The organism is Streptomyces sp. NPDC127117 (assembly GCF_042677325.1).
Classification (GTDB): domain Bacteria; phylum Actinomycetota; class Actinomycetes; order Streptomycetales; family Streptomycetaceae; genus Streptomyces.
In genome coordinates this window covers 1-115,343 of the sequence record NZ_JBHXTM010000021.1, presented here as the reverse complement: position 1 = coordinate 115,343, position 115,343 = coordinate 1, and the positions used below count along the sequence as shown (strand labels likewise).

The window sequence follows — 115,343 nt, the reverse complement described above, 5'->3', positions numbered from 1 at the left end:
GGGGCAGGGCCCCGGAGCCCTCGGGCGTCGATCTGGCGCGGGTCGCCCTGCGCGCGGCGAAGGAGCAGGCGCGGGCGCGCGGCGCCGCCGCTCAGCAGAAGAAGCAGGCCCGGCGGGGCGGCGGGCTGCGGTCGGGCGCGCGGGCCGACGGGCGTGATCCGCTGCCGCTGGGCTCAGCGATCAACCGTCTGATCACCGAGCGCGGCTGGGAGACCCCGGCGGCGGTGGGCGGGGTCATGGGGCGCTGGCCGCAGATCGTGGGTGAAGATCTGGCCAAACATTGTGTGCCTTTGAAGTACGACGAGGACCCGGACGAGCGGGTGCTGACGGTGCAGTGCGACTCGACGGCGTGGGCGACGCAGCTGCGGCTGCTGGCGCCGCAGCTGGTGGCCCGGCTGAACGCGGATCTGGGGCAGGGCACGGTCAGGCTGATCAAGGTGCTGGGGCCCGGCGGCCCGCAGCGCAGGTTCGGTCCACTGCGCGCGCCCGGGAGTACCGGACCGGGCGACACATACGGCTGACCTGCGCTTTTCTCATTGCTGACCGGCACCCGGGCTGTTCCCTGGCGTCGCACGGTGCCCCTTCCCGGCTCTGCCGCGGCTCATTGCTGTCCGCCCGGGGCGCTTGTCCGTCGGGTCCGTGTTGTGCAGGTCTGCGGTGGTTGCGGCCACGCGGTGAGAGTGGGGCGTCCCGCACGGTAGCGGGAGGTTGACAGGCCGAAGCGCTCAAGGCCCGCGTGAGCCTCCTGAGGGCCCTCCCTGAATATGGGGAGTCGTCAGCCGCTCATTCAGGGCGGCACATGCGTACTCAGGTACCGGCAAACCCCCATTCATGTCGGCGCTACCGGTAGACTGGTGAACAATCCCGCGTCCTTGCGGGAGTCGTCGATACAAGCCGAACGACGCAGCCGCTCCCGTTTGCCCGGAGAACGGCCTGTGCTGTGCCAGAAAGGGCGCTTCGTGGCCGATTCCGGCAACCCCAACGAGAACATTCCGTCCACACCCGGTGAGAGCGCCGAGGCTGTCGCCGCGGGCGAGTCCGCGGGCACGGGCGAGGTCACGGCCTCGTACGACGCCAGCGCGATCACCGTCCTGGAGGGTCTGGACGCGGTCCGCAAGCGGCCTGGCATGTACATCGGTTCCACCGGTGAGCGCGGCCTCCACCACCTCGTGTACGAGGTCGTCGACAACTCGGTCGACGAGGCGCTGGCAGGGCACGCGGACACGATCGACGTCACGGTCCTCGCCGACGGCGGGGTCCGCGTGATCGACAACGGCCGAGGCATCCCGGTCGGCATCGTGCCGTCGGAGAAGAAGCCCGCGGTCGAGGTCGTCCTGACGGTGCTGCACGCCGGCGGCAAGTTCGGCGGCGGCGGCTACGCCGTCTCCGGTGGTCTGCACGGTGTCGGTGTCTCCGTGGTCAACGCGCTGTCGTCGCGGGTCTCGGTCGAGGTCCGGACGGACGGTTACCGCTGGACCCAGGACTACAAGCTCGGTGTGCCCACCGCTCCGCTGGCCCGCAACGAGGCCACCGACGAGACGGGGACGTCCGTCACCTTCTGGGCCGACGGGGACATCTTCGAGACGACCGAGTACTCCTTCGAGACCCTGTCGCGCCGCTTCCAGGAGATGGCGTTCCTCAACAAGGGCCTGACGATCAAGCTCACCGACGAGCGCGAGTCGGCGAAGGCGACGCTGGGTGCGGATGTCGCCGAGGTGGCCGAGGTCGCCGAGGCGGAGCAGGCCCGCACGGTCACGTACCACTACGAGGGCGGCATCGTCGACTTCGTGAAGTACCTGAACTCCCGCAAGGGCGATGTCATCCACCAGTCGGTGATCGACATCGAGGCCGAGGACAAGGAGCGTCTCCTCTCGGCCGAGATCGCCATGCAGTGGAACACCCAGTACAGCGAGGGCGTCTACTCCTTCGCGAACACGATCCACACGCATGAGGGCGGTACGCACGAGGAGGGCTTCCGCGCCGCGCTGACCACGCTGGTCAACAAGTACGCGCGCGAGAAGAAGCTGCTGCGCGAGAAGGACGACAACCTCACGGGTGACGACATCCGCGAGGGTCTGACGGCGATCATCTCGGTGAAGCTGGGCGAGCCGCAGTTCGAGGGCCAGACGAAGACCAAGCTGGGCAACACGGAGGCCAAGACCTTCGTCCAGAAGGTCGTCCACGAGCAGCTCACGGACTGGTTCGACCGCAATCCGAACGAGGCGGCCGACATCATCCGCAAGGGCATCGCGGCGGCCACGGCCCGGGTCGCGGCCCGCAAGGCGCGCGATCTGACCCGTCGCAAGGGGCTCCTGGAGAGCGCCTCGCTGCCGGGCAAGCTGAGCGACTGCCAGTCCAACGACCCGACGAAGTGCGAGATCTTCATCGTCGAGGGTGACTCCGCCGGTGGTTCGGCGAAGTCCGGCCGTAATCCGATGTACCAGGCGATCCTGCCGATCCGCGGCAAGATCCTGAACGTCGAGAAGGCCCGGGTCGACAAGATCCTCCAGAACACCGAGGTCCAGGCGCTGATCTCGGCCTTCGGCACCGGGGTCCACGAGGACTTCGACATCGAGAAGCTGCGCTATCACAAGATCATTCTGATGGCGGACGCCGACGTCGACGGTCAGCACATCAACACCCTGCTGCTGACGTTCCTCTTCCGCTTCATGCGTCCGCTGGTCGAGGCCGGCCACGTGTACCTCTCCCGCCCGCCGCTCTACAAGATCAAGTGGGGCCGGGACGACTTCGAGTACGCGTACTCGGACCGGGAGCGCGACGCCCTGGTCGAGCTGGGCAAGCAGAACGGCAAGCGGATCAAGGAAGACTCGATCCAGCGCTTCAAGGGTCTCGGCGAGATGAACGCCGAGGAGCTGCGCGTCACCACGATGGACGTCGACCACCGGGTTCTCGGCCAGGTCACGCTGGACGACGCGGCGCAGGCCGACGACCTCTTCTCGGTGCTGATGGGCGAGGACGTCGAGGCGCGGCGCTCGTTCATCCAGCGCAACGCCAAGGACGTCCGCTTCCTCGACATCTGAGTCGGCCGTACCAGCAAGCCGCCGCCCGAAAGGACTTTGACCAGCAATGGCCGACGAGAACACCCCTGTGACACCCGAAGAGGAGCCCGCCGCCGCGGTGGGCATGCGTGTCGAGCCCGTGGGGCTCGAAACGGAGATGCAGCGCTCCTACCTCGACTACGCGATGTCCGTCATCGTCTCGCGTGCGCTGCCGGACGTACGGGACGGCCTCAAGCCCGTCCACCGCCGGGTGCTGTACGCGATGTACGACGGCGGCTACCGGCCCGAGAAGGGCTTCTACAAGTGCGCCCGTGTCGTCGGTGACGTCATGGGTACGTACCACCCGCACGGTGACTCGTCGATCTACGACGCTCTGGTGCGTCTGGCGCAGCCGTGGTCGATGCGCATGCCGCTGGTGGACTCCAACGGCAACTTCGGTTCCCCGGGCAACGACCCGGCCGCCGCCATGCGGTACACCGAGTGCAAGATGATGCCGCTGTCCATGGAGATGGTCCGGGACATCGACGAGGAGACCGTCGACTTCCAGGACAACTACGACGGCCGCAACCAGGAGCCGACGGTCCTGCCGGCACGGTTCCCGAACCTGCTGGTCAACGGTTCGGCGGGGATCGCGGTCGGTATGGCGACCAACATCCCGCCGCACAACCTGCGCGAGGTCGCGGCCGGTGCGCAGTGGTACCTGGAGCACCCGGAGGCCTCGCAGGAGGAGCTCCTGGAGGCGCTGATCGAGCGGATCAAGGGCCCGGACTTCCCGACCGGCGCGCTCGTCGTGGGCCGCAAGGGCATCGAGGAGGCCTACCGCACCGGCCGTGGCTCGATCACGATGCGCGCGGTCGTCGCGGTCGAGGAGATCCAGAACCGGCAGTGCCTGGTCGTCACGGAGCTTCCGTACCAGACCAACCCCGACAACCTCGCGCAGAAGATCGCCGACCTGGTGAAGGACGGCAAGGTCGGCGGGATCGCGGACGTCCGTGACGAGACGTCGTCGCGTACCGGTCAGCGCCTGGTCGTCGTGCTGAAGCGGGACGCAGTCGCCAAGGTCGTACTGAACAACCTGTACAAGCACACCGACCTGCAGTCGAACTTCGGCGCCAACATGCTGGCGCTGGTCGACGGGGTGCCGCGCACGCTGTCGATCGACGCGTTCATCCGCCACTGGGTGACGCACCAGATCGAGGTCATCGTCCGGCGTACGAAGTTCCGGCTGCGCAAGGCGGAGGAGCGGGCGCACATCCTGCGCGGTCTGCTCAAGGCGCTGGACGCGATCGACGAGGTCATCGCGCTCATCCGGCGCAGCCAGACGGTCGAGGTGGCGCGCGAGGGCCTGATGGGCCTGCTGGAGATCGACGAGATCCAGGCGAACGCCATCCTGGAGATGCAGCTGCGCCGGCTGGCCGCGCTGGAGCACCAGAAGATCACGGCCGAGCACGACGAGCTCCAGGCGAAGATCAACGAGTACAACGCGATCCTGGTGTCGCCCGAGCGGCAGCGGAAGATCGTCAGCGAGGAGCTGGCGGCGATCGTCGAGAAGTTCGGCGACGACCGGCGTTCGAAGCTGGTGCCCTTCGACGGTGACATGTCCATCGAGGACCTGATCGCCGAGGAGGACATCGTCGTCACGATCTCGCGCGGCGGCTATGTGAAGCGCACCAAGACGGACGACTACCGCTCGCAGAAGCGCGGCGGCAAGGGCGTGCGCGGCACGAAGCTCAAGGAAGACGACATCGTCGACCACTTCTTCGTGTCGACGACGCACCACTGGCTGCTGTTCTTCACGAACAAGGGACGGGTGTACCGGGCGAAGGCGTACGAGCTCCCGGACGCCGGCCGCGACGCCCGCGGTCAGCACGTCGCCAACCTGCTGGCCTTCCAGCCGGACGAGCAGATCGCGCAGATCCTGGCGATCCGCGACTATGAGGCCGCGCCCTATCTGATCCTGGCCACGAAGGGCGGTCTGGTGAAGAAGACCGCGCTGAAGGACTACGACTCGCCGCGTTCCGGCGGCGTCATCGCGATCAACCTCCGGGAGACGGCCGACGGCTCGGACGACGAGCTGATCGGTGCGGAGCTGGTTTCGGCCGAGGACGACCTGCTGCTCATCAGCAAGAAGGCCCAGTCGATCAGGTTCACCGCGACGGACGATGCGCTGCGCCCGATGGGCCGTGCGACCTCGGGCGTCAAGGGCATGAGTTTCCGCGAGGGCGACGAACTGCTCTCGATGAATGTTGTCCGTCCGGGTACGTTCGTGTTCACTGCCACCGACGGTGGTTACGCGAAGCGGACCCCCGTCGACGAGTACCGGGTTCAGGGCCGTGGCGGTCTGGGCATCAAGGCTGCCAAGATCGTCGAGGACCGGGGATCGCTGGTCGGTGCGCTGGTGGTCGAGGAGTCGGACGAGATCCTCGCCATCACGCTCGGCGGTGGTGTGATTCGCACGCGAGTCAATGAAGTCAGGGAGACGGGCCGTGACACCATGGGCGTCCAACTGATCAATCTGGGCAAGCGCGATGCCGTCGTCGGTATTGCCCGTAACGCCGAAGCCGGTCGTGAGGCCGAAGAGGTCGAGGGGTCCGAGGACTCCGAGGCCGCTGCGGCGGAGGGTGCCGAGAGCACGGTCGAGGGCAATGTCGAAGGCACGTCGTCTTCGGCCGGGGAGCACGAGGAGTAGAGCGTGAGTGGAGCCACGGGCGCCGGTTCGGCCGCTTCCGGAGCAGGAGCGAACGGTGCCCGTGGCCCTGCCACGGACTCCCAAGGGGGCATTGTGACGGATACCCGGGGGCCTCAGCCCCAGTACGAGGGCTACGCGACCGGGCCGTTGCCGGGTGAGCGGGAGCCCGCGCCGGGGCAGGCGAGCGGGCCGTACCACCCGCCGCAGGCGTACCCCTCGCCCGTGGGCGGGACGCAGGGCGGCCGGCCGCACGGAACACAGGGCGGCGCGCAGGGCGTCGGCGCCGCGCAGGCGGCCCGGCGGCCGCGGACGGGGGCGCGGACGACCCCGCGTACCCGCAAGGCGCGGCTGCGGGTGGCCAAGGCCGATCCGTGGTCGGTGATGAAGGTCAGCTTCCTGCTCTCCATCGCGCTCGGCATCTGCACGGTGGTGGCGTCCGCGGTGCTGTGGATGGTGATGGACGCCATGGGCGTCTTCGAGACCGTGGGCGGAACGATCAGCGAGGCCACCGGTTCGAACGAGGGCAACGGCTTCGATCTGCAGTCGTTCCTGTCGCTTCCGAGGGTCCTCATCTTCACCTCGGTCATCGCGGTGATCGACGTGGTCCTGGCGACCGCGCTGGCGACGCTGGGCTCCTTCATCTACAACTTGTCGGCGGGTTTCGTGGGCGGTGTCGAGCTCACGCTGGCCGAGGACGAGTAGGGCGCTCGGTATCGATTTTGGGACTGGCCCCGACGTGCGCTAATCTTCAGAAGTCAGCGCAGCAGCGCGGCGGGGCTATAGCTCAGTTGGTTAGAGCGCATCCCTGATAAGGATGAGGCCACAGGTTCAAATCCTGTTAGCCCCACCAGCACGAAGGCCCCTCACCGGAGACGGTGGGGGGCCTTCGGCATTGCGGCCCGAATACGGCTGTCGGCCATGACCGGCCTCAGTAGGTTGGCCGCATGTCTTCCGTACTTGTCGTTGGTTACGACCCGCAGGCACTGCCCGGCACCGACGGGGAGGCCGTTCGCGCGGCTCTCGACGGGGCGCTGAAGGGGTTCGCCGAGATCGGTGTCGAAGCGGCCATGACGCTGGTCGTGTTCGACGGGTCGGCCGAGCCCGCGCTCGTCGCGTCGCTGACCGAGCGGCCGTGGGACGTGGTGGTCGTCGGGGGCGGGATCCGCAAGACCGAGCAGCTGCTCCCGCTCTTCGAGCAGATCGTGAATCTGATCCGCCGCCATGCGCCGCAGGCCGCCATCGCGTTCAACACCAGTGCCGCCGACACCGTGGAGGCGGCGCAGCGCCGGCTCGGGTAGCCGAGAAGGCCGCTGAGGGCACGGAGAAGCCCCCGTCCGGTGTGAACCGGCCCGGGGGCTCAGTACGTCAGTGGAGCGGCTCTCAGGGTGGCAGCAGGGACGCGTCCCCCGCCGGGGCGCCGTGGGTGGTGCGGGCGGCGTTCCTGGTGTCCGTGGCGTCCGTGGTGTCCGCGGACAGATGGCGGGTGGCGGGCGAGGAGCCGTGGGCCTCGGCGCGGATGCGCTGCTTCATCGTGGGTGGCAGCGACCGGTCGCGCGGAAGGGTCCATCGCACCGACGGAGTGGTCGCGGTTGCCGTGGCCGCGCCCGTGTGCTCCTGGTTCGTGGTGGTCGGCTGCGTGGCGTTCTGCTCCGTGGCCTCGGCCGGGGTGCTCATGAACCCCAGTGCGGTGAGCAGTGCGAAAAGGGCGGTGACGAAGGCGGTCCAGATGGTCTTGGGCTTGAAGGTGCTCATGGCCCCTCGCTTTCGGGTGGTCCGGTTTGCTTACCTTTCTGATGATGTGGATGTGGCTCCCGATTTCATGGACCGACGCCACCGATTCGCCGATCTTCGGATGAACACCACTCGTATGGTTCAACCGGCCTCGACGGGCTTGTACCGGGCCGCGGGACCGGGGCCGTTCCGCAGGTCGGAGCGGTCCTCGGACGATCGCTCTTCCCCGGGCGCCAGTTGGGTCGCGGGCAGGTCACCGGTTGATATCGGCCGGTGTGTATAGTCGGGCGGCAGAAGTCCCCTACGTCAAGGAAAGACGAGGTCGCGCGGTGAAGAAGCTTCTCCTGGTCGCACTGGCCGCCATCGGCGGGCTCCTCGTGTACCGCCAGATCCAGGCGGATCGCGCCGAGCAGGATCTGTGGACGGAGGCGACTGACTCCGTGCCCGCAGGTTCGGGTGTGTGAGACAGAACAGCCTGATTGCGGGCCCCGGTCGCTGAGCGGCCGGGGCTTCGTGCTGTTGCGGGACCGTGACACCTGTGCTCTTGAGTTCGCCCGAGCGAATCAATACGTTGCGTGAGCAAAATGGCCGGGCGCCCGTGATCATGGCGGGGTGGTACCGGCTGGTGGCCGAGCGGGTGAGCAAGAAGGGCTCGGACGCCGCGCGTTGGCTGCTCGAACTCGTCCACGGGGTGGAAGAGCCTTTGAAGAAGGGCGTCGCGTCCGCCCGGTCGCAGCCGGAGTACGGCGAGGGTGGCGGGGGCTGCCGTGCGGGGGCTGTGGGCGGGAATGCGGACAACAGGGGTGATTCGAGAGGTGCCGGAGACAGTGGCGGTACGGGCGGGGCAGGATGGACCGGCATTGCGGCCGCTGCCGGGGCGGGCGCCGTGGTGGTGATCGGGGGGCTCGTGTTCGTACGCGGGCGTCGCGGGCGGACCGCACAGACGACGAGGGGAAGCGCGTGATGAGGCAGCGCAGCAGGGGCCGGGTGGCGCTGGCCGCGGTCGCGGCGATGTGCGCGGCGGCGGCGCTGCCGGGGCAGGCGTACGCGGCCGGGGAGCCCGCCGCGTACACCTTCGATCCCGGGGCGAAGAAGGTCGACGGTGCGGAGGCAAGCACCGACGCGTCGGCGCTGACGCCGGGATCGGTCTACCGGAGTTCGATCAAGCCCGGTCAGAAGCTCTACTACCGCCTGAATCTCGACGCGAAGACGAACGGGTACGTCTCGGCGGTGGCCGTGCCCAGGAGTGACGGCCAGGTCGCCTACGGGGACGGCATCACGGTCAGCATCCGCGACAGCACGGACCTTCAGTGCAGCTCGGAGGCCGGGCGGTTCGAGTCGGCGGAGTTCCCGCGCCCGATCGCGGCGTACGCCTACCGGATCGTGGAGAAGGACAGCAGCACCTGCCAGGAAGCCGGCACGTACAACGTCCTGATCGAGCGGGAGAGCAAGGAGACCTCCGCCCCCGACGAGTGGGACCTGGAGCTGCGCTACGAGTCGGAGCCGCAGCTGAAGGCGGCCGGTTCGATGCCGACCGACGCGCCGGAGGACTGGCCGTCGGCCTCGCCCGTGCCGCCCACCACCGCCCCGCAGAAGCGGTCCGGCGGCACCAGCTACTACGACGCGACCGGCCTGGAGACCGGCGAGTGGAAGGAGGAGGGCGGCATCAAGCCGGGACAGACCCTCTTCTACCGCGTGCCGGTGGACTGGGGTCAGCAGGTATTCGCCACCGCCACCCTGAGCAACAACAACGCCTCGGACGAATACATCGGCAGCGCGCTCGCGTTGTCCCTGGACAACCCGGCGCACGGCCATGTCGACTCCGCGACGCCGCTGTCGTACTCCGGCAAGCCCACGTCCGTCTCGCTGGATCCGCTGCCCCCGGTGGCGTACGAGAACCGGTACGACTCCAACAGCAGCGTCAGCGCCATGAGGTTCGCCGGCTGGTACTACCTGTCGGTGACGCTCAGCCCGCAGATCGCGAAGTCGTACGGCAAGAACGGGATTCCGCTGACCCTCCGGGTCAAGGTCGAGGGGACGGCCGGGAAGTCGCCCTACACGGGGGACGCCGGGATCTTCTCGGTCACGCAGGACGACAGGGACATGGCGGAGAATGGCCTGAGCGGCCCGCAGGCCGTCAAGAGCGGCCGGATGAAGATGGTCGGCGCGGTCGGGATCGGCGCGGGTTCGGTGCTGGTGCTCGGGCTCGGAGTGTGGACGCTGCTGGCCCGGCGCCGCGCGGCCACCGCCCCGGCAGCCCCGTCCGGTGGCAACCAGCCGTACGGGGGCCCGCCGCAGGCCTGGTAGCGGGGCAGGGCCGGGCCCTGTACGGCGCGGAACCCGGGGCGGCCGACGGGCTCAGCTCTGGGTCAGCGCCCAGATGCCCACCGCGAAACAGATCAACGCGAGCAGCAGCACCGGGACCGCCACCTTCGGGGACGGTCCCGGACGCCTCTGCGGGGCATGCGTGTGCGCCGGAGCGGGCGCCGGTGAATGCGCCTGCGCCGGTGACTGACCATGCTGCTGAAGGTGCGCCTGCGCCTGTGGTTGCGCCTGTGGCTGTCCGACGGTGTACGCGCGGGTGAGCGCCGGCTCGTGCTGCACGGCCGCCGTGGGCGCCTGCGAGAGATCCGGGGCGGGAGCGGCGTACGGGGACGGAGCGGGAGCCGGGAGCGGGGTGTGCGGCGTGACCGGCTGGGGCGACGGTGTGGGCTGTTGCGGAGGCGGCGGGAGGTGGAAGCTGCCCGTCTCCGACATCGGCACCGGCGGCTGGGCGTAGGGCTGCTGTGTGCTCTGGGCGTTCTGTGCGCTCTGAGGGTTTTGCGCGGTGGGCGGGACCGGGCCATCAGGGCCGAAACCGGCGGGCAGCGGCCCGAGTTGGTCGAAGACCTCGACCGGCTCGTCCTCGATCCCGGGCTCCGGCAGCATCTCGACCGCGGCCGTCAGTGCCTTGCGCGCACCCGTGGCCGTACGGAACCGGGCCTGGGGATCCGGCTGCAACAGCCCCGCGAGGACCTGCCACAGGGGCTCGGGGATCCCCTCCGGGGCTGCGGGCGTGCCGTGCGAGGCGAAGTGCTCGACGAGCGCCTGTGCGTCGGGCTTCTTGCCCTGGAGCAGATACAGCGCGACGAGGCCGACCGCGAACAGGTCCGCGGGGAAATCGGGTTCCGCGCCCATCATTTGCTCGGGCGCGAAGTAACCGGGCGTACCCACCACGTAGTTGGTCTCGGTGAGGCGCGGCTCCCCCTTGCGCATGGAGATACCGAAGTCGGACAGCCGCAGATGCGGCCGTCCCGTACCGGTCGCCTCCATCAGGATGTTGGCCGGCTTGATGTCCCGGTGCACGACGCCCTCCGCGTGCACCGTGGACAGCCCGGACAACAACTGGTCGAGGAGCGTGCAGACGAAGCGGTGCGGCAGCGGTCCGTAGTCGCCGATGACATGCGCCAGCGAACCGCCGCTCACCAGGTCCATGGTGAACAGGACCTTGTCGTCGTCCGCGGCCCAGCTCGCCGGGGCGAGCACATGCGGATGCTCGATCCGCAGCGCCTGCTCGCGGACGAAGCGCAGCAGCGTGTGCGCGTCGCTCTGCTGGAGGACCTTGGCCGCCACATAGCGTCGGCGCCGATGGTCCCAGGCCCGCCAGACGGCGCCGACCCCACCACGTCCGATCGGATCGATCAGTTCGTACCGACCGGCGAAGACCTCACCCATTGCGCTGTGCCCGCTCCCAGTTCCTGTTTCGGCCCACGGCCGGCTTTCGGGGGACAGTGCCCGGCCCGACCCGGACGAACGGTCCTAGCTCTGGTGTCCCTCGTAGTGCGCCACCGCGTCCGCGGTGCGCCCGGCGCCGTACACCCTGAGGAACTCTGCCAGTTCCGGATGGGTCGGGGCGAGGGAGTCGGCGGCATCGATGATGTCACCGGCCGCCGCGACCGACCGCATCAGCGACTGGATCTCGCGGACCACACGGCGGACGGTGGGGGCGCCGCCGGTGTGCGAGGTCTGGCCGGTGCTGGTCAGGACGGAGCCGCCCTGCGACTTCTTGATCTCTTCCATGCGGTCGGTGGCCTCGCCCGCGCTGACACTGCCGTCCGCGACCTGACCGGCCAGCTCCTGGAGTGCCTGGACCCGCTGGACGACCGCGGGGTTGCCGATCTTCGCCCGCTGGCCGCTCATCAGCTGGGAGAGCATGGGGGCGGACAGCCCGAGGGCGGCGGCGAGCCTGGCCTGGTTCAGGCCGAGATCATCGATCAGCCGGCGGAAGAGCGCGCCGAGGGGCTCCCCGTACCAACTGCGCTGAAGCTCCCTGGCTCTGGCCGTTGCCTCTTGCTGCGCTGCGTCCATGGCGTCTCCCCTTCGCTGCGGCTTCGCTGCTGCGAACCTCGACGAGCATCTTACGGAGAGTGGTTGCCGACCGGGAGCCCCCATCTTTATTGCAGGATTCCGGGGAGTACCCGGTACTGTTGTCTGCGGCGGTGGCCGGGACGCTGGGGCGTTCGGGGCTGTCCGTTGTTCGGGGCCTTAGCTCAGTTGGTAGAGCGCTGCCTTTGCAAGGCAGATGTCAGGAGTTCGAATCTCCTAGGCTCCACTTCATCAAAGGGCATCTGACCTGCGGAAACGCGGATCAGATGCCCTTTTGGTCTATACGCCGGCACCATGCCGTCGTGCTGGCCCCTCATGGCATCGATCAAGACGCGGGACGAGGTGGCAGCGCTACTTGTTCGGAGCGGCCTGGAACGCCCCGAGCACGGAGGAGGCGGTCAACGCGGTCCGCTCCCGGTATCTTCTGGGCTCGTGACGGGGGCGTCCGCCTGGTGCGTGACCTCCGCACTACCGATTCCGCTCGGCTCGGGGCGTGGCAGCCGGCGCACCTGCTCAGGCAGAGGGTCGAGGCCGATGACAATTCGGTGGGGACCACGCCGGGCGGCCTCGATCGTCTGCTGCTGAGATTGCTGGGCTCATGGGCCGATCACGGACTCCGGCCCCGTGCTGGAGCCGGCGCGAGCTAACCGACCCTGCCCTTCAGCAACGCCACGACCGCCTCAGCGATCCGCGCCGCGAAAGGATCCTTGACCGCCGCGTAGTGGTCGGCATCCACCTCCACCAGCGCCATGCCGGGTCCGAGCAGAGATCTCCAATGTGCGACAGCCTCTTCGGGCAGCTCAGCGGCTACCAGCACCGACGGAACATCGACCGGTTCGTCAGAGACGTACTCACCTACGGCCGTCCAGTGCCTTCGGATCGCGTCGAAACGCTCTCGTAGAACGTCGATCGACATCGAGGAACCCGCGGCATTCACCAGTGCTCCCAGCACACTCAGACCGTGCTCGGTGTCCCCGGGCGACAGCAGTAACTCGGTTGGGATCAGTGCCGGCGCATCCACCGCACGCAGAATCGTGTAAATGAACGAATCCAGCTCGCGGTGTGCTTCAGTCGCTGAGCTGCCGTCCGGGGCGGGCGGGTCGATCAGCAACAGCAGTGGCGGCGTGGCACCACTGTCACGCATCCGGATGGCCATGACATAGCCGATCAGACCACCAAGTGACCACCCGCCTATCACGTCCGGCATTCGGCCGGCGCCCAAGTTCTCCCGGTGGTGGTCGGCCATCCCCTCAAGGGTCTCCTGATCCCCGTCGGGGGACATGGTCACCCTCCAGCCCTCCGGCAGCGCATTCGCCAGGTCCTTGTAGGTGGCCTGGTCGGCACCACCTGCTGGATGAATGAGGTGCAGGTGTGGCTCGTCCTGCTCGCCTTGTCTCAGCAGCACGCTGTGGACAATCGGCTGATCGATCGCGACTGATTGCTCAGTGAGCTGGATCAGCTTGCCCAGCGTAGGAGTATCGAGCCAGTCCATCATGTCTATCTGCCTGCCCGCGACTTCCTGGACCTTCGCGAACAGGACGAACACCTGCAGGGAATGCCCGCCGACTGCGAAGAAGTCACTTTCCATCTCCGCCTGAGGCAGCCTCAGCATCTCGCACCAGATGTCGCGGACAGACCCTCCCAGACCTGCCTCTTTCTCCGCGATCGAAGAAGTCTGCACCTTGTTGACGACATCAGTTTGCGTGGCCAGGTTGGTAGTGGTGTGAGACCGGACGCGCAGGGTACTGATCGGCACCTCAGCTCGTACTCCCGCCTCCAGTACCTGTTCGAGGTCCGCAAGCAGGGTACGCACAGTGGTTTCGTCGAAAAGGCTGGTGTCGTACCCCGCCTCGATCACAGTTGCTTCCGGTTCTTCAAAGACGCCCAACGTGATGTGGTTGACGGCACTTGTATTGGGACTGGCCTTCAGTTCGGTTTCCCGCTCTCCGAGCAGGACGCCGGAACCGATCTTTCCGTGGTAGGTCAGCAACACACTCGGAGTCGCACCCAGGCGGTTCCTGTCTTCGACAGACATAGCGCTGTGCACCAATGAGAACGGAACCTGCTGGTGAGGCAGACTGCCCCAGAAATCATCGCGCGCCCTTCCGACCACATCATCCAGAGTGTCGCCCGCGAGTAGCTCCCCTGTTGCGATGACGACATTGGTCAGATATCCCACGCAGGCGGCGTCGCGCTCACTGAATCGATTGGCCACCCCTACCCCTACAGCCAACCGCCCGCGGACACCGCCGAGCCCGAGCACGGTGTACATGGCAGCCAGATAGCAAGCGAACGGGGTCATGCCACCACGGTCAGTCAACGCAGCTACGCCATCGGACGCCTTCGAGCTGAGTGAGTGACGTACTACCGCGCCCGGCGTGCCAGGAACGTGCTGGGGCCGCACGCGGTCAGGCATCACTGTTGCGCTCTCGACACCGGACAGAGTTCGCACCCAGTAATCCGTACCCTCCTGCCAGCTACCGTCGGAGACAGCCTTTCGGGCTCTCACCGCATACTCGGCGAACTGCACCGGAGGGTCGACAATATTCGCGCTGCCGGGTTGAGCCAGTTCAGCGTGATAAACCTCGGCCAAGTCGCGCACCACTTGCCGCATTGACCAGCCGTCCAAAACCGCGTGGTGCGCAGTTAACAACAGCTCACTGAATTCCCCTACAGTGACCAGAGAGAGGCGGGCGAGCGGAGCTTTGCCCAGATCGAACGGTGTCTTGTGGATATGTTTGGCCACTTCGTCGAGAAGATCATGCCCTGGTGACACCGCATCCTGGGCTTCTTGTGGCCATTTCATCACGTTGAGGGCGACTGCCACCTGCGCGTGGATATCCTGCCAGACCGCGCCGTCCTGGTACACGAGCGCTGTTCGAAGAACCTCATATCGGTCTACTACGGCCTGCCAGGCCCGGTCGAGTGCCGGCACGTCCAGACTGCCGACGGACATCCGCCAAGTCAGGTTGTAGAGATCCTTTTCGGATGATCGTTGCTGTATCCACCACAGCGCCTCCTGCTGTGGTGCTGAGACATAGCGGATCATGACATTCCTCCGTGCGTCCAGTCCTTGAGCAAGCATGTCGGGTGGTGTCGGGTGGTGTCGGGTTGGGGAATCGGGGGTGGTGGCACAGCCATTTACGTTGCTATTGATTTCGCCTACTGATTGCACACCTTGCCCACTCGGTTACCACCAACAGCGCTTGGCCGGGGTTCAGCCGAGGGTCGCAGAATGTTGTGTACCGCTCTCCCACCAGATTCAGTTGTCCTGAATCATATACGCACTCAGTGATTTGCTCCGGAGTGGTTTCTATATGCAAGCCACCGACTACTCCGCCGGCGCCGCATATAGCCTCCCTCGCCTGTCGCACTTCCGATATTACGTCTTTTATCAATCGGGTTTTCAGTCCGCCAGGGGTGTTCACCGTGTTCCCGTGCATCGGGTCTATCAACCAAATCACCGGGTGGTCGGCAACACGGACCGCCTTGGCCAAGCTCGTCAACTGTTCCGTGGCGCCACCTGCGCCCATACGCGCGATGAGAGTCAATCGGCCAGGTACGCGATCAGGATCCAGACGCTCACACAGGGCCAGCAATTCGTTCTCGGTGATGCCAGGACCGATCTTGCACGCCACCGGATTGAAAACCTGCGCGAGCAGTGCGACATGAGCGCCTTCAGGGCTACGGGTACGGTTGCCGATCCATGGCCAGTGTGTCGAGGTGAGGAACGTGTGTCCCCGCTCATCGCGCCGTAGCATCGGCAGTTCGTAATCGAGCAACAATGCTTCATGGCTCGTCCGTACCTGAGTGTCCCGGTTCAGGTGGGTCATGATTTCTTGCGCTGCGTGGTAACCCTCCATTATTCGTCGGGGCTGTGGTTGTCGAAGCAGCGGATCCGGTACAGGACTGTTCACCATGTGTCCGCGAAATGCCGGCAGTTCCCGACCATCAACCAGTTCGGTCGGCTGGGATCGTGGCTTGGCGAACTGTCCGGCAATGCGACCCACGCGGACAACATGCAGTCCAGTGATGTCCGTGGCGCGATCGGCCAACTGATTGAGCAGCGCGACCTTGCTGCGCACATGCGCGGATGTCCGCTCCGCCGGGTCCTCGGCACAGTCGCCTGCCTGTATCACCAACCCATTACCCAGGGCTACGTTCGCGAGGGAAGCTCGTAGTTCTCGTACGGCTTTCGCATTCACCAATGGAGGACTGACCGCCAGTCCGGCGGTCACGTCGGCGAGTGCTGCCCGATCAACCCACTCCGGCTGCTGAAGTGCCGCATGAGTCAGGACTGCGGCCCTGGAATCTTCCCGACTGTCTCGGAAAGGCTTCGCTAAAGACACAATTCTCCTGATTCTAAGAGGATGTCTCACGTGGTGATGTCATGAGGTGCGGCATCGTTGCTGCTCGTGGGTGCCGATCTGTCGCAGCGGCTTGTTCCGGATGGTCTGTGGGAGCCGGCTGCTCCGTTGCTGCCGTCGTTCAGCACGCGTCCACAGGACGGTGGAACCGCTCCGTGTGACGAGCGCGCGGTGTTCACGGCGGTCGTGTACGTACTTGACCAACGGGTGTGCCCGGCGGCAGCTGCCGGAGACGTTCGGCGTCTCGCCTGCGACGGCGCATCGCCGGTTCACCGTGTGGACCCGTACCGGGCTGCGGCGCCGCCTGCACCGCGCGGTCCTGGACGAGCTCGGCCCACGGGGTGAGCTGAACCGGGCCGCGGCGATCGTCGACGCGGCCCGGTCCGGGCGAAAAGAGGGGCTCGCTGACCGGGCCGAACCCGGTCGATCGTGGCAAGAAGGGCAGCAGGCTGCACGTCGTGTCCGAGACTCAGGGCATTCCGCTCGCCGTCGTGGGTGTCCGGCGCGAACACCCACGACAGCCTGGCCTGGCTGCGTGAGAGCGGACTCGTCCCGCGCATCGCACAGCCCGTGATCGAGTCGAGCGAGCGGCTCGGCCGGCACCGCTGGAAGATGGAGCGATCGATCGCCCGGCTGTTCGGCTATCGCAGGCTCACCGTCCGGTACGAGCGAAAGGGCTCCCACTTCCTCACCTTCCTCGGTCTCGCTGCCGCTCTCGCCTGTTACGAGAAGATCGCAGAACTCACCACGTGAGACCTTCTCCAGGAGCCAGTTCCAAACCTCACTGGGCTTCTCCTGCCGTCGCCTTCGTGGCGTCCAAGCGGAGCTCTCCCCACCGCACCGCCGGAACCATGAGGAAACTTGCTGCGACAAAGAGTGCGCCGAGCAGGATCCAGCCGAATGACCCCCAGTAAACGAGCAGGCCGGTCAAAACGAGCGGGCCGATGAGCTCCGCCACGGTGAGGCCGGATCCGAAGAACGCTTGGTACTGACCGTGTCGGCCCTCGGGGGTGAGACCGAAGCTTATCTCCCAGGTGGCGGGCATCTGCATCATCTCGCCCATGGTCTGAATCGCGGTGGCGGTCAAGAGCAGTAGCACCGCGGACCATGCCGAGCCACCACTCCCGGAGAAGGCGAAGACCACGCAGCTCGCACCGAGTAACAGGCCGCCTTTCACCACGTACCGCCCCGCGCTCGTCATGTTGGTGACACGGCGCGCCACGCGTACCTGGAAGACGACGATCGTCAGTGTGTTGAGGACGAACATTGCCGCCACAACCCATTTCGGAGCCTCGGTGTGCAGGACGATCCACAATGGCAGAGCCACGTCGATCAGTGGGCCATGCAGTACCAGGATCAGGTTCAGCAGACTTATGGCAACGTAGGGACGATCTTTAAGTACCGTCTGAGACTTCTCGCCTTTTTCCTTGGCCGGTGTCTGGGCGACGGTCGGTACCTTCAGCAGCACCAGTGCTGCTGCCAGGAAGCCACATGCGTCAAGGGCGAACGCGATGAGGTACGCCTCTCGCGTGTCGAAGAACAGCACCATGCCGCCCAGGGCGGCACCGATCGCCAGTCCAGCGTTGTACCCGGCCTGAAGGAATGCACGAACCGTGGTGATCTGGTCCTTGGGTACGACTCCGGCCAGCAGCGCCTGTTGAGCCGCGGAGCCGCTGCGCTGCCCGATGGCGTACAGCGTGGCCGCCAGCACGAACAGCGGAAAGTCGCGAATGAAGACGTAGGAGCCTACGGCCAGGGCCGCGCAGCAGTAGAAGAAGATCGCGGTTTCCCGCGCGCCACGGCGATCCGAAACGTGCCCGAGCGGTACACCAACTGCTAACGCCACGGTCCAGGCTATGGTCAGTCCGAGACCGAGCTTGGCCGGTGATAATCCGACGATTTGCGTAAAGAAAAGTGCCGACGTCACGTAATACGCACCGTCGCCGGTTCTGCTGATCAGCTGAACCAAAGCGAGGGTGCGGGCCGGACCACGCAGGTCGGTCGCTCTCATTGTTCTACTCCCGTTGCTTCCCATTACCTTCTCGTCACTCAGTGAACGGCGCGTAACTCTCTGGTGGTCATGCGCTCTCCCCGGAGGATACAAGCGCGGCGCCTGCGAACAGTTGAGCGCTCGTTTCCTGCAAGGGCCGACGTTGCTCGCCAAGGACACTGGTGACGTCACGCGACAATCGTTCGAAATCTGCGCCGCTGCCGCTCCCGACGACGTCTCGTAGGTGATCCAACCCGCGGGCAAGTGCTTCATGAGCGTCCGATGCCAGCGGGTTTCCGGACTGGATGTCCCAATACACCTCGGATACACCAGAGGTGACTCGCCCCGGCATGGCCGACAGAGCGGCATGGGGTGGAGGCGCAACGGCGACCAACTCGTCCATGTCCGCGTCGAGAGTGTGCAGTGCGTGCCCGAATGCCAGTACGGTCGCGTGCGTCAGCGCCTGCGAGACGGCGGCCGATCTATCATGACGCGATGCATCCATGCGCACGACTCGACCGCCGAACGCCTCGATCAGGGCCAACAAGTCGTCGACCAGGTGTCCGTGATGGAACATCACGGACACCACAGGCCGTCCTCGCATCCCCGGTGCTGGAGCGAACATCGGGTTGAGCGACACGGCTTGACGATCTCGGAAGCCGCGCACGGCAGTCGCCATGCGCCCCTTCACGGAAGGAGTGTCGGCCAGTAGCGCCCCTTCGGGGAGCAAGTCCATCAATGCCGGTACCGCCGCAACAGCGACCGGCTCCGGTACCGCGAGCAGCAGTAGATCCGCCCCTGATATTTCAGCGCTCACGCCATCGCCAGGTGCGCGGATGTCACCGTCGACCCAGCGGACACCCGGCTGCATCGAACCGGGAGGATGGGGGTCCACCACGCATACCGAGACGCCAGATTCAGCGAGTACCGCGGTGAACATCTGACCAATCGCACCGGAACCGCCGGCCACGACGGCGCGCCGTATATTTCCAGGAGACGTCGCGGGTTCGGAATTATTCATGCCGAACCTCGCCTTCGTCGAGCGGTGGCACAGAGCCAGTGAGCGCCAGCGCCATAGCGCGGGATTTCACCAAGGTCTCTTCGAACTCCGCAACAGGGTCGGAAAGGCTGATCACCGCGCCGCCAACTCCGAAGGAAACTCGCTCAGGTGTAGATACGATCGTACGGATGACTATGCTGAGATCCGCGGCTCCGTTCAGCGAGAACCAGCCGAGCGAACCCGAGTACACACCGCGCGGTCCCCCCTCCAGCCGATCAATGATCTCCATGGTGCGAAGTTTCGGCGCACCGGTCATGGAGCCACCGGGAAAACAGGCCCGCACACATTCCACTGCCGATACTCCCGAGCGCAGTTGGCCACGGACGGTACTCACGAGTTGGTGTACCGGTGCGTATGTCTCGACGTCGAACAGTTTCGGCACATGGACGGAACCTACCTCGCAGACGGTGTTCAGGTCATTGCGAAGCAGGTCGACGATCATCAGGTTCTCAGCACGATCCTTCTCGCTGTTCAGCAGGTCCTCACGCAAGGCCAGATCCTCTGCGGGAGTTGCCCCACGTGGTCGCGTGCCTTTGATCGGTTTGCTTTCCGCGACTCCATCCGCATTTATGGCGAGGAACCGTTCCGGGGACGCGCTGAGCACAGCAACGTCCGGAAACTCGAACAAGGCCCCGTACGGGACGGGGCTTATGTCTCGGAACAGCCTGTAGGTGTGCGACGGGTCATGAATCGTGCCGGTGGTGAACATGTTGGTGAGGCATATTTCGTATGATTCCCCGTTCTTGATCTCCTCAAGGCATTCGTGTATCCGCGCCAGGTACTGCTCGCGGTCATGACGCGGAACGAAATTGTCCCCGAGCGCCGCGGAGGTGACCGGTGGATGCCGCCGGCGGGTCTGGGCCGCGGGCAGCAATTCGAGGCGGTGTGCGGTTCTGTCGAGCCACTTCACAGCGTCCGGGTCGCTGTGATCCGCGCCCAACGCCATTAAGTACGTGCAGCGCTCGGCGTGGTCCACCACCACCGCCCGGTCGGTGAACAGCAGTGCGGCGTCGGGCGTGGGCGAGGTATGTTCGCCATGCGCCCCGATCTCGGCTTTCAGCTCATATCCCAGATAGCCGACATAGCCAAGGTTGAAGTCGAACGGGAGATCCTTGTTGGCAGGTAATTCCCGGGAGCGGAGTTGCTCGTCCAGGTACTCGAAGATGCCCTGACCTCGGTGCTCGATCACCCCATCGGCTCTCTCCACCCGCACCGTGCGAGTGCCCACCCTGTATGTCACGTACTCGGCTAGGGAACCCGTTCCGTCGCCCAATATGGAGAAGCGGGAATTCCCGTCGGCGTGCGAGCTGCTGTCCAACCAGAAGCTGCACCGCTTCCCAGCGAAGAGTTCGGCGTGCGCAGTCGCGGTGTCGGGGTAGCAAGCCAGCCGGCGAATGTGTAGCGGTTGCCTGGGAGACGACCGGGTGACGCGCGCACGGTCACGATGTCTCAGGGTGAGCGCTCTGAAGTTCCTGAGCAGTTCGCGACCGTACTCACTGGAGATGGACTCCGGATGAAACTGCACTCCCCATATCGGCTTGCTGCGGTGCCGTAGTCCCATCAGGACTCCGTCCTGCGTCCATGCGGTGCGGCTCAGCTCGTCAGGAAGTTCGGTGACCGCGAGCGAGTGGTAACGAACCGCGGAAAACGGTGACGGGAGTCCAGCGAAAAGTTCTTCGCCAGTGTGATAGATGCTCGAAACTCTTCCGTGCATCGGCTCGGGCGCATGCTGGACGGATCCGCCGAACAGTTCTGCCATGCCCTGGTGTCCCAGGCATATACCGAGCACCGGCAAATGAGATTCCAGGATCGCAGCGGCGCTGACGCCGAAGTCCCGCTGCCGGCCGGGGTGTCCAGGTCCTGGCGAGATGACTATGTTGTCGTAGTCCCGAGGGCGAAGAGCAGACCAATCCACGTCATTGCGCAGTACCGTGGGAGGTTGCCCGTTCACCTCGCCGAGTAACTGGTAGAGGTTGTACGTAAAGGAATCGTAGTTGTCGACAAGGAGTGTGCGAACCGGATTCCTCATTGCGGGCCCCCCACAATGGACTCCTCGCCATGGTGCCTCTCGTCGATCACCAAGGTCTCGACCCGGCAGGTCTCCTCGATGATCAAATCGTAGAGGCGGGACAAGAAGGCTTGGCTGACCCCGTTCTTGGCGCCGTAGTTCGCAGCACGATGCTGGACCGCGTCTATGCGGTGCGGCTGCATCATCGGCACCGCGTGCTCTCGCTTGTGGTGTGCGATCCGCACGCAGCACTCGATACGGTCCCGCACGGCATCCAACAACCGCAGGTCGATACCGTCGAGTTCGTCACGCATGCGAGTCAGACCATTTTTGTCGTCACCTTCCGTTGCGGCCATGGCATTCACTTCCTGAAGGAGGTGGTGTAGCGGGGACGGTCCTCCTGGTCGCGGTGGCCCTCACCGTCGCCGAACAGGCCGGACTCCGCCAGCAAGGCCGGTACGACCCCGATCTGCGGATCGTCATGCTCTATCGCCAATGCGCCACCTGGCCGCAGCAGCCGTCCGGCACTGGAAATCACGTGGCGAATCACGTCGAGACCGTCGGCGCCGGCGAAAATGGCTCGTGCCGGGTGATGTTTCCCGAATTCCGGCGAGATCTCCATACCGACTGGAACATAGGGAGGGTTGGCAAGCACGAGATCAACCTGGCCTCGAAGGGACATCAGCAGATCTCGATCGGCGACATCACCCGCGTGTACGGTGACCGGCGTGTCGCCCGCCGCCGCCCGCGTTGCCGCGTTGCGGTGCGCACACTCCAGCGCGGCCTCGTCCAGGTCGACCGCATGAACCTGGGCATCGGGACGGGCGTGGGCCACGGCCAACGCAACCGCCGCGGAACCCGTGCAGAGGTCGACCACAACGGGATTCTTGATCTCGGAGATGGTCGACAGGCCCCATGCCAGAAGACATTCCGTAGGGAACAGTGGCACGAACACGCCCTCGTTGACCGATACCTCCACACCACCCAACCGAGCGCGCCCGATGATGTGGCCGAGCGGTATCCGTTCGGCTCGCCTGGCCACGAGAGCACGCACCTCGCGTGCGGCCTCCTCGGATACCTGGTCCTGGGGCTCGGATGAGCCCAGGACGTGGGTCAATAACGCGTCGGCGTCCTGCCGCGGGTGCGGCACACCGCTGCTGGTCAACGTGCCAACCGTTTCCCGGGCAAGCTCTTCGACCGACAGGCTCCCAGGACTCGAACTCCGTACCGACGTGGAAGAAGCGCCGACATTCGATTCGCCGCGGCTGGCCGCGTAGTAGTCGCGCAGGGCTTTCGTGAGTGGAGGGTTCAGGCGCGATGCCGCGAGTAGTTCCGGCGGTGGCGTGAAGGTCGGATCCAGCTCCTGGGCCCGCTGCGTGTAGGCGGCGTGCAGATAGTGTTCGATGGTGGCGGGCCAGTAGATGGGGACAGACCAGTCGGACTCGTAGCCGGTTGCCAGCATGTGTGTGACGGTGGCGTCCACAACCTCTTCGCGGCTTGCGGGCTGGATAGGGGGGCGGACCGGCCTGAAGGGCTCCAGGTCGATGGAGGATTCCTCATCGAGCAGGAGCGCGGCCATTTCCCGGGCCAGCAGCGGCGACAGTGTCAGGCCGTCCCTGTAGGTACCGGTCATCATCCACAGGCCACTCAGCCCCGTCTCACCGAGCAGCGGCATTCCGTCGAGCGGCACAGGTCGGTTTCCGACCTGAATCCTGCTCAGGCCGCTATCGGCCAGGCCCTTACGGACCTGGCGATTTGCGCAGTTGAGCAGGAAGAGCACATCCGAGATGAGCGCGGTTTCTCGCGGCTCGACCGAAACGATGTTCGTCGCCCCTACATAGACCTGACCGTTAGGGCGCGGGACGACGTGCAGGCCACATGCGAAGGCGCGGTTGGGCGTGCGTATCACACTGGGCGGGCAGGTGCCGTCCTCGGTGTCCACCACAGCGGACACGCCGTAGCCGCTGATGAGCCGGGGGATCTGGACAGCCTGTTCAGGCACGCTGTCCAGGACAACTTGAGAGTAGGCCCCGGCAGCCAGCACAGTTTTTTCGGTACGCAGAACCGTGCCTGACTCCAGTGCGATCCCGTGCACTTGGCCGTTGGCATGTTCAACACGAGTCGCGCGCTCTGTGATCAGCATTCCGCCGGCAGCCAAGAACGCCTTTTCGAGGCGCATGAGCAACTCGGTGGCATTCACCGCATGCTCGTTCGGCAGGAACATCGCCTGTAGTGGACGTGCCGTGGGCTCGGCATCCAACCAGTCGATATCCTCGGGATCCACATCCTCGAACTTCTCGCCGTACTTGATGAGCGAATCACGTATGGCTTTGAAATTCCGCGTGTCAATCTCAGGCACGCCGACGGTGTTCAGCATGACGACGGTGCCCTTGGCCGTCAGCAGATCCGCGTCAGTCGAGTCGAGGCGAAGTTGGCTCAGCCACTCGGGCCACAGTTTGCTCGCCCGATAGGACCAGTCGAGCTTGGTTCGGCCGTGCTCGCTGTTCAGGTGCTCGGCCGTGACCTCCCCGAAGGCTCCAAGCATCGCTCCCGCGGCCGCGGATGCGGCGCCCGGTCGGTGCGGTTGACCAAGCACGGCCACACTCACCTTACGCCGGGCAAGTTCCAAGCCGAGCGCGAGCCCCAACGCGCCATTTCCGACCACAACGACGTCGTACGAGTGATTGCCCTCAGACATCAGTATGTCCCCATTCCGAGTCGAATCTTCCAGCTGAGCCGATCATTTCGACAATTCCTCAGCCAATCGCCGCCGGTCGACCTTTCCGTTGACATTGAGCGGAAAAGTCTCGAACGCTGTCAGCGAGGCAGGAACCATGTAAGAGGGAAGTCTTTCCCGGAGTACCCGGAACAGATCTTCGGTGTTGCCGATCCGTCCCGTGTACGCAGCGGCAAGTACCGCTTCGCCGTCGGCTGCCGACTGGGCAACCACTATGGCGTCCCGCACTCCAGGCTGCTCCCGTAGCACGGCTTCGATCTCGCCAAGTTCGATGCGGTAACCGCGCACCTTCACTTGATGGTCCAGACGTGCACAGTAGATATAGCCGTCCGCACTGATGCGAACCTGGTCACCGGTGCGGTACCAATGCCGGTCGGTAAGCCGGGTTCCCGGATCATACGGAGTCGCTTTGTCTCCGTCGTAGGTCAGGAATCGGCCATCGTTGTTCGCCGGGTCAAGGTAGCCTGCGAAACGTTGCGGACCTCGGATGCACAGCTCACCCTCCTCGGCCTGCTTGCCGTCAGTGTCCAGAACAATGCATTCCAGCGAACTGAGGCCGTAGCCGATAGGAACTGTTCCATTCGGTGTACGTGGCCATTCCGCTACCTGCTTGGGCAACACGTACTCGGTGCAGATGATGGTGAGCTCGGTCGGCCCATAGGCGTTCTCCACCACCCCGTTCGGCGCTGCCGCGTGCCAGGCTTCCGCCTGTTGGAGAGTAAGGGGCTCGCCGGCGAACATGCTGTGTCGCAGCGTGGGCATTGACCCGGGCCGGAGAGGTTCTACCCGCTGTGTCAAGGAGATCACCGAGGGTACGGAGAACCAGTGCGTGAGTCCGCGGCGTCGCACGAACCGGGCTGCCGCGAGCAGATCGTTGCGACCAGGCACCACTACCGTGGCGCCGGATCCGAACGCGGCGAACATCGCCAGCACCGACAAATCGAATGTCAAATCGAATGGTTGAACTACTCGGCACCCGGGTTCGAGTTCGTAATGTTCGATGCTGTGGCCGAGATACGCCGATATATTGCGGTGCTGGATAGGCACCCCCTTGGGCTCGCCGACGGAGCCCGAGGTGAACAATATGTAGGCCAAGTCTCCCGGCTGGGCAACGATTTCAGGCAGATCGCCCGCACCCGTGGGCAGGGTTCCCGGTAATTCGCCGGAATCCACGGCGAGTATTCGGGTGGGCAGGTCGACGCCGATCCGTTCCTGGTCGACCAGCACCAGGTCCAGCCCGGCGGCCTGACTGATTGCCGCGTTACGAGCGGTGGGGAATGACGGGTTGAGTGGCACGACCGTGGCACCGAGTCGTTGGACGGCAAGGTACCCGGCGTACGCGGAAACTGTGCCTGCTGCCGCCAGCAGACCGACACGCCCGGGCGCGACGTCGTCATTGGCACCGAGCAGCTGGACAGCAATGCTCTCGGCCATGCCTTCGAGTTCCGCGTAGCTGATCACCCGATCTGCGATTTCCAGCGCGGGCTGATCCGGGCAGCGCTTCGCCGAGGCGGCGAACCACTCATACAGAGGTATGGTTTTTGTGTTCATTCCAGTTGCGGTGCCCCTTCGAATGGGCTTTCACGCCGAACTGCCGCCGAGAAAGGTGCCGGAGGCCAGGAATTCGGATGCTTGTGGCGCGGTAAAGAGGAACCGCTCCCTCACGAACGACACCTGGCCTGCGCGACGTCGGGACTATGGCAGCCGGCTATGAGGCGTTGATCCGCTTACGACCATGACGATCCGATCGTCGGGTGCCAGATGGCCGGACTCCGCGGCCTGCCGCAGCCCACCCCAGCAGATGAAGGCGGACTTCTCCGTCTCGTACTCCAGCGGAATGTCCAGCTCAGCGCATGCATCGATCAGCAACGGAGCCTCCGCTTCCACCCGCGACGGGTCCACGGAGTCGATGCGGGCGCCGGTTTCCGCCACCAGCTGACGGACCAACGGCAACGTGCGGTTCGGGTTCGTCGACTGGAGCGTGGGTTCGAAGGCCTTCTCCGGCGGCACCATGTCACCCAGGTCGATCTCTTCACGGCCGTCCCGCAACGCCGCGCCCAGCAGCCCGGCGTCCGATGCCTGGAACAGGTGATACGTGTGTTCGCCCACTGCCGGCAGTCCTGCGGCCCGGGCGCGTCGGATTCCGCGCTCGATGCCGAGCGGGCCGTAGCCACTGGCAATCGTTACCGCGACGATCGTGGCATCGGCGCACCGCTCCGCGATCGCCAGCCCCAGCGGCGCCTTGCCCTCGATCTTCCACTGGCTCGGTGTCAGCCGCAGTGCGCCGTGTTCCTTGCTGTACGCGATGGCCGCGTCGGCCGCATCGGCCATGTTGCCCGGCACGGGCACTACGCGCGACTTGCCCATCGACCTGGTCGGACACTTGTAGGCGGATGCCTGAGGCACGAACGCCGTGCATATGATGCCCAGTCTGTCCATGTAGTACTGGTAGGACCGTGCTGTGTTGCCGGAGCTGTGCATGCACACCGACGACACCCCCCACTCAAGGCACTTGGCCGCCAGGAGCACGCCCTCGTTGTCCTTGAACGTGCCGGTGTCGTTCCAGGTCTGCGGCAGCAACCGGACGGACGCGACACCAAGCGCTTCGGCCAGCCGCGGGCTTTCCACGGGGAGTAACGCCTTGTCGTTGCTGCGCAGGTTGTCCGGCTCGGACACGGGCAGGAGCGCGGCGTAGCGGCCGACCCCAGGCGTGTCGCTGACCGCGTCCGCCCAGCTCCGAAGGTCGGCGAGTGACGGCGTCAGTGCTTCGCCGCAGCGGGTGCACAGCCATTCATTGGGGCCGTCCACAATGCCGACACCGGGCACCTTGGAACAGTTGTTGCAGATGAGTTTCATTCTCTCGATTCCTCTGTCGTCAAGTCAGCGCTCTCCATCCTGCGGCCCCGGCGAATGCGCCAAAGCCCAGGTGGCCACAGGATGAAGAACATTCAGGATGCGTCGGACGCTTGCCGGGAAAGTCGCATGATCTCGGAGACGCGCGTGGTCACCGATACCGGATCGTCGTGCCTGTCCGCGAGCGCGGCGCCGCCCATGGTGAAGCCCCAGGCGCCCGCGGCGGCGATGGCGGTGATCTGCGCCGCGTCGCGCACACCCCCCGCGATGAGAAAGGGCACGGTCGCCGAAGACGCGGTGCGCTCCATCAGCAGCTCGGGGTCGTAGGAGTTCTGCCTGTAGGGCATGAGGACCAGGCCTGCCACGCCGTGCGTCGCGCTCAGCCGCTCCGCCTCGGCGGCCAGCTCATCAGGGGAACTGTCCAGCACCAACGGGTTGCCGGACATGGATCCGACGAACGGCCAGTATTCGGGCTTCCCGCTGCCCGCGAACGCTTCCGCCGCGCTTGGCCGCCATGTTCCGACCACACGGTCCACGCCGAGGTCCAGCGCCAGCCGGCATCCGCGTTCCTGGCCGGCCTCGCTCGTGTCGGCCAGCTCCAGCAGGACCGACCGGCCGTCCGCGTGCGCGGCTTCGGTCAGGTCCCTGGCCATGTGCGGATCGGTGTCTACGTCCTTGAACGCTATGATCCGGAGTTCGTCGACCGAGAGCTTCTCGTACACGTCGACCGCGTCCGGGATGGTCCTATCCTTCTCGGTCAACATCAGAACAAAGTTCAAAGCCACTTCGTCTCACATCCTCATAGTGTAGTAGGAATATCCACTGCCGGTTGGATGCAGAAACATCTTTTGTTCTTGAACTTCAATTTTGCTTCCGCGTTGAGTGGTGCGTCGGCAAAGCGTTGGCGTAGGGGGAGTGATTTACGACGCTGATTTCGGATTCGCGAGTTTGCGCAGCTCCTTCGCCATTTCATGGGGCGTCGGGTTGTGGAACAGCACCTGCAGGGGCAGGTCGACCGTGAATGCCTTGTTGATCCGGGCGATCAGCTGTATGGCCAGCAGCGAGTGGCCGCCGCTCTTGAAGAAGTGGCTGTGGACTCCCAGGCTCCGGTCGTCCAACAGCTCCGACCACAGGCCGGTCAGCAGGCTTTCCGTTTCGTCGCCCGGGGGTGTGGCATCCCCTTCGCCGGCGGCGACGGACGTCGCCTCCGGCATCGCGGACCTGTCCACCTTCCCGTTCCTGGTCATCGGGAAGCTGTCGAGCCTGAGGAGGGCCGACGGGACCATGTACTCCGGCAACCGCCTTTCCAGCGCCCGCAGGACATGCGCCTCCGTCGTCGTCGGCGGGGCCACGAAGTACGCGACGATGCGCTTGTCCCCGGCGGCCCCGTCCCGCAGCATCACCACACAGGCGGTGACGCCCGGCTCACGCATGATCGCTGCCTCGATCTCACCGAGCTCGATCCGGTAGCCCCGGACTTTGACCTGGTTGTCACGGCGTCCGATGAACTCCAAGGCCCCGGTCGAGGTCGACCGCACGATGTCGCCGGTTCGGTACAGCCGGCGCCCGGCTCGACCGGTGAACGAGTCGGGCACGAAGCGCTCGGCGGTGAAGGTCGGTCGGCCGTGGTAGCCGCGCGCCAGGCGACCGCCGCCGACGACCAGTTCCCCGGCCACTCCTTGTGGCACGAGCTCACCGGATTCGTCGACTATGAAGGCGTCATACCCGGGGAGCGGGACACCGATGCTCAGGGGCTCGTCCGGTTTGATGATCGTCATCGTGGCGGCGTGGGTCTCGGTCGGGCCGTACAGGTTGTACGCCTGCCAGGGGCCGTCACCCAGCGTGCGCCAGAGCTTCTCGCTGACGGCCTCCCCGATGACGAGCATCTTTGTTCCGACCGGGATCTCGCCCAGCACGTCGAAGCCTGCCGCCATGTCCAGTTGAGACGGCGTGCAGTCCATGAGATCGATCTCGTGGCGGATCAGCAGATCGACGAGCAGGTGCGGATCGCGCCTGACATCCTCGGGCACGATCACCATCGTCGCTCCGCCGGCCATCCACGAGAACTGGATGACGTGGCCGTCGAAGAAGATCGGGGAGTTGAGCGCGACCGACTTCGGCGGAGGTCCGTCACCGATGATTTCGCTTGCCAGGGATACGACCAGCCAGTGGATGCCCCGATGACTCATCGTCACGGCCTTTGGCAGACCGGTGGAGCCGGATGTGTAGATGAGGTAGGCGAGGTTGTCGTGGTGCACGCTGACGGCCGGGCGGTCCGACGGGTAGGGGTTCCAGGTGTCCTCGTCGTCGAGGAGGAGCACCTGTCCTCGGCCTTCGACCTGGGTGAGAGTGTCGTGGTCGGTCAGTACCGTGGTGCTGGCCGCGTCGTCGAGCATGTAGTGGATGCGAGCGGGCGGAAGCGCGGGGTCGATGGGCAGGTAGGCGGCGCCCGCCTTGAGGATGCCGAGCACCCCGGCGACCATGTACGGGGACCGCTGGGCGCACAGCGCCACCACGTGTTCGGGACCGATGCCCTGCCGGCGCAGTCTCCAGGCGATTCGGTTGGCCCGTTCGTCCAGTTGACGGTACGTCCACGCTTGCTCGGCGTAGCGGACCGCGATGGCGTCCGGGGTCCTGTCCACCTGGGATTCGAACTCTTCGTGCAGGCCGACGTGATCCGGCCACGTCGTCTCCGGTGCGGTTCCGGCCGCGATGATCTCGGCTCGATCAGCGGCCCGCAACAGTTCCACTCGTGACGTCCGCAGTGTCGCCGGATCGTGTTGCGTCATCGAGTGGAGGATCGTGAGGTAGTGGCCGACCATACGGCGGATGGTCGTGGCGTCGAAGAGATCCGTCGCGTACGTGAAGCCACCGATCACTCCGCGGGGGTCGTCCACGAGGTCGAGCACCACGTCGCAAACGGTGAAGCCGTTCTCTAGCCTGGAGAAGTCCAGGCTCAGATCGTGCAGTGACTCGACCCGCGCCACCGCGACATCGAATCCGAACATGACCTGGACGACCGGTGACCTGCTCAGGTCCCGCGGAGGCTGTAGGTCTTCCACGACTTGTTCGAACGGCACATCCTGGTTGGCGTACGCGCCGAGGCAGGTCTCTCGTACTCGGCCCAGCAGCTCGGAAAGTGTGGGATCGCCGGTCAGGTCGGTGCGCAACGCCAAGGTGTTGACGAGGAACCCGATCATTTGTTCTAGCTCGACCCTGTTGCGGTTCGCGATGGGGGTGCCCACGACGATGTCCGCGACAGCGGTGTAGCGGGCGAGAAGGATCTTGAACCCGGTGAGCAGGGTCATGAAGAGGGTGACCCCTTCACGCTTGCCGAGGTCCCGGAGCCTCTCCACCAGATCCGTCGGAATCAACACCGGCTCGAACGCGCCTCGGTGTGACTGGACGGCTGGACGGGGCCGATCCACCGGAAGGTTCAGCGCGGCCGGCGCATCCGCCAAGCGGTCCCGCCAGTAGCCGAGTTGTTCGACGGCCGGTCCACTGGACAGCCAGTCCCGTTGCCAGGCCGCGAAGTCGACGTGCTGAAGCGACATCGCCGGCAGGTCCGGCGCGGTCCGGTTCACCCGGGCTCGATAGTAGTGCGCGAGTTCGCGGGTCAGTACGTTGAAGGACCAGCCGTCGAAGGCGATATGGTGCACGGTCAGCACCAGGAGATGCTCTTCCGCGCTGATGCCCAGCAGCCGGGCTCGTAGCAACGGGCCCGCAGTCAGGTCGAACGGTTCGCGCACGATGGCGTTCACGAGTGCTCGTACGGCGGACTCGTCCCGGTGGTGGAGATCGTGGAATTCCCAGGGTAGGTCAACCTGCTCCAGGACGATCTGTTCCGGACGCTCTACGCCGGGGGCGTAGATGGTCCGTAGGGCATCGTGGCGATCGACCACATCGGACAGGGCTGCCCGCAACGCCGCTACGTCCAGAACACCTCGGAGGCGGTACTCCACGGCGGTCGTGTACGTGGTGGTTCCCGGCCGCAGTTGCTCCAGGAACCACAACCGCTCCTGAGCCGGAGACAGGGGTGCGGGGCCGTCGCCATCGACGGGACGGATCGGCTGCAACGGTGCTGTGCGTCGGGCCTGGCGTATTCGAGCGGCCAGGCTCGCGATGGTCCGGTCCTCGAACACGTCCCGCGGTGCCAGCGACACGGCCAGGACACTCCTGGCCCGGGCGATCAGCCGGGTGACCAGGAGCGAGTGCCCGCCCAGCGCGAAGAAGTCGTCGTGGACGCCGACGCGAGCCAGGTCGACGCCCAGCACTTCGGCGAAGAGCTCCGTGAGGAGTTGCTCTATCGGATCTCGCGGGCTGACGTGCCCCTCACCGAATCCGACCTGGTCCGGCTCGGGAAGCGCGGCGCGGTCGAGCTTGCCGCTGGACGTCAGAGGGATCTTGTCCAGGCTGGAGAGCATGGACGGCACCATGTAGTCCGGCAGACGAGCACTCAGCTCATCGCGCAGCACCCTGGTGTCCGCGTCTCCGGTGACATAGCCGACCAGCCGGGTTCCGTCGGTCGGGTGGTGAACCGCGGTCACCACGGCATCCGTGACCCCGTCGAGCCCTGCCAGGGCCGCTTCGATTTCGCCGAGTTCGATGCGGAAGCCACGCAGCTTGACCTGGTGATCGATCCGGCCGAGGAACTCCAGCTCTCCCGCCGTTCCCCGGCGGACGAGGTCGCCGGTGCGATAGAGCCGGGCGCCCGGGGGGCCGAAAGGGTCCGGGATGAACAGTTCCGCGGTCAAGCCCGGCCGGCCGTGGTAGCCGCGTGTGACCCCGGCCCCACCGATCAGCAACTCCCCGGCCACGCCATGAGGGACCGGGTTCAACGTCTCGTCCACTACGTACACGCTGGTGCCGCGGATCGGCGAACCGATGGGTAACGGCCCCGGCCCCTGCCCCTGGTGCAAGCGGGCGGGAAAGTAGGTCGAGTTGACGCACGTCTCGGTCGGGCCGTAGAAGTTGGCCACCTCGATGCCGGGCACCTGCGCCGCGCACTCGGCGACCAGCTCGGGTTCGAGCGCTTCTCCGCCGCACATCAGCCAGCGTAAACGTGTCCCTGCCAGGGCACGCACGGCGAGGGCCTCTCGCAGTACGGGCGGTGTCACCCCGAGTACGTCGATCTCCCCGCTGGTGACCAGCTCCCGGAGCTCGTCCATGTCGATCCCGGTCTGGCTCGGTGTGAGCACGACCGTGCCGCCGGACGTCAAAGGACCGTAGATCTCCAAGCCAGAGGCATCGAAGCTGAGTGACATACGGTGCAGGAATCTCAGCGGCTTGCCACGCCAGACGTCCGAGACGATCCAGACGGTGTGGTTGACGATTGCGCTGTGCGGAACCATGACGGCCTTGGGCTGACCCGTGGAACCCGAGGTGTAGATGAGGTAGGCGAGATCGCCGGGCCTGACCGTGACGCTCGGGCGGCTGCAAGAGTGACGCATCCAGGTCTCTGCGTCGTCCAGGACGAGGGTGTCCAGGTCGCTACTCATCCGAGAGGTGGCGTGGTCGGCGAGCATGACCGTGGCGCCGGAGTCCTCAAGCATGTAGGTGATGCGGGCGGCGGGAAGCGCCGGATCGACGGGCAGGTAGCCGGCACCGGCTTTCAGGACGCCGAGCAATCCGGCGATCGTCGAGAACGAGCGGCGGGTGTGCAGAGCGACGATGTGTCCCGGTTCGATGCCCTTTGCGAGCAGGCCCCAAGCGATCTGGTTGGCTCGATCGTCGAGTTGCCGGTAGGTCCACGCCTGGTCTCCGAAGACCAGTGCAGTGCCTTCGGGGGTGCGGTCCACCTGGGCTTCGAACAGTTCGTGGAGAGAAGTTTGATCCACTGGAGCCTGAATCAATTCGTTGAGGGTGGAATCCTCAATGCTGCTCAAGTCTGCTCCTGCCGGATTAAGATACGAGATGTCTGAACGGCGAATTTCGACGGTCTGGCAGAGTGGACATCAACGCGGTAAATCCTGCACGCCGGAATTCGATCAGCGTGCGCCAGGTACTGGCTCCGACTTGGGCGCCCGGCGGCGAATGCTCAACGGGCGCATATCAGTCCAGACCTCTTCTATGTATTCGAGACAGTCAGCTTTAGGGGCGGCCTCCCGGACGACCCGCCAGCCCGCAGGGACCTCCCTGCCCTCAGGCCATATGCTGTACTGCTCCTCGTCATTTACAACCACGCGGTAGGGCATGGTCAGGTCGGCTTCCTGATCTGACATGGTGATTCCTTGTGATTATTCAAGTGCCAGCCTGGTGGCACAACCTGTCACACATGGCAATCTCGATGTGGAGCGTGGCCTTTGAATATGGCCTGACACTGATCACACGAGTAGTGCGTCGAGGAGTCTGGCCCGTTCCTCCAGGTCGGCGACCGGAAGCGGATCGGCAAGGCCGGGGTCGAGACCGGCGACCGCGTCGCGAGCCTCCGAGGCGAAATGAACGGTGCCATTGCTGTCAATGTGCTCCACACCGTCGCCGCGCGCCTGCTTTTCGTTGAACGCGATCGATTCGGCTCGATCGACCCCGGGCGGCAAGTCAAGGGTGACAGCGCCATCGTTGATCCGTACGGGATAGCCACCCGGAAGTCCGCCGGGTGCGGCAGTCGAGCAGCGCAGAGGTGCCGCGCCGGGAAGGAGAGCGTGCAGCGCGGGGATCGCGGCGGCTGCCGTGACCTCGTTGTAGCGCTGGGACCGGGTGATCGGTGGCGCCTGGTAGGCGAGCTTGTCGTCGCGTTGTCCGTCTTCGCCCAGGAAGACCATGCAGCGGTCGGCGGGATCGGCCGGTTCACGGGACAGCATCGCGCCGAGCAGTTGAGAGTGGTGACCGATGATGCGGATGCGCGGTACCCCGGCATCGGACCGGGCGGCGCGCAGCGCGGCGCGACAGCGAAGCTGGATCATCGCGGCGTTGCCGAGTCCGAGTGTTGGGGCCAGCCCGAGACGGGCGAGGACCGGTCCGGTCACGTCAGGAAACGAAAGGTTCGCGACCGGCCCTGTGTAACCGGCATCCCGGGTGGCTCGCATGACGGCCAGCACCGCCGGTAACTGATAGGGCAGTTGCAGGGCCAGACCGGCGCTGAGAACGGCCGACGCTGCCGCGTCCTCCCGCCCCGCCAGCGCCCAGGGCCCACGCACGGCCGCGCATTGCACCACCAGGTCGGGCCGGGTGCGGGTGAGGAGGTCGGCGACTTCGTCTTGCCGGGTCGCGTTCACCGTGACCGGTTCGACCACGCAATCAGAGATGCTGGCGGCGGCGCCGGCGATGGCCTCGACCGTCTCGACGGACCGCCCGGCCAGCACAAGGCGCTGCACGCGCCCGCCCTCCGCCAATCGGTACGCGAGCCGCTCTCCCATGTTGCCCATTCCGATGACCAGCACGGTACTCATACGCGTAGGGCTCGGGAGTCTCGACGATGCCATGGGGTACTCACCATTCTCCGCGGGATGCATGCCCTCAACGCCTCACCGCATCGGTGAGAGCCGCAAGTTCGGCGAGAAGGTGGGTGATGCTCTCACCGATGTAGGTGGGATGGACGTCGGAGTCGGCCAGCATGTCCGGGGTTGTCACGCCTGTCAGAACCAGCAGTGTGTCGAACCCGGCTCGGCGCCCGCCTTCGATGTCGGTGTCCAGCCTGTCGCCCACCACTAGTGGGTGTTGGGCGTTGTGGGCCTTGGCCTGCTGCTGGAACAGGGTCGGCTCGGGTTTACCGACAGATAGGTCCGGTTCGCGGCCCGTGGCGGCTGTGAGCGCTGCGATGAAGGCACCGTTGCCGGGGACCGGACCGCGCTCGGAGGGCCAGGTCGCGTCCAAGTTGGTTGCCAGCCACAGCGTTTCTGGACGTTGCAGGGTGAGGGCGGCCTCTGCGAGGCTGGGCCAGTCGATGGTGGGGGCGAAGCCCTGCACCACGGCTTGTGGCCTGTCGTCAGCGGAGTTGACGGGCTTGAGTCCGACGGCTGCCACCTCGTCGCGCAACGCATCCGATCCGACGACAAGAACTGCTGCGCCGGATGGGAGGCGTTGAGCCAGGGTGGCGGCGGCGATACCGGTAGGGGTTACCACTTCGTCGGCAGTGGCTCCGATGCCCGCCTTGTTCAACATTTCTGCTGCCTCGCCGGGGCGGCGGCGGGGGCTGTTGGTGGTGAAGCGCAGCGGCACGCCCTTGGTACGGATAGCTGCAATTGTCTCCGCCGCACCTGGGATGGGCTGTTGGCCGAGCACGAGGACGCCGTCGATATCCAGCAGAATCAGATCGTAACGGTCGATGAGGGAGGTCAATTTGGCCAACCTAACTTACGCTGACAGCTTCCTACCAGAGAAAGTAAAACCGTTGGAACTCGCTTCGTGTACAACGACAGCCCTTCGAGTCCGCGACATCGACCGCTTTGGCCGGACGGGCCGAGTGCATTAACCGGCCCGCTGTCGGTTGTTCGTGTGGTGTCGGACAAGGCCTGCAGCTTGTCCATGTTGTACGGGTAATCCGACGACTTGCTGAAAGATGGGACAAGGCCATCTCGATCTTCACTGAACCGGTCACACCACCGGACCCACTGGAGCAGAAATCGACGAACGCGTCGATTTGATCTCGCTTAACTCATCGGCCATTTGTGAAGCAATGGCCGGGCTGGCAAAGAATGCGGATCCCATCCCGCCTTGCCTTCTGTGGGCAATCCACAGCTCTCGCTGCGGACCTCCGGTACGTTAACATCAAATTCGGTGACCATGTCAAGGCCCGGCTGGAGCGTGATCGTCGGGCGTGCGTATGCCGGTCGACCCGGCGCATGTCCAGTCAAATGTGGATGCGCATCCAGTTCCGTTTCGGAACCCGGGTCGCGAGCTCGCTCACCCTCTAGGCGGCCAACGGCGGTCTCCACACGGGTATCACTGCGGACGGCCGGTGCGTAGTCGAAGCCGAGCCGACGGGCCTGCCCCCTGAGTTCCTTCCCGCTGTGAACCTCGTCCCCGGCCCGCCACCGGGCCGCTGTTCCCGGGCCACGGGCGCGGTCGATCAACGCGTTGCCGTGCACCGCGGCGTAGGTGAGATGGACTGCGACCTGGCACAGACCGATCCTGCCCAGGGCCCCGGAGTACGGGTGGGCCGCGCCCACGCATTCGGTGGAGCCATTTGATTCTGATACTTCGTCACGGATGTTCGTGATCCCGGTGGTCGTAAGCCGGAAGCGCCGCTTCCAGGGGCACCCGGGCGGCGGCAACCCGGAGCACCGGTCGCCGGCTGCTCCAGTCGGCGAAGTACAGGTGCGCGTCGGAGTGCCGCTCCACCAGGGCGACCGGATCGCCCTTGAAGTCGCCCCACTCGTAGCCGTTGACCATCCGATGCGCGGTGATCTGCGCCCGCGTCGAGATACGGCGCACTGGCCGTGACGCCTGTCCTGGCGCCGCACGGGGAAAAGGGCCCTCGGGCCGCGGCTAGCAGCCCGCCCCGAGCCGGAGAACCGGCCCTCCCGACCCGCTCGAATCGCAAGCGCAATCGCGCTGGCAGCCGTGCTGACACGTCAGCGCGGGGCCCGGGCCGAGGAGGATCGAGCGGGACGCAGGAGGACGGGAACAGGGGAATTTATCCCATTTCTCCGGAAAACCCCAGGTCGGGAAGGTGACGATCTCGGGTTCGAATCTCCTGGGCTCCACTCAATGAAATGCCCTCCGACCTGCGCAAACGTAGTATCGGAGGGCATTTTTCGTGCATGTGGGGTTCGAGCGCACGGTCGAGGCCGTGGACCGCGAGGGATTCGGGCCGGAGCCGGATGGGGTCTCCTTCGTCGAGTCCCGGCCGGCCGGCCGTCGGGCCGGCGCTCGGCTCAGCGGCGGTCGTCCGGGCCGGTGCCGTTCACGCCTTCCGGGCCGTCCGTCCCGTCGGCCTCCGCGTCGGCCTGCTTGGCCCGGACCTCGGGATCGAGCGAGGTCGGGCCGCTGCCGTCGACGGAGGTCAGCGGTGCGCGGTCGGAGACCTCCGTGGCGGCGGGCGGCTCGACCAGCCAGTCGGGGTTGGCCTGCTTGTCCCACCACCGCCAGGCGGCGTAGGCGCCGCCCGCCACGAGGCCCGCCACGACGAGCCCCTTGAACAGCCGGCCGGCCCTCGCCCGCCGCTCGTGCTTCCTGATCAGTTGCTTGATCTCCTGTGCCGTGACCTGGCCGCGCAGTGCGGCCAGGGCGGCTGCGCTGCGGGCCGAGGCCTCCTCGGCCACCGGCTGGGCGACGGCCATCGCGTGCTCGACGCGCGGCACCGTGTAGTCCGCGGCGGTCCGGGCCGCCCGGCGGGTGCGGAGCGCGGCGCGTCGGCCGGCCTCGTCGACCTTGGGGGGCACGTGGGCCAGGGCGAGTTCGATACGTGGTGCCAGATGCGCGTCGTACTGGACGCGGGCCTGCTGGGCCGCCTTGGACACCTTCGGCGCGAGCCGCGTGCGGGCCTCGTACGCGAGATGTGCGGCCTGCTCCTTGGCCGTGTCGGCATAGGGCGCCACCACTTCCGCGGCGTGCTGCACGCTGTCCTTCGCCGAGTCGGTTGCGGCGCGCACGCTGTCGATGCGGGTCACGGGATCCTCCTCCTTGGTGGCGGGTAGACACTCCGCCTTTCCACCCATTTCGAGATCATGCCTGCCGAATTCCTGTATGGCATGCGGGGCGGGCATCCGGGTCATTCAGGTCACGAGTGACACCTCGGGCAATGCGGTGCAAGGGGTGCTCGTCGACGACAATGCCACGGTTCGCCCCCGCCCGCGCCGCTTCGTCACGCGCTTGGCCGCATTTGCTGCTGCGGGCCGCGGAATGCGGAATGCGTAATGGGGCAGGAAGGTGAGTGCCGTGTGCTCGACGGTGGTGGCCGGGCGCCGGGACGTACGGTCCGTGCGAGGATCGGTGGCGTCACTGAAGACGCAACGTCACCGAAGAAGACTCAACGTCACCGAAGACTTACGGAAGGCAGATCGTGGCCGAGCAGCTTTACGCCACCTTGAAGACCAATCAGGGCGACATCGAGATCCGGCTTCTGCCGAACCACGCGCCCAAGACGGTCAAGAATTTCGTCGAGCTCGCCAAGGGTGAGCGTGAGTGGACGCACCCCGAGACCGGTGAGACGTCGACGGACAAGCTGTACGACGGCACCGTCTTCCACCGTGTCATCAGCGGCTTCATGATCCAGGGCGGCGACCCGCTCGGCAACGGCACCGGTGGGCCGGGGTACGAGTTCGCGGACGAGTTCCACCCCGACCTCAGCTTCAACAAGCCGTACCTGCTGGCCATGGCCAACGCCGGCCCGGGCACCAACGGCTCGCAGTTCTTCGTGACCGTGTCGCCGACCGCCTGGCTGACCGGCAAGCACACCATCTTCGGTGAGGTCGTCGACCCGGCCAGCCAGAAGGTCGTGGACGCCATCGCGAGTACCCAGACCAACGCCCGTACCGACCGTCCGGTGCAGGACGTCGTGATCGAGTCGGTCGTCATCGAGACCCGTTGATCACCAGTGGTCATCGATTGATCACGCGCTGATCTCTCTTTCGGGAACCAACCGCCCTGCCCGTCCGTACTGATACATAGCGGACGAGCAGGGCGGCGTCGTGCGTGCCGTGCCCGTCATGACCAGGACCGAAGGGACCGGGAAGCGATGGGACCGATGGACCAGCAGCCGCCGGGAGGCAGTGACCAGTCCGCCGCCGCGGACGGCTCGCTCAGCTGCTACCGCCACCCCGGTCGCGAGGCGAACATCCGCTGCACCCGCTGCGAGCGTCCGATCTGCCCCGAGTGCATGATCGACGCCTCGGTCGGCTTCCAGTGCCCGGACTGCGTCCGCCGGGGGTCGGGTACGGGACACGGGCCGGCTGCCGATCAGCCGCGCACTGTCGCGGGCGGCAGCATCACGGCCGATCCCCGCCTGGTCACCAAGATCCTGCTCGGCATCAATATCGCGGTGTACCTCGCGGTGCTGGCGAGGGGCACCGCACTGGTCGACGATCTGATGCTGCTCGGCCGTGCCGCGACCTATTACGGCGGCCCGCCCGAGGGTGTCGCGGAGGGCCAGTGGTACCGGCTGGTGACGTCGATGTTCCTGCACCAGGAGATGTGGCACATCGCGTTCAACATGCTGGGGCTGTGGTGGCTCGGCGGGCCGCTGGAAGCGGCGCTCGGCCGGGCCCGCTACCTCACGCTCTACCTGCTGTCCGGGCTGGCCGGCGGCGCCCTCACGTACTGGCTCTCCGCACCCCAGCAGGGCTCGCTCGGAGCCTCCGGGGCGATCTTCGGACTGCTGGGCGCCACCGCCGTGCTGATGCGCCGGCTCAACTACGACATGCGCCCGGTCTTCGCGCTCCTCGCGGTGAACCTGGTCATCACCTTCAACCCCTGGGGCGGGATCGCCTGGCAGGCGCATGTAGGCGGTCTGGTCGCGGGCACGCTGATCGCGATCGGCATGGTGCACGCGCCCCGCGAGCGGCGCGCGCTGGTGCAGTACGGCACCTGTGCGCTGGTCCTGGCGGCCGTGATCCTCGTCGTCGTCATCAGAACGGCCGCGCTCACCTGAGCGGACATCGTCCCCGGCCCGCGCTTCCACAGCCGTAGTTGTCCACAGCGGGTGCCGGATCTTGTGCATTCTGTGGGAACAACTGTGCCCCTTGTCGCTGAGCTGGGTTTTTCCAGCAGGGACAAGGGGCGTGCCATCCCCCGATGGGGGAGACTGCAGTCACATCGGCGTCAACCGTCAGGGAGTTATCCACAGATCGTCTGACCTTTTCCCCCGCCTGTGGATAACGCTGTGGGTAACTCGGGGCAAGGGTTGCGGGACAGGGGCCCGCTGTGCAAAGGGCACCGCGACCACGAGGGCTGCGGTGCTTCCTCCGCTGCGGTGCTAATTCCGCCGCGGTGCTACTTCCACTGGGTGGAGACGCCGAAGCCGCCGGCGATGAAGCCGAAGCCGACGACGATGTTCCAGTTCCCCAGGTCCTTGATCGGCAGGTCGCCGTCGGTCACATAGAAGACGACGATCCAGGCCAGACCGATCAGGAAGAGCGCCAGCATCACCGGCGCCACCCAGCTGCGGCTGGTCAGCTTTATGTTGGTTGCCTGCTTCGCCGGAGGGGGCGTGAAGTCGGCCTTCTTGCGGATACGTGACTTCGGCACGAGGAACTCTCCTGTCGATGCGCTGCGTGACCGCGCAGGGAACTGTGGCTGGCGCCGGGGCGGAGCCCGAGGGGAATGCTGCCTCCCTCGGGCGTCCGTTAGCGTAGTGCTTCCCTGGCGCCGAAGGAGATAAGGGTACGTTGAGCAATTCTGCCGACTCCCCCCAAGGCCCGGTCCGGCGCACCTTCCGGCACCCGGCCCGTGTGCTCACCGCTGCCGTCTTCGCCCTCGCCGGACTGATCTTCGTCACCAGCGCCAATACGGCCAAGGGCACCAACATCCGCACCGACTCCTCGCTGCTGAAGCTCTCCGATCTCATCCAGCAGCGCAGCAACAAGAACGCCCAGCTGGACGAGACCACCGCGGCCGTACGCGACGACATCGACGCCCTCGTCCGGCGGGACGACGGCAGTACCGAGGCGGAGGAGGCCCGGCTCAAGGAGCTGGAGCGGGCCGGCGGCACCACGAAGCTCACCGGCCGGTCGGTGTCCGTCACCCTCGACGACGCCCCGCCCAACGCCACCGCCAACCCCGGCTACCCCGACCCGCAGCCCAACGACCTCGTGATCCACCAGCAGGACCTCCAGGCGGTCGTCAACGCCCTCTGGCAGGGCGGCGCCCGGGGCATCCAGGTCATGGACCAGCGGCTGATCTCGACGAGCGCGGTGCGCTGCGTCGGCAACACCCTGATCCTCCAGGGCCGGGTCTACTCCCCGCCGTACAAGATCACCGCGGTCGGCGACCCGGGCAAGCTCAAGCAGGCGCTGAACGACTCCCCGGCGATCAGCAACTACCTGCTGTACGTGAAGGCGTACGGGCTCGGCTGGAAAGTCGATGAGCACGAGGCGGTGACTCTTCCCGGCTACTCGGGCACAGTGGACCTTCACTATGCGGAGCCCGTGGAGTAGCGAGCGGCCGTGAAGCTGTGAATCGGCGAGCGGCTGTGGGGAGGCCGGCCAGGTGTCGGTGCGACTGATCGTCAGGACGTTCAGCGAACTCTGTATCACCGTCGGCGCCCTGATCGTTCTCTTTGTGGTGTACGTGCTGTTCTGGACCGGGGTGAAGGCGGCCGACGCCACCGAGGGGCAGATCGACGACCTGCACAGCCGCTGGGCGCAGGGGCCGGTGTCCGCACCCGAGCCGCAGCCCTCCCCGACGCCGGGGGCGCCCGGGACGCCGAAGGCGCCGAAGGAGTCCCCCGCCCCCGCCGCGTACCGGGACGGCAAGCCGTTCGCGATGCTGTACATACCTCGCTTCGGCAAGGACTGGGAGTGGCCCGTCCTGGAGAACACCGAGGTCAGGACCTTGCAGAAGGGGCTCGGGCACTACTCGGGGACCGCCCGCCTCGGTGCGATCGGCAATTTCGCGGTGGCCGGACACCGTCGTACATACGGGGATCCGTTCAAGGATTTCCCGAAGCTGCGTCCGGGCGACGCGGTGGTGCTGACCGACGGGGCGACGTGGTTCACGTACCGCATCGACAAGCGGCCCTACCGGACCGTGCCGAGCGACATCGGGGTCATCGATCCCGTACCCCGCAAGTCCGGCTTCGACGGGCCCGGCCGCTATCTCACACTGACCACCTGCGAGCCGGAATGGGGCAGCAGCCACCGGCTGATCGCCTGGGCCCACCTCGATGCCACCCGGCCCGTGTCCGAAGGCAAGCCGGCGGCTTTCCACAGCTGACCCACGCTTCTGCCCCGGCCCTTTAGTCTGGTCTCGTACCGAATGGAGGGGACAACATGTACGGCTGGATCTGGCGGCATCTGCCGGGCAACGCATGGGTGCGTGCGCTCATCTCGCTCGTGTTGGTACTGGCTGTTGTCTACGCGCTTTTCCAGTACGTCTTCCCCTGGGCGGAGCCGCTGCTTCCGTTCGGTGATGTGACGGTCGACGGCTCGACCGGGACGGAGGGCGGCCAGTGAGCGCCCGCATTCTCGTCGTGGACAACTACGACAGCTTTGTCTTCAACCTCGTCCAGTACCTCTACCAGCTCGGCGCCGAGTGCGAGGTGCTGCGCAACGACGAGGTGACCACGGCACACGCCCAGGACGGCTTCGACGGGGTTCTGCTGTCGCCCGGTCCCGGCACCCCGGAGCAGGCGGGCGTCTGCGTCGAGATGGTGCGCCACTGCGCGGCGACGGGCGTCCCGGTCTTCGGGGTCTGCCTGGGGATGCAGTCGATGGCGGTGGCGTACGGCGGCGTGGTCGATCGCGCTCCCGAGCTGCTGCACGGCAAGACCTCGCAGGTGACCCATGAGGGCACGGGCGTCTTCGCGGGCCTGCCGTCCCCCTTCACCGCGACCCGCTACCACTCGCTCGCCGCCGAACCGGACACCGTCCCGGCGGAGTTGGAGGTGACGGCGCGGACCGCCGACGGGATCATCATGGGGCTGCGCCACCGTGAGCTGCCGGTGGAGGGCGTGCAGTTCCACCCGGAGTCGGTGCTGACCGAGCACGGGCACCTGATGCTGGCCAACTGGCTGGTGCAGTGCGGCGACACGGGGGCCGTCGCGCGGTCGGCGGGGCTCGCGCCGGTGGTGGGCAAGGCCGTCGCGTGACTTCGCCCCGCCCCGAGCCCGACGCCGGTCAGGACGGCCCGTACGAGCTAGGGGCGTACGGGGCCGCAGGCGCGTTCGAGGCGGCGGTCGACCGGCTGGCGGACCCGTTGACCGATCCGCTGCCGGGTCCGCGCACCTCGCCGTGGTTCAGGGCAGGCGACGTCCCGGCCGAGTCGACCGGGGCACCGGCAGCCGGGCGGGGGCAGCACCGTGCCCCGGACGGGCCGGCACAGCCGCGACCGGGGTCGGCCCAGGAGCAGGCCCGGACCCAGGCGTCGTACGGGGCGCAGAGCCCCCAGAGTGCTCCGCAGGAGTGGTACGACCCCGAGGGGTTCGCGCGGGACTGGTACGGGCAGCAGGAGGCCGTACCGGCGCCCATGCCGACGCCCGTCCCGGAGCAGGTGGCGCGGCCCACGGCGCGGCCCGTGCCGACGCCCATGCCGCAGCAGCCCGTTCCGCAGCAGCCTGTTCTGCGGCAGCCTGTTCCGGAACAGCCCGTTCTGCGGCAGCCTGATCCGGAGCAGCCCGTTCCGCAGCAGCTTGTTCCGGAGCCGCTGACGCAGCCGCTCGCCGTTGTCTTTCCGGCCGGCGACGAGACGGTCGGTCTGCGGACGGCCGGCAGCCACCGCCCGGACGGCCCGGCGACGACGACCCGGCGGCCGGCTCCGGAATCAGCGGCGGACCCCGACTCGTACTCCACGACTTCGCGCTCTGTGGCTCCGCATTCCGCGACGGACCCCGATCCGGACTCCGACGACACCGATGCGCAGCCGCGTACCGGAGGCCGTGCCGAGCGCCGTCGTGCCGCCAAGGGACGGGGCCGTCGCCGTGCCGATCAGCGGCCGGAGGCCGCAGCGACGGCCGCCACGCAGCCCGACAGGCCGATGTCGCGCGTCGAGGCACGGCGTGCGGCACGCGCGGCCAAGGACAGCCCGGCCGTGGTGGCCAGCCGGGTCACCGGCGAGCTGTTCATCACGCTCGGCGTGCTGATGCTGCTGTTCGTCACCTACCAGCTGTGGTGGACGAACGTGCGCGCCGACCAGTACGCCGGCAAGGAAGCGCACAAGATCCAGGACGACTGGGCGAAGGGCGACCGCAGCCCCGGGGTGTTCGAAGCAGGGCAGGGATTCGCCATCATCCACATCCCCAAGCTGGATGTGGTCGCTCCGATCGCCGAGGGCATCAGCAAGGAGAAGGTCCTCGACCGGGGCATGGTCGGCCACTACAGCGAGGGCACGCTCCGCACCGCGATGCCCTCGGCCAAGCAGGGCAACTTCGCCCTGGCCGGTCACCGCAACACGCACGGCGAGCCGTTCCGCTACATCAACCGGCTGAACCCCGGCGATCTGATCGTGGTCGAGACGCAGGACGCGTACTACACGTACAAGACGGCCAGGACCCTGCCGCAGACATCGCCGTCCAACGTCTCGGTGATCGACCCGGTGCCGCGCGATTCCGGGTTCAACGGGCCGGGCCGGTACATCACTCTGACGACCTGTACGCCGGAATTCACGAGTACGTACCGTTTGATCGTCTGGGGCAAGATGGTCGACGAACGACCGCGCAGCAAGGGGAAGCCCGACGCGCTCGTGGGCTGAATCATCATCACGACAGGGACGGGTGCGGTGACAGCGAGGACCGAGCACGAAGAGCGAACCGGCGAGTCCGCGCCTCCGCCCCGGCGCAGGGGCCGCCATCCCGTCGCGACCGCGGTAAGCCTCTTCGGTGAACTCCTGATCACCGCAGGCCTGGTGCTCGGACTCTTCGTCGTCTACTCCCTCTGGTGGACGAACGTGCTCGCCGACCGCGAGGCCACCAAACAGGGCCACACCATCCGCGACCGCTGGGCGGACGGACCGGGCGCGCTGGACACGAAGGACGGCATCGGTTTCCTGCACGTCCCGTCGATGAAGAACGGCGAGGTGCTGGTCAAGAAGGGCACCGACACCGAGAACCTGAACAACGGCATCGCCGGCTACTACACGGACCCGGTGAAGTCGGCCCTCCCGTGGGACAAGAAGGGCAACTTCACCCTGGCCGCCCACCGCGACGGGCACGGCGCCAAGTTCCACAACATCGACAAGGTGAAGACCGGGGACGCGGTCGTCTTCGAGACCAAGGACACCTGGTACGTCTACAAGGTCTTCAAGGAGCTTCCCGAGACGTCGAAGTACAACGTCGACGTGTTGCAGGCGGTACCGAAGGGCTCGGGCGCGAAGAAGCCCGGCCGCTACATCACGCTGACGACCTGCACGCCGGTCTACACGTCGAAGTACCGCTACATCGTGTGGGGCGAGCTGGTGCGTACGGAGAAGGTGGACAAGGACCGTACGAAGCCGGCTGAGCTGCGCTGACAGCTGGCCCGCGGCCCCCCGGCCGGACGCCCGGCGGGCACGGTCTTCGGGCGGACACGGCCTTCGGCAGGCACGCTCTTTCGGCATGCACGCGGTGCACGCGGTGAGTACGACGAAGGGCCCCGGTCGCCGTGCGGCGCCGGGGCCCTTCGGGGCGGTGCAGCGGTGTCAGCGGTGTCTGCCGGACGGGCCGCCGAAGATGTTGCCGTCTCCGCCGCCCGGCATGGTCACCACGGTGACCGCGCTGTTCTTGTCGACCGGCTGGCCCGCGCCGGGCTGGAAGGTGACGACCTTCGCGTTGTCGTCGTTCGGCCCCTGCACCTGGCCGAGTTGCAGTCCGGCCGCGGTGAGCAGGCCCTTGGCCTCCCCGAGCGTCTTGCCCTGGAGATCCGGAACCGTGGTCTTCTCGGGCTGCTGCGGGCCCTTGGAGACCGTCAGCACGATCTGGGCGGTCAGCGGCTGCATCGAGTCGGCGGGCGGCGTCTGGCTGATCACCTGGTTCGCCGGCTTCTCCGAATCGACATCGGTCCTGGAGACGTTGGTGAAGCCCAGGCCGTTGAGCTGCGCCACGGCCGCGTTGTAGTCCCGGTCGGCGACGTTCGGCACCTTCTGGGTGGCCTGCTTGGCGACCGTGATGGTGACTTCGGAGTTCTTCTCGGCCTTCGAGTTGCCCCCCGGGTTCTGCTTGATGACCGTACCGGCGGTCTTCTCGGACTCGACCGCGGTGACGTTCACCGTGAAGCCCTTGGCTTCGAGGTCCTTGCGCGCCGTCGCCTCGGTCTTCTCCACGACGTCCGGGACATCGACCTTCGGCGCCCCGGTGGAGACGACGACCGTGACGGTTTCCTTCTTCGCCATCGTCTCGTCGTCGCTCGGGGTCTGGCTGCAGATCTTGCCCTTGGGCTGGTCCTCGCAGGGTTCGCGCGAGCCGATCTTCAGGACGACGCCGGCGTTGTCCGCGAGCCGCTGGGCTTCCTTCACGGTCGAACCGACCATGGTCGGCACATCGATCTTGTCGCCGTCGCTGTTGCGGTTGCTGAACACCGACTGGCCGATCAGGATCGCGCCGATCAGCACCAGGACACCCGCGACGATCAGCAGGATCGTCGAGGTGTTGCTCTTCTTCTGGCGGCGGCGGTCCGGGCGGTCGTCGTAGCCGTAGCCGCCGTCGTCCGGGTTGACCGGGGGCAGCATCGACGTCTGCGCGCCGTTCTGGTCCGCGGCGCGCAGCGCGGTGGTCGGCTGGTCGTTGCCGTATCCGTCGTAGCCGCCGTAACCGGCCGCGCCCATCGCCGCGGTGGCGGCGACCGGCTGGCCGTCGAGGCAGGCCTCGATGTCGGCGCGCATCTCGTCGGCCGACTGGTAGCGATAGTCGGGGTCCTTGACCAGGGCCTTCAACACGATCGCGTCCATTTCGGGCGTGATCTCGGGGTCGAAGTTGCTGGGCTTCTGCGGCTCTTCCCGTACGTGCTGGTAGGCGACCGCGACCGGTGAGTCACCGATGAACGGCGGCCGTACCGTCAGCAGTTCGTAGAGCAGACAGCCGGTCGAGTAGAGGTCGGACCGCGCGTCGACCTGCTCGCCCTTGGCCTGCTCCGGGGAGAGGTACTGGGCGGTGCCGATGACGGCGGCGGTCTGGGTCATCGTCATTCCGGAGTCGCCCATGGCCCGGGCGATGCCGAAGTCCATGACCTTGACCTGACCGGTGCGCGTCAGCATGACGTTCGCCGGCTTGATGTCTCGGTGGACGATTCCGGCGCGGTGCGAGTACTCCAGCGCCTGGAGGATGCCGACGGTCATCTCAAGGGTGCGCTCGGGCAGCAGCTTGCGGCCGGAGTGCAGTAGCTCCCTGAGCGTCGACCCGTCGACGTACTCCATCACGATGTACGGGATGGAGACCCCGTCGACGTAGTCCTCGCCGGTGTCGTAGACGGCGACGATCGCCGGGTGGTTGAGCGAGGCGGCGGACTGGGCCTCACGGCGGAACCGGGCCTGGAAGGACGGATCGCGGGCCAGATCGGCGCGGAGCGTCTTCACGGCTACGGTGCGGCCGAGCCGGGTGTCGTGTGCGAGGTAGACCTCGGCCATGCCACCACGGCCGAGCACCGAGCCCAGCTCGTACCGGCCGCCGAGGCGACGCGGCTCTTCCATAACTGTTCCAGCCCTCTCCGTCAGTCCCGACCGCACCGGTGTGTGGTCCGGCGGTGTGCTGCTCGCGCATACGCTACCGGCCGCGCACTACCTGATCGGCCCGGAGTCCGGACCTGATACCTGACCGGTATCCCGATGTGCAGGTATGGCACCCGATGTGATGGGCGTCACTTCTTGCTGTCGATGACCGCCTTCATCACGTCCCGCGCGATCGGGGCGGCCAGGCCGCCACCGGAGATGTCGTCGCGGTTGGCCTGGCTGTCCTCGACGACCACGGCGACGGCGACCGGGGAGCCGCTGTCGGTCTTGGCATACGAGATGAACCAGGCGTACGGGTTCTCACTGTTGTTCAGGCCGTGCTGGGCGGTACCGGTCTTGCCGCCGACAGTGACGCCGTCGATGAGGGCGTTGGTTCCCGTGCCGTTCTTGACGACTGTTTCCATCATCTGCTGGAGCTTCTGCGCGTTCTCGCCCGAGAGGGGCTGGCTGAACTGCTCCTTCTCGTGGGTGTAGATCGCGTCCAGGTTGGGGGCCTGGCGCTCGGCGACCATGTACGGCTGCATCAGCTTGCCGTCGTTGGCCACGGCCGCGGCGACCATCGCCATCTGGAGCGGGGTGGCGCGATTGGATGCCTGGCCGATGCCGGCCATGGCGTTCTGCGGACGGTTGTCCTTGGGGTAGACGCTGGCGTCGGCGCGTACCGGGGTGAAGATCTCCTTGTTGAAGCCGAACTTGCCGGCCTCGTCGATCATCTTCTGGTTGCCGAGGTCATCGCTGATCTTGCCGAAGACGGTGTTGCAGGACCACCGCAGCGCTTCCCGGAGCGTGGCGTTCTCGCACGGGATGTTGCCCTCGTTGGCGAGGTTGCCGGTGGTCAGCGGGAGCCGCCAGGGCAGCGGGGAGTTCGTCTTGTCGTCGATCCCCTTGTACAGCCCGTTCTCCAGGGCCGCGGCGGCGGTGACGACCTTGAAGGTCGAGCCGGGCGGGTAGGTCTCGCGCAATGCCCGGTTGAGCATCGGCTTGTCCTTGTCCTTCAGGAGCTGCTGCCGGGCTTCGGCGTCCTTGAGGGAATTGCCCGCGAAGACCGACGGGTCGTACGAAGGAGTGCTGACCAGGGCCAGGATGGCACCGGTCTGCGGGTCGAGCGCGGCCACGGCGCCCTTCTTGCTGCCGAGTCCCTTGAAGGCGGCCTTCTGGGCGGCGCCGTTGAGGGTGGTGACGATGTTGCCGCCGGTCTTCTTGTCGTTGGTGAAGAGGGACAGCGTGCGGTCGAAGAACAGCTGGTCGCTGTTGCCGGTGAGGATTCCGTCCTCAAGGCTCTCCAGCTGCGAGGCGTCGAACGCCTGCGAGGAGTAGCCGGTGACGGGGGCCCACATGGGGCCGTTCTTCCAGACCCGCTTGTACTTGAAGTCGCTGTCCTTGGTCTCGACGGACCCGGTGACGGGGCTTCCGTCGACGATGATGTTGCCGCGCTCGTGGGCGTACCGCTCGATCTGGACGCGGCGGTTGTGCTCGTTCGCGTTCAGTTCGTCGGCGCGGACGTACTGGAGCCAGTTGACGCGTACCAGGAGAGCGAGGACGAGCAGCCCGCAGAAGATCGCAATCCTGCGAAGGGGCTTGTTCACGGTCGGACCACCTGGGTCATCTCGGCGTCGGGTGAGGGCGCCGGGGCCGGGGCTGGGCGGCGCGCGGTGTCGCTGATGCGGAGCAGGATGCCGATCAAGGCCCAGTTGGCGATGACCGACGATCCGCCGGCCGCCACGAACGGCATGGTCATACCGGTCAGCGGAATGAGCCCCATGACACCGCCGGCGACGACGAAGACCTGGATGGCGAAGGAGCCGGAGAGTCCGATCGCGAGGAGCTTGCCGAAGGGGTCGCGGGCGGCGAGGGCGGTGCGGACGCCGCGCTCGACGATCAGGCCGTAGACGAGCAGGATGGCCATCATTCCGGCGAGGCCGAGCTCCTCGCCGACGGTGGCGAGGATGAAGTCGGAGTTCGCGGCGAAACCGATCAGGTCGGAGTTGCCCTGGCCGAGCCCGGTGCCGAGGGTGCCGCCGGAGCCGAAGGCCATCAGGGACTTGGCCATCTGCTCGCTGGCCGCCAGCTTGCCCCATCCGTCGAACGGGTCGAGCCAGGCGGTGACACGCTGTTGTACGTGGGGTTCGAAGGTGGCCACACCGACGGCGCCGGCGGCGGACATCAGCAGACCGAAGACGATCCAGCTGGTGCGCTCGGTGGCCACGTACAGCATCACGACGAACATGCCGAAGAACAGCAGGGACGAACCCAGGTCGGTCTCGAAGACCAGGATCAGGATCGAGAAGGCCCAGACCATGAGGATGGGGCCGAGGTCACGGCCCCGGGGGAGATAGAGGCCCATGAAACGGCGGCTGGCCAGGGCCAGCGCGTCCCGCTTGACCATGAGATAGCCGGCGAAGAACACCGCAATGATGATCTTGGCGAACTCTCCCGGCTGGATCGTGCCGAGGCCGGGGATCTTGATCCAGATCTTGGCGCCGTTCACCGCGGGGAAGAACATCGGAAGGATCAGCAGGAACAGCGCCACCAGCATGGAGATGTAGGTGTAACGCTGCAGAATGCGGTGGTCCTTCAGGACAAGCAGAACGACGACCAGCAGCGCGATGCCCGCAGCCGAGAACAGCAGCTGCTTGGAGGCGGCGGCCACGAAGTTATCGGTTGCCTGGAACCGTTCGGACTGGTCCAGACGCCAGATGATGGCCAGTCCCAGCCCGTTCAGCAGCGTCGCCAGTGGCAGCAGCAGTGGGTCCGCGTACGGAGCGAATCTGCGGACGGCGAGGTGGCCGATGCCGCCGAGCAGGGCGAGTCCGAGCCCGTATCCGAGCATGCCGGACGGCAGCTTGCCGTTGAGGGCGAGTCCGACGTTGGCATAGGCGAACACCGAGATGGCGACGGCGAAGACCATCAACATCAGTTCGGTGTTGCGACGGCTCGGCGCGTCGATCGCGCCGATCGTGGTCGTGTTGGTGACAACGCTCATGGTGCTGAAGGCCCCCTACGGCTTTACTGCTTACCGCACTGCGGGACCAGCTTTTTCTCTTCCTCCGAGAGGCTGGGACCAGGAGTGGGAGTTTTGGTCGGCTTGGTCTTGGCGGTGTCGGACGTCTTCGCGCCACCGGTGGTCCCGGCGGCATCCGCATCCGCATCCGTACCCGGTGCCTGGGCCTCGTCGGCGCTGGCCTTCTCGGCGGCTCGTCGTTCGGCGTTCTTCCTGCAGGCGGACGCCTGGACGGAAAGTTCGCCGATCTTCTCGCGGGCGGCGGCGATGTTGCCCTCGGCGATGGTCGCCTCGACCTGCTTGCGCTGGTAGGGCGGGAGGTACTTGAGTTCGATCTCGGGGTGGTCCTTCTCGACCTTCGAGAGCGAGACCCAGGCCAGATCCTGGCTGATGCCGCGGAACAGCGCGACGTGTTCGTTCTTCGCGCCGACGTAGAACTGGTTCTGCGTCCAGCGGTAGCCGCCGTAGAGGCCGCCGCCGATGACGGCGAGTGCCAGCACCGTGTACAGGGACCTCTTCAGCCACTTGCGGCCGCCACCGGGCTTGATGAAGTCGTCGTCGGTGTACGTGTCGAAGGAGCCGTCGGGCATCCCGCCGTAGCCGCCGCCGTCGCCGCTTCCGGGCGGGCCGAAGCCCCCCGGGGGCGGCGGTACGGGCCGACCGAGGCCGGCCGCGCGTCCGGCGGGGGTCTGCATGGCGGCCGTGCTCTCGGCGTCGCTCATCTGCGCCGCCTGGTTCTCGGCGACCGCGCCGACGATGACCGGGGTGTCGTTGAACTGAGCGGCCAGGGTGTCGTTGCTGTCGACGTCGAGGACGTCGGCGACGATACAGGTGATGTTGTCGGGGCCGCCGCCGCGCAGGGCGAGCTGGATCAGGTCCTGGATGGTCTCCTGCGGACCCTGGTAGCTGGCGAGCGTCTCTTCCATCGTCTGATGGGAGACGACGCCGGACAGCCCGTCGGAACAGATCAGATAGCGGTCGCCGACCCGGACCTCACGGATGGAGAGATCGGGTTCGACGTGGTCGCCGCTGCCCAGTGCCCGCATCAGCAGGGCGCGCTGCGGGTGGGTGGTGGCCTCTTCCTCGGTGATCCGGCCCTCGTCGACCAACCGCTGCACCCAGGTGTGGTCCTGGGTGATCTGGGTGAGTACGCCGTCGCGCAGCAGGTACGCGCGGGAGTCGCCGACATGGACGAGGCCGAGGCGCTGGCCGGTCCAGAGCAGGGCGGTGAGCGTGGTGCCCATGCCCTCCAGCTGGGGGTCCTCCTCGACCATCATGCGCAGCTGGTCGTTGGCCCGCTGGACCGCGGTACCGAGCGAGGTGAGGATGTCCGAGCCCGGGACGTCGTCGTCGAGCTGGACGAGCGTGGAGATCACCTCGGAGCTGGCGACCTCACCGGCTGCCTGGCCGCCCATGCCGTCGGCGATGGCGAGAAGGCGTGGCCCGGCGTAGCCGGAGTCCTCGTTGCCCTCCCGGATCATGCCCTTGTGCGATCCGGCGGCGAAGCGCAGGGAAAGACTCATGCGCACCTCTCCCGTCGGCTCGGGGTACAGCCGGTCTCGAGCCACACTGCCCACCCTCCGGTCGGGAGCCGGGCGGGGTCCGTTGCCCGGACCGCCGCGGCTCGCTCGCTCCGCTCGCTCATTGTCGTACTACTTCCGCAGCTCGATGACGGTCTTGCCGATCCGGATCGGCGCGCCCAGCGGAACGGGTGTCGGGGTGGTGAGTCGGGTCCGGTCGAGATACGTGCCGTTGGTGGACCCGAGATCCTCGACGATCCACTGGCCGTCACGGTCGGGGTAGATCCTGGCATGCCTGCTGGACGCGTAGTCGTCGTCCAGCACGATCGTTGAATCGTGCGCCCGGCCCAACGTGATGGTCTGCCCCTGGAGCGCCACCGTGGTGCCGGTGAGGCTGCCCTCGGAGACGACCAGCTTTGTGGGTGCCCCCCGGCGCTGCCGGCCCGGCTGCTGGCGTTGCTGCGGCGGCGCCGCAGCATTCTGGCGTGCCTGTGGAGGCCGTGCGTCGTTCGCAGTGCGGCGTGAGCCGCGCTGCGTGACGCGCGTTCCGAACAGGTCACTGCGAATGACCTGAACGGCCACGATCACGAACAGCCACAGAACAGCCAGGAAACCTAGCCGCATGACCGTCAGGGTCAGCTCTGACATTGCCCCCGCTTCACCCTTCGGCTTGCCGGTAAACGATGGTGGTGCTGCCCACGACGATCCGCGAGCCGTCGCGGAGCGTAGCGCGGGTGGTGTGCTGCCCGTCTACCACGATGCCGTTGGTAGATCCGAGATCCTGGATCGTCGAGGGCGTTCCGGTCCGGATCTCACAGTGCCGGCGGGATACGCCGGGGTCGTCGATCCGCACGTCGGCGTCGGTGCTGCGTCCCAGCACCAGCGTCGGGCGGGAGATCTGATGGCGGGTGCCGTTGATCTCGATCCAGCGTCGCACCTGCGCGTTCGGCAGGGGGCTGGGCCCGGCCGGCGGGTGCCGGTCGGTGCTGGATGCTCCGGGCCTGCCGACGCCCGGCGGCGGGGCCGCGGGCATGGGCGGGGCGGAGCTGGGCGGGTACCCGTAGCCGCCGGTGGGTTGCGCGGACCGGCCCGGACCCGGGTAGGGAGGCTGGCCCTGCAGTCCTTGGTGGCCCTGGGGGTCCTGCTGTGACGAACTCGACGCCAGGGTGCGGCTGCGCACCCGGTAGAGCCCGGTGTCGAGGTCGTCGGCCTTCTCCAGGTGGACCTTGATGGGGCCCATGAAGGTGTACCGCTGCTGCTTGGCGTAGTCGCGGACCAGCCCGGAGAGTTCGTCGCCCAGCTGGCCCGAGTACGGGCTGAGCCGCTCGTAGTCAGGGGTGCTGAGCTCGACGATGAAGTCGTTGGGGACGACGGTCCGCTCGCGGTTCCAGATCGTCGCGTTGTTGTCGCACTCGCGCTGGAGGGCTCCCGCGATCTCGACCGGCTGGACCTCGGACTTGAAGACCTTGGCGAAGGTGCCGTTGACCAGACCTTCGAGACGCTGCTCGAAACGCTTCATGACTCCCATGGGGCACCTCCTCCGTTGTAGTCGTCCCTGTACTGCTTACTGATCGTATCCACGCGTCGGGAAATCGGCTGGTTCCCCTTGTCTGCCCTGTGGATGAGTGTCACCTCTCACACGGATCGTAGAGGCGGCCTCCTCACAGTGTCCCGCACCCGGGGTGCACAGAGGAGGAGTGGGGGCGGCCGCTCGGCGTTCCCGGTTCCCTTCAGTCGGCCGGTGAAACAACGGATGTGAATCCACCCTGTCCAGCGTGCTAATCTTCCGGATGTCGCCAGGCGCTCGCACCAAACGGTGAGGGAGAGTCTGGAAACACCACTCTTGCGCGAGTGGCGGAACGGCAGACGCGCTGGCTTCAGGTGCCAGTGTCCTTAGGGACGTGGGGGTTCAAATCCCCCCTCGCGCACAAGGGAGAAGCCCCACAGGCCAACGGCCTGTGGGGCTTCTTCGTTCCCAATTCTGGTCGCGCGTATTCTTTCGCGTTCACTCCCGGATTCTTGTTTCACGTGAAACGTCTTGTTTGAGACGTCCTGGGAGTCGATGGGGCTTTCGGTTCAGGTTCGCGGTGTCTGTGGGGTGGCCGTGGTGGTGTCGCCGGCCGAGTTGTAGCGCAGCAGGTACTCCGCGAACCGGGCGAGATCCTCCTCCGTCCAGTCCGCGAGGCGTTCCTGGTAGGCCGTGCGGCGGCTGGCCTGGGTGGAGGCGAGGGCCTGGGTTCCGGCCGGGGTGGGGTGCAGTACCTGGATCCGGTGGTCGTCCGGGTCCGGATGGCGCTCGACCAGTCCCAGTTTCTCCAGGGTGGCGATCTGCCGGCTGACCGTCGATTTGTCCAGCATGTAGTGGGCGGCCAGATCCGTGGCGCGGCAGCCGTGCCGGTCCTCGATGTGCGCCAGCAGCGTGTACGAGACGAGTGGAAGTTCCGGGTGGAGGCGGGCCGCCGCAGCTCGCGCGCGGCGTGCGAAGGCGGTCAGTTCCCGCTGGATGACGTCCAGCGATTCCTCGCGTTCCTCGTGGGTGTCTGGCACTGTTCCGCCTTCCGTCTCGCGATTCTCCGGTTTCAGTTGTATAGTACAACGAGTTGAGAGTTGTAAAAGCCAACTATTGGAGTTCCGCATGTCCACAGGCCCGAGTGCCGCCTCCGGCTCCACCGCCGCCGCTCTCCGTCATGTGCTGGGCCATTTCGTCACGCCGCTGCTGATGTGCATCGGCATGGGGCTCGCCTATCTCGGGGCCTTCCACGCCCCGGAGCCGCATGATCTCCGGGTGGACGTGGTCGGTTCGGGTCCGAGCGCGCAGGTGCTCGCGCAGACGCTGCAGGACAAGAGCGACGGGGCGCTGAGCGTACGTACCGTTCCCGACCGGGCCGCGGCGGTGGACCACCTGAAGACACAGGCGAGTTACGGTGCCTATCTGCCGGGGAAGCACCCCGAGCTGCTCGTGGCCAGTGCCTCCTCGGACACCAGCGCCACGGTGGTCGAGAAGGTGTTCACCAAGGTCGCCGCCGGACAGGGCGACCCGCTGAAGGTGACGGACACGGCGCCTACCGCGGACGGCGATCCGACCGGCCAGGGCATTTTCTTCCTGCTGGTCGCGGTGAGCATCGGCTCGTACGCGTCGGTCGCGGTCATCGGCGGCGCGGGTGCCGTGCTGGCGCTGCGGATCAGGGCCGCCCTCGCTGTTGCCGCGTCGCTGGTGGTGAGCGTGATCGGAGTGGTGTTCGCGGGGCCGCTGTTCGGCCTCGTGGACCACGGGCTCGGCGGTTTGTGGGCGATGGCTTGGCTGTACTCCGCGGGCATCCTGCTGATCGGCGTCGGACTGCACACCTTCCTCAAGCGGTGGACGACGCTCGGCCTGATGGTGCTGTTCGTGATGCTCAACTTCACCAGCTCCGGCGGCATCTTCCGGCCCGAACTCCAGCCCGGCTTCTTCGCCTCGCTGCACTCCTTCTGGAACGGTGCGGGCTTTGTCGAGGGCGTACGCAGCCATGTGTACTTCGGCGGACACGGGCTCGGCCGGCATGTGCTGGTGCTCGCGCTCTGGTTCGTGGTGGGGCTGGCCCTGATCGGCCTGGCGGGCCTGGCGGAGTCGAAGCGGCGGAAGGCCGCGGTGGAGACGGCGGCGGCCGACGGCGGCGCCGTCGTGGGTTCCGCCGAGGCCGGCGGGGCGCACGGGCCCAAGCACGCCGCCAGGGCCGGGGCCGGAACCCGGACCGAGGCGGGCGACGCGGAGGAGATCGAGGAGGAGTTGGAGGAAGCCGTCGGCGTCTGACCAGGACGGATCGTTGTCCACAGGCCGCGCGGTGGGTTTTCCACAGGGGGAGACGACTCTCGGCCGACGGCGGTACCTTCGTCGCAATTGATCTGCGACAGGGCGTCGGGCCAAAAGCGCAGGGCGAGAGCGGGGGAGGCTGCGCGCCATGGGTGACATCGAAGTGACAGTGCCGGTCCAGCGGGCCGTGACGGGTGTTCCGCGGATTCCGGTCGTGCCCGGATTCGCGCGGCGGGCGGCTGCGACGGGCGGGGGCGCGGCACAGTCGCCGAAGGCGGCGGGCAAGGCGTTGCGGGAGCAGGTGCCCAGGGCCTCGCACGCGCTCCTGGACCTGCCGTCCGGCCGGCCCGACGCGGTGCGGGCGGTCGAGGAGTCGAGCCGGGGCAGAGTGCCCGCTCTCACTCCGATCCGGGTGGGGCGGATGGCGGCCACGCCCTTCGCCTTTCTGCGCGGTTCGGCCGGGCTGATGGCCCATGACCTGATGGGCACACCGGTCAGCGGGGTGGGCGCCCAGCTCTGCGGCGATGCGCACGCGGCCAACTTCGGGCTGTACGGCGATGCGCGGGGCAGCCTGGTCATCGATCTCAACGACTTCGACGAGACCGTGTACGGCCCGTGGGAGTGGGACCTCAAGCGTCTGGCCACCTCGCTGGTGCTCGCGGGGCGCGAGGCCGGGGCGGACGAGGACACCTGCCGGCAGGGCGCGTACGACACGGTGGGCGCCTACCGGCGGACGATGCGGCTGCTGGCCAAGTTGCCCGCGCTCGACGCCTGGAACGCCATCGCGGATGAGGAGTTGGTCTCGCACACGGATGCGCGGGATCTCCTGGGCACTTTGGAGCGGGTCTCGGAGAAGGCCCGCAACAACACCAGCGCCCGCTTCGCGGCCAAGTCCACCGAGGACTCCGGGGACGGCGGACGCCGCTTCATCGACGCGCCGCCGGTGCTGCGGCGGGTGCCGGACGAGGAAGCCGCGGCGGTCGCGGCGGGGCTCGGCGACTATCTGGGCACGCTCTCGGAGGACAGGGTTCCGCTTCTTGCCCGGTACGCGATCCACGACGTGGCGTTCCGGGTGGTCGGTACCGGGAGCGTCGGCACCCGGTCGTACGTGGTGCTCCTGCTCGATCACCGCGGCGAGCCCCTGGTGCTCCAGGTGAAGGAGGCGCGGCCCTCCGTGCTGGCGCCGTACTTGCCGGTGGTCGGCTTCGATGTGCCGGAGGTGGCGCATGAAGGGCGCCGGGTGGTGCTCGGGCAGAAGCGGATGCAGGTGGTCAGCGACATCCTGCTGGGCTGGGCGACGGTGGACGGGCGCCCGTTCCAGGTCCGGCAGTTCAGGAACCGCAAGGGCAGCGTGGACCCGGCGGCGCTGGCGGCCGATCAGGTCGACGACTACGGCCGGATGACCGGTGCGCTGTTGGCGCGGGCCCATGCGCACAGCGCGGATCCTCGGCTGCTCGCGGGCTACTGCGGCAAGAACGAGGAACTGGACGAGGCGGTGTCGGCGTTCGCGGTCACCTACGCGGACCGTACGGAGGCGGACCACGCCGAGCTGGTGCGGGCCGTCGGGGCGGGGCGGATAGCCGCCGAACTGGGCGTCTGAGGGGGATCGGGCCGACCGCGCGTCCTCGGGACGTGGGCGGTGGCCATACGCTGGACGGGTGACCCACGAAGCCGCCGGGGTGCCGACCACCCGGAACGACGATGACCGGCAGGACAACGACCGGCAGCGCGAGCAGCATGCCCCGAGCGAGCCGCTTGAGCAGCAGGGGCAGGGCGAGCCGTCGGCGCAGCACGGGCCGGCCGGTGCCGGTCCGGAGGCCGGTGCTGATGGTGGTTCCGGAGCCGCTGCGAGCAGTGCCGGGGTCGGGGCTGCTGAGGGGGCCGCCGGTGGGTCAGCGGGCGACGCCGGCGGACCATCGGGCGGGGAGGCCGGTGTCGGGACGGATGGTCGTGCTGAGGGGGAGCGCCCCGAGGCCCGGCTCGCGAGGGCGGTTCGGGCGGCGGAGCAGGCGCTGATCGAGTTCGAGATCGCGGTCGAGACCTTCCGGGTCGAGGTCGAGAACTTCTCCCGGCTGCATCACCAGAAGCTCGGGCCCATGTACACCCGCCTCGATGAGCTCGACGCACAGATCGCGGAGGCCCGGGCCGCCAGGACGGGCGATCCGGAGGACATCCGCAAGGCGCAGGAGGCCCGGGCGGTCGTGATGCCGATGCCGGGCGTCGAGGAGCTGTTCCACGACTGGATCGACTCCGACGGGCTGTCCCCCGAGGCTGCGGCGATGCTGACCGAGCAGCCGGTCCGGCCGCCCAAGCGGGTCCGGCCGACCGAGGAGGCTCGCAAGCTCTACCGCGACCTGGCACGCCAGGCCCACCCGGACCTGGCGCAGGACGAGACGGAGCGGGCCCGCCGGGACGAGTTCATCGCCCGGGTGAACGCCGCGTACGGTCGGGGGGACGAGGCTCTCCTGAGGGAGCTGGCGCAGGAATGGGCGGCGGGTCCGGCGGCCCCGGAGACGGAGCTCAGCGAGAGCGAGGAGCTCTACGCACGGCTGAACTGGCTGACCCAGCGCAAGGAGCTTCTGACGGTGCTCGCCCAGGAGCTGGAGGAGAGCGCGATCGGGTCCATGCTGCGGATGGCGCCGGACGATCCGGACCGGCTGCTCGACGAGATCGCCGAGCAGCTGCTGGGCGAGGTCGCGCAGCGCGAGGCGGAGCTGGCGGGCATGGTGCAGTAGCGTTCCGGGTGACTCTGGAGCGTACGTACGAGAGAAGGCATGACCCATGAATTTCGCCCCGCTGCCCTCGGTGGACGTTGCGGCGGTTCCGTCGGACGGCTTCGTGCTGGACGTCCGGGAGGACAACGAGTGGGCGGCCGGACATGTCGAGGGCGCCCTGCACATCCCGATGAGTGACTTCGTGGCCCGCTTCGGAGAGCTGACCGAGGCGGCCGACGACGGACGGCGCGTGCACGTCATGTGCCGGGTCGGTGGCCGGTCGGCCCAGGTCACCCAGTATCTGGTGCAGCAGGGCGTCGACGCCGTGAACATCGACGGCGGGATGCTCGCCTGGGACGGCGCCGGACGCCCGATGGTCACGGAAAGCGGCGACCCGGCGTTCGTGCTCTGAGCCGGGGAGCTGTTCTGAGTCTGATCACGCGTTCCGGTCCGGGGAGCTGTTTTCCGGGCCGGGGACTGTTCCGGGCCGGGGTGCCGCTCCTGCTCGGGGGGCGGCACCGGCCGGGGTCAGTCGAGCAGGTGCGCGGCCAGGAGATCGCCCAGTGCCTCCTCGTGTGCCGCCGCCGGGCCGAGGGACAGCTCGATCTGCTTCGCCCAGGCGTGGAAGCGGTGCAGCGGGTAGTCCGTGTCCGCGCCGAAACCGCCGTGAAGATGCTGTGCCGTCTGTACGACCCGGCGGACGCCGTCCGAGGCCCAGATCTTCGCCACGGCGATGTCGCCCTCGGCGGGCAGTGCTCCGTCGGCCCCGGTGGCGATCCGCCAGGCCGCCTGCCAGAGCGTCACCTCCATGGCACGCAGGTCGATGTACCGGTCCGCCGCCTGCACCGCGACGGACTGGAACGTTGCCACCGGGAAGCCGAACTGCTCGCGTTTGCCGGTGTATTGGCTCGTCATGGCGAGCACGGCCTCACCCAGGCCCAGTGCGAGCGCGCACGTCCCGGTGGTGAGGATCGCGCGCAGCCACTCCCAGGCCCCGGCACCGTCGATCAGGGCGCGGTCGTCGATCCGTACCGACTCCAGCCGGACCTCGGCAAACCGTTCGCCGCTCGTGGAGACCTGCTCGGCCAGGGTGACGCCGTCCTGGCCGGGCCGGATCAGGGCGATGACCGCCCGGCCCTCGTCCGTATGGGCCGGAATCGCGATCCAGTCCGCTGCCTGCCCCCACGGCACTGCTGACTGCATCCCGTCGAGCACCCAGCCGGCACCCTCGCCGGCAGGGGCAGCGGCGGCCCCGCCGGGGGGCATGCCGTTCCTGATGGTTCCCGTCGTCGCTTTCCGGCGGGCCTTGACGGCGCGTTCGGCCGGATCGTGGCCGGAGCGGCCGTTGGCCCCGGCGGTGAGGACCAGCTCACCCCGGCCGATCCGGGGCAGCAACTCGGCGGCCAGCCGCGGGTCTCCGTACCGCTGGAGCGCCATTGCGACCGCACAGGTCTCCAGCAGCGGCACTCTCGCGAGCACCTTGGCGGACTCGCGCAACACCAGGCACAGCGCGACGAGATCGAGCCCGGCGCCGCCGTGCTCCGGCAGCAGCGTAAGACTCAGCAGGTCGCTCGACGCGAGCCCGGCCCACAGCGGGCGGTCGATGTCCTCGGCCACCGCGCCCGGCACCAGAGCGGGGCTGGGAACCCCGTCCGGTACGACTCCCGAGAAGACAGCTCGCGCTGCCTCCGCGGCCGCCTGCTGTTCCTCGGTGAAGGTGAAGTCCACTGTCCTGGCCTCCCGTTGACCGATGCCCGACCGAATCTGACGGATCGTCAAGATAGAACAGGTTCTACGAGAAGGGAACACGGGAGGGAGAGGCGACGGGATCGGTCAGCGGTCGAAGTCGAGCTCCACCTCCGGCGTGACCGGATGGGACTGGCACGCCAGCACATAGCCCGCGCCCGTTTCTTCGGGCTCCAACGCGAAGTTGCGATCCATCCGCACCTCGCCCGAGACCAGGAACGCCCGACAGGTCCCGCACACCCCGCCCTTGCAGGCGTACGGTGCGTCGGCGCGGCTGCGCAGCACGGTCTCCAGCAGCGACTCGCCCTCCTCCACGGGCCAGGTGCCGGAGCGGCCGTCCAGGGTCGCGGTGAGTCTGCTGTGGGCCGGTGATTCGATCCGGCGGCGGGCCGAGGCGCTCGGGCCGTCGTCCACATGGAAGATCTCCTGGTGGATGCGGGTCCGGTCGACGCCCAGGCCGCGCAGTGCCCGGTCCGCGGCCAGGACCAGCCCGAACGGCCCGCAGAGATACCAGCCGTCCACCTCTGCCGTCGGAAGCAGCGCGGGCAGCAGCTCGGTGAGACGGTCCTGGTCCAGCCGGCCGGAGGGCAGACCCGCCTGCTGCTCCTCCCTGGAGAGCACCGTGACCAGTTGGAACCGGTCCGGATAGCGGTCCTTGAGGTCGGCGACCTCGTCCAGGAACATCGTCGAGAGCGCTGTCCGGTCGCTGCGGATCAGGCAGAAGTGGGCGTCGGGTTCCCGCGCCAGCAGCGTGGCCGCGATCGACAGCACCGGCGTGATCCCGCTGCCCCCGACGATTGCCGCGAAGCGTCCGGCGCGGGGCGCCAGCACGAAGCGGCCCATCGGAGACATCGCCTCGACCACGTCACCGACGGCGAGTTCCTTCAGGGCGTACGTGGAGAAGGCGCCACCGTCGACGAGCCGGATGCCCACCCGCAGCACCGGATCGGCCGGTTCCTCGACGGCCGGGGAGCAGATCGAGTACGAGCGGCGGATCTCCTCGCCGTCGACCGTGTACCGGACATTGAGATGCTGACCGGGCTTGTGGCGGAAGGTCTCCCGCAGCTCGGGCGGCACGGCGAGGGTGACGGCCACCGAATCGTCCGTGAGCCGTTCGATGGTGCGGACCCGGAGCGGATGGAACATCTACAACTCCTTGAAGTGGTCGAACGGTTCGCGGCACGTCACGCAGCGGCGCAGCGCCTTGCACGCGGTGGAGGAGAACCGGCTCAGTAGCTCCGTGTCGGTCGAGCCGCAGTGCGGGCAGCGCACCGAGAGCGTGAGCGGCACCGGGCCGCCCGCGGGGGCCGTGACGTCGTGCGGGCGCGGGGGCGCTATGCCGAACTCCGCCAGCTTACGCCGCCCTTCCGCGCTGATGTCGTCCGTGGACCAGGCCGGTGAGAGCACCGTGACCACGGAGACCTCCGGTATGCCGTGGTCGTGCAGCACTCGCTCGATGTCCGCGGACATCGCCTCGATCGCGGGGCAGCCCGTGTACGTCGGGGTGAGGCGCACGGTGACCTTGCCGGGGGCGAGGACGTCCACGCCCCGGAGCACACCGAGCTCGTCCAGCGTCAGCACCGGCAGCTCGGGGTCGGGCACGGAGCCTGCGAGGCGGTGCAGCTCCTCCTCCAGGAGTGTCTCGGTCACCATGACGCCCCCGGGTGGCTGCGATGCAGATGCTGCATCTCGGCGATCATGCGGCCGAAGGGTTCCGTGTGGATGCCCTGGCGCCCCGCACCCGCCGTCCAGGCCCCGGACTGCGGACCGTCCGGAAGCGTCAGCGTGGCACGGTCCAGCACCGCGGCGACGGACTCCAGCCAGTCGCTCCGCAGCGACTGCCAGTCGATCTCCAGGCCCTCGACGGGCTCGAACAGCTCGCCGGTGAACCGCCAGAGCGCGTCCACGCCGCGCTGCATCCGCTCATGGCTCTCCTCCGTGCCGTCGCCGAGCCGCAGCGTCCAGTGCTCCGCGTGGTCCTGGTGGTACGCGACCTCCTTGACGGCCTTCGCCGCCAGGCCGGCGAACGCGCTCCCGCCCGAGGCCAGCTGCTCGTAGAGCGGCCGCTGATAGGCGGAGAAGTAGAGCTGGCGGGCGATGGTGCGGGCGAAGTCGCCGTTCGGCTGCTCGACCAGCTGGACGTTGCGGAAGGCCCGCTCCTCGCGCAGATACGCCAGCTCGTCCTCGTCCCCGACCATGGAGAGCAGCAGTCGGGCCTGGCCCAGCAGGTCAAGGGCGATGTTGGCCAGGGCCACCTCTTCTTCCAGCACGGGCGCATGGCCCGCCCACTCCCCCAGCCGGTGCGAGAGCACCAGCGCGTCGTCGCCCAGGGCGAGGGCCGCGGTCACAGGTGCTTCACCCCTTCCGGGATCTCGTAGAACGTCGGATGCCGGTACGGCTTGTCACCGGCCGGCTCGAAGAAGGAGTCCTTCTCGTCCGGAGAGGAGGCCGTGACCTGTGCGGACGGGACCACCCAGATCGAGACGCCCTCGGAGCGGCGCGTGTACAGATCGCGTGCGTTGCGCAGGGCCATCTCCGCGTCCGGGGCGTGCAGGCTGCCTGCGTGGGTGTGGGAAAGCCCGCGGCGGGAGCGCACGAACACCTCCCACAGTGGCCATTCGGTCGAGCTGCTCATGCTGTCGCCTCCCCGTTCCTCGCTGCTGTGTGTGTCGCTGTGTGCTTCTCGGCGTAGGCAACCGCCGCGTCGCGGACCCAGGCGCCCTCCTCGTGCGCCCGGCGGCGCTGGGTGAGGCGCTGCTCGTTGCACGGGCCGTTGCCCTTGAGGACCTCCTGGAACTCCTTCCAGTCGATCGCCCCGAAGTCGTGCTGTCCGCGCTCCTCGTTCCACCGGAGGTCCGGGTCCGGGAGGGTGAGCCCCAGCGCCTCGGCCTGCGGGACACAGATGTCCACGAAGCGCTGCCGCAGCTCGTCGTTGGAATGCCGCTTGATCTTCCAGGTCATCGACTGCGCCGAGTGGGCCGAAGCGTCGTCCGGCGGGCCGAACATCATCAGGGACGGCCACCACCAGCGGTTCACCGCGTCCTGCGCCATCTCGTGCTGCGCGGCGGTGCCGTTGCTGAGGGCGAGCAGCAGCTCGTACCCCTGGCGCTGGTGGAAGGACTCCTCCTTGCAGATGCGGACCATCGCCCGGGCGTACGGGCCGTAGGAGCAGCGGCACAGCGGCACCTGGTTGGTGATCGCGGCGCCGTCCACGAGCCAGCCGATCGCGCCGACGTCCGCCCAGGTCAGCGTCGGGTAGTTGAAGATCGATGAATACCTCTGGCGGCCCGCGTGGAGCTTGTCGAGCAGCTCCTCGCGGCCGGTGCCGAGGGTCTCCGCCGCGCTGTACAGATAGAGCCCGTGGCCCGCCTCGTCCTGCACCTTGGCCATCAGGATCGCCTTGCGGCGAAGCGAGGGCGCGCGCGAGATCCAGTTGGCCTCCGGCTGCATGCCGATGATTTCGGAGTGGGCGTGCTGGGCCATTTGCCTGACCAGCGAGGCCCGGTACGCATCGGGCATCCAGTCGCGTGGCTCGATGCGCTCGTCCGCCGCCACCGCGGCGTCGAATACCGCCTCCAGGGCCGCGTCCACCCCTTCGGGCCTGTCTGCTCCCGCCTGCGCTGTCTGGTCCGCAGTCACTGCCGCCATCCCGGGCTCCCTACCGACCGATCGTTCGGTTCAATGTCTTCAATGGTGAGTCGGGGGCCCGTAGGGTGTCAACCCTGTGGATAACTGACCGGGGATCGACGGGGATCGGGGCGGGATGGATTCGTACGACGACAGGGGCTCCGAAAGCGGGAACGGGAGCCCCGAGCCAGGGTCGGATCGGGTCGAGGACGAGCCTTCCGGTGCTGGTCAGGCCCTGGAGTCGGATCCTCGTGACGGGATGGCCGCCCTGTCTCTTCCGTACCAGATCGTCGCCGCGGTCGCACTGTCGGTGATCGGGCTGGTCGCCTGTGGACAGCTGGTCATGGTGTTTCTGCACGTCGCGCCCTCCAACACCCTGACCAAGCAGCACGGCGAAGTGGTCGACGAGTGGGTCTATCCCGAGTTCGAGCAGAACTGGAAGCTCTTCGCCCCGAATCCGCTCCAGCAGAACATCGCCGTTCACGTACGGGCCGAGATAGCCGGCGCGGACGGTCGCCGCACCACCCCCTGGATGAGCCTTTCGGGCGAGGACGGCAAGGCGATACGCGGCAATCTCCTCCCCAGCCACGTCGATCAGAACGAACTCCGCCGCGGCTGGGACTTCTACCTCAGCTCCCACGACAACGAGAACCGGGCCAATGGCCTTCGCGGTCAGCTCTCCGAGCGCTACATCCGCCGCATCGTGATGCTGCGCCTCGGCGAACACGACTACGGCGGCACCGTCGAGCGCATCCAGGTCCGTTCCGAGGTGCGGTCCGTCGCGGCGCCCGCGTGGAGCGAGGAGAAGATCAGTACGCGGCCGTCCTACCGGGTACTGCCGTGGTGGACGGTCACTCCCGGTGACCTTCCCGAGAACGCCGAGGGGGCGGACAAGTGACTGCCACTCCCGACCGCAAGGCCGACCACAAGGTCGCCCGCGGTATCCAGCGCATCACCTCCACGGCCCTCGGTAAGTACCAGAGTGCCGTCATCCGGATCGGTTTCTCGGCCACCTATCTGTTCTTCCTGCTGCGCGAGCTGCCGCACCGCCACGAGATGTACGGACCCGACGCCCCGTGGCGCTGGGACATGGCGCAGCAGCTGATATCCGGCAACCAGTCGTTCACCGCGCTCATGTGGTCGGACAACACCATCTGGTTCGAGGTCGTGTACGCGGTCGCGCTGATCTCCGCGGCGCTGCTGATGGTCGGCTGGCACACCCGCGCCATGTCGGTCCTCTTCATGGCCGGTGTGCTCTCCCTGCAGAACCGCAGCATCTTCATGGGCGACGGCGGCGACAACGTCATCCACCTCATGGCGATCTATCTGGTGCTCACGCGCTGCGGGCAGGTCTGGTCGCTGGACGCCCGGCGGGCGGCGCGGCAGGAGCGTGCGGAGGCGGACGGGGCGCGGGGCCCGGTGCTCGGCAATGTGGCCGGTCCGGTGCTCTGGGCGGTGCTCGGCCTCGTGCTGATCGTGGCCAGTGTGACGGACGGGCTCGGCGGTACCTGGTGGCTGCCGACCCTGCTCTGGTTCCTGTGGGTCGGCGAGGGTTCCTGGTGGGCCGTGAACCGCTTCGCACCGCGGAGTCAGTCGCGGATCCTGCTCGATGTCGTCGCCAACCTCGCCCACAACGCGACCCTCGTCGTGATCATGGCCGAGGTCTGTCTGATCTACGCCACCGCGGGGTGGTACAAGATCCAGGGTTCGCGCTGGCAGGACGGCACGGCGCTGTACTACCCGCTCAAGCTCGACTACTTCACGCCCTGGCCCGGACTGTCGGACATCCTCGCCTCCAACGCCGTGATGGTGATGGTGCTCACCTACGGCACGGTCATCGTCCAGGTCGCGTTTCCCTTCACCCTCTTCAACCGGCGGGTCAAGAACGTTCTGCTCGTCGCCATGATGCTTGAGCACGCCGGCATCGCTCTGCTGCTCGGGCTGCCCTTCTTCTCCATGGCGATGATCGCCGCCGACTCCGTCTTCCTGCCGACCGTCTTCCTGGTCTGGCTCGGTGGCCGGGTGACCCTCGCCAGGGGGCTGCTGTTCCCGGCCCGGAGAAAGGTGCCCGGGCCGCGGCCTGGCGAGGATGACGAGGAGGCCCCGCAGCACAGCGGCGACGGGGGCCATACGCTCGTCGGGTGAGCAGTGAGAGCGGCAGTACGGGCAGCGCAGGCAGTGGCGGCGGGGAATCGTTGATCGAGGAGGCCGCCGGGCTTGAGGTGCCCGTGGTGTCCGCGGCACCGGCGGGGCCCGGTGCGGACGCGGAACCGGCACAGTACGACGACGGGTTCGGGACGGAGATCGGCGTCGGCCCGCACCCGTTGCCCTGGCCCGTGGACGAGCGGTACGACCCCGAGCTGCTCGCCCACGGCGACCGGCGCAACGTGGGTGACGGCTACCGGTACTGGACCCGGGAGGCGATCGTCGCCGATCTGGATCTGCGGCGCCACGACTTCCACGTCGCGGTCGAGAACTGGGGCCACGACTTCAACATCGGCTCCGTGGTGCGCACGGCGAACGCTTTTCTCGCCAAGGAGATCCACATCGTGGGGCGGCGGCGCTGGAACCGGCGCGGTGCGATGGTCACCGACCGGTACCAGCATGTGCGGCACCACCCCGACACGGAGTCGCTGACCGCGTGGGCCGAGTCCGAGGGCCTGCCGATCATCGGGATCGACAACCTGCCGGGGGCGGTGCCGCTGGAGCGGACCGAGCTGCCCCGGCGCTGCGTACTGCTCTTCGGGCAGGAGGGGCCAGGGCTCACCGAGGAGGCCCGTAAGCACGCGGCGATGGTGTGCTCCATCGCGCAGTTCGGATCGACGCGGTCGATCAACGCGGGGGCCGCGGCAGCCATCGCCATGCACGCGTGGGTGCAGCGCTACGCGGAGATCCCCGAGGCGGGGAGCTAGGGCCTCTCGTTTGGATCAGGCCGGATCAGGGACCGGGGTCCGGTGTCCGGGGCCTGACCCTCCCGTACCCCGCTCCTCGAATGCCGGAGGGGCTGAGGGGGAGCGGGGACGCGGGAGACGTGGCTATGCCTGGCGGCGGACCTCCACCATGCGGAAGCGGTTCGATACGAAGGCTCCGTCGCACAGCGCGGCGTTCGCCGCCGGGTTGCCGCCCGAGCCGTGGAAGTCGGAGAAGGCAGCGGTCTGGTTGACGTACACCCCGCCGGTCAGATTCAGCGACAGCTGGGCCGATTCGTCCAGGCAGACGTCTTCCACCGCGCGCTCCACCTCCGGTGAGGTGGTGTACGCGCCGACCGTCATCGCGCCCCGGTCGCGGACTGTGCGGCGGAGCAGCTCCACGGCGTCGGCCGTCGAGTCGACCGCTACCGCGAAGGCGACCGGACCGAAGCACTCCGACAGGTAGTGCTCCTCGTCGTCCGGCTTGGTGGCGTCCAGCTTGACGACTACGGGGGTACGGACCACGGCGTCGGGGAACTCCGGGTTGGCCACCTCGCGGGAGGGAAGGGCGACTTCGCCGAGATCGGCGGCTGCCTCCAGGCGGGCCTTCACATCGGGGTTGACCAGGGCGCCGAGCAGCGCGTTCGCCCGGGCGTCGTCGCCCAGCAGGCCGGTGACCGCGGCGGCGATGTCGGCGACGACTTCGTCGTACGTCTTGTCGCCGGCGTCGGTGGTGATGCCGTCCCGGGGGATCAGCAGGTTCTGCGGGGTGGTGCACATCTGGCCGCTGTACAGGGACAGGGAGAACGCCAGGTTGGACAGCATGCCGCGGTAGTCGTCCGTGGAGTCGAGGACGATCGTGTTGACCCCGGCCTTCTCCGTGTAGACCTGGGCCTGACGGGCGTTGGTCTCCAGCCAGTCGCCGAAGGCGGTCGACCCGGTGTAGTCGATGATCCTGATCTCGGGCCGGAGGGCGAGGGTCTTCGCGATGCCTTCGCCCGGTCGTTCGGCGGCCAGGGCGACCAGGTTGGGATCGAAGCCCGCCTCGGCGAGCACCTCACGGGCCAGCTGCACCGTGAGCGCCAGCGGAAGCACGGCGCGGGGGTGCGGCTTGACCAGGACGGGGTTGCCGGTGGCCAGGGAGGCGAAGAGGCCCGGGTAGCCGTTCCACGTGGGGAAGGTGTTGCAGCCGATCAGGAGCGAGATGCCGCGCGGGGCCGCGGTGAACGACTTCTGCAGCTGGAGCGGGTCGCGCTTGCCCTGCGGCTTGGACCAGTCGGCGCTCCGCGGGGTGCGGATCTGCTCCTCGTACGCGTACGCCACCGCCTCCAGGCCGCGGTCCTGGGCGTGCGGGCCGCCCGCCTGGAACGCCATCATGAAGGCCTGGCCGCTGGTGTGCATCACGGCGTGAGCGAACTCGTGGGTCCTGGCGCTGATCCGCGCGAGGATCTCCACACAGACCAGGGCCCTGGTCTCGGGGCCGGCCGCACGCCAGGCGGGCATGCCCGCCCGCATCGCCGGAAGCAGGACATCCAGATCGGCGTGCGGATACTCGACGCCGAGCTCCGGCCCGTACGGAGAGACCTCTCCGCCCGTCCAGCCGTCGGTGCCGGGCTGGCCGAGGTCGAGCCGGGTGTTCAGGACGGCGTCGAATGCGGCCTTGCCCTCGGCGGCGCTCAGGCTGCCGGGGGCACCGCCCTCGCCGTAAGCCTTCGGATGCTCGGGGTGCGGGGACCAGTAGGCGCGCGTACGGATCGCGTCGAGGGCCTGGTCGAGCGTGGGGCGGTGCTTCTCGGACAGCAGTTGCGGGGAGAGCTCGGCGGCCATGACGGACCAACTCCTCATCGAGCTGGGCAGGGACGGGCGGACAGAGTTAGAGTAACCGAACGATCGGTCGGGACAAGGGGGCCCGCCAAACCTGTGGACAACTCGTAGGGGAGGATCGCGGACATGACCACGGCCAAGCGGGACACGTACACCCCGGAGACTCTGCTCACCGTTGCCGTCCGTGTCTTCAACGAGCGCGGCTACGACGGCACGTCCATGGAGCACCTCTCCAAGGCGGCGGGCATCTCCAAATCGTCCATCTATCACCATGTCGCGGGCAAGGAGGAGCTCCTGCGCCGCGCGGTCAGCCGTGCACTGGACGGGCTCTTCGGGATTCTGGACGAGCCCGGGGCGACTCAGGGGCGTGCGATCGAGCGGGTCGAGTACGTCACCCGTCGTACCGTCGATGTACTGATAGCCGAACTGCCCTACGTCACGCTGTTGTTGCGGGTGCGGGGCAATACGAAGACCGAGCGCTGGGCCATGGAGCGGCGGCGCGAGTTCGACCACCGGGTGACCGACCTGCTCAGGGCCGCGGTCGCGGAGGGTGACCTCCGCTCCGACGTGGACATACGGCTGGTGACCCGGCTGCTCTTCGGAATGGTCAACTCCCTGGTGGAGTGGTACCGGCCGCTGCCCGACGGCGGGGCCGACGGCGAACGCCTGGCGGACACGCTCGTCCGGGTGGCCTTCGAGGGGATGCGCTCCAGTCGTTGAACCGTTGACGGTCGCCGGCCGCCCGTGCACCGAGGCGACAGGGCTTCGGTGCACGGCCTGATTCTCCGGTGATCGCTGGACGCCCTCAGGTCAGCTCGGTGGGTCTGTCCGTGCCCGGGGTCAGGTCCGTCTCCTCGAACACCAGGAGTGTGCGGGTGGAGAGCACCTCCGGGATGGCCTGGATCTTTGTCAGGACCAGTTCGCGCAAGGACCTGTTGTCCTGGGTGTGCACCAGCAGCAGGACATCGAAGTCGCCGCTGACCAGCGCGATATGGGTCGCCCCCGGCAGCGCCTGGAGCTCCTCGCGCACCGTGCGCCAGGAATTCTGGACGATCTTGAGAGTGATGTACGCGGAGGCTCCCTGCCCCGCCCGCTCATGGTCCACGCGCGCGGTGAATCCGCGGATCACGCCGTCGTCGATGAGCCGGCTGATCCGGGCGTAGGCGTTGGCCCGGGACACATGGACGCGATCGGCCACCGACCGTATCGAGGCGCGACCGTCCGTCTGGAGCAGTCGCAGGATGCCGCGATCGATGGCGTCGAGCGGCCGTGCGGGCGGAAGCCTGCCGGGATCCTCGCCCCCGTCGGCCATTTGTTCAGCTGACATGTGCCCCCGCCTTCCCGTCCTGGACGACCTGCCTCTATCCCAGGCTGTGGAGAACCGTTTGTCCACAGGCTGGAGGTGCCTGTAGCCAAAATGCGCTCGCGACCGAACAATCGGTAGGTGAGGCGCCCCGCATTCGTGCCTCGGACAGCGCTCGACATTTCGAAGTATTTCGACACCCCTCGGCATCGGACGATCCCCTGATGCCGACAGACGCCGCTCGAAAACCCTCGATGCCAGGAGGTGCTTGTCATGACGGTCCAAGAGCTGCCCGGCGCGGCTGCTTACCGGCCCACGCCGCCCCCGGCCTGGAAGCCGCTGACCGATCCCGCGCCGCTGCTCCCGGACCCCGAGCCGTATCGCGTGCTCGGTACGGATGCCGTGGCCGATGCCGACCCCGAGCTGCTGCTGAGGCTCTACGCGGAGCTGGTCCGCGGCCGGCGGTACAACGCGCAGGCCACCGCGCTCACCAAGCAGGGCCGGCTGGCCGTCTACCCGTCGAGCACGGGGCAGGAGGCCTGCGAGATAGCGGCCGCGCTGGTGCTGGAGGAGCGGGACTGGCTCTTTCCCAGCTACCGGGACACCCTTGCGGCAGTGGCGCGTGGCCTGGACCCGGTCGAGGCACTGACGCTGCTGCGCGGCGACCGGCACACGGGTTACGACCCGCGCGAGCACCGCATCGCACCGCTCTGCACCCCCCTTGCCACCCAGTTGCCGCACGCGGTCGGTCTTGCCCACGCGGCGCGCCTCAAGGGCGACGACGTGGTGGCGCTCGCCATGGTCGGCGACGGCGGGACCAGCGAGGGCGATTTCCACGAGGCGCTGAATTTCGCGGCCGTCTGGCGCGCCCCCGTCGTCTTTCTCGTACAGAACAACGGCTTCGCGATCTCCGTGCCGCTGGCGAAGCAGACCGCCGCCCCGTCCCTGGCGCACAAGGCCGTGGGGTACGGGATGCCGGGCCGGCTGGTGGACGGGAACGACGCGGCCGCGGTGCACCAGGTCCTCGGCGAGGCGGTGGCACGGGCCCGGAGCGGCGGCGGGCCGACGCTCGTCGAGGCGGTGACGTACCGCATGGACGCCCATACGAATGCCGATGACGCCACCCGGTACCGCGTCGACAGCGAGGTGGAGGCCTGGCGTGCGCATGACCCGATCCAGCTTCTGGAGCGGGAGCTGACCGGGCGCGGGCTGCTCGGCGACGAGGGGATCGAGGAGGCACGCGCTGCCGCGGAGCGGATGGCGGCGGCGCTGCGCGAGCGGATGAACGCCGATCCGGAGCTTGACCCGATGGATCTGTTCGCCCATGTCTACGCGGAACAGACCGCACAACTGCGTGAGCAGGCAGCCAGGTTGCGTGTCGAGCTGGATGCCGAGCAGGACCAGCACGGCCAGGACGACGTGGAGGAAGGGCGATGACCACCGCAGCGGCGACGGCCGGAGAGCGGACGGCGAAGGCCAAGCCCGCGACGATGGCGCAGGCGCTCGGGCGGGCGCTGCGCGACTCGATGGCGCAGGACCCGACCGTGCATGTACTCGGTGAGGACGTCGGCACGCTCGGCGGGGTCTTCCGGATCACCGACGGTCTGGCCAAGGAGTTCGGCGAGGACCGTTGCACGGACACCCCGCTGGCCGAGGCGGGCATTCTCGGGGCTGCCGTGGGCATGGCGATGTACGGGCTGCGGCCCGTGGTGGAGATGCAGTTCGACGCCTTCGCCTATCCGGCGTTCGAGCAGCTCATCAGCCATGTCGCGAAGATGCGGAACCGGACGGCGGGCGCGATGCCGCTGCCGATCACGGTCCGGGTGCCGTACGGCGGCGGGATCGGCGGGGTCGAGCACCACAGCGACTCCTCGGAGGCGTACTACATGGCGACGCCCGGCCTCCAGGTCGTCACGCCCGCCACGGTCGAGGACGCTTACGGGCTGCTGAGGGCCGCGATCGCCTCCGACGATCCGGTGGTGTTCCTGGAGCCGAAGCGGCTCTACTGGTCGAAGGCCGACTGGTCGCCTCAGGCGCCGGTGGCTGTGGAGCCGATCGGCCGGGCTGTGGTCCGGCGGCCGGGCCGCAGCGCGACGCTGATCACGTACGGGCCGTCGCTGCCCGTCTGCATGGAGGCGGCGGAAGCGGCCGTGGAGGAGGGCTGGGACCTGGAGGTCGTGGACCTGCGTTCGCTGGTGCCGTTCGACGACGAGACCGTTGCCGCCTCGGTCCGGCGTACGGGGCGTGCGGTCGTCGTCCATGAGTCCTCCGGCTTCGGTGGTCCGGGCGGTGAGATCGCGGCCAGGGTCACCGAGCGCTGCTTCCACCATCTGGAGGCGCCGGTGCTGCGGGTCGCCGGGTTCGACATTCCGTATCCGCCGCCGATGCAGGAGAAGCACCACCTCCCTGGTGTGGACCGGGTGCTGGACGCGGTCGCCCGCTTGCAGTGGGAGGCGGAGAGCTGATGCCCCAGGTACTCGAATTCAAGCTGCCCGACCTCGGCGAGGGGCTCACCGAGGCGGAGATCGTGCGCTGGCTGGTGGAGGTCGGCGATGTCGTCGCCATCGACCAGCCGGTCGTCGAGGTCGAGACGGCCAAGGCGATGGTGGAGGTGCCGTGCCCGTACGGGGGTGTGGTGACCGCACGGTTCGGCGAGGAGGGCTCGGAACTTCCGGTCGGGGCACCGCTGTTGACGGTGGCGGTCTCGGTGGGGTCGGAGGAGGGGGCGGGGGCTGCCTCCGGTGCTGGTTCCGGTTCGGCCGGGGTCGGGGCCGAGGCCGGCGCTGGTTCCGGTGAGGTGGAGTCGTCCGGCAATGTGCTGGTCGGGTACGGGACGGGCGCACCGGTGGCGCGCCGTCGGCGGATCCGTCCCACGGCGGTGGCGGCGGCTGTTCCGGCACGGGCTCCGGTGGTTCCGGCGGTTCCGGTCGCGGCTTCCGATCCGGTGCCGGATGCGGTGCCGGGGCCGGTGGCCGTGGTGTCCCCGCTGGTACGGAAGCTGGCACGGCAGCATGATCTGGATCTGCGGCAGTTGGCGGGTTCCGGACGGGACGGGCTGATCCTGCGGGCCGATGTCGAATCCGCGATCAGGGCGCTGGCGGAGGGTACGGCCGCCCCGCTGTCGGCCGGGGGCGCGGCGCCGGAGGCCGGGGCCGTTCCGGAGGCGGAGGCTGTTCCCGTGTCGGTGGCGCCGTCGGCCGGCCGTACGGTGGCGGGCTCGGCCGCACAGCGGATTCCGTTGCGCGGTGTACGGGGCGCGGTCGCCGACAAGCTCTCGCGCAGTCGGCGGGAGATCCCCGACGCGACGTGCTGGGTCGATGCCGATGCCACCGAGCTGATGGCGGCCAGAGCCGCGATGAACGGCGCCACCGGTCCGGCCGCGGGGCCCAAGGTGTCGGTGCTGGCACTGCTGGCGCGCATCTGCACCGCGGCGCTGGCCCGGTTCCCCGAGCTCAATTCCACGGTGGACCTGGAAGCGCGGGAGATCGTGCGGCTGCCGGAGGTCCATCTCGGGTTCGCGGCTCAGACCGAGCGGGGTCTGGTCGTCCCCGTGGTGCGGGACGCGCAGGCCAGGAATGCCGAGTCGATCGGGGCGGAGATCGCCCGGCTGACCGAGGCGGCGCGGGCCGGGCGGCTGACCCCGGCGGAGCTGACCGGCGGGACGTTCACGCTGAACAACTACGGGGTGTTCGGAGTCGATGGTTCGACCCCGATCATCAACCACCCCGAGGCGGCGATGCTGGGCGTCGGCCGGATCGTGCCCAAGCCCTGGGTGCACCAGGGGGAGCTGGCCGTACGACAGGTGGTCCAGCTCTCGCTGACCTTCGACCACCGGGTCTGCGACGGCGGTACGGCGGGCGGCTTCCTGCGCTACATAGCCGACTGCGTGGAACAACCGGCGGTGCTGCTGCGCACGTTGTAGGCGAGAGCTGCCGCAGGCTTCCGTTTCCTCCCCTCGCTCGGTCCGGTCGATCGGCCCGATCGCGGACCGGGCGGATCGACGGAAGCCTGCGGCCCGCATACTCGGATGCATGACCGCGTATGACGCCATCGTTCTTGCCGGAGGGGCCGCCAAGCGGCTCGGCGGCGCCGACAAGCCCGGGATCCGGGTCGGGGGTCGTGCGCTGCTCGACCGGGTGCTCGCGGCGTGTGCCGACGCGTCGACGACGGTGGTGGTGGGCGGGCGCCGCTCCACCGTGCGGCCGGTCGTCTGGACGCACGAAGAGCCCCGGGGCGGTGGTCCGTTGGCCGCGCTCGACGCGGGGGTCCGGCGGACCACGGCGGAACGGGTTCTCGTACTCTCCGCCGACCTTCCGTTCCTCGGGGCGGGGACCGTCGCCGCGCTGCTGGCCGCCGCCGGGGAAGGCGAGCGGGACGGGGCTCTGTGCGCCGACCAGGAGGGCCGCGACCAGCCTCTCGTCGCCGTCTACCGTGCCGAGCCGCTGCGCCGTGAGCTCGCGTTGCTCGCCACCGAGCACGGCGGTCTGTCCGGGCTCCCCCTGCGCCTGCTGACGCATGAACTCGACCTTGCCCGGGTGGAGGCCGATCCTCTCGCCTCCTTCGACTGCGACACCTGGGAGGACATTGCGTCGGCGCGGGCCCGCATCAGAGAGCATGGGACCGTGCTGGATGAATGGATCACCGCAGTCAAGAACGAACTCGGCATCGAACTGGACGTCGACACCGGCGTCCTGCTCGACCTCGCCCGTGACGCCGCCCACGGTGTCGCCCGGCCCGCCGCGCCGCTGACGACCTTCCTGGTCGGGTACGCGGCGGCCATGGCGAGCAGCGAAGGCGACGGCGACGGCGCCACGGCGGTGGCCGAGGCCGCCCGGAAGGCTGCGGCGCTCGCCCTTCGCTGGGCGGACGAGAACGAGACGCAATGACCGCCGACAGCGGCGGGTCGGACCGGCCTCCGGCTGCGGATATCGCTTCGGCGGGTGTTGGACCTGCGCCGGGCGCCGGGCCGGTGGCGGGCTTTGGATCTTCGGCAGTTGACGGGCCGGTGGCGGGTGCCGGGCCGGTGGCAGGATTCGGGGCTTCGGAGTGTGACCGGCCTCGGGGTGGGGAGCGGTTCCCGACTCCGGAAGAGGTGCGGGCGGCCGAGGCTGCTGAGGAGGAACGGGCCGTCGAGCAAGCTCTAGCTCTGGTCGGGGGCCGGTCGTCCAGTGACCCCCGCCCGACAGGGCGGCCCCGACCCGAGGGGCGGTCGCACACGACGGATCTGCCGCAATCCGCAGAAATGGATTCCGGTTCCCCGAGGCAGTCGCACTCCCCGGAGACGCCCCGTCCCGCAGGTGAACCCGCAGGGGAAGCCACGGCCGAGCCCGGGGCCGAGCCCACGGCTGGCCCCGGGGCCGCGCCCCGTTCGCCGGCCCCGGACCGGGGCTCCGACACCGCCCCCGAGCAGGACCGGCACGGGCACGGGCACAGGCGTTGGCACGGGCGCCGGGAAGGGGCCACGGCCTCCTGGTCGGAGGCGCGTGCACTGGCCGCCCGGTCCGGAGGGGCCGTGCAGCCCGAGTGGTCCGGGTCGGCCGGGGCGGCCGGGGCGGACGTCGGGGTCCGGGCCGTTCGGCTTCCCCTCGGCCGGGCGCTCGGGCACGTACTCGCCGAGCCGCTCGTCGCTCTCACCGATCTGCCGCCCTTCGACACCTCCGCCATGGACGGCTGGGTCGTCTCCGGACCTGGCCCCTGGAACGTCCGCGAGGCTGCCGGAGCCGAGACCGGAGCCGAGACCGGAGCCGAGACCGGAGCCGAGACCGGAGCCGAGACCGGAGCCGAGACCGGGTCCGGGGCTGACGACGCGGCCGGGGCCAAGGCGCGGTCCCAGGCCCCGGCCTCGGCCTCGGCCCGGGATCTGGGCATCCTTGCCGGGCGGAGCGCCCCTGCCAGGCTTCCCGACGGGGATGCCGTACGGATCGCCACCGGCGCCCGCATTCCGGCGGACGCCAACGCCGTGATCCGCAGCGAACACGCCCGCGTGGACGAGGTCACGCGGCTGCTCCACGCGGAACATCAGATGCTCCCCGGGCAGGACATCAGGCCCCGCGGCCAGGAGTGCCGGGCCGGCGATCGGCTCATGCCCGCCGGAGCGCTGGTGACGCCCGCCGTTCTCGGTCTGGCCGCCGCTGCCGGGTACGACACGCTCGTCGTGGTCCCCCGGCCCCGCGTCGACGTCCTCGTGCTCGGCGACGAACTGCTGACCGGCGGTCTGCCGCACGACGGGCTGATCCGTGACGCGCTCGGCCCGATGATCGGCCCCTGGCTGCGTGCGCTGGGCGCCGAGGTATCGGCCCCGCAGCGGCTCGGTGACGACGCGGCCGCCCTGCGGCACGCCCTCACCACCTCCGGCGCCGACCTGATCATCACCACCGGTGGAACGGCCGCGGGCCCCGTCGACCACGTCCACCCGGTCCTTGCCGAGATCGGGGCGGAGTTGCTGGTCGACGGAGTCGCCGTCCGCCCCGGCCACCCGATGCTGCTGGCCCGGCTCAAGAAGGACGAGGAACCAGCGGACGGTTCGACGGGCAGCCGGGGCGAGGCGCGGAACGGCGGCGAGGCGCGGAACGGCGGCGAGGCATGGAACGGCGGCGGGGCGCGGAACGGCGGCGGGGCGCGGAACGGCGGCGGGGCAAGGAACGGGGGCCCGTATCTCGTCGGGCTGCCGGGCAACCCCCTGGCCGCCGTCTCCGGGCTCCTCACGCTTGCCGAGCCTCTTCTCCGCGGGCTGGCGGGCCGGGAGACGGAAGGGTCGTACCGGGTCGCCGTGCGCGATGACGTGCACGGGCACCCGCATGACACCCGTCTGGTGCCCGTGGTCCACCGGGCGGGCAGCGCCGCCGACGGACGGCCGGCCGGCGGGTACGGCACCGGCGGCACGGGAACCGGCGGCGTGGGAACCATTGGCACGGGAACCGGGGGCGGTGCGGAGTACGTCGTACCGCTGCGTTACAACGGTCCTGCGATGCTTCGTGGGATCGCTGCCGCCGACGGGCTGGCCGTCGTACCGCCCGGCGGGGTACGGTCCGGCACCGAAGTGGAGATCCTCGATCTACCGTGGGCCTCGGCAATGCCGTGGACGGAAGGGTGTTTCACGTGAAACTTCCCGGCCACGATGCGATGGCCAGGCGCGCTGACGAGCATGTCGTACCCACACGGGTGCTGCTGCCGCGCAGGGTCGTCGACGGACCGGCGCGGCAGGTCGCCAAGCGGCTGATGATGGCGCTGCTGGTGCTTGCCGCGACGGTACTGATCGTCTGGATGGACCGCGGCGGCTATCACGATGCCGCCGACGACAAGGTCGATCTGCTGGACGCGGTGTACTACGCGACGGTCACCCTCTCCACGACCGGCTATGGCGACATCACCCCGTACGGGGACGCCGCCCGGCTCACCAATGTGGTGCTCGTGACGCCACTGCGGGTGCTCTTCCTGATCATCCTGGTCGGCACCACTCTTGAGGTCCTCACCGAACGGACCCGCGAGGACTTTCGGCTGAAGCGTTGGAGAACCAACTTGCGTGATCACACCGTTGTCGTCGGCTTCGGGACGAAGGGTCGCTCGGCCATCCAGACCCTGTGCGCCACCGGCCTGAAGAAGGAACAGATCGTCATCGTCGACCCGGCGACCAAGGTGATCGAGATCGCCAACGCCGAAGGGTTCGTCGGTGTGGTCGGCGATGCGACACGCAGCGAGGTGTTGCTGCGGGCCGAGCTCCAGAAGGCGCGTCAGATCATCATCGCCACCCAGCGCGACGACACGGCGGTGCTGGTGGCTCTGACGGCCCGGCAGCTCAACCGTGGCGCCAAGATCGTTGCGGCGGTGCGCGAGGAGGAGAATGCTCCGTTGCTCCGGCAGTCCGGTGCCGATGCGGTGATCACCAGCGCGAGTGCGGCGGGCCGGCTGCTGGGTCTCTCGGTCCTCAGCCCCAGCGCGGGCACGGTGATGGAGGACCTGATCCAGCAGGGCAGCGGGCTCGATCTCGTCGAACGGCCGGTGATAAAGGCCGAGGTGGGCAAGAGCGTCCGGGAGACCGATGACCTCGTGGTCAGCGTGTTGCGGGGGCACCGGCTGCTGGGTTACGACGATCCGGCGGCCAGCCCGTTGCAGTTGACGGACCGTCTGATCACCATCGTGCGCGCCACGAACGAATCGCCGTCGGACGGTCCGTCCACGGGCCTGCCACGCCCACGCGACTGATCCGCCCCGCCCCGTTTCCCACGTCCGGCCCGCCCCACGCCCGGCTTGCCCCGCCTCACGCGCGGGCCGCCCCGTTCCTCACGCCCGTCCCGCCCCCGTACTGCGTCCTTCGTGGTCCTTGATCCGCCACGGAGTAGCCTCGCCGCCATGTATGCGATCACGATCCCTGAACCGGGCGGCCCCGAGGCACTTGTCTGGGCCGAGGTGCCCGATCCGGTAGCCGGCGAGGGCGAGGTCCTCGTCGATGTCGTGTCCAGCGCGGTCAATCGCGCCGATGTGTTGCAGCGGCAGGGGTTCTACAACCCGCCGCCGGGCGCGTCCCCGTACCCCGGCCTTGAGTGCTCGGGCCGTATCTCGGCGATCGGGCCCGGTGTCACCGGCTGGTCGATCGGTGACGAGGTGTGTGCGCTGCTCGCGGGCGGCGGCTACGCGGAGAAGGTCGCGGTGCCCGCCGGGCAGTTGCTGCCCGTGCCGGACGGCATCGAACCGGCCCTGGCCGCGGCGCTGCCCGAGGTGGCGGCCACGGTCTGGTCCAACGTCTTCATGGTGGCCCATCTGCGCCCCGGCGAGACGCTGTTGGTGCACGGCGGGTCGAGCGGCATCGGCACGATGGCGATCCAGCTCGCCAAGGCCGTGGGCGCGCGGGTCGCGGTCACCGCCGGGGGACCGGAGAAGCTGGCGCGCTGCGCGGAACTCGGGGCCGACATCCTGATCGACTACCGGGAGCAGGATTTCGTACAGGAGCTGCACAAGGCGACCGACGGGGCCGGCGCGGACGTCATCCTCGACATCGTCGGCGCGAAGTACCTGAACCGGAACGTGGCGGCGCTCGCCGTCAACGGCAGGCTGGCCATCATCGGCCTCCAGGGTGGCGTCAAGGGCGAGCTGAATCTCGGCGCCCTGCTGAACAAGCGGGCCGCCATCACGGCGACCTCGCTGCGAGGCCGCCCGCTCGCCGAGAAAGCGGCCATCGTCGCCGCAGTGCGCGAGCACGTCTGGCCGCTGATCGCGGACGGGGTCGTGCGGCCGGTCGTGGACCGCATCGTGCCGATGCCGGACGCCGCCGAGGCCCACCGGGTGCTGGAGTCCAGCGCGCACATCGGGAAGGTGCTGCTGCAGGCCCCGACGGGCTGACGTTCCGGCCCTCCCGGGCCGTCGCCCCGCCCCTCCCGGGCAGACCGCGATGTCCCCGGCCCCGCCGGGCTGAGCCCCGCCCTCCTGGGCAGACCGCGACGTTCCGGCCCCGCCGGGCTGAGCTCCGCCCTCCTGGGCAGACCGCGACGCCCCGGCCCCGCCCTCCCAGGCAGACCGCGGCGTCCCGCCCCCGCCCCCGCCCCCACCCGGGGCGGGCAGACCGCACGGAAAGGCCCGGCACACAGGTCGTAGACCATGTGTGCCGGGCCTCGGTGTTGCTCTCCGTCAGAGTGGTACGGGTACGGACCGGGACATCGGAGGTGCAGGGCTGGGCAGGCCCCCTGAGGGGCAAGCCCCCTGGGGGGCAGGCCCTCTAGAGGTACGGGCCCGACCGGATGGAGGGCAAGCCCCCTGGGGGGCAGGCCCTCTAGAGGTACGGGCCCGACCGGATGGCCCCGTGCGGATCGCCGCTGCCGTCCTCGTCCTCGTGGGCGCTGCCCGGCGGAAGGGCGCGGCGCATCTGCTCCAACTGGGCCCGGGCCGCCATCTGCTGGGCGAACAGTGCCGTCTGGATGCCGTGGAACAGGCCCTCCAGCCAGCCCACCAACTGTGCCTGGGCGATCCTGAGTTCCGCCTCGGAGGGCACCGACTCCTCGGTGAACGGCAGGGAGAGCCGCTCCAGCTCCTCCACAAGCTCCGGCGCGAGGCCGTCCTCCAGCTCCTTCACGGAGCTGGCGTGGATCTCCTTGAGCCTGACCCGGCTCGCCTCGTCGAGAGGAGCCGCCCTGACCTCCTCCAGGAGCTGCTTGATCATGCTTCCGATGCGCATGACCTTCGCGGGCTGCTCGACCATTTCCGTCACCGGGACCTCACGCGACTCGTCGTCAGTGCCACCGCCGCCGATCGCCATGCCGTCCTGCCCCACCACGAGGACTTGGGGGTGCTCCTGCGACCGTTCATTCCTCGGCATCTCCATGGCGCCATTGTCTCGCACACCTGCCGTACAACACCTTGGTGCCCCCGCGAACGGTTGATCCACCGTTCGCGGGGGCACCAGTGGGCCGGCCTGCCGCGCCGATCGCTCCGCGGCAGGCGTCACCCGGCCCTGCGCGCCAGCGGGAGGCGCGAGCGGGTGAGTGCCGTCGCGAGCAGACCGGCCAGCACCGGGACGCCCACCACGAGCAGGGCGAGAGTGGCCCAGGGCAGCTCGATCGGTGTGTAGGCCGACAGCGTGGGATCCACCCGCATCGCTTGCAGCGCCAGGCGCAGATCGACCAGCCGCAGCGCCACCGCGGGCACCAGTCCCGCCAGTGTGCCGAGGACCACACCCGTGAGTGCCACCACCACGCACTGGAAGCCCGACAGCCTCCGCCGCACGCTCGGGGGCGCGCCCACCGCGCTGAGGGTGTTGAGATCGGCCTCCGCGTCCGCCTTGGCGAGCCCCGTCGTGATCGCGGCGGCGCCCAGCGTCACCATTCCGGCGAACAGGGTCAGGATCAGCAGCATGGCGTCCACGCGTCCGTCGGGGCCGGACTCGGACTGGACCCAGGCGCCGCCACCGGCCTGCTCGATCGCGCCGGAGGCCTGCTGCTGCTCGGCCTCCGTGGGTGTGTGATCGACGGTGTACACGCTGCCGCTCTCGGCTGTGTGCAGGCCGAGCCGTTCCGCGGTCCGCTGCGGGAGGATCATGTTGATCCCGGGGGTGGCGGCGTACTCCGCGGGTGCCACGTACACCTTCAGCCTGTCCGTGGTGGTCCGGGCTTTGCCGGGGTGCAGCTTCCGGTTCTTCTTGTCCTCCGCGCTGTAGCGGTGGACCGCCTTGATGGTGGCCTCGCCGTTCTTCGCGAAAACCTCGTTGAGCAGCACCGGGGTGCCCGCCGCCAGCGCCTCGGCGGCTGCGGGGTCGTCGAGCTTCACATAGGTGCTGAGCATGTCCTCGTCCGCCACGACGATGCCGTTCTCACCGCTGTTGAAGACGCCCGACGTCATGCCTGCGAGGCAGGCGGGGGAGCGCATCAGCTTCCTGTGCTCGTCGGAGGAGAGCCGCGCGGCGAGCTGCTTGGCGCCCTTGTCGGTGAGTGGGCAGACGCGGTCCTTGCCGGGGGGCTTGACCAGTTCGAGCGAGCCGCAGCTGTTCTCGTCGGTGCTGTAGAGGTCGCAGTCGCTGCCCGCCCAGACCCGTCGGAAGTCGGCGTGTCCGCCGGTGACGGCGATGCTCCGTTCGACGGCGGCCCGCGCCTGCGGGAGTTGGATGGCGGTCTCGGTATCGGAGGCGGAGACGGAGAGGAGGACGGTGCCCTGGGTCAGGGTGGGGGCGTAGTTGAATTCGGACTCGGCCTTGGTGCTCGACATGTACGTGGCGATGGCGACCGATCCGGCGACCGCCGCCATCACGGCCGCGACCGCGGGGGCGGTACGGCCACGGTTGCGGGCCGCGTCGCGCAGCGCCAGCCGGGGGGAGAGCGGCAGCCCGCGGCCGAGCCGCCCGAGGAAGCCGACGACCATCGGGATGCAGGCGAGCAGCCCGAGTTCGGCGGCCACCGAGCCGCCGGCGACCAGCGAGGAGTTCCCGCTGGTGCCGCCGTAGATGGCGACGGCACATCCGAGGGCCAGTACGCAGGCGCCCAGGATCGGCATCACCCGGGAGGAGCGGCGGACGCCGCGGCGTCCGGTGAGCGACTCCAGCACGGACTGCCGGCTCGCCACGATCGCCGGGGCGAACGCCGCGAGAACGCCGGTGACCAGGCCGATCACCGCGATGAGCAGCATCTCCATCGGGTCCAGGGCGAGGGAGCCGAAGCGCTGCCCGGCCCACGCCTCGATCATCGGGCGGAACACGGAGGTGGCCACCAGCCCGACCACCACACCGGTCACGGCTCCGACGCCGCCGAGCACCAGGCCACCGCCGAGCACCACGGCCCGGACATGGCGCCGGTCCCCGCCGCAGGTGCCGAGCAGACCGAGCTGGCGGCGTGAGCGGCGCGCACCGACCGCGAAGGCGGGGCCGGCGAGCAGCACGATCTCCAGGACCGCCATGGCGATCACGGTGATGAGCGGTGCGTTCGGCTCCTCGGAGCCGTCCTGGTACGGCCTGCCGCCCTTCCTGGCCAGCGGGACCTCGGAGTCCGGCGGCGGGTCGAGGACGAGCTGACGGGACGTGACGAGGACGCCGGACTCATTGGCGGCCATGACGTCCGGCCAGGTCACTCCCACCCCTTCGGGGCCCTTGACCAGCCAGTCCTTGGTGCGGGCGTTCGGCGGCAGCACCTTCTTGTCCTGGTCGGACCTGGCCTTCCACGGGGCGATGACCGCTCCCGGGTCGGCGTACAGCGCCTTGGTGTTGAGCGAGTCGGGCTCCTCGACGACACCGGTGATCGTGTACTTCTTGCCGAAGTTGCGCACGGTGGTGACCGACCCGACGTGCAGCCCGGCCGACTTCAGGAACGGTTCGGTGGCGGCCAGCTCGTCCTTGCCGTGCGGGAACTCACCGCGTACGAGCTCGATCCTGCCGCGGGCCAGCTCGTCCGAGGTCCGGAACTCGTGGATGTTGGTGTCGGCGATGCCGTACCCGGTGGTGATGCTCGCCGGGACGGACTGGAAGCTGATCGCCCGCGAACCCTTGGGGAACGTGGTGCTGATGTCGATCGGCGGGGTGTTCTCGTCCAGCGGCGCGTTCTCGTCGACCTGCTCGTACCGGTCCCCGGTGGGCAGCTGCTCGATGGGGCCGATCTGCGGATCGCTGAAGAGCGCGTCGGCGGAGCCCATGTCGGCCGTCAGCTGCTCGGCCGTGGTCGGTGTCACGCTGTTGTACGTCACGTCGAGGGCGGTGACGCCGATCACCGGTACGGCGATCATCGCGACCACCAGTGCACTGCGGCCCTTGGACCGCATCGCGTCGCGCCGGGCTATCCGCAGGGCGGCACGCCAGCCGGTGAAGACGCTCACTTGGCGGCCTCGGAGGTGAGGAGCGAGTCGGCGTCGGAGGTGAGCGTCTGGTCGACGATCGAACCGTCCCGGAGGAAGACGACCCGGTCCGCCCAGGCCGCGTACCGCGGCTCGTGCGTCACCATCACACCGGCCGCGCCCTGGTCGCAGCGGTTGCGCAGCAGCGCGAGCACCTTCTCGCCGGTCTCGGAGTCGAGTGCTCCGGTCGGTTCGTCGGCGAGCACCAGGCGCCGGTCCCCCACCAGCGCACGGGCGATCGCGACCCGCTGCTGCTGGCCGCCGGACATCTCGTCCGGAAACCTGTCCGCGACCTCCAGCAGCTTCATCTCCTCCAGCGCCGCCCGGGCCTCCTTGCGGGCCTTGCGCACGGAGACGCCGTCCAGCTCGCGCGGCAGGGCGATGTTCTCGGCGGCGGTGAGCGCGGGGATCAGGTTGTAGTCCTGGAAGACATAGCCGACGCTGCGGCGGCGCAGGGCGGCGATGCCCTTGCGGCCGAGTCCGGAGATGTCCTGGCCCTCGATGACGACCTGGCCGCTGGTCGCGGTGTCGAGGCCGCCCGCGATGGTCAGCAGGGTCGACTTGCCGGAACCGGACGGGCCCATCACGGCGACGAGTTCACCGGCGTGCACGGCGAGGTCGATGCCGCGCAGGGCGTGCACCTCGGCGATGCCGGATCCGTGGGTGCGCGTGAGTGCCCGGAGTTCGAGCACCGGTGCGCCGGCCGGTATCGGTGCGCCGGTCGGCGCCGCGGATCGGGGCGGGACGGGTGAGGACATGGTGAGCGGTTCCCCCTCGGAACGGGTGTGTGGGGCGACGGCGCCGGGACGGCGGAGTGGTCCGTGGCGGACCGTGCCGTTGTTCGGTGCGTACGTGGGTGGCCTGCGGCGCGGGTTCCGCGCCGGCGGTGGTCGGGGCCGGCTGCGGCGTGCGGGAGGCGGCGTGCGGATGTGTGCTCGGCGCCTGGCGCGGTGTGCGGTGCTGCGGTGTGTGCTCGGCGCCTGGCGCGGTGTGCGGTGTGTGCTCAGCGTCGGCTGCGCGGGAGGACGACGCGGGACGCGGTGCGTCCGGTCGTACGGACCTCGGGGTCCGGCTCCGTGGCGGCGGCATCGGCGAGGCGTACCAGCCTGGTCTCGCAGTGGTCCAGCCAGCGTGCCTCGGCCTCCGCCTGGAAGATCAGCTGCTCCAGTACGAGCAGCCAGGCGACCTCGTCGCGGTTGGCCGGGACGTCGCTCAGCGACTGCGCCTTGAGGCGGGTGTAGTCCTGCATCGCCTTCAGGGTGTGGTGGCGCTGGGACTGGATGACGGCACGGATGTCGACACCGGGTGCGCCGACCGCCATCGCGAGCTTGATGGCCAGCTCGTCGCGGGGCGGGTTGCTGCGGTCGACGGGAGTCTCGAACCAGCTCCGCAGCTCGGTGCGTCCGTCGTCGGTGATCGCGTAGAGGGCGTGGCCCTGGTCGTCCTCGTCGTCCTGGACGACCAGGCCGTCGCGCTCCAGCCGGCTGAGTGTCGTGTACACCTGGCCGACGTTGAGCGGCCAGGTGGAGCCGGTGCGCGACTCGAATTCGGTACGGAGCTGGGAGCCGTATCTGGGCCCCCGCTCCAGAAGGGCCAGCAGCCCGTGGCGGATCGACATACTCAGTATGTATACCGAGTATGTTGTCCGACGCAAATCCCTCCCCGGGGTGCGCGGGTGCAGGTGAGGGGCCCGGGGCGGCTCAGTCGGCCCGGCGCATGCGGAACGCCAGGAAGCCCAGCCCCATCCCGATCAGCGCGATTCCCGCCCCCAGCGACACCTGCTTCACCTGGCGCACGAACGGCGTGTCCAGGGCCTGCTGCGAGAGCGGGTCGGCGCCGGTGGACGTACTCACCGCGGGTGTCTTCGCCGGCGCCGGAACGAGCCCCGGCTCGCTTGCGGCGGGGGGCGCATCGGGCTTCTGGAGCGAACCGTCCGCGTGCGCGAGCTCCCACGGCGAGAGCTGTCGCCCGGGCCGCGGCCGCCCCTCCCCGGCCTCGCGCCCGGCCAGCGGGGACTGCGCATCGGCAGGCGGCGGCTCCTCGTCCGAGCCGGAGCCGGACCCGGAGCCGGACCCGGAGTCGACCCCGGAGCCGGCCCCTGAGCCGTCGGACGGGGCCGGGCTGGAAGAAGCCGCCGCGGAGTCGCGTTCGGACCCGGAGTCGGCGGGAGAGCCGGAGGCCGGGGCGGACGGCCGCGGAGATCCCGGAGGCGCGGCCGGTCCGCCGTCCGGGGGAACGGCCGTCGGTATGGTCGAGGGCGTGGCCGAAGGGCGGGCTGATTTCTCGGCCGACGGAACGGCACCCGGGGCGCCGGAACCCCGTATGGAGAGCCTTCCCGAGGTGTGTGCGGGCGGCACCACCGGGGTGCTGAACTGTCCCACCGCCCCACCGGACGCACGCTGCCCGGCCTGCACCTCGCCCGCCGCGGCCCCCAACGCCGCGCCTGCCGTCAGTACCAGGCAGGCCACGCACCTCGTGGGGTGTGAAGACAGAAGTCCTGGAGACATGGGCAAAGCGTCACATGTGGCGGTATGTCCGGCATCTCGGATGCGCAGAACCCCAGGGCGCGGGCCTCACCCGCACAAGCCCGGCCCACCCGCACGAGCCCGACCCACACCAGCACAAGCCCGACCCACCCGCACGAGCCCGACCCGCACCCGCACGAGCCCGGCCCACCCGAACGAGCCCGGCCCGCACCCGCACAAGCGGAACTTGCCCCTCGTACGAGCCGGGCCTTGCCCCTGGTGCCGGCCCTGGATCAGGCCGGGTCGCCCGTGGCGATGCGCAGCTCGAAGTGGGCACCCGTCTTCGGGACGGCGGTGCCGGAGGTCGGGAACTGGTCGATGACCTGGTCCTCGGCGTAGGTGTTACCCGGCACCTTGATCAGCTTGACGGTCCAGCCCGCCGCGTCCATGCAGGCTCGTGCGGAGAGGACGTCCTTGTAGAGGAAGCTGGGGGCGTCGACCTTGTTCGGGTCGTCGCTGTCCTCCAGCGCGTCCGTGCACTTCTCGGTGTCCATCGTCCGGTTCCGCTCCGGATCCTTGTGCTCGCCGGAGGGGGACTGGCCAGCCGTGGGATCGTCCTTCTCGCCCGAGTCCTTCAGGGAGAGGACCGTGATCAGTCCGCCTATCGCGATCAGGGCGACCACGATGGAGCCCACGATGACCGGCATGTTCCGCTTGGAGCCGCCCCCGCCCGAGCCGGCGTGCGTCTGCGGGGAGACCGTGTAGGGCGGCGGGGTCTGCTGGGCCGGGACCTGGCTCTGGTACGGCTGGGCCGACTGCGGGTAGCCGTACGACGGGGCGGGGGTGGGGGCCGGGGTCGGCGTGCCGTACGGGCCCGGCTGGGCGCCCGACTGGTACGGGCCCGGCTGGTACGGCGTCTGGACGCTCTGGGGCATGCCGCCGGACTGGTCGACCGGCGGGAAGACCGCCGAGCCGACGCCCGAGCCGCTGTTCGCCGGGGCGCCGCCGCCCGCGACGATCACCGGCGCGCCCGTGGAGCCGCTCGCGGCCAGCACGCGGGCGATCTCGTCCTGCATCGCCGCCGCGCTCGGGAAGCGCTCGTTCGGGTTCTTCTTCAGCGCGCGGGCGACCAGCGCGTCCATCGCCGGGGTGATCGACCGGTTGATGGTGGAGGGCGCGACCGGCTCCTCCTGGACGTGCGCGTACGCGATGGCCAGCGGGGAGTCCGCGTCGAACGGGATCCGCCCGGTCAGCAGCTGGAAGAGCATGATGCCGACCGAGTACAGGTCGGAGCGGGCGTCCACGCCGCGGCCGAGGGCCTGCTCGGGGGAGAGGTACTGCGGGGTGCCGACGACCATGCCGGTCTGCGTCATCGACGTGACGCCCGACTGCATGGCGCGGGCGATGCCGAAGTCCATGACCTTCACGATGCCGCGCTTGGTCATCATCACGTTGCCGGGCTTGATGTCGCGGTGGACCAGGCCCATTTCGTGGCTGGTGTCCAGCGCGGCCAGCACGTCGGACGTCACCTTCAGCGCCCGGTCGGCCGGCATCGCGCCGTGGTTCTGGATGTCGGCCTGGAGCACGGAGCCGAGCGGCTGCCCCTCCACGTACTCCATGACGATGTACGGCATCAGCGCGCCGCCGAGCTCGTCCTCGCCGGTGTCGAAGACCGAGACGATGTTGGTGTGCTGGAGTTTGGCGACGGCCTGCGCCTCGCGCCGGAACCGCTCGCGGAAGGACTGCTCGCGCCCCAGCTCCGTGTGGAGTGTCTTGATCGCGACCTGGCGGTCCAGGGCGGTGTCGTACGCCAGGTATACGGACGCCATCCCGCCCTCGCCGAGCAGGTCGCGAAGCTGGTAGCGGCCGCCGGCGACCGAACCGCCCGCATAGCGACCCTGAGCGCCGTGTGCGCCGTCCTGGCTCATGACTTGCTCCCCCTCGGCGCGCGACTCACGCGATCATCCATTACGCGCCAAGTCTGCCCGAGGGGTACGACACGTCAAGCCAGGTGCCCGTTCCGTGACCCTACGCACAAGAAGCGTCTCGGAAGCGTTACAGGACCCGCATGAAATTTGCGTGGACGGCACGCCGGGCGGTTGGATAACCGGTCCCTCTCGGAAACGGTGTGTCCGGATGAGGCTGTAGCGTGACGTGGCAATGCAGCTAGACACCGTGAGAACCCGCGGACGCGCGGACAGATACGACGGCGAGGACTGATGGCACCCGATTCCGAAGCAAACGGCGGCGGAGTTTCGGATGGCACCGACTCCTGGGGCATCGGCGGTGTTGTCGGTGACGGACGTTACCGGATGACCCACCGCCTCGGCCGGGGCGGCATGGCGGAGGTTTTCGCGGCCGAGGACGTCCGGCTCGGACGTACCGTCGCGGTGAAGCTCCTGCGTTCCGACCTCGCCGAGGATCCCGTCTCCAAGGCCCGGTTCACGCGCGAGGCGCAGTCGGTCGCCGGGCTCAACCACCACGCGATCGTCGCCGTGTACGACTCCGGCGAGGACGTCGTGGGCGGGGCGACCGTCCCCTACATCGTGATGGAGCTGGTCGAGGGGCGGACCATCCGCGACCTGCTGATCAGCGCCGAGGCGCCGCCGCCCGAGCAGGCGCTGATCATCGTCTCGGGCGTGCTGGAAGCGCTCGCGTACTCGCACCAGCACGGCATCGTGCACCGCGACATCAAGCCGGCCAACGTGATCATCACCAACTCCGGTGCGGTCAAGGTGATGGACTTCGGCATCGCCCGTGCGCTGCACGGCGCGCAGTCGACGATGACGCAGACCGGCATGGTCATGGGCACACCGCAGTACCTCTCCCCGGAGCAGGCGCTCGGCAAGGCCGTCGACCACCGCTCCGACCTGTACGCCACCGGCTGCCTGTTGTACGAACTCCTGGCCATGCGGCCCCCGTTCACGGGTGAGACGCCGCTCTCCGTCGTGTACCAGCACGTCCAGGACATTCCGGTCCCGCCGTCCGAGGTCCTGGGCGCGGTGCCGCCGGAGCTGGACGGGCTGGTCATGCGTTCCCTCGCGAAGGACCCGGACGACCGGTTCCAGAGCGCCGAGGAGATGCGCGGCCTGGTCCAGTACAGCCTCCAGATGCTTCAGGTGCAGGGCGGCCACACGGGTACGTGGAACACCGGCCCGGTCGCGATGCACGAAGGCGGGCACACCCCGGCCATGGGCATGGCCGGCGGCACGATGGCGATGGGCCACCCGCCGCACGGGGACACCTCGCAGGGCCCGATCCTGCCGCCGATGAACCCCGACGACGGCGGTTACGAGGGCGGGCACAACGGCGGTGGCGGCCGCGGCAAGCTGTGGCTGTTCGTCGTGCTCGCGCTGATCGCGATCGGTGCGGGCGTCGCCATCGCGGTCAACGCCGCGAACGACACCGGGGCGAAGCACGAGAAGAAGCCCGACAAGGTCTCCAGTTCGCCGACCCCGGAGAAGAGTTCGTCCGGGCCGACCGACGACGAGAGCCAGAAGACCGAATTGCCGGGGAACTCCACCGGCAATCAGCAGGACACCCCGCCCCCGCGGACCTACTCCCCGTCGACCACCCCGACCCAGCCCTCCGTACCGCCGTCGAACCAGCCGTCCACCCCGGCCACCGGAGGCACGGAGGACGGAGGCACGGGCACGGAGGACGGCGGCACGGGTAACGAGGACGGCGGCACGGGTAACGAGGACGGCGGTACGGGCACGGCCGACGGCGGCACCGGCACGGCCGACGGTGGCACCGGCACGGCCGACGGCGGTGCCACCACCGGTACGTCCGCGGCGGCAGGCGCGTCCGCGGCGGCCGGTACGGGCGCCACCCCGTGAACACCCGCTGACCCGGGCGTTCACGGAAGCACTCACCCCGTGAACGCCTCGCGCACCGTCTCGTACTCGCGCGTCCACCAGACCGCCAGGGCCGACACCGCAGGGAACTGCGGGTCGGCCCTTCGGTCGTCCAGGCAGTACCGCCAGCGCAGTATCCAGAAGTCGTTGAGCCGCTCCCACCACACCCGGTGCACCGCGGCGGCCAGTTCGGCGGCCCCGGCCCCGGCCGCCAGCCGGTAGGCCCGCGCGTACGCCCGTACCTTTTCCAGTTCCAGCTTCCCGGCCGGCAGCACGAAGAAGATCGCCGCGGCCCGTACCGCCTCCTCCGCCCTCGGCTGGACCCCCAGCCGGTCCCAGTCGAGGATCGCGACCGGGTCGGTGCCCCGGTACAGGACGTTCAGCGGGTGGAAGTCGCCGTGCACCCAGCCGGTGGCCGGGGCGCCGGGGGTGGGGGGCCTGCGGTCGGCGTGACGTTCCAGCAGAGTGCGCCGCTCCAGCAGGCGGTGCTCGGCCAGCTCGTCGAAGCAGTCCCGGGGGCGGCGCCGGCGCGTGGCCGTCAGCAGGTCGTCGATGAGCGCGAAGGTGTCGCCGGGATCGGCGCTCCGGTATCCGCAGGAGCGGTGCGCGGGTCCGGTGCACGGGCCCATGACCTGTTCGAGCCCGGTGTGCACCGTCCCGAGCAGCGCCCCGAGCCGCTCCGACTGGGCGGTGGTGAGCTGGGCGCCCGCCCGGTGCAGCCCGTCCACCCAGGGGTGCAGGGCGTAGCACCGGCCGCCGATCTCCGTGACCGTGTCGCCTTCGGTGTCCTGCACGGGCGGGGCGACGGGCACGCCCAGCGACTGGAGCCGCTGGGTGGCGCGGTGCTGGCGGACGATCGTGGCGCGGTCACCGGTGGAGTCGTCGAGGTGGTGCTTGAGGAAGTACGAGCCGCGGGTGGTGGAGACGCGGTAGCCGTGGTTGAGCAGCCCCTTGGTGATGGGCTTGCAGCTCAGGGGTTCACCGGCGTCCGGGTAGCGGCGCAGTACCTCGTTCACCGGCGGCACCGGGGGCACGGGAGGTGCCGGCGGCTGCCGTGGCACGGACGGGAAGCGGGACCGGTCGACCGGGGACACGGGCGGCGGTGGTGCGGAGGGGAACATCGCCCGGTCCACCGGGGACACGGGCGGGGCGGGCACGGAAGGGAACAGGACCCCGCCGGCCGACGAAGCGGACGGAAGGGTGACAAATGAGCGCGGCACTCACCAGATGTTAGATCACGCTGTGTGGCCGATCGTCTGACTTGCGTTGAAGTCCAGAGTGTGCACAGAGACGAAGTGCGGCTCGATCCTGAGGTACGCCGGGTCGAAGGGCTCCCCGTTCACCCGGGCGGGACCGTCGCCGAACAGTTCGCGCCGGTCGGCCGAGGGGCGCACGATCTCGGCGGTGCCGGTGAACTGCACGGCCCACAGGCCGTTGTCGCCCCCCTGGGCGGCGGTGTCGAAGTTGTCCGCGCCGTACGCCACGACCGTGCCGTCGCACGCGTTGTGATAGCCGAAACCGCTGTGCATCCGCAGGACCACATGCCCGTCGATCACGACGTGCCGGGCCACCGACAGGAAGGGAAGGGCCCGCATGCTGGTCGCCAGCCGGCCGTACCGGACGCGGCCGAGCAGTTCGATGGCCTGGAGTTCCTCGGAGGACATGACCTCCACTCTCCGCCACCGGGGAAGCCGCAGAAAGAGGCTGCGGCCCCGGTTGATCCGGGACCAAAGTCCCGAAGATCACCGGCTTTCCGGCGCTTCCCAGCGCTTCCCCGGGCTCCCCGCGCTCCCAGCGCTTCCCCGGGCTCCCCGCGCTCCCCGCGCTCCCAGCGCTTCCCCGGGCTCCCCGCGCTCCCCGCGCTCCCGAGCGCTTCTCCGCGTTCGTCAGCGCTTCTCCGCCTGGAGCCTGGCCACGTACGCGGCGGCCTGCGAGCGCCGTTCCATGCCCAGCTTGGACAGCAGGCTGGAGACGTAGTTCTTGATCGTCTTCTCGGCCAGGTGCAGCCGCTCGCCGATCGCCCGGTTCGTCATGCCCTCACCGATCAGGTCGAGGATCTTGCGCTCCTGGTCGGTGAGGCCGGCGAGCTTGTCGTCGCCCCGGCCCTTCTTGCCGTCCCGCAGCCGCTCCAGCACCCGCGCGGTCGCCACCGGGTCCAGCAGCGACTTCCCGGCCGCCACGTCACGTACCGCGCTCAGCAGTTCGTTGCCCCGGATCGCCTTCAGCACATATCCCGACGCACCCGCCATGATCGCGTCGAACAGCGCCTCGTCGTCGGCGTACGAGGTGAGCATCAGGCACTTGATGTTCTCGTCCCCCGAGCGGACCTCCCGGCAGACCTCCACCCCGCTGCCGTCCGGCAGCCGTACGTCGAGCACCGCCACATCGGGCCGGGTCGCGGGGATACGGACCAGCGCGTCCGCCGCGGTGCCGGCCTCCCCCACGACCTCGATGTCGTCCTCGGAAGAGAGCAATTCATGGACTCCGCGCCGGACGACTTCATGGTCGTCCAACAGAAAAACGGTGATTTTTCCTTGTTCGCTCACAAAACGCAGTCTCACACACTCACCTCTTCCCTGCCGCCGAACGGCGGGATAACGTGCCGTTGTTCCGGCGGCCTGCGAGGCTGTTACCAGTGCTGTGACCAGCGAGAGTTCCCGACTTTTTCGATTTACTTGGAAATCCAAGCAAAATCGCAGGTCAGATAGGGTTTCGCAGTTATGCGGCGTACTGGGTAACGTGCATTCGGCAGGGCGCTCGCCGGGGCACCTGTCACGCCTGTTCCCGGACCGAGCGGCACCCACCCCGTGCACGGGTACGGACACAGGCGAGCCGCACTGGCTTCCCGGCAGACCCCGGGGGCCGGACCGACGGAGGAGCACGCACGTGACCGTGGAGAGCACTGCCGCGCGCAAACCGCGACGCAGCAGCAAGCGGACCAGCGCCGTGAAAACGACCGCGAAGACGTCCGCGAAGACGCCACAGAGTTCCGAGCCCGAGCTCGTACAGCTGCTGACGCCCGAGGGCGAGCGCTTGGAGCATCCGGACTATTCGATCGACCTGACCGCGGAGGAGCTGCGCGGCCTGTACCGGGACATGGTCCTGACCCGCCGCTTCGACGCCGAGGCCACCGCCCTCCAGCGCCAGGGCGAGCTGGGCCTGTGGGCCTCGCTGCTCGGCCAGGAGGCCGCCCAGATCGGCTCCGGCCGGGCCCTGCGCGACGACGACTATGTCTTCCCGACCTACCGGGAGCACGGTGTCGCCTGGTGCCGGGGGGTCGATCCGACCAATCTGCTCGGAATGTTCCGCGGCGTGAACCACGGCGGCTGGGATCCGAACACCAACAACTTCCACCTGTACACGATCGTCATCGGCTCGCAGACCCTGCACGCCACCGGCTACGCCATGGGCGTCGCCAAGGACGGCGCGGACTCGGCCGTGATCGCGTACTTCGGTGACGGCGCCTCCAGCCAGGGGGACGTCGCCGAGTCCTTCACCTTCTCCGCGGTCTACAACGCCCCGGTCGTCTTCTTCTGCCAGAACAACCAGTGGGCGATCTCCGAGCCGACCGAGAAGCAGACCCGCGTCCCGCTCTACCAGCGCGCGCAGGGCTTCGGCTTCCCCGGCGTACGGGTCGACGGCAACGACGTACTCGCCTGCCTGGCCGTGACCAGGTCGGCGCTGGAGCGGGCCCGCCGGGGCGAAGGCCCCACCCTCGTCGAGGCGTTCACCTACCGGATGGGCGCGCACACCACCTCCGACGACCCGACGAAGTACCGGGCGGACGAGGAGCGGGCCGCCTGGGAGGCCAAGGACCCGATCCTGCGGCTGCGCGCGTACCTGGAGAAGGAGGGCGCCGCCGACGAGGCGTTCTTCACCGCGCTGGACGAGGAGAGCGAGGCCCTCGGCAAGCGGGTCCGCGAGGCGGTACGGGCGATGCCCGACCCCGACCCGATCGCGATCTTCGACAACGTCTACGCGGACGGGAACCCCCTCGTCGACGAGGAGCGCGCCCAGTTCGCCGCCTACCAGGCATCGTTCGCAGACACCGCCGAGGAGGGCAAGTAGCCATGGCCATGGAAAAGATGTCCATTGCGAAGGCTCTCAACGAGTCGCTGCGCAAGGCCCTCGACACCGACCCCAAGGTCCTCATCATGGGTGAGGACGTCGGCAAGCTCGGCGGCGTCTTCCGGATCACCGACGGGCTCCAGAAGGACTTCGGCGAGGACCGGGTGATCGACACCCCGCTCGCCGAGTCCGGCATCGTCGGCACCGCGATCGGCCTGGCCCTGCGCGGCTACCGGCCCGTCGTGGAGATCCAGTTCGACGGCTTCGTCTTCCCCGCGTACGACCAGATCGTCACCCAGCTCGCCAAGATGCACGCCCGTGCGCTCGGCAAGATCAAGCTGCCGGTCGTCATCCGCATCCCGTACGGCGGCGGCATCGGCGCGGTCGAGCACCACAGCGAGTCGCCGGAGGCCCTGTTCGCGCACGTCGCGGGGTTGAAGGTGGTCTCGCCGTCGAACGCGAGCGACGCCTACTGGATGATGCAGCAGGCCGTCCAGAGCGACGACCCGATCATCTTCTTCGAGCCCAAGCGCCGCTACTGGGACAAGGGCGAGGTCGAGACCGACTCCATCCCGGGCCCGCTGCACAAGGCCTCGGTGGCCCGCACCGGCACCGATCTCACGCTCGCCGCGTACGGCCCGATGGTGAAGGTCTGCCTGGAGGCGGCCGCGGCCGCCCAGGAGGAGGGCAAGTCGATCGAGGTCCTGGACCTGCGCTCGATGTCCCCGATCGACTTCGACGCCATCCAGACCTCGGTCGAGAAGACCGGCCGGCTCGTCGTGGTCCACGAGGCGCCGGTGTTCTACGGCTCCGGGGCCGAGATCGCCGCCCGGATCACCGAGCGCTGCTTCTACCACCTGGAAGCACCGGTGCTGCGGGTCGGCGGCTACCACGCCCCGTACCCGCCGGCGCGGCTGGAGGACGAGTACCTGCCGGGTCTCGACCGCGTGCTCGACGCCGTCGACCGCTCGCTGGCGTACTGAGGACTGGGACGTGACAACGATGACCGACACTTCCAACGCTGCTCGCTTCCGTGAGTTCAAGATGCCCGACGTGGGCGAGGGACTGACCGAGGCCGAGATCCTCAAGTGGTACGTCCAGCCCGGCGACACCGTCACCGACGGCCAGGTCGTGTGCGAGGTCGAGACGGCGAAGGCGGCCGTGGAGCTGCCGATCCCGTTCGACGGCGTGGTGCACGAGCTGCGCTTCCCCGAGGGCACGACGGTCGACGTCGGCCAGGTGATCATCGCGGTGGACGTGGCCCCGGGCAGCGGTGACGCGGCCCCGGCCCCGGTCGCAGCTCCCGCGCCGGCCGTCGAACCGGAACCGTCGGAGCCGGAGGCCCCCAAGGGCCGTCAGCCGGTCCTGGTCGGCTACGGCGTGGCCGAGAGCTCGACCAAGCGACGGGCCCGCAAGGGCACGGCCGCTGCCGCGTCGGCTGCCGCGACGGCGATCCAGAGCGAGATGAACGGCCACGCCGCCGTCGTCCCGGAGAGCCGGCCGCTGGCCAAGCCGCCGGTCCGCAAGCTGGCCAAGGACCTGGGCATCGACCTGGCGACGGTCGTCCCGACCGGCGAGGGCGGGATCATCACCCGCGAGGACGTCCACGCGGCGGCCAAGCCCGTACCGGCACAGGCCCCGGCGCCGATCGCCGCCGCTCCGGTGGCGGCCGAGGCCGCTCCCGAGACCCCGGCTCCGGCCGTGGTCACCACGGTGGGCGCCCGCGAGACCCGTATCCCGGTCAAGGGCGTACGCAAGGCCATCGCCCAGGCCATGGTCGGCAGCGCCTTCACGGCTCCGCACGTCACCGAGTTCGTCACCGTCGACGTGACGCGCACGATGAAGCTGGTCGCGGAGCTCAAGGAGGACAAGGACATGGCGGGGGTGCGGGTCAACCCGCTCCTGATCATCGCCAAGGCCCTCCTCGTCGCGATCAAGCGGAACCCGGAGGTCAACGCCGCCTGGGACGAGGCCAACCAGGAGATCGTGCAGAAGCACTACGTCAACCTGGGCATCGCCGCCGCGACCCCGCGCGGACTGATCGTTCCGAACATCAAGGACGCGCACGAGCAGACGCTCCCGCAACTGGCCGCGTCCCTGGGAGAGCTGGTCTCCACGGCCCGCGAGGGCAAGACGTCACCCGCCGCGATGGCGGGCGGCACGGTGACCATCACCAACGTCGGTGTCTTCGGCGTGGACACGGGCACCCCGATCCTGAACCCGGGCGAGTCCGCGATCCTCGCGGTCGGTGCGATCAAGCTCCAGCCGTGGGTCCACAAGGGCAAGGTGAAGCCCCGTCAGGTCACCACGCTGGCCCTGTCGTTCGACCACCGGCTGGTCGACGGCGAGCTCGGCTCCAAGGTCCTGGCGGACGTCGCCGCGATCCTGGAACAGCCGAAGCGCCTGATCACCTGGGCGTAGCAGTCACTTCGGTACCTGTACGAGATGGGCCCGCGCGAACGGCTTCGCGCGGGCCCATCGGCATGTGGTTGGAATCGGGGTAACCGATCACGGATGTCCTCCGCAGGCGCACGAGGTCATCCACCATGATCTTTATGCGAGTACGCGCATAAGGTGCCTCTGTACGTAGACGTCCCTTCTGCCCCGCCGTAGCGTCGTGGCGACCGGCCCGCAGGGGGCCAGGGCAAGGGGGCTCGACAGCTATGGCACGCGAGGAACTGACCCGGCTCACCGGTAACGGAAATGGCACCTGCGGCGACGAGGACTGTCCGAACGTCTACCGGACGTCGAGCGGCACACTGGTCGTTCAGGGAAGCGTCTCCGAGGCGTTCGTGCCGCCGACCGGAGAGGCCCTGGTAGAGATTCCGGAAGAAGTGCTGAAGGAGGCCGTACGTGCTCTTGGATGGTGACGAGTGGCGTCGGCGGTTCACGGAGATCAAGCGAGAGGCATGGCGGCTTGAGGCGTTGCCGCAGTACCTCGTAGCGCACGAGGCAGAAGAGTTCGCAGCCTTTCGTGAGGGTCGGCCGATCGCCCCGTACTCGACTTCCTCGTACACGGAACGCGTCTCCCGTCAGCGCGCCGAGGGGAAGCGAAACGGGCGGGTGCACATCGTCACGCAGCCGCTCTCCGACTACCTGCGATTCGAGTTCTCCCGTTACTACGAGGTGCACAGTCGGGTGGGGGATGACATCCGGATTCTCGATGTGACGAACCGGGCCAATCCCCTCGGCAAGGTTCAAGACTTCTGGATTTTCGACCAGGCAGAAGTCGTCCTCATGAACTACGAGGTGGACGGGAGCCAGATCAGCCGTGAGGTGTTCGAGGGTGATGTTTCCTCGTTCATCGAATACCAGCGGGTCGCGATAGCCGAGTCGGTCCCTTTCGAGGAGTACGTGAACGGTGGCCTTCGAGCCTGACCGGCTTGACCAGTCCGGTCTGGAACTGGCGGCCATGCTCAAGCATCTGCGCAAGCAAGCCGGACTCTCGGGAGTCCGGCTTGCTGTGCGTTGCAATATTTCTCAGTCCAAAATCAGCAGGATCGAAGGGAACAAGATCCGGCCGTCCTTGGTGGACGTTGAGCAGATCCTGATGGGAATCGGAGCTTCCCCCGTCGTGGCAGCTGAAGTGATGGCCATGGCTCGGATAGCCCAGACGGAATGGCAGGACCGGAAAGCTCTGCATCGGAAGGGGCTGGACAAGAAGCAACTTGAGCTGGCCGGGTTGGAGGCCGCGACCAGTGAGTTCCGGCACTTCCTGCTGTCCATGAACACGGGCCTGCCGGCCATGCCGGAGTACATCGGGGAGAGCATCGCCCACGCTCCACCGGCGCAACAGGCCAAGGCGATCGGTATGAAGCTGAACCGGCAGTCCGTGCTGTTCGACCGAGCCAAGCGCTTCACGTTTCTCCTCACCGAGCAGGCCGTCAGATATCCGCTGCTGCCGATGGACGCGATGGCCATTCAGATCGACCGGCTGGCCTCGCTCGCCCTGCAAAAAAATATCCGGGTTGGTGTCCTGCCCATGCGGGTAAAGTTCAGCAACGCTCCATTGAGTACGTTCACCGTTTACGACGACCGCTTGGCGACCATTGAGACGGACCTTGGTGCAGCCGTCTTTCGTAACCCCAAGGATGTTCGTTCGCTCCTCGACCGGTTTACCGGTCGAGACACATGCCCTCTTCGGGGACGATGCGCGAGTGCTATTGGCCAAATGGGCCTGGTCATTCCGTCAGTGATCTTTATTCGGTAACGCGAATAAAGCTGGAGATTCATCATCGGCAGTCCGATGATGAATCCATGCCGACCGGGCCGAATAGTTACAGGCAGAGGGTGGTCGGCATATCTACCCGTCGCTGATCGCGTAGAAAGGCATACCCATGTCCGAAACAGACCTGTACAGCCTGCCCGTCGAGGAAGTCACGTTCCGCAAGGCGTGCGGAGGCAACACGCATCCGGACGGAGAGTCCTGCGCCACGCTGGCGAAGATCGGCCCCGACGCATGGGCGCTGGGCGACAGCAAGCGGCCCGGTGCGGAGCCGCTGAGGTTCACCACTGCCGAACTGAACGCGGCCGGCGTCGACCCGACCCGCTTCACCATCTCGGCCTGAGCGGCCCGCCCCTGCCGGCTGGCGATCTCTGCGCACCCGGAAGAGCGGAGATCGCCTTCAACTGCGCGGAAAAGGAGGAGCAGTTGCACTATCACGGCTACGTATGGACCGGTGCCAAGCAGCGCTTCGACGATGAGGCCCTGAGACGGCCTCCTCATCCTGATCCGCCCTCGGCGGACGGCAAGCCGGAGTTGGCTCAGCGGTACAAGGAAGTGAAGGCGGAGTTTCCCGTTGTGGACCTCCCGCCGCTCGAAACGGCGTACTGGCTCATCAAGCCACGGGAGTTGGTACGCGGAACCTGGGGGCAGCCGAGGGAGGCAGCGGAATGGTTCGGGGAACGGCTCACCGAGCACGCACCCCGGTTCGTCTCCGATTCGGACCGCGAGGGTGCGCGCATGGCGATATTGGTCAACTCCGCCTCTGACCGGATCGGTTGGGGTGGGGACGTGTCACACGGGTTCTACCTGGAGCGGCCTTCGTTCTTGTCTCTGGCTCTGGTGTGCTGTTCTTCGAATCGGGCCATGCCGGGACTGGAGTGCCCGTTGCGGTAGGCCGACTCAGCTACAAGGTGGGCCCGCGCGAACGGCTTCGCGCGGGCCCCTCGGCATGTCCGGCCCCTGTCGCAGGTCGAGTTCGGCGAACACGGTCTTCCCGACGGTGCGCGGCTCGACGCCCCAGCGGTCCGCGATCCGCTCGACGATCAGCAGCCCCCGCCCGTAGCACTCGTCGCCCGCGGCCTCGCGCAGCCCGGGCAGCCGCTCACCGCGCGGGTCACTGACCGCGATACGGAGTGCGGTCGCGGTGAGCGTGAGGTGCACGCGGAAGAGCCGCCCCCGGATGGCGCCGTGCAGTAACGCGTTGGTCGCCAACTCGCTGACCAGCAAGGCCGCGTCGCCGGCCAGCCCCGGATACCCCCACTCCCGTACGAGCCGCGCGGTACGGCGCCGGGAGAAGGTGACGCTGCGGGCGGTCGGCGTGAAGTCGAGTCCGTCCTCGCGGAGGACGGGTTCGGGGACGGAGATCTGTTCGGCTGCGGTCATGGGCGCGTGCCTCCGTGGGTGCGGGCGGTGGCGATGCCGCGCCTGCGGGGCGCCGGTTCCGGCGCGGGGCAGGGCGGTGCACTTCCGCCGGTTTCGGCTCCGCTGTGCGAGCGGCTACGCGCCGAACGTAGTGCCGCGAGCATCCAGGACTCAAGTCTCTGGGAGATATATTCCCCGTACGAGCTAGTGGCCTCGCGATTGTTGGGCATGCTGCGACACTTGCGGGGTTCACAGGGACGGGAGGTCCGCATGCAGGCAATGGGCAAGAGGGCGAACGGCAACCGAGTCTCCACCGTTCTCGGTCGGCGCCTCGGTGGGGAGCTTCAAGGCCTGCGGGTCGCGGCGGGCAAGACTCAGCGCCAGGCGGCTGAAGCGCTCAGCGCGACTCCGACGAAGGTCGTGAAGATGGAGAGCGGGTGGGTTCCGATGCGGGATCCGGACATCGCGGCGCTCTGCACCTTGTACGGAGTCAGCGAGCCAAGGATTCTTGCCCACTTGCTGGAGTTGGCGAAGACCGATCGCGAGAGACGCAAGGTCAAGGGGTGGTGGAACGAGACTCCGACGCTCGCGACGCAGGTTGAGTACATCGCGATGGAGGATGCCGCTGTCAAGGTGCGGCAGTGGCAGATGGCCCTCATCCCCGGCCTGTTCCAGACTGCTGAGTACACGCGAGCCATGGGCGTGGCTGACATGTCATGGGACGATATCGACAGGATCGAGGACGTTGTCGCGGGCAGGACGAAGCGCCAGGCCAGGCTGTACGGTGACGCACCCCTGCGGATTCATGCTGTCATCTGGGAAGCTGCATTCCGTCAACTGATGGGCGGGCCTTCGGTGATGGCGCGCCAGCTTGAGCACCTGTGCGGCTTGGCCGAACTTCCGAATGTGCACATTCAGGTACTGCCGTTCCGCGCCGGTGGCCATCCCTGCATCGGCGGCCCCTTCAACGTTCTGTCATTCGGCGAGGATGAGGCGGTGGATGTCGTGCACATGGATACCCCACGGTCCACCATCTGGGTCGAGGACGCGGACGAGAGCCAGGTATTTGTCAGCCTCTTCAACCAGGCTTCCCGGATGAGCCTGTCGCCCTACGACTCGATCCAGTTCATCGACAGCATCGCGAAGGAAATGAGTAAGTGACTGCGTTTCGCTTCTGCAAGTCCAGCTACAGCGCGACATCCAGCGAGTGCGTCGAAGTCGCCCGCAACCTCCCCCACACCGTCGCCGTCCGCGACTCCAAGCGCCCCGACGGCCCGCTTCTCGTGCTCGCTCCCGCCGCGTGGGCCAGCTTCACGGCGGACCTGCGCCGGCAACCGTAGGCGCGGCGGTGGGACGGCGAGGGCGGGGAGGGTGCCTGCGACATCCTCCGCGCCGTCGCCGTCCGTGACTTCGAGCTGTCTATTCGGCCCACACCGCCGTGTTCTGGCAGGCGTGCAGCAGCCACCTTCCGTCATCCTGCTTCGTCATGACGTAGAGCGGAGCGCCTTCCGTTTCGCCCTCCGGTGAGTGGTAGAGCTGCCGAACCTTCACGGCCGCCACGTCGGGCCGCAGGAATTGCGTGTGCACTGCCTCGTAGGTGATCTCCCCCTCCCAGCTGGCCGCGGGCAGCACGGTGCGGGTGAACTCGGCGATCGCGTCGAAGCCGATCAGGACCTTGCCGTGGCCGGTCGTCCAGAGGGCGTCGGGGTGGAAGAGCGCGAGGAAGCCCTCGACGTCCTTGGCACGCTGAGCGCGCTCCACGGTGGCGACGACCTGTTCGATGGCTTCGATGTCTGCGGTTTCGGTGTTCATGCGGATCACTCTGGGATCTCAAGCGGACTTGAGGTCAAGGCCCGGCTGCGAGATTGTTCGGGCCGGGCTGGTCCGGTCGTCGGACCGACCTGGCCGGGCCGGCTAACGCTCCGACTCCATCGCCCTCCCCGGCACCAGCAGGGCGAGCGTGCTGCGCGCCTCACGTCGCAGTGTGCGACGCCGGGCGAAGGTCGCGGTGAGGGCGAGGACGGAGACCGTGCCCCCGTAGAACACGGCGGCAATCGTGGAGAGGAGCCCGACAGACACCGGGCACGCACCTTTCTTCCCCCGCTCGGCCCGCCCGGCTCAGAGCCCGGGGCGGGCGTTGATGCGTTTCGTCTCCATCGTACGAATGCCGTCAACTCCCCTTGCCTCGCAGGGGCCGCTCGCGCTGCTGCTCACCGCCCTGGAGGCCGTCGTGCTGCTGGTCAACGTGCGGATATCCAGCGGTGGTTAATGGGAGGAGGCCCGCTGCAGGCCGCTGTTAGGGTGACCGAATGGCATCGGTGAGGAAGATCCAGATCACTTTCGACTGCGCGGACCCCGAGCGCGTCGCCCGTTTCTGGTGCGAGGTGCTGGGGTATGTCGCGCCCCCGCCGCCGGAGGGATTCGACTCCTGGGACGCCTACAACGAATCGCTGCCGCCCGAGGAGCGCGGTGCGTGGTTCGCGTGCTCCGATCCCACGGGTGAGGGCCCGCGCATGTACTTCCAGCGCGTCCCCGAAGGCAAGGTCGCCAAGAACAGGGTGCACGTCGATGTGCGGGCCGGTACCGGGCTCGTGGGCGCGGAGCGACTGGCGGTGCTTGAGGCCGAACGCGATCGGCTGGTGGCGCTCGGCGCGGTGTGCACGAAGGTGCTGTATGCCGACGAGGACAACGAGTCGTGCATCAACATGCAGGACATCGAGGGCAACGAGTTCTGCCTCGACTGAGCATCTCCGCCCATGGCGCCTCCCGGTTCTCGTACGAGAACGACCGATGTGTGGCTGCTGCCCGAGGACGAGCGGGTCGTCGGGCAGCGCATCGGTGATGTCCTGCCCCGGTCCGGCTGGCTGTGCAGTCAGCCGGGACCGAAGGGTCTTCACGAGGTGCACCTGCATCCCTCGCTCGTCGAGGCCCTGGATTGCGGTGGCCGCCAGGCGTTCCTGCTGCTGCCGGAGGGGGCCGGGGCGCCCGAGGACGTCCTGGTGGCCGAGGGGGCTGTCTCCCGTTCCGATCTTTCGCGCTCCGCCGTGCTGCAGTTCCTGTGCTCGCGCCGGTTTCGGGACGGTGCGGGCGAAGCCCTCGAAGCAGGCCGCCTCGCGGTGCGCTGGGACGAACCGGAGGTCGGGCCGGAGCGGCATCGGCTCCTGACCGATCAGACGCGTCTGGCCTGGCGGGCCCTCCGGTCGGCGACCCGGCCGGCCAGTGTCGAGGCCGCGCACGGCGGGCGGGTTTCCGGCATGAGGATCGGCCCTGCGGCGTACGACCTCGTGACCGGCACCGGGATGCCGCTGACCCGGGGCGGCTCCCAACGGCTGCGGCTGGCTGGAGCAGCAGTGCGGTAACGGAGAGGGGCCCCGCGTGGTGCGGGGCCCCTCTGCGTGTGCTGCCGTGGCCGGCGGGACTACTTCTTGAAGGAGTAGTCCATGATCTTCTTCATGTCCGCGGAGCGGTTGGCCGCCGACGTGGAGGCGAGCACCGTGCCGATGACCGTCTTGCTGCCGCGGGTCGCGGCGAAGACCAGGCAGTACTTGGCCGACGGGCCGGAGCCGGTCTTGATGCCGATGGCGCCGCTGTAGCTGCTGAGCATGGTGTTGGTGTTGGACCACGACATGTACCGGTAGCCGCCGGACTTCGTGGTGACCTTCTGCTTGGTCGACTTGGTCTTGACGACGGTGCGGAAGGTGGAGCTCTTCATCGCGCTGCTGGCGAGCTTGGTCAGGTCGCGCGGCGTCGAGTAGTTGGAGCCGTTCCCTATGCCGTCGAACGAGTCGAAGTGGGTGTTCTTCAACCCGAGGGACTTGGCCTGGGCGTTCATCTTGCCGATGAACGACTTCACGCGGGCCGCGCGGGTGGAGCCGGAGCCGAACTTGTCGGCCAGGGCGTAGGCGGCGTCGCAGCCGGACGGCAGCATCAGGCCGTACAGCAGCTGGCGGACCGTGACCTTGTCGCCCACGATGAGGCGGGCCGACGAGGCGCCCTTGGAGACGATGTAGTCGCTGTACGCCTTCTGGATCGTGACCTTGGAATCCAGGTTCAGGTTCTTCTGCGACAGCACCACCTTCGCCGTCATGATCTTGGTGGTGGAGCCGGTGGAACGACGGGTGTCCGCGGTCTTGGCGAACAGGGACTTCGCGGTTCCGTTGTTCATCACGTATCCGCCGGCGGCGGTGATCTTGGGGTTGGGCAGCGTGGCGGCCTGCGCGGTGGAGGCGAACGCGCTGCCCGCGATGACGGCGCCTGCCGTCAGCGCCACGGTGGCAGTGGCGGTGGCGCGGCTTATACCCTTAATGCCGATTTTCAACTTGAATGCTCCAAATGCCCCTGGAATGCGGCCACATGAAGGTGCCGCTCGGTGGTGAGACTCACGAGAGCGGGGGATGGATGTACTGATTCCTGGGGCAATTTCGGGTCTACGGGTGATTCCGGCCAGGGGTGTGGGGTGGTGCCGGTGGGTGCCCGTCCGGATGCCGGACCGGTTTCGTCATGCACGCATCTTGTATCTATGCTGTGCGCATGCCTGCCGCACCCCCAGCCGTGAAGCCTGTCGCGAAGTCGTCCGCCAAGCCCTCCGTGAAGTCCGCCGTGAAGCAGCCGCCCGCCGCCGAGCGCGTATACGTCCACATCAAGGAGGCGGTCCTGGACCGCCGTTACGAGGGCGGCACGCTCCTGACCGAAGGTGATCTCGCGGAGGCCGTCGGGGTCTCCCGTACGCCCGTGCGCGAGGCGCTGCTGCGGCTGGAGGTCGAGGGGCTGATCAAGCTGTACCCGAAGAAGGGCGCCCTCGTCCTCGCCGTCTCCGCGCAGGAGATCGCGGATGTGGTGGAGACCCGGCTGCTGGTCGAGGAGTTCGCGGCCCGCAAGGCCGTGCCCGCCTCCGCGCAGCTGATCGGCCGGCTCGAAGAGCTCCTGGAGGAGCAGCGGCAGCTGGCCGAGGCCGGGGACCTGGCGGCGGTGTCCGTGAAGGACCGCTGCTTCCACGCCGAGATCGTGCGCAACGCGGGCAACGACATCCTCTCGCGCCTCTACGACCAGCTGCGCGACCGGCAGTTGCGGATGGGCGTCGCCGTGATGGAGGCGCACCCGGGGCGGATCGCCGCCAACATCACCGAGCACGGTGAGCTGCTGGAGGCGATCAGGGCCGGGGACGCGGACGGTGCCGCGCAGGTCGTGCGGCGCCACGTCGGCCGGGTCAAGGTGCTGGTCAGGGGTGAGGACCGGTGAGTTCTGCCGCCGCACCCACCCTGTCCCTGCCCGGCGATCCACCCGGCGGCCGGCGTGCCGCGTGGGTCTGGGGCATCGGCGTCGCCGTCTACTTCGTCGCCATCATCTTCCGCACCAGCCTGGGCGTCGCCGGGCTCGACGCCGCCGACCGGTTCGACGTCAACGCCTCCGCGCTCTCCACGTTCTCCATCCTTCAGCTGCTGGTCTACGCGGGCATGCAGATACCCGTCGGCCTGATGGTCGACCGGCTCGGCACCAAGAAGGTCCTCACCCTCGGGGCCGTACTGTTCACCCTCGGACAGCTCGGCTTCGCGCTCTCCCCCTCGTACGGCATGGCGCTGGCGTCCAGGGCGCTGCTCGGCTGTGGTGACGCGATGACGTTCATCAGCGTGCTGCGGCTCGGTGCCCGCTGGTTCCCGGCCCGGCGCGGCCCGCTGATCGGGCAGGTCGCCGCCCTCTTCGGGATGGCGGGCAACCTCGTCTCGACGCTCTTCATCGCACGGGCCCTGCACGGATTCGGCTGGACCACCACGTTCGCCGGCAGCTCCGTCGCCGGGGTCGTCGTCCTCGTTCTGCTGCTGCTGTTCCTGAAGGACCACCCCGAGGGCCATGAGCCGCCGCCCGCGGAGCACGCGGGCGCCGCCTATGTGCGCAAGCAGATCGCCGCGTCCTGGCGGGAGCCCGGCACCCGGCTCGGCATGTGGGTGCACTTCACCACGCAGTTCCCGGCCATGGTGTTCCTGCTGCTGTGGGGGCTGCCGTTCCTCGTCGAGGCGCAGGGGCTCAGCCGGTCCACCGCCGGTGAGCTGCTCACCCTGGTGGTGCTCTCCAACATGGCGTTCGGGCTGGTCTACGGGCAGATCATCGCCCGCCACCACGCGGCCCGCGCCCCGCTGGCCCTCGGCACGGTCGCGGTGACGGCGCTGCTCTGGGCGTCGGCCATCTTCTACCCGGGCGACCATGCGCCGATGTGGCTGCTGATCGTGCTGTGTGTGGTGCTCGGCGCCTGTGGTCCGGCCTCGATGATCGGCTTCGACTTCGCCCGACCGGCCAACCCGCCGGAGCGCCAGGGCACCGCGTCGGGCATCGTCAACATGGGCGGCTTCATCGCCTCGATGACCACGCTGTTCGCCGTCGGTGTGCTCCTGGACGCGACCGGAGACAACTACCGGATCGCGTTCGCCTCGGTCTTCGTGCTGGAGGCGCTCGGCGTCGTACAGATCCTGCGGCTGCACTCCAGGGCCACGCACCGCGAGCGGGACCACCACGTGGTCAGCCGGGTGGAGGCCGTGCACGTACCCGCGTGAGCGCGGCTCGCGCCGGGCCGGCGGCGCGCCCGTCCTCAGCTGCGACGGGCGCCGCCGGTCATGGCGTCACGGCGTCACGGCGAAGTTGTGCAGGATCGCCGTCGCCAGGTCCTGGTCGCCCTCGACCTTGACCCGGTCCGCGACCGCTCCCGCGCGCACCCGCCCGCAGGCGAGGAGGAAGTACGTCTCCCAGTCCATCGCCAGCGTCACCACGGGCCCCAGCGACGGCGAGCCGTCCACCGAACCCCGGCCCTCCGAGTCGACCCTGACGGTGCGCAGGAACTCCAGCGGCCCGTGCACATCGAGCACGATCGCCGAATTCGCCGGCGCTCCGGCGTCCTTGGCGACCACCTTCGGCAGCGCCTCCAGCAGGGTGTCCCGGACGACGGTCGCGCCGGGGGAGTCCAGATTGCCGGGCCTGCCCAGCGTCGCGCGCAGGTCCTGCTCGTGCACCCAGACGTCGAAGACGCGCATCCGCAGCGCCAGTTCGAGGGTCTGCTCGGCGCCGAGCGGCGCGCGGACCATGGTCTCGGGGTCACGTGTCTCGTTGCGGAGCTGACGCGCCCGGCGGATGATCGTGTACTCCAGCTCGGAGGTCATCTCCGGCGCGGTGTGGTGCCGCCGCACATCGACCTGCATCTCCATGTAGCGGGCGAAGTCGCTCTGTACGTGGTAGAGGTCGCGGGGCAGGGAGTGGATCGGGCGCGGGTCGCCGAGCTGCTCGCACTCCATGCCGATGACGTGCGAGACGATGTCACGCACCGACCAGGCGGGGCACGGCGTACGGCGGTTCCACTCTCCCTCGGCGAGCGGCTTCACCAGCTCGGCTATCGACTCGATGGAGTGGGTCCAGGCATCGGCGTAGTTCTGGAGGCTGGGATGGACGGTCACGGGACCCCTCGTGCGGTTCTGCGGTGCATGGGCTGGAGAGCTGGGCGCGGGCGGCGGTCTGCGGGCGGCGGTCTGCGTGGGAGGCTCGGTCGCTAAGTTACGCTGCGAGCAGGCACCCCGGCAGTGCTTTCGTGTGACGATCGTAGGCCCGTGTTGACGGCTCGAATGCCAGGACGGTGGTAGTGTGCGCGCCTCCCTCATCCAGATCGCAGTAGACCCGGACGAATCCGTCAAGGCCCGCAGGCAGCGCGCGGCTTCGCTGATCGCCGCCCGGCGCGACGCGGACCTGGTGGTCCTTCCCGAGCTCTGGCCGGTCGGTGCCTTCGCGTACACCGCCTTCGAGGACGAGGCCGAACCGCTCCAGGGGCCCACCCACGACATCATGGCGAAGGCCGCCGCCGACGCCGGGGTCTGGCTGCACGCGGGCTCCTTCGTCGAGCGCGCCGCCGACGGCACCCTCTACAACACCTCGCTGGTCTTCACGCCCGAGGGCGAGCGGGCCGCCACGTACCGCAAGATCCACCGCTTCGGCTTCGACAAGGGCGAGGCGGTCATGATGGGCGCCGGCGAGGAGCTGGTGACGGTCGCCCTGCCGCAGACCACGCTCGGCCTCGCCACCTGCTACGACCTGCGCTTCCCGGAGATGTTCCGCGGCCTGGTCGACGCGGGCGCCGAGACACTGATCGTCTCCGCGGGCTGGCCCGAGCGGCGCCGCGCCCACTGGACGCTGCTCGCCCGGGCCCGCGCGGTCGAGAACCAGTCGTACGTCCTGGCCGTCGCCTCCGCGGGCACCCACGCCGGGGTCGAGCAGTCCGGGCACAGCATCGTCGTCGACCCGTGGGGTGAGGTGCTCGCGGAGGCGGGCGCGGCCGAGGAGGTGCTCGACGTGGAGTTCGACCCGGCGAGGGTGGCGACGACCCGTGAGCAGTTCCCGGCCCTCAAGGACCGCCGCCTGGGGCTGAACCCGCCCACCTAGGGCATGACCGGCTGTTTCACGTGAAACAGCGCCGACGGCTCAGTCGTCGTGCTCCTTCTCCGCGAGCACGATGACGCAGACCGATACGGCGATGAGCAGCGCCGCGTCGGCGTCCTCCCGTACGACGTCGATGCCGTAGGTGTCCCGGACGGTCAGCCGGCGCCGGGAGATCTGGGCCAGCAGCTCCCCGTCGTAGTCGATGGCGAATTCGCGGTCCAGGATCTTGCCGCTGACATCTAGTTCGGTGCCGTCGGACAGCGTGACCCGGTAGTGGTTGCGCAGCAGTGACAGCCGCTTGCGCTTGATCCTGGCGAGCTGTTCGCCGTCCCGCTCGATGAGCATCGTGTCGCGCAGGCTGAGCAGCTTCTGCCGGATCTCGACCAGGATGCGGCCCTGTGCGTCCTTCAGCTCGAAGGTGTCCCGCACCCGCATGGCCTTGCCGTCGACGAGGAAAACCTTGCGGCCGTCCACGTCCTCGATCCAGTAGTCGTCACCGACGGCGAAGAGCCGTTCACGCACCAGGAATCTCATGGCTCACAGGTTCCCCGAGGTCCCTGCGGAATGCGTGGACGCCACGGTGATGTTGACTGTTCACATGGCAACACGTGCGCGCGTAAGGGCCCCCGAGCTGGTCGGCAAGGGCGGCTGGCTCAATACAGGCGACGAGCAGTACACCCTCGCTGACCTGCGAGGACGCATTGTGGTCCTGGATTTTTGGACCTTCTGCTGTGTGAACTGTCTGCATGTCCTCGATGAGCTGCGCGAGCTGGAGGAGAAGCACCGCGACACCCTGGTGATCATCGGGGTGCACTCGCCGAAGTTCGTCCACGAGGCCGAGCACCAGGCCGTCGTCGACGCCGTCGAGCGGTACGAGGTCCACCACCCGGTCCTCGACGATCCGGAGCTGGCGACCTGGAAGCAGTACGCCGTAAGGGCCTGGCCGACGCTCGTCGTCATCGACCCCGAGGGCTATGTCGTCGCCCAGCACGCCGGCGAGGGCCATGCGCACGCCATCGCGAAGCTGGTCGAGGAGCTGGAGGCCGAGCACGCGGCGAAGGGCACCCTGCGCCGCGGCGACGGCCCCTATGTCGCGCCCGAACCGGTCGCCACACATCTGCGCTTCCCCGGCAAGGCGCTGCTCCTGCCGGACGGCGGCTTCCTCGTCTCCGACACCACCCGTCACCGGCTGGTCGAGCTCGGACCCGACGGCGAGACGGTCCGCCGCCACATCGGGGCGGGCGAGCGGGGGTTCGGCGACGGCGGGCCCGAGGAGGCCCGGTTCTCCGAGCCCCAGGGTCTCGCCGTGCTGCCGGACGGCCGGATCGCGGTCGCGGACACCGTCAACCACGCCATCCGCGCCTTCGACCCCGCGACCGCGGAGACGACGACACTGGCCGGCACCGGCCGCCAGTGGTGGCAGGGCTCGCCGACGTCCGGGCCGGCCCGCGAGGTCGACCTCTCCTCCCCCTGGGACGTCGCCTGGTTCGCGGACCGGCTGTGGATCGCCATGGCGGGCGTGCACCAGCTGTGGACGTACGACCCCGCGACGCGGACCGTCGAGGTCGCCGCGGGCACGACCAACGAGGGCCTGGTCGACGGGCCGGCCGACGAGGCCTGGTTCGCCCAGCCGTCCGGGCTGGCCGCCTCCGCCGATGGCGAGCGGCTCTGGGTCGCCGACTCGGAGACGTCCTCCGTGCGCTACGTCGAGCGCGAGGGGGACGGCTTCGCCGTCCGCACGGCCGTGGGCACCGGGCTCTTCGACTTCGGGCACCGCGACGGCGCCGCCGGACAGGCCCTTTTCCAGCACCCGCTGGGGGTGACCGCGCTGCCCGACGGGTCGGTCGCCGTCTGCGACACGTACAACCACGCGCTGCGGCGCTACGACCCCGCGAGCGGTGAGGTCACCACCCTGGCCACGGATCTGCGCGAGCCCAGCGACGCCGTGCTGGTCGACGGCGATCTCGTCGTCGTCGAGTCCGCCCGGCACCGGCTGACCCGGCTGCGCCTCCCCGAAGAGGCAGTACGGGTCGCCGACCGGGCGCACCGCACGCAGCGGGCGGCCACCGAGATCTCCCCGGGCACGCTCCGGCTCGATGTGGTCTTCCAGGCGCCCGCGGGGCAGAAGCTCGACACCCGGTACGGTCCCTCGACCCGGCTGCTGGTCTCCGCGACCCCGCCGGAGCTGCTGGCGGAGGGTGCGGGGCCGGGGACGGATCTGTTCCGTGACCTGGTGCTGGCCGACGACGTCACCGAGGGCGTCCTGCATGTGTCCGCGATGGCGGCGTCCTGCGACGACGACCCGGCGAACGAGTACCCGGCCTGCCACGTCCACCAGCAGGACTGGGGCGTCCCGGTCCGCGTGGTCGACCGGGGAGCGTCCCGGCTGCCGCTGGTGCTGGCCGGAATGGACGAGCAGGCATGAGGGCCGAGCCCTTCCGGCCCCGCCCGGGAGGGCTCAGCCGTTGTCGGTGAGCCGGCGGACCGCCTGTTCGTACCGCTTGCGGTACTCCGGTTCCGCCGTCACCCGCAGCAGCGCCTGGAGGGCCCGTACCGCGCCCTCGTCGTAACCGGTGCGCTCCGCCTCCTCGGCCGCCCGGTCCAGCAGCCGGATCCCGTCGTGCTCCTCGCCGAGCGCCAGCCGGGCCTCGCCGCTGGTGGTCAGCAGCAGCACCCTGCGGGCGATCTCCTCGTGCTCCGGCCCCAGGTCGAGTGCGGTCCGGGCGGATTCGAGGGCCTCGTGCGGCCGGTTCGCGGTGAGCTGCATCCGCGCGAGGTGCTGGAGCGCCAGCATCTCGGTGTGCGCGTCCTGTTCCTCCCGGGCCAGCTCGACGGCCCGCCCGCAGTCCTCCAGCGCCGTGTCGAGCTCCCCCTGCTCGGCCTGGACGACGGCGAGGTTGATCAGCGCGGTCGCCTCGCCGAGCCGGTCGCCGGCCTGCCGGGCCAGCACCGGTGAGCGCTCCAGCAGGGCGACGGCCTCGGCGGTCCGGCCCTCCTCGGTCAGCACCCAGCCCAGCAGGTTGAGCACCCGAGACTCGGCGTACGCGTCGTCGTGGGCGCGGGCGGAGTCCAGCGCCAGTTCCAGCAGCGGGGACCAGCTGTCCCGCACCCGCCACACCACCTGGGGCCACTGGAGCAGGATGATCCGCCACGCCCGGTCGTGGAATCCGGCGGTCCGGGCCGCCACGGCGGCCAGGGCGAGATCGTCGCGCTCGGTCGCCAGCCAGTGCATCGCCGCCGACCGGTCCACGAAGTCCCGTACGGCGACGGGGCGGTGGTAGTCCTCCGGCAGGACGAAGCAGGGCTCGCCGCCGGGCTCGGCCGTGTCGGCGGCGGCGAGCGCGGTGGCGATGTAGTGGTCGAGCACCCCGATGAGCGCGTCGGGCCCGCCCTCGGGGTCCATGCCGTGGGCGTAGAGGCGCACCAGGTCGTGAAGTATCCAGCGCCCGGGGCCCGTCTCGGTGACGAGGTGGGCGGCGGCGAGCCGCTCCAGCGCCGCCGTGGCGACGACCGGGTCGGTACCGGCCAGCGCGGCCGCCGTGTACGGGTCGAAGTGGCTGCCGGGGTGGTGGCCGAGCCGGGCGAGCTGGTGGACGGCGTCCTGCGGCAGTTGCTGCACGGTCAGCCGCAGGGCGGCCGAGACACCGGTGTCGTCCACGTCGAGGAAGGTCAGCCGGCTGCGCTCGTCGGCCAGTTCGTCCGCGAGACCGGCCAGCGTCCACGTCGGCCGCCCGGCCAGCCGGGCCGCGGTGACCCGCAGCGCGAGCGGCAGCCCGCCGCAGAGTTCGGCGAGCCGACGGGCCGCGACCGGTTCCGCGAGCACCCGGTCCTCGCCGAGCACACCGGCCAGCAGGGCGGTGCTGTCCGGCGGTTCGAGCACGTCGAGCGGTACGGGGCGGGCCGCGTCCGAGGCGATGAGGCCCTCCAGCCGGTGCCGGCTGGTGACCAGCGTGACGCAGTCGGTGCCGCCCGGCAGCAGCGGCCGGACGGTGGCGGAGTGGCGGGCGTTGTCGAGCACGACGAGCAGTCGGCGCCGGTCGGTCAGCGAGCGGAAGAGCGCGGCCGCGGCCGCGACGGACTCCGGTACGCGGCGGGGCGCGACACCGAGCGCCAGCAGGAACTCGCGCAGCACGTCGATGAGCGCGGGCTCGCCGGTGTCGCTGAACCCGCGCAGATCGGCGAAGAGCCGCCCGTCCGGGAAGGCGGCCTGATTGCGGTGCGCCCACTGGAGGGCCAGCGCGGTCTTGCCCACTCCGGCCGGTCCGGTGACCAGACAGACGGGCGCCTCGCCCGCCGCGGCCCGGCTCAGCGCGGCCAGTTCGGCGGTCCGCCCCTGGAAGCCGCGGGGTGCGCGGGGCAGCAGATCGGTGGGATGAGGCTCGCCCGCGAGGGACGGCACGGGGAGCGGGCGGGACGGCGCGGTGCTGGGGGCGCCGCCTGTGACGTCGCCGGCGCTGCCGCTTGTGACGTAGCCCGTACCGTTGCCGGGATTGCCGGTATTGGCGGGCCGGTCGGACGGGCGCTCGGACGGGCGGTCGGCCGGTCCGGCCGCGGTCCCGTCGTCCGGCCCCGTCCGCCGGTCCGCCGCCGGACGGGCCGCGGGCACCGGCCCGGCGCCGCTGCCGGCCGTGCTGCCGGAGCCGCCGCCCGTCCGGAGCGGGCCGCGTGTTGCCGTCCCGTGGCCTTCGGCTGCGTTCCGTCCGCTCTCCCGGCCGGTGCCGGGCCCGGGGTCGCCGCGCAGGATCAGTGCGTACGCGTCGGCCAGTTCGTGTCCCGGGTCGATGCCCAGCTCATCGGCGAGCAGCCGCCGTGTGCGGTGGAACCAGTCCAGCGCCTCCGACTGGCGCCCCGCCCGGTACAGCGCCGTCATCAGCGCCGCCGCCAGCGACTCCCGCATCGGGTGCGCGACGGCCTCCGCGCGCAGCACCGCCGCCGCCCGGTTGTGCTCCCCCAGCTCCGCGTAGGCGTGCGCCAGTTGCTCGACCGTCGCCAGCCTCGACTCCTCCAGCGAGTGCGCGGCGGCCTGGAGCGGCCGTCCGGTGAACGCGCCGCTGAGCGCCGGGCCCTGCCACAGGGACAGCGCCTCCTTGAGCATCAGTACCGCGTCGGCGGGGCTGCGCTGCCCCCGCGCCAGCGTCAGCAGCTCCTCGAACCGCTGCGAGTCCAGCAGGGTCTCCGGCAGCCGCAGCAGATACGCGTCGCCGAGCGTGACCAGCTCCACCCCGTACGCCTCCGCGTCCGCGCCCACCAGCAGGGCGCGCAGCCGGGACACATGGCCCTGGATGACGCTGCGGGCGTGCAGCGGTGGTGTGTCGTCCCACAGGGAGTCCGTCAGCCTGGAGATGGAGACGGGGGTGTTGGCGGACAGCAGCAGCGCTGCGAGCAGGCTGCGGCGCTTGGCGGGACCGAGCGGCAGCGGCCCGGTGAACGTGTCGACGGAGACGGTGCCGAGCAGCCGGAACTCCACGAGGGGCTTCCCTTCCGGGCAGGATGCGCCCGGAGTCGGGCACGGGAAAGTCCCAGGATATCGGGGGTGCCGTGGAGTCGACGACGGGTCACGCCGGTCGACGACGGGTCACGCCGGTCGCGACCCGGCGGGCGCCGCGGGTCAGGGGTAGCGGCGCTCGTCCTCGGACACGACCGTGGTGCTGGGCGGTACGACCATCCGGCGGCGCCGGGCGATGCTTGAGTAGACGACGACCCCGACGATGCCGACGATCATCATGATCCAGCCGACCAGGTCGACGTTGACGGTGTCCATTTTCCAGTCGGTGGCGAAGGCCAGTATCGCCCCGGCTCCGATGAGGATGATGCATCCTCCGAGTCCCATGAATCCCGCCTCCTAGACGGCCCGGCGGCTCCGGACCGGTGTACGGATCGCGTACCCGGCCCGGCGCCGACCATGCCCGGGGGGACGGCCGGGGCGAGGCGGCTCAGCCGGCCAGGAACGACGCCAACGCGTTGGCCAGCAGATACGGGTCGTCCGCCCCGCACAGCTCACGGGCGCTGTGCATCGACAGGATCGCGACGCCGATGTCCACGGTCTGGATGCCGTGGCGGGCGGCGGTGATCGGGCCGATCGTGGTGCCGCACGGCATCGAGTTGTTGGAGACGAACGTCTGCCACGGCACGCCCGCCTTCTCGCACGCCTCCGCGAACACGGCCCGGCCGCTGCCGTCGGTCGCGTACCGCATGTTGACGTTGACCTTGAGGATCGGTCCGCCGTTGGCCACCGGGTGGTGGGTCGGGTCGTGGCGCTCGGCGTAGTTGGGGTGGACCGCGTGACCGGTGTCGGAGGAGAGGCAGACGGTCCCGGCGAAGGCCCGCGCACGGTCCTCGTAGGTGCCGCCGCGGGCGAAGACGGAACGCTCCAGGACCGTGCCGAGCAGCGGCCCGTCGGCGCCGGTGTCGGACTGCGAGCCGTTCTCCTCGTGGTCGAAGGCGGCCATGACGGGGATGTACGGAAGGTCCTCGTCGGGCTGTCCGGCGACGGCGGCGAGCGCGGCGGTCGCCGCGTGCACGGAGAGCAGGTTGTCCATCCGGGGCCCGGCCAGCAGCTCGCGGTCCCGGCCCAGGTAGGCGGGCGGCTCGACGGCGTGCGGCATCAGGTCCCAGCCGGTCACGTCCTCGGCGTCGACACCCGCCTCCTCGGCGACGAACCGGATCAGGTCGCCCTCCTCGACGTCCCCGAGCCCCCAGATCGGCTGCATGTGCTTCTGCCGGTCGAGCTTGAGACCGTCGGGGTTGGCCGACCGGTCCAGGTGCACGGCCAGCTGCGGTACGCGCAGCAGCGGCCGGTCGATGTTCACCAGCCGGTGCGTGCCGTCGCACAGCGAGATCCGGCCCGCGAGGCCGAGGTCCCGGTCGAGCCAGGTGTTGAGCAGCGTCCCGCCGTAGATCTCCACGGCGACCTGCCGCCAGCCGTACGCCCCGGTGTCGGGCATCGGCTTGACCCGCAGGTTCGGCGAGTCGGTGTGCGCCCCGACGATCCGGAACGGGGTGTGCGCCGAGGCGCCCTCCGGCACGTACCAGGCCACGATCGCACCGCCGCGCAGGAGGTATTTCCCGCCGCTGGTCCCGTCCCAGGCCGCGGTCTCCTCGACCTGCCGGAATCCGGCCTTCTCCAGCCGGCCGGCCGCGGTGGCCACGGCGTGGTACTGGGAGGGGGAGGCCATCAGGAAGGCCATCAGATCGTCGGTGTGCCCGCGGTCGAAGCGGAGGGAGGAACTCATGTTCCTCACTGTAACGAGACCGGACCGGGCGCCCTCACCGCCGTCGCGCCGGGCCGTCCGCTCAGCTCCCCGGCAGTGCCGCCGAGGGCTTCTCGCCGCTCTGGGCCTGCTGCGCCCGCTCGGCGAACATGGCCGCGAACGCCTTGACGTCCTTGTCGGGGACGACCGCCTTGCCCGTGGTGCCGGTGCTGATGCCGAGGACGGTCGTGCCGACCCGGACCTGCGCGATCGTGGCCGGTCCGGCCATGGTGCCGACCGCCGCACGGTTGGCCTCGCGCTCGGCGCCGGGGCTGCCGATCTCCACCTTCTCGGCGTTCTGGCCGACCCGGTCCCCGCCGTACCACTTGATCAGGACGTCGTACGCGGCGTCCGCGGCCTTCTCGTCCTTGTAGGCGAGGGTCCAGAAGTTGAGCGTGGTCGCGTCCGCCTTGCGCACGAAGGCCGCGGTACCCCAGGACGTGACCGGGGCGCAGGCCGTCTCCCGCTGCTCCTTCGTCCTGGCCACGCAGACCGGCGGCGGGTACTCGGGAACCGGCTTCTGGGCCTCCGGCTTCATGTAGTTCCGCCAGCCAGGCACGGCCTTCGCGTCCGGCAGCACCGAGGCGACCTGCCCCTTGTCGAGCGCCGCCGCCTCGGCGTCGCTTCCCCCGCCGCAGCCCGCGAGCAGCAGCGCCACCGCCCCGACCGCCACGAGCCGTCCCCGCGCCGCCCGCGTACTCGCGAAACCCTTGTCACCCATGAGTGAACCCGCCCCCTCCGGTCATCGAACGTCCGATCCTAGAGCGGCCCGGTGGCGTGGGGCAGAGCCAGGCCCACAGCCGGTCGACGGCGCCCGGAACGACAGCACCGCCGCCCGGAGCGTCTCCGGGCGGCGGTGCTGTCGATGAAGCGGCGGTGGTTTCGATGTATTCGGGAATGGCGAGAACGCGGCCTCGGCCAGCGC

At 68.7% G+C, this 115,343-nt stretch carries 100 protein-coding genes, 3 tRNA genes and 2 pseudogenes (1 of these 105 running past the window's edge); 51 read left to right on the top strand and 54 right to left on the bottom strand.

Annotation, left to right across the window (positions count from 1 at the left end; translation table 11 throughout):
• From ACFVH0_RS20200 to ACFVH0_RS20175, 6 genes are all read left to right on the top strand, one after another.
• Positions 1-521, top strand: partial view of a DUF721 domain-containing protein gene (locus tag ACFVH0_RS20200; protein WP_385821936.1) — the 3' portion only. The gene continues 52 nt to the left of window position 1, outside the view; only the last 521 of its 573 coding nucleotides appear in the window; its start codon lies off the left edge, out of view; the stop codon is at positions 519-521.
• A gap of 414 nt (positions 522-935) precedes the next feature.
• Positions 936-3,041, top strand: a complete 2,106-nt coding sequence (gyrB, locus tag ACFVH0_RS20195; protein WP_385821934.1) for a DNA topoisomerase (ATP-hydrolyzing) subunit B — start codon at positions 936-938, stop codon at positions 3,039-3,041.
• Between the two features lie 46 nt (positions 3,042-3,087).
• Positions 3,088-5,709 carry a DNA gyrase subunit A gene (gyrA, locus tag ACFVH0_RS20190; protein ID WP_385821932.1) on the top strand — a complete coding sequence of 874 codons (2,622 nt, stop codon included), beginning with the start codon at positions 3,088-3,090 and terminating at the stop codon, positions 5,707-5,709.
• 93 nt (positions 5,710-5,802) lie between these two features.
• Entirely contained in the window at positions 5,803-6,411 is a 609-nt protein-coding gene (locus tag ACFVH0_RS20185; RefSeq protein WP_385821930.1) for a DUF3566 domain-containing protein, read from the top strand.
• 71 nt (positions 6,412-6,482) lie between these two features.
• A tRNA-Ile gene (locus tag ACFVH0_RS20180) sits at positions 6,483-6,559 on the top strand.
• Between the two features lie 94 nt (positions 6,560-6,653).
• Positions 6,654-7,007: a hypothetical protein gene (locus tag ACFVH0_RS20175; protein ID WP_385821927.1), complete on the top strand. Its 354-nt coding sequence runs from the start codon at positions 6,654-6,656 to the stop codon at positions 7,005-7,007.
• 82 nt (positions 7,008-7,089) lie between these two features.
• On the opposite strand, the gene ACFVH0_RS20170 is transcribed toward ACFVH0_RS20175, so the two are convergent.
• A complete protein-coding gene (locus ACFVH0_RS20170) occupies positions 7,090-7,461 on the bottom strand; it encodes a DUF6344 domain-containing protein (protein ID WP_385821925.1) in 372 nt (123 codons plus the stop codon).
• A 308-nt stretch (positions 7,462-7,769) separates the two neighbouring features.
• Here ACFVH0_RS20170 and ACFVH0_RS20165 point away from each other — a divergent pair, with 308 nt between their 5' ends.
• Together ACFVH0_RS20165 and ACFVH0_RS20160 are read left to right on the top strand one after the other, a co-directional pair.
• The gene (locus ACFVH0_RS20165; RefSeq protein WP_003958712.1) at positions 7,770-7,904 is read left to right on the top strand and encodes a DLW-39 family protein; all 135 of its coding nucleotides are present in this window, start codon (positions 7,770-7,772) and stop codon (positions 7,902-7,904) included.
• A gap of 499 nt (positions 7,905-8,403) precedes the next feature.
• Entirely contained in the window at positions 8,404-9,747 is a 1,344-nt protein-coding gene (locus ACFVH0_RS20160) for a hypothetical protein (protein WP_385821924.1), read from the top strand.
• 51 nt (positions 9,748-9,798) lie between these two features.
• Here ACFVH0_RS20160 and ACFVH0_RS20155 read toward each other — a convergent pair whose 3' ends face one another.
• The gene (locus ACFVH0_RS20155) at positions 9,799-11,154 is read right to left on the bottom strand and encodes a serine/threonine protein kinase (protein WP_385821922.1); all 1,356 of its coding nucleotides are present in this window, start codon (positions 11,152-11,154) and stop codon (positions 9,799-9,801) included.
• An 84-nt stretch (positions 11,155-11,238) separates the two neighbouring features.
• Complete coding sequence (locus tag ACFVH0_RS20150) at positions 11,239-11,787, bottom strand: helix-turn-helix transcriptional regulator (RefSeq protein WP_124719859.1); 549 nt, start codon at positions 11,785-11,787, stop codon at positions 11,239-11,241.
• 171 nt (positions 11,788-11,958) lie between these two features.
• Here ACFVH0_RS20150 and ACFVH0_RS20145 point away from each other — a divergent pair.
• A tRNA-Ala gene (locus ACFVH0_RS20145) sits at positions 11,959-12,031 on the top strand.
• Between the two features lie 417 nt (positions 12,032-12,448).
• Here the strand turns inward: ACFVH0_RS20145 and ACFVH0_RS20140 are convergent.
• Together ACFVH0_RS20140 and ACFVH0_RS20135 are read right to left on the bottom strand one after the other, a co-directional pair.
• The gene (locus tag ACFVH0_RS20140; protein ID WP_385821920.1) at positions 12,449-14,854 is read right to left on the bottom strand and encodes a condensation domain-containing protein; all 2,406 of its coding nucleotides are present in this window, start codon (positions 14,852-14,854) and stop codon (positions 12,449-12,451) included.
• Between the two features lie 100 nt (positions 14,855-14,954).
• Positions 14,955-16,100, bottom strand: coding sequence for a 3-deoxy-7-phosphoheptulonate synthase (locus ACFVH0_RS20135; protein ID WP_385821982.1), 1,146 nt, complete (start codon positions 16,098-16,100; stop codon positions 14,955-14,957).
• 120 nt (positions 16,101-16,220) lie between these two features.
• Here ACFVH0_RS20135 and ACFVH0_RS20130 point away from each other — a divergent pair.
• Positions 16,221-16,925: pseudogene (locus ACFVH0_RS20130) on the top strand (transposase).
• Between the two features lie 28 nt (positions 16,926-16,953).
• Here ACFVH0_RS20130 and ACFVH0_RS20125 read toward each other — a convergent pair.
• The 14 genes from ACFVH0_RS20125 to ACFVH0_RS20060 form a co-directional block, all read right to left on the bottom strand.
• Positions 16,954-18,183, bottom strand: coding sequence for an MFS transporter (locus ACFVH0_RS20125; RefSeq protein WP_385821918.1), 1,230 nt, complete (start codon positions 18,181-18,183; stop codon positions 16,954-16,956).
• 67 nt (positions 18,184-18,250) lie between these two features.
• A complete protein-coding gene (locus tag ACFVH0_RS20120) occupies positions 18,251-19,183 on the bottom strand; it encodes a prephenate dehydrogenase dimerization domain-containing protein (RefSeq protein WP_385821916.1) in 933 nt (310 codons plus the stop codon).
• The gene (gene pabB / locus ACFVH0_RS20115) at positions 19,176-21,251 is read right to left on the bottom strand and encodes an aminodeoxychorismate synthase component I (RefSeq protein WP_385821914.1); all 2,076 of its coding nucleotides are present in this window, start codon (positions 21,249-21,251) and stop codon (positions 19,176-19,178) included. The genes ACFVH0_RS20120 and pabB overlap by 8 nt, the downstream gene beginning before the upstream one ends.
• On the bottom strand, positions 21,248-21,586 hold the full coding sequence (locus ACFVH0_RS20110; protein WP_385821912.1) for a chorismate mutase family protein: 339 nt from the start codon (positions 21,584-21,586) through the stop codon (positions 21,248-21,250). Before ACFVH0_RS20110 ends, pabB begins: the two co-directional genes overlap by 4 nt.
• A gap of 5 nt (positions 21,587-21,591) precedes the next feature.
• Positions 21,592-23,928, bottom strand: a complete 2,337-nt coding sequence (locus tag ACFVH0_RS20105) for an FAD-dependent oxidoreductase (RefSeq protein WP_385821910.1) — start codon at positions 23,926-23,928, stop codon at positions 21,592-21,594.
• Between the two features lie 42 nt (positions 23,929-23,970).
• Positions 23,971-25,518: an AMP-binding protein gene (locus ACFVH0_RS20100; protein ID WP_385821908.1), complete on the bottom strand. Its 1,548-nt coding sequence runs from the start codon at positions 25,516-25,518 to the stop codon at positions 23,971-23,973.
• A 144-nt stretch (positions 25,519-25,662) separates the two neighbouring features.
• Complete coding sequence (locus ACFVH0_RS20095) at positions 25,663-26,823, bottom strand: pyridoxal-phosphate dependent enzyme (RefSeq protein ID WP_385821906.1); 1,161 nt, start codon at positions 26,821-26,823, stop codon at positions 25,663-25,665.
• A gap of 92 nt (positions 26,824-26,915) precedes the next feature.
• The gene (locus tag ACFVH0_RS20090) at positions 26,916-27,605 is read right to left on the bottom strand and encodes a hypothetical protein (RefSeq protein ID WP_385821904.1); all 690 of its coding nucleotides are present in this window, start codon (positions 27,603-27,605) and stop codon (positions 26,916-26,918) included.
• Between the two features lie 135 nt (positions 27,606-27,740).
• Positions 27,741-32,705 (bottom strand): amino acid adenylation domain-containing protein, encoded by a 4,965-nt coding sequence (locus tag ACFVH0_RS20085; RefSeq protein WP_385821902.1) that lies wholly within the window; start codon positions 32,703-32,705, stop codon positions 27,741-27,743.
• 102 nt (positions 32,706-32,807) lie between these two features.
• Positions 32,808-33,041, bottom strand: coding sequence for an MbtH family protein (locus ACFVH0_RS20080; protein ID WP_385821901.1), 234 nt, complete (start codon positions 33,039-33,041; stop codon positions 32,808-32,810).
• Between the two features lie 102 nt (positions 33,042-33,143).
• A complete protein-coding gene (locus tag ACFVH0_RS20075; protein WP_385821899.1) occupies positions 33,144-34,208 on the bottom strand; it encodes a saccharopine dehydrogenase NADP-binding domain-containing protein in 1,065 nt (354 codons plus the stop codon).
• A gap of 67 nt (positions 34,209-34,275) precedes the next feature.
• Positions 34,276-35,097: an HAD-IIA family hydrolase gene (locus ACFVH0_RS20070; protein WP_385821897.1), complete on the bottom strand. Its 822-nt coding sequence runs from the start codon at positions 35,095-35,097 to the stop codon at positions 34,276-34,278.
• Between the two features lie 864 nt (positions 35,098-35,961).
• Positions 35,962-36,192, bottom strand: a complete 231-nt coding sequence (locus tag ACFVH0_RS20065) for a hypothetical protein (protein WP_385821895.1) — start codon at positions 36,190-36,192, stop codon at positions 35,962-35,964.
• Positions 36,193-36,635: 443 nt separating this feature from the next.
• Complete coding sequence (locus ACFVH0_RS20060; protein ID WP_385821893.1) at positions 36,636-37,370, bottom strand: DUF5324 family protein; 735 nt, start codon at positions 37,368-37,370, stop codon at positions 36,636-36,638.
• Between the two features lie 392 nt (positions 37,371-37,762).
• On the opposite strand from ACFVH0_RS20060, the gene ACFVH0_RS20055 reads away from it, so the two are divergent.
• Both ACFVH0_RS20055 and ACFVH0_RS20050 read left to right on the top strand, forming a co-directional pair.
• Positions 37,763-38,290 (top strand): peptidylprolyl isomerase, encoded by a 528-nt coding sequence (locus tag ACFVH0_RS20055; RefSeq protein WP_385821891.1) that lies wholly within the window; start codon positions 37,763-37,765, stop codon positions 38,288-38,290.
• Between the two features lie 156 nt (positions 38,291-38,446).
• A complete protein-coding gene (locus ACFVH0_RS20050) occupies positions 38,447-39,349 on the top strand; it encodes a rhomboid family intramembrane serine protease (protein WP_385821979.1) in 903 nt (300 codons plus the stop codon).
• Positions 39,350-39,690: 341 nt separating this feature from the next.
• On the opposite strand, the gene crgA is transcribed toward ACFVH0_RS20050, so the two are convergent.
• On the bottom strand, positions 39,691-39,945 hold the full coding sequence (gene crgA, locus ACFVH0_RS20045) for a cell division protein CrgA (RefSeq protein ID WP_093548084.1): 255 nt from the start codon (positions 39,943-39,945) through the stop codon (positions 39,691-39,693).
• 140 nt (positions 39,946-40,085) lie between these two features.
• On the opposite strand from crgA, the gene ACFVH0_RS20040 reads away from it, so the two are divergent.
• The 6 genes from ACFVH0_RS20040 to ACFVH0_RS20015 are packed head-to-tail and all read left to right on the top strand — an operon-like array spanning position 40,086 to position 44,859.
• The gene (locus ACFVH0_RS20040; protein ID WP_385821889.1) at positions 40,086-40,853 is read left to right on the top strand and encodes a DUF881 domain-containing protein; all 768 of its coding nucleotides are present in this window, start codon (positions 40,086-40,088) and stop codon (positions 40,851-40,853) included.
• A 52-nt stretch (positions 40,854-40,905) separates the two neighbouring features.
• On the top strand, positions 40,906-41,631 hold the full coding sequence (locus ACFVH0_RS20035) for a class E sortase (RefSeq protein ID WP_385821887.1): 726 nt from the start codon (positions 40,906-40,908) through the stop codon (positions 41,629-41,631).
• A gap of 56 nt (positions 41,632-41,687) precedes the next feature.
• Positions 41,688-41,870: a hypothetical protein gene (locus ACFVH0_RS20030; protein WP_266914546.1), complete on the top strand. Its 183-nt coding sequence runs from the start codon at positions 41,688-41,690 to the stop codon at positions 41,868-41,870.
• Complete coding sequence (locus ACFVH0_RS20025) at positions 41,867-42,505, top strand: aminodeoxychorismate/anthranilate synthase component II (RefSeq protein ID WP_385821885.1); 639 nt, start codon at positions 41,867-41,869, stop codon at positions 42,503-42,505. Before ACFVH0_RS20030 ends, ACFVH0_RS20025 begins: the two co-directional genes overlap by 4 nt.
• Positions 42,502-44,103 carry a class E sortase gene (locus tag ACFVH0_RS20020; protein ID WP_385821883.1) on the top strand — a complete coding sequence of 534 codons (1,602 nt, stop codon included), beginning with the start codon at positions 42,502-42,504 and terminating at the stop codon, positions 44,101-44,103. The genes ACFVH0_RS20025 and ACFVH0_RS20020 overlap by 4 nt, the downstream gene beginning before the upstream one ends.
• Before the next feature lie 27 nt (positions 44,104-44,130).
• Positions 44,131-44,859 carry a class E sortase gene (locus tag ACFVH0_RS20015; RefSeq protein ID WP_385821881.1) on the top strand — a complete coding sequence of 243 codons (729 nt, stop codon included), beginning with the start codon at positions 44,131-44,133 and terminating at the stop codon, positions 44,857-44,859.
• 168 nt (positions 44,860-45,027) lie between these two features.
• Here the strand turns inward: ACFVH0_RS20015 and pknB are convergent, their stop codons facing one another.
• The 6 genes from pknB to ACFVH0_RS19985 all read right to left on the bottom strand — a co-directional run bounded on the left by pknB (position 45,028) and on the right by ACFVH0_RS19985 (position 53,098).
• Positions 45,028-47,010 carry a Stk1 family PASTA domain-containing Ser/Thr kinase gene (gene pknB, locus ACFVH0_RS20010; protein ID WP_385821879.1) on the bottom strand — a complete coding sequence of 661 codons (1,983 nt, stop codon included), beginning with the start codon at positions 47,008-47,010 and terminating at the stop codon, positions 45,028-45,030.
• Positions 47,011-47,177: 167 nt separating this feature from the next.
• A complete protein-coding gene (locus tag ACFVH0_RS20005) occupies positions 47,178-48,635 on the bottom strand; it encodes a penicillin-binding transpeptidase domain-containing protein (protein ID WP_385821877.1) in 1,458 nt (485 codons plus the stop codon).
• A complete protein-coding gene (locus tag ACFVH0_RS20000; protein ID WP_385821875.1) occupies positions 48,632-50,032 on the bottom strand; it encodes an FtsW/RodA/SpoVE family cell cycle protein in 1,401 nt (466 codons plus the stop codon). The genes ACFVH0_RS20005 and ACFVH0_RS20000 overlap by 4 nt, the downstream gene beginning before the upstream one ends.
• A gap of 23 nt (positions 50,033-50,055) precedes the next feature.
• A complete protein-coding gene (locus tag ACFVH0_RS19995) occupies positions 50,056-51,573 on the bottom strand; it encodes a PP2C family protein-serine/threonine phosphatase (RefSeq protein WP_385821873.1) in 1,518 nt (505 codons plus the stop codon).
• 129 nt (positions 51,574-51,702) lie between these two features.
• Positions 51,703-52,218: an FHA domain-containing protein gene (locus ACFVH0_RS19990; RefSeq protein WP_072487556.1), complete on the bottom strand. Its 516-nt coding sequence runs from the start codon at positions 52,216-52,218 to the stop codon at positions 51,703-51,705.
• Between the two features lie 10 nt (positions 52,219-52,228).
• Positions 52,229-53,098 carry an FhaA domain-containing protein gene (locus ACFVH0_RS19985; RefSeq protein ID WP_385821871.1) on the bottom strand — a complete coding sequence of 290 codons (870 nt, stop codon included), beginning with the start codon at positions 53,096-53,098 and terminating at the stop codon, positions 52,229-52,231.
• Positions 53,099-53,415: 317 nt separating this feature from the next.
• Here ACFVH0_RS19985 and ACFVH0_RS19980 point away from each other — a divergent pair.
• Positions 53,416-53,498, top strand: a tRNA-Leu gene (locus ACFVH0_RS19980).
• Between the two features lie 148 nt (positions 53,499-53,646).
• On the opposite strand, the gene ACFVH0_RS19975 is transcribed toward ACFVH0_RS19980, so the two are convergent.
• Positions 53,647-54,117, bottom strand: a complete 471-nt coding sequence (locus tag ACFVH0_RS19975) for a MarR family winged helix-turn-helix transcriptional regulator (RefSeq protein WP_385821869.1) — start codon at positions 54,115-54,117, stop codon at positions 53,647-53,649.
• 88 nt (positions 54,118-54,205) lie between these two features.
• On the opposite strand from ACFVH0_RS19975, the gene ACFVH0_RS19970 reads away from it, so the two are divergent.
• The 4 genes from ACFVH0_RS19970 to ACFVH0_RS19955 all read left to right on the top strand — a co-directional run bounded on the left by ACFVH0_RS19970 (position 54,206) and on the right by ACFVH0_RS19955 (position 58,486).
• On the top strand, positions 54,206-55,360 hold the full coding sequence (locus ACFVH0_RS19970) for a hypothetical protein (RefSeq protein WP_385821867.1): 1,155 nt from the start codon (positions 54,206-54,208) through the stop codon (positions 55,358-55,360).
• A gap of 148 nt (positions 55,361-55,508) precedes the next feature.
• Complete coding sequence (locus ACFVH0_RS19965; RefSeq protein ID WP_385821865.1) at positions 55,509-56,960, top strand: DUF2252 domain-containing protein; 1,452 nt, start codon at positions 55,509-55,511, stop codon at positions 56,958-56,960.
• Between the two features lie 58 nt (positions 56,961-57,018).
• Positions 57,019-58,095: a J domain-containing protein gene (locus tag ACFVH0_RS19960; protein ID WP_385821864.1), complete on the top strand. Its 1,077-nt coding sequence runs from the start codon at positions 57,019-57,021 to the stop codon at positions 58,093-58,095.
• 46 nt (positions 58,096-58,141) lie between these two features.
• Positions 58,142-58,486 carry a rhodanese-like domain-containing protein gene (locus ACFVH0_RS19955; RefSeq protein ID WP_385821862.1) on the top strand — a complete coding sequence of 115 codons (345 nt, stop codon included), beginning with the start codon at positions 58,142-58,144 and terminating at the stop codon, positions 58,484-58,486.
• Between the two features lie 116 nt (positions 58,487-58,602).
• Here ACFVH0_RS19955 and ACFVH0_RS19950 read toward each other — a convergent pair whose 3' ends face one another.
• From ACFVH0_RS19950 to paaA, 6 genes are all read right to left on the bottom strand, one after another.
• Positions 58,603-59,802, bottom strand: a complete 1,200-nt coding sequence (locus tag ACFVH0_RS19950) for an acyl-CoA dehydrogenase family protein (protein WP_385821860.1) — start codon at positions 59,800-59,802, stop codon at positions 58,603-58,605.
• A gap of 105 nt (positions 59,803-59,907) precedes the next feature.
• Complete coding sequence (locus tag ACFVH0_RS19945; RefSeq protein ID WP_385821858.1) at positions 59,908-60,966, bottom strand: 2Fe-2S iron-sulfur cluster-binding protein; 1,059 nt, start codon at positions 60,964-60,966, stop codon at positions 59,908-59,910.
• Positions 60,967-61,473 carry a 1,2-phenylacetyl-CoA epoxidase subunit PaaD gene (paaD, locus tag ACFVH0_RS19940; protein ID WP_266731389.1) on the bottom strand — a complete coding sequence of 169 codons (507 nt, stop codon included), beginning with the start codon at positions 61,471-61,473 and terminating at the stop codon, positions 60,967-60,969.
• Entirely contained in the window at positions 61,467-62,168 is a 702-nt protein-coding gene (gene paaC / locus ACFVH0_RS19935; RefSeq protein ID WP_385821856.1) for a 1,2-phenylacetyl-CoA epoxidase subunit PaaC, read from the bottom strand. The genes paaD and paaC overlap by 7 nt, the downstream gene beginning before the upstream one ends.
• A complete protein-coding gene (paaB, locus tag ACFVH0_RS19930; protein WP_093548044.1) occupies positions 62,165-62,455 on the bottom strand; it encodes a 1,2-phenylacetyl-CoA epoxidase subunit PaaB in 291 nt (96 codons plus the stop codon). The genes paaC and paaB overlap by 4 nt, the downstream gene beginning before the upstream one ends.
• Positions 62,452-63,468, bottom strand: coding sequence for a 1,2-phenylacetyl-CoA epoxidase subunit PaaA (gene paaA, locus ACFVH0_RS19925; protein ID WP_385821854.1), 1,017 nt, complete (start codon positions 63,466-63,468; stop codon positions 62,452-62,454). Before paaA ends, paaB begins: the two co-directional genes overlap by 4 nt.
• A gap of 115 nt (positions 63,469-63,583) precedes the next feature.
• On the opposite strand from paaA, the gene ACFVH0_RS19920 reads away from it, so the two are divergent.
• From ACFVH0_RS19920 to ACFVH0_RS19910, 3 genes are all read left to right on the top strand, one after another.
• Entirely contained in the window at positions 63,584-64,345 is a 762-nt protein-coding gene (locus tag ACFVH0_RS19920) for a DUF5819 family protein (protein ID WP_385821853.1), read from the top strand.
• Positions 64,342-65,592 (top strand): HTTM domain-containing protein, encoded by a 1,251-nt coding sequence (locus ACFVH0_RS19915; RefSeq protein WP_385821851.1) that lies wholly within the window; start codon positions 64,342-64,344, stop codon positions 65,590-65,592. Before ACFVH0_RS19920 ends, ACFVH0_RS19915 begins: the two co-directional genes overlap by 4 nt.
• 86 nt (positions 65,593-65,678) lie before the next feature.
• Positions 65,679-66,359 (top strand): TrmH family RNA methyltransferase, encoded by a 681-nt coding sequence (locus ACFVH0_RS19910; RefSeq protein WP_385821977.1) that lies wholly within the window; start codon positions 65,679-65,681, stop codon positions 66,357-66,359.
• Between the two features lie 123 nt (positions 66,360-66,482).
• Here ACFVH0_RS19910 and paaN read toward each other — a convergent pair whose 3' ends face one another.
• Positions 66,483-68,183, bottom strand: coding sequence for a phenylacetic acid degradation protein PaaN (gene paaN / locus ACFVH0_RS19905; protein WP_385821849.1), 1,701 nt, complete (start codon positions 68,181-68,183; stop codon positions 66,483-66,485).
• Between the two features lie 123 nt (positions 68,184-68,306).
• On the opposite strand from paaN, the gene ACFVH0_RS19900 reads away from it, so the two are divergent.
• Positions 68,307-68,900 carry a TetR/AcrR family transcriptional regulator gene (locus tag ACFVH0_RS19900; protein WP_385821847.1) on the top strand — a complete coding sequence of 198 codons (594 nt, stop codon included), beginning with the start codon at positions 68,307-68,309 and terminating at the stop codon, positions 68,898-68,900.
• 85 nt (positions 68,901-68,985) lie between these two features.
• Here the strand turns inward: ACFVH0_RS19900 and ACFVH0_RS19895 are convergent, their stop codons facing one another.
• Entirely contained in the window at positions 68,986-69,492 is a 507-nt protein-coding gene (locus ACFVH0_RS19895; RefSeq protein WP_385821976.1) for an Lrp/AsnC family transcriptional regulator, read from the bottom strand.
• A gap of 264 nt (positions 69,493-69,756) precedes the next feature.
• Between ACFVH0_RS19895 and pdhA (ACFVH0_RS19890) the strand changes: the two genes are divergently transcribed.
• From pdhA (ACFVH0_RS19890) to ACFVH0_RS19860, 7 genes are all read left to right on the top strand, one after another.
• Positions 69,757-70,920 (top strand): pyruvate dehydrogenase (acetyl-transferring) E1 component subunit alpha, encoded by a 1,164-nt coding sequence (gene pdhA / locus ACFVH0_RS19890; protein ID WP_385821845.1) that lies wholly within the window; start codon positions 69,757-69,759, stop codon positions 70,918-70,920.
• The gene (locus ACFVH0_RS19885) at positions 70,917-71,948 is read left to right on the top strand and encodes an alpha-ketoacid dehydrogenase subunit beta (protein WP_385821843.1); all 1,032 of its coding nucleotides are present in this window, start codon (positions 70,917-70,919) and stop codon (positions 71,946-71,948) included. Before pdhA (ACFVH0_RS19890) ends, ACFVH0_RS19885 begins: the two co-directional genes overlap by 4 nt.
• Positions 71,948-73,405: a dihydrolipoamide acetyltransferase family protein gene (locus ACFVH0_RS19880; protein WP_385821841.1), complete on the top strand. Its 1,458-nt coding sequence runs from the start codon at positions 71,948-71,950 to the stop codon at positions 73,403-73,405. The genes ACFVH0_RS19885 and ACFVH0_RS19880 overlap by 1 nt, the downstream gene beginning before the upstream one ends.
• Positions 73,406-73,514: 109 nt before the next feature.
• A complete protein-coding gene (locus ACFVH0_RS19875) occupies positions 73,515-74,369 on the top strand; it encodes an NTP transferase domain-containing protein (protein ID WP_385821839.1) in 855 nt (284 codons plus the stop codon).
• Positions 74,370-74,995: 626 nt separating this feature from the next.
• Complete coding sequence (locus ACFVH0_RS19870; RefSeq protein ID WP_385821838.1) at positions 74,996-76,585, top strand: molybdopterin molybdotransferase MoeA; 1,590 nt, start codon at positions 74,996-74,998, stop codon at positions 76,583-76,585.
• A complete protein-coding gene (locus ACFVH0_RS19865) occupies positions 76,543-77,685 on the top strand; it encodes a potassium channel family protein (RefSeq protein ID WP_385821836.1) in 1,143 nt (380 codons plus the stop codon). Before ACFVH0_RS19870 ends, ACFVH0_RS19865 begins: the two co-directional genes overlap by 43 nt.
• 147 nt (positions 77,686-77,832) lie before the next feature.
• On the top strand, positions 77,833-78,819 hold the full coding sequence (locus ACFVH0_RS19860; RefSeq protein ID WP_385821834.1) for an NAD(P)H-quinone oxidoreductase: 987 nt from the start codon (positions 77,833-77,835) through the stop codon (positions 78,817-78,819).
• Between the two features lie 427 nt (positions 78,820-79,246).
• Here the strand turns inward: ACFVH0_RS19860 and ACFVH0_RS19855 are convergent, their stop codons facing one another.
• The 6 genes from ACFVH0_RS19855 to ACFVH0_RS19830 all read right to left on the bottom strand — a co-directional run bounded on the left by ACFVH0_RS19855 (position 79,247) and on the right by ACFVH0_RS19830 (position 87,175).
• Complete coding sequence (locus ACFVH0_RS19855) at positions 79,247-79,795, bottom strand: bacterial proteasome activator family protein (protein ID WP_323180131.1); 549 nt, start codon at positions 79,793-79,795, stop codon at positions 79,247-79,249.
• A 119-nt stretch (positions 79,796-79,914) separates the two neighbouring features.
• Positions 79,915-82,764: an FtsX-like permease family protein gene (locus ACFVH0_RS19850; RefSeq protein ID WP_385821832.1), complete on the bottom strand. Its 2,850-nt coding sequence runs from the start codon at positions 82,762-82,764 to the stop codon at positions 79,915-79,917.
• Positions 82,761-83,540, bottom strand: coding sequence for an ABC transporter ATP-binding protein (locus ACFVH0_RS19845; RefSeq protein ID WP_385821830.1), 780 nt, complete (start codon positions 83,538-83,540; stop codon positions 82,761-82,763). The genes ACFVH0_RS19850 and ACFVH0_RS19845 overlap by 4 nt, the downstream gene beginning before the upstream one ends.
• A 245-nt stretch (positions 83,541-83,785) precedes the next feature.
• Positions 83,786-84,400 carry a PadR family transcriptional regulator gene (locus tag ACFVH0_RS19840; RefSeq protein ID WP_385821828.1) on the bottom strand — a complete coding sequence of 205 codons (615 nt, stop codon included), beginning with the start codon at positions 84,398-84,400 and terminating at the stop codon, positions 83,786-83,788.
• Between the two features lie 82 nt (positions 84,401-84,482).
• Positions 84,483-84,635 (bottom strand): hypothetical protein, encoded by a 153-nt coding sequence (locus ACFVH0_RS19835; RefSeq protein ID WP_385821826.1) that lies wholly within the window; start codon positions 84,633-84,635, stop codon positions 84,483-84,485.
• A 905-nt stretch (positions 84,636-85,540) separates the two neighbouring features.
• Positions 85,541-87,175 (bottom strand): protein kinase, encoded by a 1,635-nt coding sequence (locus ACFVH0_RS19830; protein WP_385821824.1) that lies wholly within the window; start codon positions 87,173-87,175, stop codon positions 85,541-85,543.
• A 291-nt stretch (positions 87,176-87,466) separates the two neighbouring features.
• On the opposite strand from ACFVH0_RS19830, the gene ACFVH0_RS19825 reads away from it, so the two are divergent.
• Positions 87,467-89,086 (top strand): protein kinase, encoded by a 1,620-nt coding sequence (locus ACFVH0_RS19825; protein WP_385821822.1) that lies wholly within the window; start codon positions 87,467-87,469, stop codon positions 89,084-89,086.
• Between the two features lie 32 nt (positions 89,087-89,118).
• Here ACFVH0_RS19825 and ACFVH0_RS19820 read toward each other — a convergent pair whose 3' ends face one another.
• The 3 genes from ACFVH0_RS19820 to ACFVH0_RS19810 form a co-directional block, all read right to left on the bottom strand.
• Positions 89,119-90,120, bottom strand: coding sequence for a phosphotransferase (locus tag ACFVH0_RS19820; protein WP_385821820.1), 1,002 nt, complete (start codon positions 90,118-90,120; stop codon positions 89,119-89,121).
• 219 nt (positions 90,121-90,339) lie between these two features.
• The gene (locus tag ACFVH0_RS19815; RefSeq protein WP_385821818.1) at positions 90,340-90,768 is read right to left on the bottom strand and encodes a pyridoxamine 5'-phosphate oxidase family protein; all 429 of its coding nucleotides are present in this window, start codon (positions 90,766-90,768) and stop codon (positions 90,340-90,342) included.
• A gap of 222 nt (positions 90,769-90,990) precedes the next feature.
• Entirely contained in the window at positions 90,991-91,650 is a 660-nt protein-coding gene (locus ACFVH0_RS19810) for a response regulator (protein WP_385821974.1), read from the bottom strand.
• 340 nt (positions 91,651-91,990) lie between these two features.
• Between ACFVH0_RS19810 and pdhA (ACFVH0_RS19805) the strand changes: the two genes are divergently transcribed.
• The 8 genes and pseudogenes from pdhA (ACFVH0_RS19805) (at position 91,991) to ACFVH0_RS19770 (ending at position 98,291) form a co-directional block, all read left to right on the top strand.
• Entirely contained in the window at positions 91,991-93,172 is a 1,182-nt protein-coding gene (pdhA, locus tag ACFVH0_RS19805; RefSeq protein ID WP_266914626.1) for a pyruvate dehydrogenase (acetyl-transferring) E1 component subunit alpha, read from the top strand.
• A gap of 2 nt (positions 93,173-93,174) precedes the next feature.
• Positions 93,175-94,155, top strand: coding sequence for an alpha-ketoacid dehydrogenase subunit beta (locus ACFVH0_RS19800; RefSeq protein ID WP_093548005.1), 981 nt, complete (start codon positions 93,175-93,177; stop codon positions 94,153-94,155).
• Between the two features lie 10 nt (positions 94,156-94,165).
• Positions 94,166-95,593, top strand: coding sequence for a dihydrolipoamide acetyltransferase family protein (locus tag ACFVH0_RS19795; protein WP_385821814.1), 1,428 nt, complete (start codon positions 94,166-94,168; stop codon positions 95,591-95,593).
• Between the two features lie 242 nt (positions 95,594-95,835).
• Positions 95,836-96,042, top strand: coding sequence for a hypothetical protein (locus ACFVH0_RS19790; RefSeq protein WP_266689880.1), 207 nt, complete (start codon positions 95,836-95,838; stop codon positions 96,040-96,042).
• Positions 96,026-96,550: a DUF6879 family protein gene (locus tag ACFVH0_RS19785; protein WP_266689881.1), complete on the top strand. Its 525-nt coding sequence runs from the start codon at positions 96,026-96,028 to the stop codon at positions 96,548-96,550. Before ACFVH0_RS19790 ends, ACFVH0_RS19785 begins: the two co-directional genes overlap by 17 nt.
• Positions 96,534-97,368, top strand: a pseudogene (locus ACFVH0_RS19780) (Scr1 family TA system antitoxin-like transcriptional regulator). Before ACFVH0_RS19785 ends, ACFVH0_RS19780 begins: the two are co-directional and overlap by 17 nt.
• A 141-nt stretch (positions 97,369-97,509) precedes the next feature.
• Complete coding sequence (locus tag ACFVH0_RS19775; protein WP_266689883.1) at positions 97,510-97,740, top strand: DUF397 domain-containing protein; 231 nt, start codon at positions 97,510-97,512, stop codon at positions 97,738-97,740.
• Between the two features lie 83 nt (positions 97,741-97,823).
• Positions 97,824-98,291: a hypothetical protein gene (locus tag ACFVH0_RS19770; RefSeq protein ID WP_385698498.1), complete on the top strand. Its 468-nt coding sequence runs from the start codon at positions 97,824-97,826 to the stop codon at positions 98,289-98,291.
• 6 nt (positions 98,292-98,297) lie between these two features.
• On the opposite strand, the gene ACFVH0_RS19765 is transcribed toward ACFVH0_RS19770, so the two are convergent.
• A complete protein-coding gene (locus tag ACFVH0_RS19765; protein ID WP_385821812.1) occupies positions 98,298-98,780 on the bottom strand; it encodes an ATP-binding protein in 483 nt (160 codons plus the stop codon).
• 249 nt (positions 98,781-99,029) lie between these two features.
• Between ACFVH0_RS19765 and ACFVH0_RS19760 the strand changes: the two genes are divergently transcribed.
• Positions 99,030-99,920: a helix-turn-helix transcriptional regulator gene (locus tag ACFVH0_RS19760; protein ID WP_361998329.1), complete on the top strand. Its 891-nt coding sequence runs from the start codon at positions 99,030-99,032 to the stop codon at positions 99,918-99,920.
• Complete coding sequence (locus ACFVH0_RS19755) at positions 99,917-100,099, top strand: DUF397 domain-containing protein (protein ID WP_385821810.1); 183 nt, start codon at positions 99,917-99,919, stop codon at positions 100,097-100,099. The genes ACFVH0_RS19760 and ACFVH0_RS19755 overlap by 4 nt, the downstream gene beginning before the upstream one ends.
• A 79-nt stretch (positions 100,100-100,178) precedes the next feature.
• Here the strand turns inward: ACFVH0_RS19755 and ACFVH0_RS19750 are convergent, their stop codons facing one another.
• Positions 100,179-100,571 carry an SgcJ/EcaC family oxidoreductase gene (locus ACFVH0_RS19750; protein WP_385821808.1) on the bottom strand — a complete coding sequence of 131 codons (393 nt, stop codon included), beginning with the start codon at positions 100,569-100,571 and terminating at the stop codon, positions 100,179-100,181.
• A gap of 102 nt (positions 100,572-100,673) precedes the next feature.
• Complete coding sequence (locus tag ACFVH0_RS19745; protein WP_350979510.1) at positions 100,674-100,838, bottom strand: hypothetical protein; 165 nt, start codon at positions 100,836-100,838, stop codon at positions 100,674-100,676.
• A gap of 230 nt (positions 100,839-101,068) precedes the next feature.
• Between ACFVH0_RS19745 and ACFVH0_RS19740 the strand changes: the two genes are divergently transcribed.
• Both ACFVH0_RS19740 and ACFVH0_RS19735 read left to right on the top strand, forming a co-directional pair.
• Complete coding sequence (locus ACFVH0_RS19740; RefSeq protein WP_385821806.1) at positions 101,069-101,503, top strand: VOC family protein; 435 nt, start codon at positions 101,069-101,071, stop codon at positions 101,501-101,503.
• Between the two features lie 12 nt (positions 101,504-101,515).
• The gene (locus ACFVH0_RS19735; RefSeq protein WP_385821804.1) at positions 101,516-102,118 is read left to right on the top strand and encodes a hypothetical protein; all 603 of its coding nucleotides are present in this window, start codon (positions 101,516-101,518) and stop codon (positions 102,116-102,118) included.
• Between the two features lie 59 nt (positions 102,119-102,177).
• Here ACFVH0_RS19735 and ACFVH0_RS19730 read toward each other — a convergent pair whose 3' ends face one another.
• Positions 102,178-103,077, bottom strand: a complete 900-nt coding sequence (locus ACFVH0_RS19730) for a D-alanyl-D-alanine carboxypeptidase family protein (RefSeq protein WP_385821802.1) — start codon at positions 103,075-103,077, stop codon at positions 102,178-102,180.
• Positions 103,078-103,289: 212 nt separating this feature from the next.
• Between ACFVH0_RS19730 and ACFVH0_RS19725 the strand changes: the two genes are divergently transcribed.
• Together ACFVH0_RS19725 and ACFVH0_RS19720 are read left to right on the top strand one after the other, a co-directional pair.
• Positions 103,290-103,997, top strand: coding sequence for a GntR family transcriptional regulator (locus tag ACFVH0_RS19725; protein WP_385821800.1), 708 nt, complete (start codon positions 103,290-103,292; stop codon positions 103,995-103,997).
• Positions 103,994-105,304 (top strand): MFS transporter, encoded by a 1,311-nt coding sequence (locus tag ACFVH0_RS19720; RefSeq protein WP_350979515.1) that lies wholly within the window; start codon positions 103,994-103,996, stop codon positions 105,302-105,304. The genes ACFVH0_RS19725 and ACFVH0_RS19720 overlap by 4 nt, the downstream gene beginning before the upstream one ends.
• 66 nt (positions 105,305-105,370) lie before the next feature.
• Here the strand turns inward: ACFVH0_RS19720 and ACFVH0_RS19715 are convergent, their stop codons facing one another.
• Positions 105,371-106,195, bottom strand: a complete 825-nt coding sequence (locus tag ACFVH0_RS19715) for a maleylpyruvate isomerase family mycothiol-dependent enzyme (RefSeq protein WP_385821798.1) — start codon at positions 106,193-106,195, stop codon at positions 105,371-105,373.
• 184 nt (positions 106,196-106,379) lie between these two features.
• Here ACFVH0_RS19715 and ACFVH0_RS19710 point away from each other — a divergent pair, with 184 nt between their 5' ends.
• The gene (locus ACFVH0_RS19710; RefSeq protein ID WP_385821796.1) at positions 106,380-107,171 is read left to right on the top strand and encodes a carbon-nitrogen family hydrolase; all 792 of its coding nucleotides are present in this window, start codon (positions 106,380-106,382) and stop codon (positions 107,169-107,171) included.
• Positions 107,172-107,210: 39 nt separating this feature from the next.
• On the opposite strand, the gene ACFVH0_RS19705 is transcribed toward ACFVH0_RS19710, so the two are convergent.
• Positions 107,211-107,702: an LURP-one-related/scramblase family protein gene (locus tag ACFVH0_RS19705; protein ID WP_385821795.1), complete on the bottom strand. Its 492-nt coding sequence runs from the start codon at positions 107,700-107,702 to the stop codon at positions 107,211-107,213.
• A 64-nt stretch (positions 107,703-107,766) separates the two neighbouring features.
• Between ACFVH0_RS19705 and ACFVH0_RS19700 the strand changes: the two genes are divergently transcribed.
• A complete protein-coding gene (locus ACFVH0_RS19700) occupies positions 107,767-109,593 on the top strand; it encodes an NHL domain-containing thioredoxin family protein (RefSeq protein WP_385821793.1) in 1,827 nt (608 codons plus the stop codon).
• A 33-nt stretch (positions 109,594-109,626) separates the two neighbouring features.
• Here ACFVH0_RS19700 and ACFVH0_RS19695 read toward each other — a convergent pair whose 3' ends face one another.
• The 4 genes from ACFVH0_RS19695 to ACFVH0_RS19680 all read right to left on the bottom strand — a co-directional run bounded on the left by ACFVH0_RS19695 (position 109,627) and on the right by ACFVH0_RS19680 (position 115,139).
• Positions 109,627-112,635 (bottom strand): BTAD domain-containing putative transcriptional regulator, encoded by a 3,009-nt coding sequence (locus tag ACFVH0_RS19695; protein ID WP_385821791.1) that lies wholly within the window; start codon positions 112,633-112,635, stop codon positions 109,627-109,629.
• Between the two features lie 141 nt (positions 112,636-112,776).
• Entirely contained in the window at positions 112,777-112,998 is a 222-nt protein-coding gene (locus ACFVH0_RS19690; protein ID WP_385821789.1) for a DUF6458 family protein, read from the bottom strand.
• Positions 112,999-113,101: 103 nt separating this feature from the next.
• Positions 113,102-114,400 (bottom strand): M18 family aminopeptidase, encoded by a 1,299-nt coding sequence (locus ACFVH0_RS19685; RefSeq protein WP_385821787.1) that lies wholly within the window; start codon positions 114,398-114,400, stop codon positions 113,102-113,104.
• Positions 114,401-114,461: 61 nt separating this feature from the next.
• Complete coding sequence (locus ACFVH0_RS19680) at positions 114,462-115,139, bottom strand: hypothetical protein (RefSeq protein WP_385821785.1); 678 nt, start codon at positions 115,137-115,139, stop codon at positions 114,462-114,464.
• Positions 115,140-115,343: the final 204 nt, after the last annotated feature.

Bases quoted from the DNA above. Each gene is read 5' to 3' on its own strand.
- gyrA (WP_385821932.1), top strand. From the start codon at position 3,088: ATGGCCGACGAGAACACCCCTGTGACACCCGAAGAGGAGCCCGCCGCC.
- ACFVH0_RS20175 (WP_385821927.1), top strand. From the start codon at position 6,654: ATGTCTTCCGTACTTGTCGTTGGTTACGACCCGCAGGCACTGCCCGGC.
- ACFVH0_RS20170 (WP_385821925.1), bottom strand. From the start codon at position 7,461: ATGAGCACCTTCAAGCCCAAGACCATCTGGACCGCCTTCGTCACCGCC.
- ACFVH0_RS20160 (WP_385821924.1), top strand. From the start codon at position 8,404: ATGAGGCAGCGCAGCAGGGGCCGGGTGGCGCTGGCCGCGGTCGCGGCG.
- ACFVH0_RS20155 (WP_385821922.1), bottom strand. From the start codon at position 11,154: ATGGGTGAGGTCTTCGCCGGTCGGTACGAACTGATCGATCCGATCGGA.
- ACFVH0_RS20150 (WP_124719859.1), bottom strand. From the start codon at position 11,787: ATGGACGCAGCGCAGCAAGAGGCAACGGCCAGAGCCAGGGAGCTTCAG.
- ACFVH0_RS20140 (WP_385821920.1), bottom strand. From the start codon at position 14,854: ATGATCCGCTATGTCTCAGCACCACAGCAGGAGGCGCTGTGGTGGATA.
- ACFVH0_RS20125 (WP_385821918.1), bottom strand. From the start codon at position 18,183: ATGAGAGCGACCGACCTGCGTGGTCCGGCCCGCACCCTCGCTTTGGTT.
- ACFVH0_RS20120 (WP_385821916.1), bottom strand. From the start codon at position 19,183: ATGAATAATTCCGAACCCGCGACGTCTCCTGGAAATATACGGCGCGCC.
- pabB (WP_385821914.1), bottom strand. From the start codon at position 21,251: ATGAGGAATCCGGTTCGCACACTCCTTGTCGACAACTACGATTCCTTT.
- ACFVH0_RS20110 (WP_385821912.1), bottom strand. From the start codon at position 21,586: ATGGCCGCAACGGAAGGTGACGACAAAAATGGTCTGACTCGCATGCGT.
- ACFVH0_RS20105 (WP_385821910.1), bottom strand. From the start codon at position 23,928: ATGTCTGAGGGCAATCACTCGTACGACGTCGTTGTGGTCGGAAATGGC.
- ACFVH0_RS20100 (WP_385821908.1), bottom strand. From the start codon at position 25,518: ATGAACACAAAAACCATACCTCTGTATGAGTGGTTCGCCGCCTCGGCG.
- ACFVH0_RS20095 (WP_385821906.1), bottom strand. From the start codon at position 26,823: ATGAAACTCATCTGCAACAACTGTTCCAAGGTGCCCGGTGTCGGCATT.
- ACFVH0_RS20080 (WP_385821901.1), bottom strand. From the start codon at position 33,041: ATGTCAGATCAGGAAGCCGACCTGACCATGCCCTACCGCGTGGTTGTA.
- ACFVH0_RS20075 (WP_385821899.1), bottom strand. From the start codon at position 34,208: ATGAGTACCGTGCTGGTCATCGGAATGGGCAACATGGGAGAGCGGCTC.
- ACFVH0_RS20050 (WP_385821979.1), top strand. From the start codon at position 38,447: ATGGACCAGCAGCCGCCGGGAGGCAGTGACCAGTCCGCCGCCGCGGAC.
- ACFVH0_RS20030 (WP_266914546.1), top strand. From the start codon at position 41,688: ATGTACGGCTGGATCTGGCGGCATCTGCCGGGCAACGCATGGGTGCGT.
- pknB (WP_385821879.1), bottom strand. From the start codon at position 47,010: ATGGAAGAGCCGCGTCGCCTCGGCGGCCGGTACGAGCTGGGCTCGGTG.
- ACFVH0_RS20000 (WP_385821875.1), bottom strand. From the start codon at position 50,032: ATGAGCGTTGTCACCAACACGACCACGATCGGCGCGATCGACGCGCCG.
- ACFVH0_RS19995 (WP_385821873.1), bottom strand. From the start codon at position 51,573: ATGAGTCTTTCCCTGCGCTTCGCCGCCGGATCGCACAAGGGCATGATC.
- ACFVH0_RS19990 (WP_072487556.1), bottom strand. From the start codon at position 52,218: ATGTCAGAGCTGACCCTGACGGTCATGCGGCTAGGTTTCCTGGCTGTT.
- ACFVH0_RS19985 (WP_385821871.1), bottom strand. From the start codon at position 53,098: ATGGGAGTCATGAAGCGTTTCGAGCAGCGTCTCGAAGGTCTGGTCAAC.
- ACFVH0_RS19970 (WP_385821867.1), top strand. From the start codon at position 54,206: ATGTCCACAGGCCCGAGTGCCGCCTCCGGCTCCACCGCCGCCGCTCTC.
- ACFVH0_RS19965 (WP_385821865.1), top strand. From the start codon at position 55,509: ATGGGTGACATCGAAGTGACAGTGCCGGTCCAGCGGGCCGTGACGGGT.
- ACFVH0_RS19955 (WP_385821862.1), top strand. From the start codon at position 58,142: ATGAATTTCGCCCCGCTGCCCTCGGTGGACGTTGCGGCGGTTCCGTCG.
- ACFVH0_RS19945 (WP_385821858.1), bottom strand. From the start codon at position 60,966: ATGTTCCATCCGCTCCGGGTCCGCACCATCGAACGGCTCACGGACGAT.
- paaD (WP_266731389.1), bottom strand. From the start codon at position 61,473: ATGGTGACCGAGACACTCCTGGAGGAGGAGCTGCACCGCCTCGCAGGC.
- paaB (WP_093548044.1), bottom strand. From the start codon at position 62,455: ATGAGCAGCTCGACCGAATGGCCACTGTGGGAGGTGTTCGTGCGCTCC.
- paaA (WP_385821854.1), bottom strand. From the start codon at position 63,468: ATGGCGGCAGTGACTGCGGACCAGACAGCGCAGGCGGGAGCAGACAGG.
- ACFVH0_RS19920 (WP_385821853.1), top strand. From the start codon at position 63,584: ATGGATTCGTACGACGACAGGGGCTCCGAAAGCGGGAACGGGAGCCCC.
- paaN (WP_385821849.1), bottom strand. From the start codon at position 68,183: ATGGCCGCCGAGCTCTCCCCGCAACTGCTGTCCGAGAAGCACCGCCCC.
- ACFVH0_RS19900 (WP_385821847.1), top strand. From the start codon at position 68,307: ATGACCACGGCCAAGCGGGACACGTACACCCCGGAGACTCTGCTCACC.
- ACFVH0_RS19895 (WP_385821976.1), bottom strand. From the start codon at position 69,492: ATGGCCGACGGGGGCGAGGATCCCGGCAGGCTTCCGCCCGCACGGCCG.
- pdhA (WP_385821845.1), top strand. From the start codon at position 69,757: ATGACGGTCCAAGAGCTGCCCGGCGCGGCTGCTTACCGGCCCACGCCG.
- ACFVH0_RS19885 (WP_385821843.1), top strand. From the start codon at position 70,917: ATGACCACCGCAGCGGCGACGGCCGGAGAGCGGACGGCGAAGGCCAAG.
- ACFVH0_RS19880 (WP_385821841.1), top strand. From the start codon at position 71,948: ATGCCCCAGGTACTCGAATTCAAGCTGCCCGACCTCGGCGAGGGGCTC.
- ACFVH0_RS19875 (WP_385821839.1), top strand. From the start codon at position 73,515: ATGACCGCGTATGACGCCATCGTTCTTGCCGGAGGGGCCGCCAAGCGG.
- ACFVH0_RS19860 (WP_385821834.1), top strand. From the start codon at position 77,833: ATGTATGCGATCACGATCCCTGAACCGGGCGGCCCCGAGGCACTTGTC.
- ACFVH0_RS19855 (WP_323180131.1), bottom strand. From the start codon at position 79,795: ATGGAGATGCCGAGGAATGAACGGTCGCAGGAGCACCCCCAAGTCCTC.
- ACFVH0_RS19845 (WP_385821830.1), bottom strand. From the start codon at position 83,540: ATGTCCTCACCCGTCCCGCCCCGATCCGCGGCGCCGACCGGCGCACCG.
- ACFVH0_RS19840 (WP_385821828.1), bottom strand. From the start codon at position 84,400: ATGTCGATCCGCCACGGGCTGCTGGCCCTTCTGGAGCGGGGGCCCAGA.
- ACFVH0_RS19830 (WP_385821824.1), bottom strand. From the start codon at position 87,175: ATGAGCCAGGACGGCGCACACGGCGCTCAGGGTCGCTATGCGGGCGGT.
- ACFVH0_RS19825 (WP_385821822.1), top strand. From the start codon at position 87,467: ATGGCACCCGATTCCGAAGCAAACGGCGGCGGAGTTTCGGATGGCACC.
- ACFVH0_RS19815 (WP_385821818.1), bottom strand. From the start codon at position 90,768: ATGTCCTCCGAGGAACTCCAGGCCATCGAACTGCTCGGCCGCGTCCGG.
- ACFVH0_RS19800 (WP_093548005.1), top strand. From the start codon at position 93,175: ATGGCCATGGAAAAGATGTCCATTGCGAAGGCTCTCAACGAGTCGCTG.
- ACFVH0_RS19790 (WP_266689880.1), top strand. From the start codon at position 95,836: ATGGCACGCGAGGAACTGACCCGGCTCACCGGTAACGGAAATGGCACC.
- ACFVH0_RS19775 (WP_266689883.1), top strand. From the start codon at position 97,510: ATGTCCGAAACAGACCTGTACAGCCTGCCCGTCGAGGAAGTCACGTTC.
- ACFVH0_RS19765 (WP_385821812.1), bottom strand. From the start codon at position 98,780: ATGACCGCAGCCGAACAGATCTCCGTCCCCGAACCCGTCCTCCGCGAG.
- ACFVH0_RS19760 (WP_361998329.1), top strand. From the start codon at position 99,030: ATGCAGGCAATGGGCAAGAGGGCGAACGGCAACCGAGTCTCCACCGTT.
- ACFVH0_RS19750 (WP_385821808.1), bottom strand. From the start codon at position 100,571: ATGAACACCGAAACCGCAGACATCGAAGCCATCGAACAGGTCGTCGCC.
- ACFVH0_RS19740 (WP_385821806.1), top strand. From the start codon at position 101,069: ATGGCATCGGTGAGGAAGATCCAGATCACTTTCGACTGCGCGGACCCC.
- ACFVH0_RS19735 (WP_385821804.1), top strand. From the start codon at position 101,516: ATGGCGCCTCCCGGTTCTCGTACGAGAACGACCGATGTGTGGCTGCTG.
- ACFVH0_RS19725 (WP_385821800.1), top strand. From the start codon at position 103,290: ATGCCTGCCGCACCCCCAGCCGTGAAGCCTGTCGCGAAGTCGTCCGCC.
- ACFVH0_RS19705 (WP_385821795.1), bottom strand. From the start codon at position 107,702: ATGAGATTCCTGGTGCGTGAACGGCTCTTCGCCGTCGGTGACGACTAC.
- ACFVH0_RS19700 (WP_385821793.1), top strand. From the start codon at position 107,767: ATGGCAACACGTGCGCGCGTAAGGGCCCCCGAGCTGGTCGGCAAGGGC.
- ACFVH0_RS19690 (WP_385821789.1), bottom strand. From the start codon at position 112,998: ATGGGACTCGGAGGATGCATCATCCTCATCGGAGCCGGGGCGATACTG.
- ACFVH0_RS19685 (WP_385821787.1), bottom strand. From the start codon at position 114,400: ATGAGTTCCTCCCTCCGCTTCGACCGCGGGCACACCGACGATCTGATG.
- ACFVH0_RS19680 (WP_385821785.1), bottom strand. From the start codon at position 115,139: ATGGGTGACAAGGGTTTCGCGAGTACGCGGGCGGCGCGGGGACGGCTC.